The sequence below is a fragment of the Paraburkholderia sp. CI3 genome, from assembly GCF_050436505.1.
GTDB classification, from domain to species: Bacteria; Pseudomonadota; Gammaproteobacteria; order Burkholderiales; family Burkholderiaceae; genus Paraburkholderia; species Paraburkholderia tuberum.
In genome coordinates, this window is record NZ_JBNDMI010000004.1 from 3,450,019 (window position 1) to 3,564,005 (window position 113,987).

At 64.2% G+C, this 113,987-nt stretch carries 101 protein-coding genes, 1 tRNA gene and 2 pseudogenes (2 of these 104 only partly in view); 60 read left to right on the top strand and 44 right to left on the bottom strand.

Features of this window, described 5'->3' with window-relative positions:
• A protein-coding gene (gene maiA, locus OKW29_RS37335; RefSeq protein WP_429294450.1) for a maleylacetoacetate isomerase crosses the window boundary here: on the top strand, positions 1-107 show its end. 538 nt of this gene lie to the left of the window's left edge; only the last 107 of its 645 coding nucleotides appear in the window; the start codon falls outside the window, past its left edge; it ends in the stop codon at positions 105-107.
• Positions 108-219: 112 nt separating this feature from the next.
• Here the strand turns inward: maiA and ftsY are convergent, their stop codons facing one another.
• Entirely contained in the window at positions 220-1,362 is a 1,143-nt protein-coding gene (ftsY, locus tag OKW29_RS37340; RefSeq protein ID WP_429294451.1) for a signal recognition particle-docking protein FtsY, read from the bottom strand.
• 250 nt (positions 1,363-1,612) lie between these two features.
• Here ftsY and rsmD point away from each other — a divergent pair, with 250 nt between their 5' ends.
• Complete coding sequence (gene rsmD, locus OKW29_RS37345) at positions 1,613-2,227, top strand: 16S rRNA (guanine(966)-N(2))-methyltransferase RsmD (protein ID WP_429294452.1); 615 nt, start codon at positions 1,613-1,615, stop codon at positions 2,225-2,227.
• A gap of 100 nt (positions 2,228-2,327) precedes the next feature.
• Positions 2,328-2,837: a pantetheine-phosphate adenylyltransferase gene (gene coaD, locus OKW29_RS37350; protein WP_062125937.1), complete on the top strand. Its 510-nt coding sequence runs from the start codon at positions 2,328-2,330 to the stop codon at positions 2,835-2,837.
• Between the two features lie 492 nt (positions 2,838-3,329).
• Here coaD and OKW29_RS37355 read toward each other — a convergent pair whose 3' ends face one another.
• Positions 3,330-3,677, bottom strand: coding sequence for a winged helix-turn-helix domain-containing protein (locus OKW29_RS37355; RefSeq protein WP_184053954.1), 348 nt, complete (start codon positions 3,675-3,677; stop codon positions 3,330-3,332).
• Positions 3,678-3,914: 237 nt separating this feature from the next.
• On the opposite strand from OKW29_RS37355, the gene OKW29_RS37360 reads away from it, so the two are divergent.
• From OKW29_RS37360 to OKW29_RS37370, 3 genes are all read left to right on the top strand, one after another.
• Complete coding sequence (locus tag OKW29_RS37360; protein WP_429294453.1) at positions 3,915-4,295, top strand: hypothetical protein; 381 nt, start codon at positions 3,915-3,917, stop codon at positions 4,293-4,295.
• A gap of 925 nt (positions 4,296-5,220) precedes the next feature.
• Complete coding sequence (locus OKW29_RS37365) at positions 5,221-5,904, top strand: hypothetical protein (protein WP_429294454.1); 684 nt, start codon at positions 5,221-5,223, stop codon at positions 5,902-5,904.
• Positions 5,905-5,937: 33 nt separating this feature from the next.
• A complete protein-coding gene (locus OKW29_RS37370) occupies positions 5,938-6,195 on the top strand; it encodes a YfhL family 4Fe-4S dicluster ferredoxin (protein WP_090802933.1) in 258 nt (85 codons plus the stop codon).
• Between the two features lie 78 nt (positions 6,196-6,273).
• On the opposite strand, the gene hisC is transcribed toward OKW29_RS37370, so the two are convergent.
• The 8 genes from hisC to OKW29_RS37410 all read right to left on the bottom strand — a co-directional run bounded on the left by hisC (position 6,274) and on the right by OKW29_RS37410 (position 13,532).
• Positions 6,274-7,353 (bottom strand): histidinol-phosphate transaminase, encoded by a 1,080-nt coding sequence (gene hisC / locus OKW29_RS37375; protein ID WP_184067031.1) that lies wholly within the window; start codon positions 7,351-7,353, stop codon positions 6,274-6,276.
• Positions 7,354-7,403: 50 nt separating this feature from the next.
• Positions 7,404-8,009, bottom strand: a complete 606-nt coding sequence (gene pth / locus OKW29_RS37380; RefSeq protein ID WP_090802935.1) for an aminoacyl-tRNA hydrolase — start codon at positions 8,007-8,009, stop codon at positions 7,404-7,406.
• Between the two features lie 148 nt (positions 8,010-8,157).
• Positions 8,158-8,775 carry a 50S ribosomal protein L25/general stress protein Ctc gene (locus OKW29_RS37385; protein ID WP_184067033.1) on the bottom strand — a complete coding sequence of 206 codons (618 nt, stop codon included), beginning with the start codon at positions 8,773-8,775 and terminating at the stop codon, positions 8,158-8,160.
• 163 nt (positions 8,776-8,938) lie between these two features.
• On the bottom strand, positions 8,939-9,895 hold the full coding sequence (locus tag OKW29_RS37390) for a ribose-phosphate pyrophosphokinase (RefSeq protein WP_062125957.1): 957 nt from the start codon (positions 9,893-9,895) through the stop codon (positions 8,939-8,941).
• A gap of 62 nt (positions 9,896-9,957) precedes the next feature.
• Positions 9,958-10,034, bottom strand: a tRNA-Gln gene (locus tag OKW29_RS37395).
• Between the two features lie 52 nt (positions 10,035-10,086).
• Positions 10,087-10,968 carry a 4-(cytidine 5'-diphospho)-2-C-methyl-D-erythritol kinase gene (ispE, locus tag OKW29_RS37400; protein WP_184026918.1) on the bottom strand — a complete coding sequence of 294 codons (882 nt, stop codon included), beginning with the start codon at positions 10,966-10,968 and terminating at the stop codon, positions 10,087-10,089.
• A 90-nt stretch (positions 10,969-11,058) separates the two neighbouring features.
• The gene (gene lolB / locus OKW29_RS37405) at positions 11,059-11,691 is read right to left on the bottom strand and encodes a lipoprotein insertase outer membrane protein LolB (protein ID WP_090802938.1); all 633 of its coding nucleotides are present in this window, start codon (positions 11,689-11,691) and stop codon (positions 11,059-11,061) included.
• On the bottom strand, positions 11,691-13,532 hold the full coding sequence (locus OKW29_RS37410) for a tetratricopeptide repeat protein (protein WP_429294455.1): 1,842 nt from the start codon (positions 13,530-13,532) through the stop codon (positions 11,691-11,693). Before OKW29_RS37410 ends, lolB begins: the two co-directional genes overlap by 1 nt.
• Positions 13,533-13,619: 87 nt before the next feature.
• Here OKW29_RS37410 and mutM point away from each other — a divergent pair, with 87 nt between their 5' ends.
• A complete protein-coding gene (gene mutM / locus OKW29_RS37415; RefSeq protein WP_184053933.1) occupies positions 13,620-14,450 on the top strand; it encodes a bifunctional DNA-formamidopyrimidine glycosylase/DNA-(apurinic or apyrimidinic site) lyase in 831 nt (276 codons plus the stop codon).
• A gap of 7 nt (positions 14,451-14,457) precedes the next feature.
• Entirely contained in the window at positions 14,458-15,591 is a 1,134-nt protein-coding gene (gene mutY / locus OKW29_RS37420; RefSeq protein WP_429294456.1) for an A/G-specific adenine glycosylase, read from the top strand.
• A 68-nt stretch (positions 15,592-15,659) separates the two neighbouring features.
• On the opposite strand, the gene OKW29_RS37425 is transcribed toward mutY, so the two are convergent.
• From OKW29_RS37425 to kdsD, 11 genes are all read right to left on the bottom strand, one after another.
• Positions 15,660-16,295, bottom strand: coding sequence for an LON peptidase substrate-binding domain-containing protein (locus OKW29_RS37425; protein WP_184067043.1), 636 nt, complete (start codon positions 16,293-16,295; stop codon positions 15,660-15,662).
• A 39-nt stretch (positions 16,296-16,334) separates the two neighbouring features.
• Positions 16,335-17,228, bottom strand: a complete 894-nt coding sequence (rapZ, locus tag OKW29_RS37430; protein ID WP_041734268.1) for an RNase adapter RapZ — start codon at positions 17,226-17,228, stop codon at positions 16,335-16,337.
• Positions 17,229-17,326: 98 nt separating this feature from the next.
• On the bottom strand, positions 17,327-18,295 hold the full coding sequence (hprK, locus tag OKW29_RS37435) for an HPr(Ser) kinase/phosphatase (protein WP_008921706.1): 969 nt from the start codon (positions 18,293-18,295) through the stop codon (positions 17,327-17,329).
• 80 nt (positions 18,296-18,375) lie between these two features.
• Positions 18,376-18,891, bottom strand: coding sequence for a PTS sugar transporter subunit IIA (locus OKW29_RS37440; RefSeq protein ID WP_184026940.1), 516 nt, complete (start codon positions 18,889-18,891; stop codon positions 18,376-18,378).
• A gap of 343 nt (positions 18,892-19,234) precedes the next feature.
• Positions 19,235-19,591, bottom strand: coding sequence for a ribosome hibernation-promoting factor, HPF/YfiA family (gene hpf / locus OKW29_RS37445; protein ID WP_027199628.1), 357 nt, complete (start codon positions 19,589-19,591; stop codon positions 19,235-19,237).
• Positions 19,592-19,761: 170 nt separating this feature from the next.
• Positions 19,762-21,279, bottom strand: coding sequence for an RNA polymerase factor sigma-54 (locus tag OKW29_RS37450; protein WP_184027267.1), 1,518 nt, complete (start codon positions 21,277-21,279; stop codon positions 19,762-19,764).
• 193 nt (positions 21,280-21,472) lie between these two features.
• Positions 21,473-22,249, bottom strand: a complete 777-nt coding sequence (gene lptB / locus OKW29_RS37455; RefSeq protein ID WP_090805577.1) for an LPS export ABC transporter ATP-binding protein — start codon at positions 22,247-22,249, stop codon at positions 21,473-21,475.
• 17 nt (positions 22,250-22,266) lie between these two features.
• Positions 22,267-22,938, bottom strand: coding sequence for a lipopolysaccharide transport periplasmic protein LptA (gene lptA / locus OKW29_RS37460; protein ID WP_187619151.1), 672 nt, complete (start codon positions 22,936-22,938; stop codon positions 22,267-22,269).
• 39 nt (positions 22,939-22,977) lie between these two features.
• The gene (gene lptC, locus OKW29_RS37465) at positions 22,978-23,565 is read right to left on the bottom strand and encodes an LPS export ABC transporter periplasmic protein LptC (RefSeq protein ID WP_018419357.1); all 588 of its coding nucleotides are present in this window, start codon (positions 23,563-23,565) and stop codon (positions 22,978-22,980) included.
• Positions 23,562-24,122 (bottom strand): KdsC family phosphatase, encoded by a 561-nt coding sequence (locus OKW29_RS37470; protein WP_429294457.1) that lies wholly within the window; start codon positions 24,120-24,122, stop codon positions 23,562-23,564. Before OKW29_RS37470 ends, lptC begins: the two co-directional genes overlap by 4 nt.
• Positions 24,122-25,105, bottom strand: coding sequence for an arabinose 5-phosphate isomerase KdsD (gene kdsD / locus OKW29_RS37475; protein ID WP_090802947.1), 984 nt, complete (start codon positions 25,103-25,105; stop codon positions 24,122-24,124). The genes OKW29_RS37470 and kdsD overlap by 1 nt, the downstream gene beginning before the upstream one ends.
• A 206-nt stretch (positions 25,106-25,311) precedes the next feature.
• Between kdsD and OKW29_RS37480 the strand changes: the two genes are divergently transcribed.
• The 5 genes from OKW29_RS37480 to purU all read left to right on the top strand — a co-directional run bounded on the left by OKW29_RS37480 (position 25,312) and on the right by purU (position 30,661).
• Positions 25,312-27,309, top strand: a complete 1,998-nt coding sequence (locus tag OKW29_RS37480) for a cation:proton antiporter (RefSeq protein ID WP_090802948.1) — start codon at positions 25,312-25,314, stop codon at positions 27,307-27,309.
• Positions 27,310-27,390: 81 nt separating this feature from the next.
• Positions 27,391-27,957 carry an adenine phosphoribosyltransferase gene (locus OKW29_RS37485; protein ID WP_184062472.1) on the top strand — a complete coding sequence of 189 codons (567 nt, stop codon included), beginning with the start codon at positions 27,391-27,393 and terminating at the stop codon, positions 27,955-27,957.
• A gap of 171 nt (positions 27,958-28,128) precedes the next feature.
• Positions 28,129-28,743: a LysE family translocator gene (locus OKW29_RS37490; protein WP_429294458.1), complete on the top strand. Its 615-nt coding sequence runs from the start codon at positions 28,129-28,131 to the stop codon at positions 28,741-28,743.
• 73 nt (positions 28,744-28,816) lie between these two features.
• Complete coding sequence (locus OKW29_RS37495) at positions 28,817-29,725, top strand: NUDIX hydrolase (protein ID WP_429294459.1); 909 nt, start codon at positions 28,817-28,819, stop codon at positions 29,723-29,725.
• Positions 29,726-29,791: 66 nt separating this feature from the next.
• The gene (purU, locus tag OKW29_RS37500) at positions 29,792-30,661 is read left to right on the top strand and encodes a formyltetrahydrofolate deformylase (RefSeq protein ID WP_184067058.1); all 870 of its coding nucleotides are present in this window, start codon (positions 29,792-29,794) and stop codon (positions 30,659-30,661) included.
• Positions 30,662-30,719: 58 nt separating this feature from the next.
• On the opposite strand, the gene OKW29_RS37505 is transcribed toward purU, so the two are convergent.
• From OKW29_RS37505 to uvrA, 3 genes are all read right to left on the bottom strand, one after another.
• The gene (locus OKW29_RS37505; RefSeq protein ID WP_429294460.1) at positions 30,720-31,946 is read right to left on the bottom strand and encodes a PepSY-associated TM helix domain-containing protein; all 1,227 of its coding nucleotides are present in this window, start codon (positions 31,944-31,946) and stop codon (positions 30,720-30,722) included.
• Between the two features lie 283 nt (positions 31,947-32,229).
• The gene (locus OKW29_RS37510; RefSeq protein ID WP_429294461.1) at positions 32,230-33,315 is read right to left on the bottom strand and encodes an AI-2E family transporter; all 1,086 of its coding nucleotides are present in this window, start codon (positions 33,313-33,315) and stop codon (positions 32,230-32,232) included.
• A 34-nt stretch (positions 33,316-33,349) separates the two neighbouring features.
• Positions 33,350-36,223 carry an excinuclease ABC subunit UvrA gene (gene uvrA / locus OKW29_RS37515; protein ID WP_429294462.1) on the bottom strand — a complete coding sequence of 958 codons (2,874 nt, stop codon included), beginning with the start codon at positions 36,221-36,223 and terminating at the stop codon, positions 33,350-33,352.
• A 302-nt stretch (positions 36,224-36,525) separates the two neighbouring features.
• Between uvrA and OKW29_RS37520 the strand changes: the two genes are divergently transcribed.
• Both OKW29_RS37520 and OKW29_RS37525 read left to right on the top strand, forming a co-directional pair.
• Positions 36,526-37,713: an MFS transporter gene (locus OKW29_RS37520; protein ID WP_184027022.1), complete on the top strand. Its 1,188-nt coding sequence runs from the start codon at positions 36,526-36,528 to the stop codon at positions 37,711-37,713.
• A gap of 146 nt (positions 37,714-37,859) precedes the next feature.
• On the top strand, positions 37,860-38,390 hold the full coding sequence (locus OKW29_RS37525; RefSeq protein ID WP_090802962.1) for a single-stranded DNA-binding protein: 531 nt from the start codon (positions 37,860-37,862) through the stop codon (positions 38,388-38,390).
• A gap of 148 nt (positions 38,391-38,538) precedes the next feature.
• Here the strand turns inward: OKW29_RS37525 and OKW29_RS37530 are convergent.
• Positions 38,539-39,192: pseudogene (locus OKW29_RS37530) on the bottom strand (hypothetical protein); the annotation flags it as partial.
• A 255-nt stretch (positions 39,193-39,447) separates the two neighbouring features.
• On the opposite strand from OKW29_RS37530, the gene OKW29_RS37535 reads away from it, so the two are divergent.
• Complete coding sequence (locus tag OKW29_RS37535; RefSeq protein WP_429294463.1) at positions 39,448-41,094, top strand: methyl-accepting chemotaxis protein; 1,647 nt, start codon at positions 39,448-39,450, stop codon at positions 41,092-41,094.
• Between the two features lie 45 nt (positions 41,095-41,139).
• Here the strand turns inward: OKW29_RS37535 and OKW29_RS37540 are convergent.
• A pseudogene (locus OKW29_RS37540) lies at positions 41,140-41,498 on the bottom strand (c-type cytochrome); the annotation flags it as partial.
• A gap of 71 nt (positions 41,499-41,569) precedes the next feature.
• The gene (locus tag OKW29_RS37545; RefSeq protein ID WP_187619162.1) at positions 41,570-42,457 is read right to left on the bottom strand and encodes a LysR family transcriptional regulator; all 888 of its coding nucleotides are present in this window, start codon (positions 42,455-42,457) and stop codon (positions 41,570-41,572) included.
• 95 nt (positions 42,458-42,552) lie between these two features.
• Here OKW29_RS37545 and OKW29_RS37550 point away from each other — a divergent pair, with 95 nt between their 5' ends.
• From OKW29_RS37550 to OKW29_RS37585, 8 genes are all read left to right on the top strand, one after another.
• The gene (locus OKW29_RS37550) at positions 42,553-43,917 is read left to right on the top strand and encodes an MFS transporter (RefSeq protein WP_429294464.1); all 1,365 of its coding nucleotides are present in this window, start codon (positions 42,553-42,555) and stop codon (positions 43,915-43,917) included.
• A 266-nt stretch (positions 43,918-44,183) separates the two neighbouring features.
• Complete coding sequence (locus OKW29_RS37555) at positions 44,184-44,852, top strand: response regulator (RefSeq protein ID WP_429294465.1); 669 nt, start codon at positions 44,184-44,186, stop codon at positions 44,850-44,852.
• Between the two features lie 446 nt (positions 44,853-45,298).
• Positions 45,299-45,988 carry a response regulator gene (locus OKW29_RS37560; RefSeq protein WP_429294466.1) on the top strand — a complete coding sequence of 230 codons (690 nt, stop codon included), beginning with the start codon at positions 45,299-45,301 and terminating at the stop codon, positions 45,986-45,988.
• A gap of 108 nt (positions 45,989-46,096) precedes the next feature.
• Complete coding sequence (locus tag OKW29_RS37565) at positions 46,097-46,741, top strand: response regulator (RefSeq protein WP_429294467.1); 645 nt, start codon at positions 46,097-46,099, stop codon at positions 46,739-46,741.
• 245 nt (positions 46,742-46,986) lie between these two features.
• The gene (gene aqpZ / locus OKW29_RS37570) at positions 46,987-47,733 is read left to right on the top strand and encodes an aquaporin Z (protein ID WP_429294468.1); all 747 of its coding nucleotides are present in this window, start codon (positions 46,987-46,989) and stop codon (positions 47,731-47,733) included.
• Positions 47,734-47,882: 149 nt separating this feature from the next.
• On the top strand, positions 47,883-52,295 hold the full coding sequence (locus OKW29_RS37575; protein ID WP_429294469.1) for an ATP-binding protein: 4,413 nt from the start codon (positions 47,883-47,885) through the stop codon (positions 52,293-52,295).
• 449 nt (positions 52,296-52,744) lie between these two features.
• Positions 52,745-53,179 (top strand): CHRD domain-containing protein, encoded by a 435-nt coding sequence (locus OKW29_RS37580; RefSeq protein WP_429294470.1) that lies wholly within the window; start codon positions 52,745-52,747, stop codon positions 53,177-53,179.
• Between the two features lie 132 nt (positions 53,180-53,311).
• Complete coding sequence (locus OKW29_RS37585; RefSeq protein WP_184027049.1) at positions 53,312-54,280, top strand: alpha/beta hydrolase; 969 nt, start codon at positions 53,312-53,314, stop codon at positions 54,278-54,280.
• Here the strand turns inward: OKW29_RS37585 and OKW29_RS37590 are convergent.
• Positions 54,247-55,086 (bottom strand): EcsC family protein, encoded by an 840-nt coding sequence (locus OKW29_RS37590; protein WP_429294471.1) that lies wholly within the window; start codon positions 55,084-55,086, stop codon positions 54,247-54,249. The two genes, OKW29_RS37585 and OKW29_RS37590, sit on opposite strands and share 34 nt — an antisense overlap.
• A gap of 137 nt (positions 55,087-55,223) precedes the next feature.
• On the opposite strand from OKW29_RS37590, the gene OKW29_RS37595 reads away from it, so the two are divergent.
• Positions 55,224-56,819: an MDR family MFS transporter gene (locus OKW29_RS37595; RefSeq protein WP_429294472.1), complete on the top strand. Its 1,596-nt coding sequence runs from the start codon at positions 55,224-55,226 to the stop codon at positions 56,817-56,819.
• A gap of 30 nt (positions 56,820-56,849) precedes the next feature.
• Positions 56,850-57,350 carry a MarR family winged helix-turn-helix transcriptional regulator gene (locus tag OKW29_RS37600; protein WP_429294473.1) on the top strand — a complete coding sequence of 167 codons (501 nt, stop codon included), beginning with the start codon at positions 56,850-56,852 and terminating at the stop codon, positions 57,348-57,350.
• A gap of 104 nt (positions 57,351-57,454) precedes the next feature.
• On the opposite strand, the gene OKW29_RS37605 is transcribed toward OKW29_RS37600, so the two are convergent.
• A complete protein-coding gene (locus OKW29_RS37605) occupies positions 57,455-58,732 on the bottom strand; it encodes an amino acid deaminase (RefSeq protein WP_429294474.1) in 1,278 nt (425 codons plus the stop codon).
• 155 nt (positions 58,733-58,887) lie between these two features.
• On the opposite strand from OKW29_RS37605, the gene OKW29_RS37610 reads away from it, so the two are divergent.
• The 3 genes from OKW29_RS37610 (at position 58,888) to OKW29_RS37620 (ending at position 61,721) form a co-directional block, all read left to right on the top strand.
• Entirely contained in the window at positions 58,888-59,778 is an 891-nt protein-coding gene (locus tag OKW29_RS37610; protein ID WP_090802984.1) for a MurR/RpiR family transcriptional regulator, read from the top strand.
• Positions 59,779-59,781: 3 nt separating this feature from the next.
• A complete protein-coding gene (locus OKW29_RS37615) occupies positions 59,782-61,263 on the top strand; it encodes an N-acyl-D-amino-acid deacylase family protein (protein ID WP_187628711.1) in 1,482 nt (493 codons plus the stop codon).
• 71 nt (positions 61,264-61,334) lie between these two features.
• Positions 61,335-61,721, top strand: coding sequence for a RidA family protein (locus OKW29_RS37620; protein WP_008923846.1), 387 nt, complete (start codon positions 61,335-61,337; stop codon positions 61,719-61,721).
• A gap of 93 nt (positions 61,722-61,814) precedes the next feature.
• On the opposite strand, the gene queF is transcribed toward OKW29_RS37620, so the two are convergent.
• The 3 genes from queF to ilvA are packed head-to-tail and all read right to left on the bottom strand — an operon-like array spanning position 61,815 to position 65,127.
• A complete protein-coding gene (gene queF / locus OKW29_RS37625; protein ID WP_429294475.1) occupies positions 61,815-62,639 on the bottom strand; it encodes an NADPH-dependent 7-cyano-7-deazaguanine reductase QueF in 825 nt (274 codons plus the stop codon).
• The gene (locus OKW29_RS37630) at positions 62,636-63,538 is read right to left on the bottom strand and encodes a 5'-nucleotidase (RefSeq protein ID WP_184067104.1); all 903 of its coding nucleotides are present in this window, start codon (positions 63,536-63,538) and stop codon (positions 62,636-62,638) included. The genes queF and OKW29_RS37630 overlap by 4 nt, the downstream gene beginning before the upstream one ends.
• Before the next feature lie 23 nt (positions 63,539-63,561).
• The gene (gene ilvA, locus OKW29_RS37635; RefSeq protein ID WP_429295002.1) at positions 63,562-65,127 is read right to left on the bottom strand and encodes a threonine ammonia-lyase, biosynthetic; all 1,566 of its coding nucleotides are present in this window, start codon (positions 65,125-65,127) and stop codon (positions 63,562-63,564) included.
• A gap of 502 nt (positions 65,128-65,629) precedes the next feature.
• On the opposite strand from ilvA, the gene OKW29_RS37640 reads away from it, so the two are divergent.
• The 18 genes from OKW29_RS37640 (at position 65,630) to OKW29_RS37725 (ending at position 88,100) form a co-directional block, all read left to right on the top strand.
• Positions 65,630-69,736: a DUF3683 domain-containing protein gene (locus tag OKW29_RS37640; protein WP_429294476.1), complete on the top strand. Its 4,107-nt coding sequence runs from the start codon at positions 65,630-65,632 to the stop codon at positions 69,734-69,736.
• A 33-nt stretch (positions 69,737-69,769) separates the two neighbouring features.
• Complete coding sequence (locus OKW29_RS37645) at positions 69,770-70,198, top strand: HIT family protein (protein ID WP_013088371.1); 429 nt, start codon at positions 69,770-69,772, stop codon at positions 70,196-70,198.
• A gap of 97 nt (positions 70,199-70,295) precedes the next feature.
• Complete coding sequence (locus OKW29_RS37650) at positions 70,296-70,709, top strand: gamma-butyrobetaine hydroxylase-like domain-containing protein (RefSeq protein ID WP_018419393.1); 414 nt, start codon at positions 70,296-70,298, stop codon at positions 70,707-70,709.
• A 66-nt stretch (positions 70,710-70,775) separates the two neighbouring features.
• On the top strand, positions 70,776-71,507 hold the full coding sequence (gene ubiE, locus OKW29_RS37655) for a bifunctional demethylmenaquinone methyltransferase/2-methoxy-6-polyprenyl-1,4-benzoquinol methylase UbiE (RefSeq protein WP_090802995.1): 732 nt from the start codon (positions 70,776-70,778) through the stop codon (positions 71,505-71,507).
• A 37-nt stretch (positions 71,508-71,544) separates the two neighbouring features.
• Complete coding sequence (locus OKW29_RS37660) at positions 71,545-72,543, top strand: Tim44 domain-containing protein (protein ID WP_184067109.1); 999 nt, start codon at positions 71,545-71,547, stop codon at positions 72,541-72,543.
• 174 nt (positions 72,544-72,717) lie between these two features.
• Positions 72,718-73,362, top strand: a complete 645-nt coding sequence (locus OKW29_RS37665) for a ubiquinone biosynthesis accessory factor UbiJ (RefSeq protein ID WP_429294477.1) — start codon at positions 72,718-72,720, stop codon at positions 73,360-73,362.
• Positions 73,363-73,377: 15 nt separating this feature from the next.
• Entirely contained in the window at positions 73,378-74,955 is a 1,578-nt protein-coding gene (gene ubiB / locus OKW29_RS37670) for a ubiquinone biosynthesis regulatory protein kinase UbiB (RefSeq protein ID WP_187627271.1), read from the top strand.
• A 6-nt stretch (positions 74,956-74,961) separates the two neighbouring features.
• Positions 74,962-75,582, top strand: a complete 621-nt coding sequence (locus tag OKW29_RS37675; RefSeq protein ID WP_429294478.1) for a thiopurine S-methyltransferase — start codon at positions 74,962-74,964, stop codon at positions 75,580-75,582.
• Positions 75,583-75,755: 173 nt separating this feature from the next.
• Positions 75,756-76,073 (top strand): FmdB family zinc ribbon protein, encoded by a 318-nt coding sequence (locus tag OKW29_RS37680; RefSeq protein ID WP_018419399.1) that lies wholly within the window; start codon positions 75,756-75,758, stop codon positions 76,071-76,073.
• 75 nt (positions 76,074-76,148) lie between these two features.
• The gene (locus tag OKW29_RS37685; protein WP_184027136.1) at positions 76,149-76,805 is read left to right on the top strand and encodes a DUF502 domain-containing protein; all 657 of its coding nucleotides are present in this window, start codon (positions 76,149-76,151) and stop codon (positions 76,803-76,805) included.
• A gap of 75 nt (positions 76,806-76,880) precedes the next feature.
• Positions 76,881-78,680: an aspartate--tRNA ligase gene (gene aspS, locus OKW29_RS37690; protein ID WP_429294479.1), complete on the top strand. Its 1,800-nt coding sequence runs from the start codon at positions 76,881-76,883 to the stop codon at positions 78,678-78,680.
• 186 nt (positions 78,681-78,866) lie between these two features.
• On the top strand, positions 78,867-79,382 hold the full coding sequence (nudB, locus tag OKW29_RS37695) for a dihydroneopterin triphosphate diphosphatase (RefSeq protein WP_090803007.1): 516 nt from the start codon (positions 78,867-78,869) through the stop codon (positions 79,380-79,382).
• Complete coding sequence (gene clsB / locus OKW29_RS37700; RefSeq protein ID WP_429294480.1) at positions 79,379-80,638, top strand: cardiolipin synthase ClsB; 1,260 nt, start codon at positions 79,379-79,381, stop codon at positions 80,636-80,638. The genes nudB and clsB overlap by 4 nt, the downstream gene beginning before the upstream one ends.
• 293 nt (positions 80,639-80,931) lie before the next feature.
• Entirely contained in the window at positions 80,932-81,531 is a 600-nt protein-coding gene (locus tag OKW29_RS37705) for a TetR/AcrR family transcriptional regulator (RefSeq protein WP_184027146.1), read from the top strand.
• A 98-nt stretch (positions 81,532-81,629) separates the two neighbouring features.
• Positions 81,630-83,417, top strand: coding sequence for an acyl-CoA dehydrogenase C-terminal domain-containing protein (locus tag OKW29_RS37710; protein ID WP_429294481.1), 1,788 nt, complete (start codon positions 81,630-81,632; stop codon positions 83,415-83,417).
• An 85-nt stretch (positions 83,418-83,502) separates the two neighbouring features.
• Positions 83,503-85,938 carry a 3-hydroxyacyl-CoA dehydrogenase/enoyl-CoA hydratase family protein gene (locus OKW29_RS37715; RefSeq protein WP_429294482.1) on the top strand — a complete coding sequence of 812 codons (2,436 nt, stop codon included), beginning with the start codon at positions 83,503-83,505 and terminating at the stop codon, positions 85,936-85,938.
• A 74-nt stretch (positions 85,939-86,012) separates the two neighbouring features.
• Entirely contained in the window at positions 86,013-87,212 is a 1,200-nt protein-coding gene (locus OKW29_RS37720; RefSeq protein WP_184055181.1) for an acetyl-CoA C-acyltransferase, read from the top strand.
• Between the two features lie 117 nt (positions 87,213-87,329).
• Entirely contained in the window at positions 87,330-88,100 is a 771-nt protein-coding gene (locus OKW29_RS37725; RefSeq protein ID WP_429295003.1) for an enoyl-CoA hydratase, read from the top strand.
• Between the two features lie 65 nt (positions 88,101-88,165).
• On the opposite strand, the gene fdhD is transcribed toward OKW29_RS37725, so the two are convergent.
• The gene (gene fdhD, locus OKW29_RS37730) at positions 88,166-89,050 is read right to left on the bottom strand and encodes a formate dehydrogenase accessory sulfurtransferase FdhD (protein ID WP_429294483.1); all 885 of its coding nucleotides are present in this window, start codon (positions 89,048-89,050) and stop codon (positions 88,166-88,168) included.
• A 158-nt stretch (positions 89,051-89,208) separates the two neighbouring features.
• On the opposite strand from fdhD, the gene OKW29_RS37735 reads away from it, so the two are divergent.
• Complete coding sequence (locus OKW29_RS37735) at positions 89,209-89,685, top strand: nitrate reductase associated protein (protein ID WP_184062390.1); 477 nt, start codon at positions 89,209-89,211, stop codon at positions 89,683-89,685.
• A 105-nt stretch (positions 89,686-89,790) separates the two neighbouring features.
• Here the strand turns inward: OKW29_RS37735 and OKW29_RS37740 are convergent, their stop codons facing one another.
• Positions 89,791-89,940 (bottom strand): hypothetical protein, encoded by a 150-nt coding sequence (locus OKW29_RS37740; protein ID WP_429294484.1) that lies wholly within the window; start codon positions 89,938-89,940, stop codon positions 89,791-89,793.
• On the opposite strand from OKW29_RS37740, the gene OKW29_RS37745 reads away from it, so the two are divergent.
• Positions 89,939-93,139: a sensor domain-containing protein gene (locus OKW29_RS37745; protein WP_429294485.1), complete on the top strand. Its 3,201-nt coding sequence runs from the start codon at positions 89,939-89,941 to the stop codon at positions 93,137-93,139. The genes OKW29_RS37740 and OKW29_RS37745 overlap by 2 nt on opposite strands.
• A 61-nt stretch (positions 93,140-93,200) precedes the next feature.
• Here the strand turns inward: OKW29_RS37745 and OKW29_RS37750 are convergent, their stop codons facing one another.
• The gene (locus OKW29_RS37750) at positions 93,201-93,812 is read right to left on the bottom strand and encodes a glutathione S-transferase family protein (protein WP_090803022.1); all 612 of its coding nucleotides are present in this window, start codon (positions 93,810-93,812) and stop codon (positions 93,201-93,203) included.
• Positions 93,813-93,936: 124 nt separating this feature from the next.
• Entirely contained in the window at positions 93,937-94,332 is a 396-nt protein-coding gene (locus OKW29_RS37755; RefSeq protein ID WP_090803024.1) for an acyl-CoA thioesterase, read from the bottom strand.
• A 204-nt stretch (positions 94,333-94,536) separates the two neighbouring features.
• Between OKW29_RS37755 and OKW29_RS37760 the strand changes: the two genes are divergently transcribed.
• A complete protein-coding gene (locus OKW29_RS37760; protein ID WP_429294486.1) occupies positions 94,537-96,435 on the top strand; it encodes an ABCB family ABC transporter ATP-binding protein/permease in 1,899 nt (632 codons plus the stop codon).
• Between the two features lie 3 nt (positions 96,436-96,438).
• Here OKW29_RS37760 and murU read toward each other — a convergent pair whose 3' ends face one another.
• Together murU and OKW29_RS37770 are read right to left on the bottom strand one after the other, a co-directional pair.
• On the bottom strand, positions 96,439-97,152 hold the full coding sequence (gene murU, locus OKW29_RS37765; protein WP_429294487.1) for an N-acetylmuramate alpha-1-phosphate uridylyltransferase MurU: 714 nt from the start codon (positions 97,150-97,152) through the stop codon (positions 96,439-96,441).
• A gap of 3 nt (positions 97,153-97,155) precedes the next feature.
• Positions 97,156-98,223 carry an aminoglycoside phosphotransferase family protein gene (locus OKW29_RS37770; protein WP_429294488.1) on the bottom strand — a complete coding sequence of 356 codons (1,068 nt, stop codon included), beginning with the start codon at positions 98,221-98,223 and terminating at the stop codon, positions 97,156-97,158.
• 224 nt (positions 98,224-98,447) lie between these two features.
• On the opposite strand from OKW29_RS37770, the gene OKW29_RS37775 reads away from it, so the two are divergent.
• The 4 genes from OKW29_RS37775 (at position 98,448) to rsmA (ending at position 104,225) form a co-directional block, all read left to right on the top strand.
• On the top strand, positions 98,448-100,820 hold the full coding sequence (locus OKW29_RS37775) for an LPS-assembly protein LptD (RefSeq protein WP_184067163.1): 2,373 nt from the start codon (positions 98,448-98,450) through the stop codon (positions 100,818-100,820).
• A gap of 65 nt (positions 100,821-100,885) precedes the next feature.
• Entirely contained in the window at positions 100,886-102,250 is a 1,365-nt protein-coding gene (locus tag OKW29_RS37780; protein WP_184067166.1) for a peptidylprolyl isomerase, read from the top strand.
• A 13-nt stretch (positions 102,251-102,263) separates the two neighbouring features.
• Positions 102,264-103,274, top strand: a complete 1,011-nt coding sequence (gene pdxA / locus OKW29_RS37785; RefSeq protein WP_429294489.1) for a 4-hydroxythreonine-4-phosphate dehydrogenase PdxA — start codon at positions 102,264-102,266, stop codon at positions 103,272-103,274.
• Positions 103,275-103,382: 108 nt separating this feature from the next.
• Positions 103,383-104,225 carry a 16S rRNA (adenine(1518)-N(6)/adenine(1519)-N(6))-dimethyltransferase RsmA gene (rsmA, locus tag OKW29_RS37790; RefSeq protein ID WP_429294490.1) on the top strand — a complete coding sequence of 281 codons (843 nt, stop codon included), beginning with the start codon at positions 103,383-103,385 and terminating at the stop codon, positions 104,223-104,225.
• A gap of 42 nt (positions 104,226-104,267) precedes the next feature.
• Here the strand turns inward: rsmA and OKW29_RS37795 are convergent, their stop codons facing one another.
• Positions 104,268-105,215, bottom strand: coding sequence for a DMT family transporter (locus OKW29_RS37795; protein WP_429294491.1), 948 nt, complete (start codon positions 105,213-105,215; stop codon positions 104,268-104,270).
• 152 nt (positions 105,216-105,367) lie between these two features.
• On the opposite strand from OKW29_RS37795, the gene OKW29_RS37800 reads away from it, so the two are divergent.
• Positions 105,368-105,511 carry a hypothetical protein gene (locus tag OKW29_RS37800; RefSeq protein ID WP_429294492.1) on the top strand — a complete coding sequence of 48 codons (144 nt, stop codon included), beginning with the start codon at positions 105,368-105,370 and terminating at the stop codon, positions 105,509-105,511.
• Positions 105,512-105,571: 60 nt separating this feature from the next.
• Here the strand turns inward: OKW29_RS37800 and gloA are convergent, their stop codons facing one another.
• A complete protein-coding gene (gene gloA / locus OKW29_RS37805; RefSeq protein WP_018419422.1) occupies positions 105,572-105,967 on the bottom strand; it encodes a lactoylglutathione lyase in 396 nt (131 codons plus the stop codon).
• A 351-nt stretch (positions 105,968-106,318) separates the two neighbouring features.
• Between gloA and OKW29_RS37810 the strand changes: the two genes are divergently transcribed.
• The 5 genes from OKW29_RS37810 (at position 106,319) to OKW29_RS37830 (ending at position 110,188) form a co-directional block, all read left to right on the top strand.
• A complete protein-coding gene (locus tag OKW29_RS37810; RefSeq protein WP_184034601.1) occupies positions 106,319-107,155 on the top strand; it encodes a transporter substrate-binding domain-containing protein in 837 nt (278 codons plus the stop codon).
• Positions 107,156-107,206: 51 nt separating this feature from the next.
• Positions 107,207-107,923, top strand: coding sequence for an amino acid ABC transporter permease (locus OKW29_RS37815; protein WP_429294493.1), 717 nt, complete (start codon positions 107,207-107,209; stop codon positions 107,921-107,923).
• A gap of 21 nt (positions 107,924-107,944) precedes the next feature.
• Positions 107,945-108,589: an amino acid ABC transporter permease gene (locus OKW29_RS37820; RefSeq protein WP_187618948.1), complete on the top strand. Its 645-nt coding sequence runs from the start codon at positions 107,945-107,947 to the stop codon at positions 108,587-108,589.
• Positions 108,586-109,338 (top strand): amino acid ABC transporter ATP-binding protein, encoded by a 753-nt coding sequence (locus OKW29_RS37825; protein WP_311541738.1) that lies wholly within the window; start codon positions 108,586-108,588, stop codon positions 109,336-109,338. The genes OKW29_RS37820 and OKW29_RS37825 overlap by 4 nt, the downstream gene beginning before the upstream one ends.
• Positions 109,339-109,438: 100 nt before the next feature.
• Positions 109,439-110,188: an IclR family transcriptional regulator gene (locus OKW29_RS37830; protein WP_184067183.1), complete on the top strand. Its 750-nt coding sequence runs from the start codon at positions 109,439-109,441 to the stop codon at positions 110,186-110,188.
• A gap of 9 nt (positions 110,189-110,197) precedes the next feature.
• On the opposite strand, the gene OKW29_RS37835 is transcribed toward OKW29_RS37830, so the two are convergent.
• The 4 genes in view from OKW29_RS37835 to glyS are tightly spaced (at most 48 nt apart) and all read right to left on the bottom strand, a layout consistent with a single transcriptional unit that may run on beyond the window.
• Positions 110,198-111,091: a M48 family metallopeptidase gene (locus OKW29_RS37835; protein WP_184034589.1), complete on the bottom strand. Its 894-nt coding sequence runs from the start codon at positions 111,089-111,091 to the stop codon at positions 110,198-110,200.
• A 48-nt stretch (positions 111,092-111,139) separates the two neighbouring features.
• The gene (locus tag OKW29_RS37840; protein ID WP_429294494.1) at positions 111,140-111,898 is read right to left on the bottom strand and encodes a lysophospholipid acyltransferase family protein; all 759 of its coding nucleotides are present in this window, start codon (positions 111,896-111,898) and stop codon (positions 111,140-111,142) included.
• Between the two features lie 39 nt (positions 111,899-111,937).
• Positions 111,938-112,492: a D-glycero-beta-D-manno-heptose 1,7-bisphosphate 7-phosphatase gene (gene gmhB, locus OKW29_RS37845; protein WP_429294495.1), complete on the bottom strand. Its 555-nt coding sequence runs from the start codon at positions 112,490-112,492 to the stop codon at positions 111,938-111,940.
• Between the two features lie 10 nt (positions 112,493-112,502).
• On the bottom strand, positions 112,503-113,987 hold the 3' portion of the coding sequence (gene glyS / locus OKW29_RS37850) for a glycine--tRNA ligase subunit beta (protein WP_429294496.1). It continues 615 nt past the right edge of the window; the window shows 1,485 of its 2,100 coding nt (coding positions 616-2,100); the start codon falls outside the window, past its right edge; its stop codon occupies positions 112,503-112,505.

The following is a 113,987-nucleotide window of genomic DNA, read 5'->3' on the forward strand; positions in this document are numbered from 1 at the left end:
AGGTCGACACCGCAAAGTTTCCGACGATCCAGCGCATCTACGATCACGCGATGCAACTCGACGCGTTCGCGCGCGCTGCGCCGGGCGTGCAGCCGGACGCGGAGTGAGCCCGGGATCGCTGACACGTCGAGGGCAGCTTGAAACGAAAAAAGGGCGCTCCGCTGAGTGCCCTTTTCCTTTGGTTCGCCGCGAGCGCCGAGCGCCGCAACGATCACGCGATCAGCCGCCCAGTAGCGCGTCCGAGAACTCCTCCGCGCTGAACGGCTGCAGGTCCTCGACCTTTTCGCCGACGCCGATGAAATACACGGGAATCGGCCGCTGCCGCGCGATCGCCGCGAGGATGCCGCCCTTCGCGGTGCCGTCGAGCTTGGTGACGATCAGGCCGGTGAGCCCGAGCGCGTCGTCGAACGCCTTGACCTGTGTGAGCGCGTTCTGGCCGGTGTTCGCGTCGATCACGAGCAGCACTTCGTGCGGCGCGCCGTCCTGCGCCTTGCCAATCACGCGCTTCACCTTCCGCAGTTCTTCCATCAGATGCAGTTGCGTGGGCAGGCGGCCGGCCGTGTCGGCCATCATCACGTCGATCTTGCGCGCGCGCGCGGCGCCGACCGCGTCGAAGATCACCGCGGCCGGGTCGCCGCTTTCCTGCGCGACCACGGTCACGTTGTTGCGCTGGCCCCAGACGGCGAGTTGCTCGCGCGCGGCGGCGCGGAACGTGTCGCCGGCGGCGAGCAGCACCGATTGGTCAAAGCTCTGCAGATGCTTCGCGAGTTTGCCGATGCTCGTGGTTTTGCCCGCGCCGTTGACGCCGGCGATCATCATCACGAGCGGCTGCGCGCGGCCGAGCATCAGCGATTTTTCGAGCGGCTTGAGCAGCTCGACGAGCAGCGTGCGCAAGGCGGTTTTGACCTGCAGGGGGGCCGTCAGGCGTTCGCCGCGCACTTTTTCGCGCAGCGCTTCGAGCAGGAATTCGGTCGCCTCGACGCCGGCGTCAGACATCAGCAGCGCGGTTTCGAGTTCCTCGTACAGGTCCTCGTCGATCTTCGTGCCGACGAAAATGCCGGTCAGGTTCGAACTGGTTTTCGCGAGGCCGCTCTTCAGACGCGTAAGCCACGAGCGCTTCGCGCCGGCATCCTGCACGGGCGGCGGGACGATTTCGACGGTGTCGAGCATGGCGTCTGGCGGCTCGGGCTGCGGCTCGATGATCGCCGTGGCCACAGGAACGGGGGGCGCGGTAGGCTCGATCGGTTCGGCGGGCGCAACGGCCTCGGCCTCGGGTGCCGCGCCGTCTTGCGCCGCCAGCGATTCGTCTGCGGCGGTATCGGACTCTTTCGAACCCTTGAATCGTTTGAAAAAGCTGAACATGATCTGACGTATGGGAGAGCGCGCCGATGCGCGCAGCCGGCACGGGACCGGCGAAGCGGTGGGCAGCGCCGGGATGCGAAAAGGCGGGGCGCTGGCAGCCGCACATTTTATCAGGCGTGCCGCGGCGCGTCGTATCGGCCGCTCGGCCAGGCTGGACGCGCGCCAACCCTGTGGTAACGTGAGCGCTCCGGCCCGCGCGCATCGACGCTGCGGGCGTGTTCATCACCTAGCTGAAACTGCACGATACTGGATGCCTCGTTTAGCACCTTCACGCGCCGCTGGCGCTTCGTCCAAAAGTGGCAAACCGCATGCCATTCGCATCATCGGCGGCGACTGGAAACGCACGCCGCTGCCCGTGCTCGATCTGGACGGCTTGCGCCCGACGCCCGACCGCGTCCGCGAAACGCTGTTCAACTGGCTCGGCCAGCGTCTGGACGGCCAGCACTGCCTCGATCTGTTCGCTGGTAGTGGGGCGCTCGGCTTCGAGGCCGCGTCGCGCGGCGCCGCTCGCGTGCTGATGGTAGAGCGCCATGCGCGCGCTGCCGGCCAGTTGCGCGCAAACCAGCAGCGGCTCGATGCACGCATGATCGAAATCGCCGAGGCGGACAGCCTGCGTCTTGCGGCGAGTCTCGCGCCAGGCTCGTTCGACGTCGTGTTCCTCGACCCGCCGTTCGATGCCGACCTGCTCGGCAAGGCGCTCGCGGTGGCCGTGCCGCTCGTGCGCGCCGACGGCTATCTTTATGTCGAGGTCGGCGAAGCGCTCGAACCGGCCGCTCACGAGCCGCTGTCAGGCTGGGAACTCGTGCGGCAGGGCAAAGCGGGCGCTGTGCACTTTCATTTGCTGCAGCGCGAAAATAAGGAATAATGCGCGTTCCAAAAAAGGGCCGGGCGGTTTATCGTCATCCGCGCCGGTGCGAAATGCGTCGCCCGGACGTGCCCTTTTGTCTGAAGAGAGGAGAAGTCTCATGGTAGTCGCCGTGTACCCGGGCACGTTCGACCCGCTGACGCGCGGTCACGAAGACCTCGTTCGGCGCGCGTCGAGCATTTTCGACACGCTGGTGGTGGGTGTGGCCGACAGCCGTGCCAAGAAGCCGTTTTTCACTCTCCAGGAGCGCCTCGCGATTGCGCATGAGGTGCTCGGCCACTATCCGAACGTCCAGGTGATGAGCTTCAAGGGACTGCTGAAGGACTTCGTGCGGACCAACAACGCGCGGGTGATCGTCAGGGGGCTGCGCGCGGTGTCGGACTTCGAGTACGAGTTCCAGATGGCGGGCATGAACCGTTATCTGCTGCCCGACGTCGAGACGATGTTCATGACGCCGTCCGATCAGTATCAGTTCATCTCGGGCACGATCGTGCGCGAGATCGCGCAATTGGGCGGCGACGTCAGCAAGTTCGTGTTCCCGTCCGTCGAAAAATGGCTGAAGGAGAAGGTCGCTTCGCTGGATCCGCAGGACGGCGCTCAGGGGACCTGAGCCTGAGTCGCGCGAATGCCGGTTTTGACGGATCAAGACCGGCCAGGCCTCGGTGATCGGCGCCAGGTGCATCGGTCGGCTGTTCCAAGTAATGTTGGCGAGCCGTATTGGCGGCGAACGTCAATCCTGTCGTTATGCACGGGCATCGGTGTATTCGATGGTTCGCGCAAGCTGCGATGTCAATGATGATGCGAAGAACAAGAATTGTCTCTTCATCGCAAACGGGGCGATCATCAATAGTCACGCCGGCTTGTCAGGTTTCTACGGGACCCTATCCGGAAAACGTCACGGGCGTGGGCAATCGATATACCTTTGTCCAATTCGCCGAGTATGAACTGACGAAGCGTACCAGTACGGTACGATGGACTTCAACAGGGTGACAGGTGCCGCGTACGTGGAATTGCCGGAGCGGAGCAACCAGACGGGCATTGCAAGAGGAATGAGGAGTTTTTCCTAACCGGATAGTGCCGGCTTAACCGAAGCAGAACAATGTCAGCTTCCCTTCGCAGCTTTCGTGAACGCCTCGGCAAGTTTGTCGAAGTGCCGGAGGGCCGCGGGCGTCAGCTCGACCTGTTTGCGGCGAGCGTCTTCGGTGTCGTTGAGCAGGAGCCAGCCCTTTTCGCGCATTGACGTGATACGGGCATGCAAGGTAGCCGGCGACCCCAGCGCACTTTGGGCCATCATGTCTCGAACCGACAAGCGTTCGTTTTTTTGCCTCATGCGAGCAACGAACTCCAGGATCTTTTCTTCGAGCGGATCGAGCGCGGGAAGTGAGGGAAGACCTCGCAGTGCTTCGGTCAATTGAAGAAATCGAAGATAGATATCAGCAGGGCGGCTCATGACCATCGCTCCAACGAAAACGCCGCTCACCCGAGCGCGGAAAGCGAACCTTGATGCCCTGCGACAACCGGGCTTCTCTATTTTATCTCCATGTCCAGCTTACGTTTGGGTTTGCTCCCGGTCGCGGGCACGGCCATCGCGTTCGCGCTGTCGCTCTGGATCAACCAGGAAGTCTTCACGCACATCGAGTTCGTCCGGGGCGTGAACTGAATCTACCTGCCGTCAGGAGTCAGACTATTGAGCACCTTGCTTGTGGGGGGCGATGGCGCAATCGGCTTGCTATTAGCGAGCTGGCTCGTCGCCCTCTTCTATTTCTTCCCGCACGACCCTGTGCGGTCAATCGCCGGCGGAATCATCGCTACGGTGGCGCCGTATGCGGTGTATCGCCAAAGCTTCTTCTTGATGTGTGGCGGCGATTCGTCCGGCGCGCTCAGCGTACGGCCTCGTACTCTTTTGCACGGGTATAAAAGGAAAAAGCAGGTTGAGCATGGGCTTTTGCCGTTATGCAACCGATCAAACGTAACCGACCGGTCGGCGCGAGCCAGAAAACCGGTCGGTCCGGACAGCGCGTTCCACGCGAACCATTTCTCTCAGGTTTGGCCATTACAAAAACTATAACGATAAAGTCGCGCGTTGCCAAGGTTCGTGGGGGTGATCAACTCGAGCCGTCGCTGGAGGACGATTGGCTGCTTTCCGAAGGCGGATTCAACCGGTCGATGCAAAACTAGGATCGTCGATCAAGTGGCGAAGGCTGTAGGGCGCTACGTGCTCGTAGAGGATCGGCCAATCTACCGCGAGTAGCGGAATCGTTGGGTCTTTCCGACACCAGTACGCAACAAACCGCGCCCAGCCCCCGAGAAACATTCCGTTGCCAGAACTCAGCAGACACGGAGGGCGAGCGACAGGCGGAACCAGCATCCGCGGCATTCCCGCCGCCAGGGTTTCAAGGGCGTCCGACGATTCGTGTGACGCCAGCAGACTGTCCTCGGTATCAGACAGGTATCGACGTACTTCTTCTGCGACGCATGTGCTGCGAAGTTCCAGGTAAGAGGCGCGGACTTCATCAAGTACTGAAGTGGGCACACACGAATAATTGGAGCCACCCAGCCTTTCCAAAGCAGCGCGCCTGACGAAGTCAGGAAGCGCCCCCAACCTTGTTTCGCAGCCGAGCAACGCATCTTGAAAGACGGGATAGCACGCGAGCCATGCAGCAGGCGGGCGGCCTACTGGTCGGCGTGCCGATAGCCACCGGTTCGTCCGGATAGCGCGTTCCGTTCCAGCCTGTTCTCTCAGGTTCATCGCTATAAAAAGCATATCAATATGGACGCGGCTCTGCATGCTTGTCGAGCCGGGCATAAAGCTATACATGGGTTATCGGTCGCGTCGCGCAGAACTTGAGGGCCTCGCGAAATTTTTTCCGTGAGCGTCACGATATCTGTGACCGAAAGCCTGCTGCTTGTGCTCGCGGAACGCCATACGGGCACGCTATGATGCATTCGGCAAAAGCAACCGAGGATGGCTCACCGCAATGTCTAGCTTACGTTTGCATTTTTGGTCGATCGCTGGGACCCTGATCGCGTTCCTGGCGTCGCTGTGGATCAATCAGGAGGTGTTTACGCACACGTCTTTCGTGCGAGGCGTCAACTGGATTTTCCTGCCGTCTGGTGTTCGGCTTCTCAGCACGTTGCTGGTTGGGTTCGATGGTGCACTCGGCCTGCTGCTTGCCGGACTGATTACAGACTTTCTGTACTGGTTTCCGCATGACCCGGTGCGTGCAATAGCAGGCGCTTTGCTTGGGTCACTGGCACCGTATCTGGTCTACAGGTTTGCGCTCGAGTATTTCGATCTGCGCGCATCGCTGACGAACCTGACGCCGAAGCGGCTGCTTGTTCTGGCTGTCGCCTATTCGGGAGCAAATACGCTGTTTCACCACCTATGGTTCGCGCTGGCCGGTACGACGAAGAACTGGTTCGAAAGCTTCTTCACGATGTTTGTGGGTGATCTGGCCGGCGCGCTAATCATTCTGTATGGGATGAAGGCACTGCTGGCCCTGTTGCCGAAACAGCCCGGCAATTCCCGCGTGTCGAATGGCATGTTCAGCATCCAGTTGGCGTTGAACAGCGCATACGCCAACCAGTTTGCGACGAAGGCTACCTGGCCGAGAAGCGCAGCCGTCCATGATCCTGGCGTGGGATTGCACGGCCGTGCGGGGGCGAAAAAGCTATAATGTATTGTTTTCTCTAGCAAAGTTGGTGGCGGCATGGCCCTGATGATTACCGACGAGTGCATCAATTGCGACGTCTGCGAGCCCGAGTGCCCGAACGACGCGATTTCGATGGGCCCGGAAATCTATGTGATCGACCCGAAGAAGTGCACCGAGTGCGTCGGTCATTTCGACGAGCCGCAATGCATTCAGGTGTGTCCGGTGGAGTGCATTCCGCGTGACCCGAACCACTTGGAAACGCCCGAAGGTTTGATGGCGAAATATCACGCGTTGCAGGCCGCCAAGGGCACCTGACGTTCGCGGGAGACGCGCAAAAGAAAACGGCGAAGGCCTGCGGACCTTCGCCGTTTTCTTTTGGGGGCGGCGTTTCCGTTATCCGACGTAAGCGCTGAAAATGCCGCGCAAAGCGTCGAGCAGTATGTCGCATTCGGCGTCGGTGCCGACCGAGATCCGCAAATGCTGGTCGATGCGCGGCGCGTTGAAATGCCGCACGAAAATTTCCTGTTGCCGCAGCCGCGACGCGAGCGTCGCCGCGTCGTATCCCTCATGCCGCGCGAACAGCAGATTCGCCGCCGATGGCACCACCTCGAAGCCGAACGCGGTCAATTCCGCCGCAAGCCGTTCGCGGCTCGCGATCACCTTCGCGCAGCATTCGCGAAACCACGCGTCGTCTTCGTAGGCGGCGGTGGCCGCGACTTGCGCGAGGCGGTCGAGCGGGTACGAATTGAAGCTGTCCTTCACGCGATTGAGCGCATCGATCAACGCAGGATCGCCGAACGCAAAGCCGACGCGCATGCCGGCGAGCGAACGCGACTTCGACACGGTCTGCACGACGAGCAGATTCGGATAGCGCGCGATCAGCGCAATCGCCGACTCGGCGCCGAAGTCGACATACGCTTCGTCAATCACCACGACCGAATCAGGATGGCTCGCGACGAGGCGTTCGATTACCGCGAGCGGCAGCGGCCGGCCGGTCGGCGCGTTCGGATTCGGAAACAGGATGCCGCTGTTGGGCACCGTGTAGTCGTCGACGTTGATCGCAAAGCTGTCGTCGAGGGGGATGGTCCGGTAGTCGACCTCGAACAGCTTCGCGTAGGTCGGATAGAAGCTGTAAGTGATGTCGGGAAACAGCAGCGGCTTGTCGTGCTTGAGCAAGGCCTGGAACGTTAGCGCGAGTACCTCGTCCGAGCCGTTGCCCGCGAACACCTGCTCGGCGCGGATGCCGTGATAGGCGGCGACCGTTTCGCGCAGCTTGCGTGCGCTCGGATCGGGATAGCGGCGCAGTGCGTCGGCCGCGTCGCCGAGCTCGCGGCGGATCGCGTCTAGCACGCGCGGCGACGGCGGATACGGATTCTCGTTGGTATTCAGCTTCACCGGATGCGCGAGCGCGGGCTGCTCGCCCGGCACGTACGGCGTCAGACGGTGAACGATGTCGCTCCAGTAGCGGCTCAAGCGATTCTCCTTGCGGGGCCGATTGCGGGTGTCGATGAGTGTGGCGCGCGTCAGCTGTTGTTGCGATGCAGTTGCATCATTGCGCGTTCGAGCTCGCCCTTGATGATCTGCGGCATCACCGCGAGCGCGCGTTCGATCGACGCGTCGATGACCTCCTGCTCTTCTCGCCGCGGCGGCTTCAGCACATAGTTCGCGACATCCGGCTTCGCGCCGGCGCGCGCGCTTTCGGGAATCAGATCGCGCGGATGGCCGATGCCGATCCGCAGCCGCCAGTATTGCTGCGACGACAGATGCGCGCTGATGTCCTTCAGCCCATTATGCCCGCCGCTGCCGCCGCCGAGCTTCAGCTTGACGCTGCCGGGTGGCATGTCGAGCTCGTCGTGCGCGACGAGGATCTCGTCGGGAAGAATCTTGAAGAATTGCGCGAGCGCGACGACCGATTGACCAGAGCGGTTCATGTAGGTTTGCGGCTCGAGCAGATGCACTTCCTCGCCATGCAACCGCGCTTTCGCGTAAAAGCCGTGAAAGCGCCGCTCGTCGCGCAGCGCGGTGCCGGCCTCGCGCGCGAGTTGATCGACCAGCCAGCAGCCGGCGTTGTGACGCGTCGCGGTGTATTCGGCGCCCGGATTGCCGAGCCCGACGATCAGCTTGATCATGATTGCGTGAGTCCACCAAGTCCGGAAGTGAAACGTACCGGACTAGAAAAGCCGAAAAAAAACCCGCCAGGGCGAACCTCGGCGGGTCACATCGACCGTTTCATAGGAAACGGATCGAGAGGATTGCTTGCTTCGAACCGGAAGGCTCTTAAGCAGCCGGCGCTTCGCCACCTTCAGCAGCAGCAGCGTCTTCAGCGATTGCGCCAGCCGGGATCGTTGCAGCAGCGACCACCGGGTTTTCCGCGTCGACGTGGGCCACGAGCGCCACACCTGCCGGCAACGGGATGTCCTTCGCGTGAACCGATTGACCTGCTTCGATCTTCGCAAGGTCGACTTCGATGAACTCCGGCAGTGCCGACGGCAAGCACTCGATTTCGATTTCGTTGAGGATGTGCGAAATCACCGCGCTCGACAGCTTCACTGCCGGGTTGGTTTCCTGGTTCAAGAAGTGCAGCGGCACCTTGGTGTGCAGCTTCTTCGTCGCGTCGACGCGCTGGAAGTCCACGTGCAGCACGAGCTGACGGAACGGGTGGTATTGCACGTCGCGCAGCAGAACCTGTTGCGACTTGCCTGCCACTTCCAGATCGAGGATCGACGAGTGGAAAACTTCTTTCTTCAGCGCGTGCCACAGGGCGTTGTGATCGAGTTCGATCAGTTGCGTGTCAGCGCCGGCGCCATAAACGATACCCGGGGTCTTGCCCGAGTTACGCAGGCGGCGGCTCGCACCCGTACCTTGCAGGGAACGCTCGAAAGCGACTACTTTCATGTTGAATCTCCAATGCACTGCCCGCGACCAGGCAGTAAAAACAGGGCCTCGAAGCCGTAATGGCTGAGGCCCAGGATAGCGGCAAGAACCTTCGTTCGTTCATGCCGATTGTGCAAAAACGCCGCGTGTCGCATGAAGCGGTACGCGGTGTCTTCGCAAATACTTAACTCTCAGCGAACAGCGACATCACCGAATCGCCGCGGCGGATGCGCGAGAACGTTTCGGCGAGCAAACCGGCGCTCGTCAGCGAACGGATCTTCGCGCACGAACGGGCTTCTTCGCCGAGCGGAATCGTGTCAGTGACAACGAGTTCGTCGAGTGCGGAAGCGGCAATACGCTCACCCGCGCCGCCTGACAGAACCGGGTGGGTGGCGTACGCGAATACCTGCTTCGCGCCGCGTTCCTTCAGAACCTGCGCGGCCTTGCACAGCGTGCCTGCCGTGTCGACCATGTCGTCCATGATCACGCAGGTGCGGCCTTCGACTTCACCGATGATGTTCATCACTTCGGCGACGTTCGCCTTCGGGCGCCGCTTGTCGATGATCGCGAGATCGCAATTGAGCTGCTTCGCCAATGCACGGGCACGCACCACACCGCCGACGTCCGGCGAAACGACCAGCAGGTTCTCGTAGTTCTGCTTGCGCAGATCGCCGAGCAGCACGGGCGTTGCGTAGATGTTGTCGACTGGGATGTCGAAGAAGCCTTGAATCTGGTCGGCGTGCAGATCCATCGTGATGATCCGCTCGACGCCGGCGATTTCCAGCATGTTCGCCACGACCTTAGCCGAGATGGCGACGCGCGCCGAACGTGGGCGACGATCCTGACGGGCATAACCGAAGTAGGGGATGGCTGCGGTGATCCGGCCTGCGGATGCGCGCTTGAGCGCATCGACCATGATCATCAGTTCCATCAGATTGTCGTTAGTCGGCGCGCACGTGGATTGCAGGACGAAGACATCCTTGCCGCGCACGTTTTCCTGAATCTCGACTTGGATTTCACCGTCCGAGAAACGGCTAACCATTGCTTTGCCGAGGGGAATACCGAGGTTTTTGACGACTTCCTGTGCAAGCGCGGGATTTGCGTTGCCAGTAAAAACCATCAGGCCGTCATGGCTGCTCATCGTGCACCTACTTCAGGCTGGGGGCGGGAGAAATGCGAACTACAGCGAACTACGAGAATTTTTGGCAGGGGAGAAAGGATTCGAACCTTTGCATGCCGGAATCAAAATCCGGTGCCTTAACCAGCTTGGCGACTCCCCTACACTAACTTTGAGCTCCGCCGAACGTGGAGTTTCGTTCGACGATGCAAAACTTATGACGCGAAAGCAAAGAGTGGATGCTGATCCAAGCCCGCTGCTACTGCACTGTTCCACTCGCCGGGCAGTTTGGCTTGCGCCGCTTCTGCTTCAGCTTTGCTACGGAACGCTGCAAAAACACTGGCACCCGATCCGGACATCCGCGCTGGCGCGATGCTTTCAAACCACCGCAACACTTGCGCTACTTCCGCGTGCTTTCCTACGACAACCTGCTGCATGTCATTCCGGCCGAAGCTTTCTGGCCACTCAGTGTTGCAGCTGAGTTCTGCGGGAAAGTCCGTAATTATGAGGGGCTTTGTATCTCTTGTCAACGCTTTTTCGGAAAAAATCGCTGCAGTCGGAACCTGCACCCTCGGCGTCACTACCAGGAAGTGACGCGGCGGCAATTGTACAACGTCCAATGATTCTCCGACACCCTCTGCAAACGCATTTTTTCCAAATACGAAGAAAGGCACGTCCGCGCCGAGTTTCAACGCAAGATCCTGCAACTCCTGACGTGGCAGATCGAGCTTCCACAGGCGATTGAGCGCGAGCAGCGTCGTCGCCGCATCGGAACTGCCGCCGCCGAGGCCCGCGCCCATCGGCAGGCGCTTGTCGATTTCGATATCGACGCCTTCGCGGGAGCCCGTATGTACCTTCAGCAACGTCGCGGCGCGTACGGTCAGGTCATGCTCGGGTGGCACGTCGGCGATTTCGGTGCGGCGCGTGATGAGACCGTCGTCGCGTCGCGTGAAGTGCAGCGTGTCGCCCCAGTCAAGCAACTGGAAGACCGTCTGCAGCGTGTGATAACCATCCGGCCGACGGCCGGTGATGTGCAGGAAGAGATTGAGTTTCGCTGGCGCGAGACAGTCGCGCAGCGAATTGGTTGTTTCGATCATGAGTGAAGGCTACATGCGCCACGGTGGCGCCAAACGGGTAGCAAGGTCACGTGAGCGGATGCTGGGACAAAAGGCCCAGCAAGAAACGACTCACTGATCCAGCACGAGCTTGATGTCGAGTGGCGGCTCCGAGCGGCTCAGATTGAGGCGCTTCACGCCGGTGGCTGGTGCATCGGCATAGGCCACATAGTCGATCGTCCAGCCGTCCTGGGTGATCTGCTTCAGGCGCGACGGTTGCTCCGGATCCTTCTCGGTCTTCGCGCGCGAAGTCGGCGCCGGCGACGGTTGCAGCCAGTAGCGCAACCCTTCGACCGGCAGCGTGAAGCCGAGCGCGTTCTGCATCAGCGTCGACACGTTATCTGCGGTGAGCGGCTGGCGGTTCGGCAATTCGAGCGTGGCCGAAGCCGGTGACGAAGTCACGATGGCCAGCGTCTGGCCGAGCGGATTGCGCAACTGCAGCGTGACGGTGTCGCCCGTTTCCTGCCACGAGAAATTGCCGTAAGCGTTGCGCTGCTGGCCGTTCTGATCGTTGTATTGGATCGCGAAGCGGCCCTGATACGAGCGGCTCGTCTGCGCGGTGACTTCGGTGGCGGCGTTCGACGTGGACGGCCCCTGCGGCTTCACCGACGCGCAGCCGGCCAGCGCGACAACCGCCGCCGCCGCGAAACCAACCGCGCTGCCGCGAGGCGCCCTGGAAAAAGAAATCAAACGGGAAAGACGCATCAAAGATTGTTTACCTGAAGACGTTGCAACGTTTTGACGAGAGTCTCGTTGTCGGGTTCGAGCTTGCGAGCCTCGCGAAACGCGGCGCGCGCCTGTTCCTGCTCGCCGGCCTTCCACAGCACTTCGCCGAGGTGCGCGCCGATTTCCGCGTTCGGCTGGAGGCTGTATGCCTTGCGCAGCAGCTTGATCGCATCGGCCGTGTTACCCATCCGGTACTTGACCCAGCCGACGCTGTCCATGATGAACGCATCGTCCGGTGCGAGCGCCGAGGCCTTCTCGACCAGCTTGTCCGCCTCTGGCAGGCGCTGGTTGCGATCTGCGAGCGAATAGCCGAGCGCGTTATACGCCTGCGGATTGTCCGGCTGCGTCTGGATCAGCTTGCGCAGCTGCGCTTCCATGATGTCGTAATGGCCGGTTTTCTCGGCGGCCATCGCGTAGTCGTAGGTGAGGTCGGGGTCGTCGGGAAAGTTCGCCGTGGCTTGCTGCAGACGCGCTTCGGCCTCCGCGTAGCGCTTCGCGTCGAACAGGATCGCCGCATCGGTGCGCGCGATCAGCGCCACATCACGCGGATCGGAGGTCTGCAAGTTGGAGAGCAACTGGCGCGCCTCCTCGGTCTTGCCCTGTTTCGCGAGCAGTTGCGCGCCGGTAATCTGCGCGGCCAGGTATTGTTGACTCGCTGGCGAGATCTTGTTGAGCCAGTCGCTCGCGGCCGCCTCATTCTTCTGTTCGAGCGCTAGCTGCGCGAGGTAGATGTAGGCCTGGCCCGCATCGACACCCGGCGTCTTCTCGGCCTGCTGCGCGTACTGCATCAGATACGTCTGCGCTTCGGGGAGATTCTTCTGCTGGATCTTGATCAGCGCGAGCGCCATTAACGGTGTCAAGTCGTTGGGGTTTGCCTTGCGCATGAGTTCGAACTGCTTCTGCGCGTCGTCGAGACGGTCGCTGGCAAGATACATCTGCGCCAGCGCGAGCCGTGCGTCATGCGATTTCGGATTCTGCTGCACGTACTTTTCGAGCGACGCGATGCCTTCCTTGCGCTCCTCCGGACCCATTTGCGACAGCATCAACGCCGCCGGCAGATAGTCGGGCTTGATCGTGAGCGCCTGCTCGAGCGACTTGTGCGCGCCCGGCGCGTCGTCGGCCAGCAGCTGCTGACGCGCGAGGGCCAGTTGCGCCTCCGGCCGGTTCATGTCGTTCTTCAGCAGGTCCTGCAACACGTGCAGGCCACCGACGCGGTTCGGGCCGCGCGACAACAGCAGTTGCAGCGCGAGGACCGCGCTGCCGCGATTTTCCTCGGGTACCTTCGCCAGTTCTTGCGACAGGATCGGCGACGCATCGTCGGGCTTGCCAGACAGCACGAGCAGCGACGCGTCGAGCTGGGCGGCGCGTTCCGAACTCGGCGCGTACTGTTGCCACAGTTGCGCGGCGGCGAGCGCGTCCGACGGGCTCTGCGCCGCCAGCGCTATTTCGGTGGCGCGTTGCGCCATGCGCGGGTCGTGAGTGTCGCGCGCGAGCGCGAGGTAGGTCTGATAGGCCGGTGCCGGCTGGTCGCGCTGCAGCGCGATCTCGGCGGCCAGCACCTGGAAGACGATCTGGCTCGACAGCGGCACGCCGGGCAGCGACTTTTCGTCTTCAGGTGTTGCCGGACCCAGCGGGTCCGGCATCGTGACCGACGTGTCGTCGGAATCCGGCGACGGGTCCTGCGCATGCGCGGGCACGGCGGCCAGCGCCCACAATCCGAGCGCGGCCGCACCGAGCATCCGGCGAGCGGACACGGCGAGCGGCACGTTGGACACGCGCGCGCGGCGCTTTGATAGCAGCTTCACGAAGGACACGTTCATGGAAATCCGTTCAATGTTTCAGTCGATTGTAACGCGCTCGCTACAATACGCGCACAACCACTCACGCAAGTAGCAGACCAATCAGCCATGCCAGAGTTGCCAGAAGTCGAGGTTACCCGACGGGGGATCGAACCGTATGTGTCCGGGCGCAAGGTTGAGCGCGTCGACGTGCGGACGGCCGCGCTGCGCTGGCCAATTCCGGCCGACCTTGCGAAAACCTTGCGCGGCCACGTGGTGCGCAAAGTCGAGCGACGCGGCAAGTATTTGCTGTTCGAAATCGACGCTGGGTGGTTCATCGTCCACCTCGGCATGACGGGCACGTTGCGCGTTCTGCGTCATGTGCCGCATCCGCCTGCCGCGGCGAAGCACGATCATGTCGACTGGATCTTCGACGACTTTATCCTGCGCTATCGTGATCCCCGCCGCTTCGGCGCGGTGCTATGGCATCCGCGCGAAGCAGGCGACATCCTCGAACATCCGCTGCTCGCGAGCCTTGGCGTCGAGCCTTTCTCGCCGGCTTTTTCGGGCGCGCTGATGCATCGGGTGACGCGCGGGCGCAAGGTGTCGGTGAAGCAGGCGCTGCTGGCGGGGGACATAGTGGTCGGCGTGGGCAATATCTACGCGTCGGAGAGTCTGTTTCGCGCGGGCATCCGGCCGACCACCGCGGCGGGCCGCGTGTCGCTCGTGCGTTATGAACTGCTGGCCGATGCCGTGCGCGTGACGCTCGCCGCCGCGATCGACAAGGGCGGCAGCACGCTGCGCGATTTCGTCGGCAGCGACGGCGAAAGCGGCTATTTTCAGCTCGACTACTTCGTCTATGATCGCGCGGGCCTGCCATGCCGCGTGTGTGGAACGCCAATCAAACAGATCGTGCAGGGGCAACGCTCCACGTACTTCTGTCCCACTTGCCAGCGCTAGATTCTCGATGCCTTCCCGCCTGACCCCAACGACCGGCGCGCGCTCCAGCGCGTCCGACACCACGCCCGCGTTTGCGCCGATGCCCGAGTTTTCCGCGCGGCTGATCGCGTGGCAGCGCCAGCACGGCCGCCACGATCTGCCGTGGCAGAACACGCGCGATCCGTATCGCATCTGGCTGTCCGAAATCATGCTGCAGCAGACCCAGGTGTCGACGGTGATTCCGTACTATGCGAAATTTCTCGCGCGTTTCCCGGATGTCGCCGCGCTCGCCGCCGCGCCGTCCGATGACGTGATGGCGCTGTGGGCCGGCCTCGGCTACTACACGCGCGCGCGCAATCTGCATCGCTGCGCGCAGGTCGTCGTCGAGCTGCATGGCGGCGCGTTTCCCGCGTCGGTCGATGAGCTCGCCGAGTTGCCCGGCATTGGCCGCTCGACGGCCGCGGCGATCGCGTCGTTCGCGTTCGGCGCGCGCGCGACGATTCTCGACGGCAACGTGAAGCGCGTGCTCGCGCGCGTATTCGGCGTTGAAGGCTTTCCGGGCGAGAAGAAAGTCGAGAACGCAATGTGGACGCTCGCGGAGTCACTGCTGCCGTCGAATGCGTCGAACGCGGAGGTCAGCGGGTACACGCAGGGCTTGATGGATCTCGGCGCGACATTGTGCGTGCGCGGCAAACCCGATTGCTCGCGCTGTCCGTTCGCGCCGGACTGCGTTGCCAACGTCACCGGACGTCAACGTGAATTGCCGACCGCGCGCCCGAAGAAAGCGGTGCCGACACGCCGTACGTGGATGCTGCTGCTGCGCGACGGCAATGCGGTAATGCTCGAACGGCGTCCGCCGTCGGGCATCTGGGGTGGTCTGTGGAGTCTGCCCGAAGCTGCCGACGAAGCATCGCTGGCCGAGCGGGCGCGCGCGTTCGGCGGCGACGGCGAAGTGTCCGCGCTCGCGTCGTTCTCACACGTATTCACGCATTTCAAGCTCGATATCGAACCGCGGCTTGCGGAGTTCGATCGCCGTGTCGGCGCCCTGGCCGCGCTCAACGATGCGGACACCGCATGGGTTGCGCTCAGCGATCTGGATTCGTTCGGCGTGCCGGCGCCGGTGCGCAAGCTGCTCGCCAGGCTGCATGGTTCGTTGCTCTAGCGGAATGGATCGGAGGTGCTGAGCGGGCGACTTGAGTCCGGCGCGGCAGCCTTCACGACTTCAGGATTTCACAGCAACTGATGCTGTTGCATGTAGTGATGCACGACGTCGATGCGCGCGCCGGCATCGGTTAATTCCATCAGCTTTTGCCGTGCGCGCAACGCGATTGGCAGCACCTCGGCGAGACGGTTCGACACCCACGACGGATCGTCGAGCCGGAACGGCTCGGCGAACGGTAGGCTGTCCGGATCGCGTTCGCGGATCGTTGCGATAATCCGCTCGAGCACTTCCGCGCACGCGCCGAATTTGGCCAATAGCTCATTGCCCTCGAGCGGGAGATCATCGGCGAGCGGCTCGGCCATGCCGACCAGCAGACCGCTCGCTTCGACGCGATGCGATAACAGACGAAAGCGCGTCGTGCCGCGCGCGCGAATCAGCAGCATGCCGAATGCTTCGACGTCGCACTCGTCGATTTCGGCGAGACAGCCGATCGTTTCGGGTACCGAAGGTTCTTCCTCGCGCGCGACTTCGGCGCCGCTTTTCAGCATGCAAACGCCGAACGGTGTTTTTTCGCGCAGACAGTCGCGCGCCATGTCGAGGTAGCGCGCTTCGAAGATTTTGAGCGGCAGCAAGCCATCGGGAAATAGCACCGTATGCAGCGGAAACAGCGGCAAATCGGCGTACACAGTAGGCGTAGAGGACATGGCGCAACGCTTCGGGTTAAGGCCGCGCGATGCGGCCGGTTAAGCCACCAGCTTCGATGATTCGCCGACGTCGACCGGCGCATCGCGGTGCCGCACAATCACATTCGCCGATGTTGCGAGACGCGCGGCAAGCGTCTCCGCGATAAATACCGAGCGGTGCTGGCCGCCCGTGCAACCGATTGCGACGGTCAGGTAGCTGCGATTGTCGTCGCGGAAATGCGGCAGCCACTTGGACAGATACTTCTCGATGTCGTCGATCATCTCGTGGACGACCGGCTGCGCATCGAGAAAATCCATGACCGGTTTGTCGAGGCCGGTGAGCGGCCTCAATTCATGATCGTAGTATGGGTTCGGCAGCGTGCGTACGTCGAATACGAAATCCGCGTCGAGCGGTACGCCGCGCTTGAAGCCGAACGACTCGAACATCAGCACGAGCCCCGCGTCCTCCTGTTCGATGAAGCGCTTGACCCATGCGCGCAGCACGTTCGCGCGCAGATTGCTCGTGTCGATCTGATGGCCGAATTCGGCAAGTCCCGCGACCAGTTCGCGCTCGCGTTCGATCGCTTCGGCGAGCGACGTGAGCAGGCCAACGTCCGCGTCGTGCGCGGGCGAGCCGGACAGCGGATGGCGGCGACGCGTTTCGGAAAAGCGTTGAATCAGCGACTGCGTGCTCGCGCTCAGGAACAGCACGCGCACGTCGTGCGAGCGCTTGAGGTCGCGGATCATTGCGGGCATTTCGTCGAGCGACGAACCGGAGCGCGCGTCGATCGCGACCGCGAGACGATCCTGGCCGTCCGCGGCGAGGTAGGTGGCGAGTTGCTGCAGGAAACGCGGCGGCAGATTATCGACGCAGTAATAACCCGCGTCTTCGAGCGCGTTCAGGGCAACCGATTTGCCGGAGCCGGAGATACCGGTGATCAGGATTATGCGCATGGAGTCGTCGAAAGCGTAGATTTCATCATAGCATCTGGCCTCCATGCGCGTGCCCGCGGCCTGCCTTCTGCGGGCGCTTCATGGCGCTGTGGCGGGCTTCAGATCAGCTTGCCGGGAAACTGGCTATCGGGATCCTGCATGGCGAGACGTTGCCGATCCATGAAATCGCGCAGCGTGTCGATACCGCGCAGCTGCAGAATCGTGTTGCGCACGGCGGCTTCGACCAGCACCGCGAGGTTGCGGCCGGCGGCCACCTGGATCGTCACCTTGCTGATCGGTAGGCCGAGCACGTCGACGGTCTGGCTTTCCAGCGGCAGCCGCTGGAATTCGCCGTCGGGGCGGCGCACCAGTTGCACGATCAGCTTCAGTTTCATTTTGCGGCGCACCGCCGTTTCACCGAAGATCGTCTTGATGTCGAGCAGACCGAGGCCGCGAACTTCGAGCAGGTTCTGCAGCAGCGGCGGACAGCGTCCTTCGACGAAGTCCGGGCCGAGGCGCACGAAGTCGACAGCGTCGTCGGCGACGAGACCGTGGCCTCGGCTAATCAGTTCGAGGCCGAGCTCGCTCTTGCCGAGGCCCGAGTCGCCGGTCAGCAACACGCCCATGCCGAGGATGTCGAGAAACACGCCGTGCAGCGTCGCGCGCGGCGCGAGAATGCGCGACATGTAAAGACGCAGACTATCGATCACCGCGGCCGCCGAGGTCGGCGTCGTGAACAGCGGCGTCGACGAGCGCGTGCAGCGCAGCACCAGCTCCGGCGGCGCCGCGACTCCGCCCGCGACGACGAGAAACGGCGGCTCCAGCGCGATCAACTCGGCCATGTGGCGCGAGCGGTCTTCGTCGGTCTGACGTTTGTAGTAGTCGATTTCAGCGTCGCCGAGCACCTGGATCCGGTTGGGGTGGATCAGGTTCAGGTGGCCGACGAGGTCGGCGCTCGACGTGGCATTGGCGACCGATTCCGAAGAAAAGCCGCGCTCCCAGCCTTCATGCCCCGTGAGCCAGCTGAGCTTCAGCATGGCGGCGTTGTCGTCGAAAATGCTTTGGGCGTTGATGCTGGACGTATCCATGAGTCAGTGACTCCAGTGTGAGCCGCTTGCCGGGTCTTTGCTGCGTGTGCGGGCGCGTATGAACTACCGCCGCCGTTGCATCAAGGTTGCCACTGAGTAAGCAGGCGATGCAACGATTCGCGTTCTTCTTCAGTGTGCAGCCGCTCGCGGGCGTCGCGATCGGACAGCAATTGCGCGATCTCGGAGAGAATTTCGAGGTGCTGTTGAGTGGCCTGTTCGGGGACGAGCAGGAAGATCAGCAGCGAGACCGGCTGGCCGTCCGGCGCTTCGAAGGGGATCGGTTCGGCGAGTCTGACGAATGCGGCGAGCGGCTGCTTGAGGCCCTTGATCCGCCCATGCGGGATCGCGACGCCTTCGCCGAGCCCGGTCGAGCCGAGTCGTTCTCGCGCAAAAAGATTGTCTGTGACGGTACTGCGGGCGATGCCGTTCTGGTTCTCGAAGATCAGGCCCGCTTGCTCGAACACGCGTTTCTTGCTGGTGACCGATAGTCCGATGACGACGTTCTCGAGGGGAAGAAATTTGGCTAAACGATTCATTTTGACAGGCGAAAACGTGGCCTGAGTTCTCCCCACCGGGGCGGTTGAGTGACGTTCCATTCGTTCGATGCTGGCGAAGACGGACGGTCAGAGTCGATCGCAAAAGCGTTAGATTTCGATCGGCCGTAGTTCATCAGAGCTGGCTTGACCCCGATGGTAACTGGAACATTATAGAACAGGGTGACGGCCGATGGTGCGGCGCGCCATCTATGCATATCAGGTTTTTCAGCGCTTGCGCCGCGGCGCGTGTCGCGCTGCGCAAACCTCTGCGGGAATGGTTGGGGTCGGCCTCGGCGAGACGCACCGCCGGTGAGCGGGAACCGGGGGCGCTGAAACGAAAAACCGCCCGGTCGCGGGCGGCTCGACGAGTTCAAGGGAATTGAGGAATTTCCTCTAATTTCTCCTATTGCGGCGGCACGTCCAGTTGCGGCGCCGGCTGATACTTGATCGCTTCGTGCTGATGGCCTTGCAGACGATCCTTGTGGCGTATCACCTGCCTGTCGAGCTTGTCGATCATCAGATCGATTGCAGCGTACAAATCGCTGTCACAACTCTCGACGAAGATATCCTTACCCTTCAGATGGAGGTTGATTTCCACCTTTTGACGCTTGTCCTTTTCCTTATGGTTGTCGACCGAGAGGACCACACTGCCGTCGATGACCTGATCGAAATGTCTTAGCACCCTGTCCAGTTTGGTGATCACGTATTCGCGCAACGCAGGCGTTACTTCGAGGTGGTGTCCACTGATCTTGAGATTCATAGTGCTTCTCCAAGCTAATGGCCGCTTGGTCCGCACAATGACAAAGGTCCGGTCGATCTGACGGCTTGCCTGTGTCGCCCCCCGGTGACGGACATCTGGCAGGTCGCAGCGGCCGGCCTGTCCGCCAGGTGCGGAGCGGCCGGTAAATGCCCGCTGCAAAACGCGGCGGGCTACAGAGACTTGCGCAGGTTGACTGCCGGGATTTTGAGCGCCTCACGGTATTTCGCAACGGTACGCCGTGCGACCACGAAGCCCTGTTCCGCCAGCAGTTCGGCTATGCGACTGTCTGAAAGTGGCGATTTCGGGTTTTCCGCTCCTATCAGTTGTTTGATCAGCGCGCGAATGGCCGTGGAGGAGGCCGCGCCGCCGGTGTCCGTCGAAACGTGTGAGCCGAAAAAGTACTTGAATTCCAGCGTCCCGAATGGGGTCAGCATGTATTTGCCGGTTGTCACACGCGAGACAGTCGACTCGTGTAGGCCCAGCGTATCAGCTATTTCCCGCAAAACCAAGGGGCGCATGGCAATTTCGCCGTGCACAAAAAAGCTCTTTTGACGCTCGACAATTGCCTGCGCAACCCGCAGGATCGTCTCGAAACGCTGCTGGATATTTTTGATCAGCCAGCGTGCTTCCTGCAGTTGCTGGCGCAACGAACCACTGCCCGGATCGCCGCGGTTATTGCGCAGAATATTCGCGTATAGATGGTTAATCCGCAGCTTCGGCACTACCTCGGGATTCAGCTCCGCCAGCCAGCCCTGTGCCGTTTTGCGCACCATGATGTCGGGCACCACGTAGTCCGCTTCGGCCTTGCCGTAGGCCGCGCCCGGAAATGGTTCGAGCGAGCGGATCAGCACATGCGCGTCGCGCAGATCGTCGTCGCTGGCCTTAAGGTGCTTGCGCAGCCGCGTGAAATCGCGCGCGGCGAGCAGTTCCAGGTAATGGCTGACAATGTCTAGCGCAAGCGTGCGCGTGGGCGATGGCTCGAGCCGCAGCAACTGCAGCTTCAGACATTCGGACGCGGAGCGCGCGCCGACACCCGATGGGTCGAAGCTATGCAGCAGCGCAAGCGCGGCGTTCAGTTCGTCGACGTCGACTTCGAGTTCTTCGGGCAGGTCGGCCAGCACTTCTTCGAGCGTGGCGGCGAGATAGCCGTCGTCGTCTAGCGATTCGATCAGGAACGTGATGAGCGCGCGGTCGCGCTGGCTCGCCTGGGTGACGCGCAGTTGCGCCATCAGGTGGTCGCGCAGCGACGTGCTCGATTCGTGGATTTGGAGCGGGGGCAGGTCGTCGTCGTCCGACGCGTTGCCGGAGCGGCCGTAGTCGTCCAGGTTCCACTGCGAGGTATCACCGCCGCCGTCGCCCGAAAGGCCATTGTATTCGTCGACACCCTGCGGCTCGCCGCTTTCGGCTCGCTCGCCGTTGCCCTCGGACGATGCCGAACCGTTGCCGGCCATCGGATCGGCCGGCGCCGAGGAGCCCGGTGTCTGGGCGATCACGGTACCGTCGGCTGCCACCCGCAACGGGCTCGCGATCCACTCGTCTTCGTTTTCAAGGAGAGGATTCTGCGAGATCGCCATGGCGACTTCTTGCTGCAGTTCGAGCGTCGACAACTGAAGCAGCCGGATGGACTGTTGCAGTTGCGGCGTGAGCGCAAGATGCTGCGATAGGCGGAGTTGGAGGCTGGCTTTCATGGCAAGTTGAGATTCATTGTAGAGAGTTTGCCACGACCGCGATACCTTGCGGCACTCGCAATTTTTGGGTACGCCCAATTTGGCGCGCCGCACGGCGCCACCCTGCGCCGCCTGACAACGAATGTGCGGTGCCGCAAAAAATGGCGCCGCGGCCGGCCGCGCGCGCTCGCGTGGCCGGGGACGCCGTGTGTGCTTACATGCGGAAGTGCTCGCCCAGATAGACGCGCCGCACGCTTTCGTTTTCGATGATGTCGCTAGGCGCGCCGGCGGCCAGCACGCTGCCGTCGCTGATGATGTACGCGTGATCGCAGATACCTAGCGTTTCGCGCACGTTGTGGTCGGTGATCAGGACGCCAATATTGCGCTGCTTCAAGAACTTGACGATTTTCTGGATTTCCAGCACCGCGATCGGGTCGACGCCGGCGAACGGTTCGTCGAGCAGAATGAAGCTCGGATTGGTTGCCAGCGCGCGCGCAATTTCAACCCGACGACGCTCGCCGCCCGACAGCGACAGCGCCGGATTTTCACGCAGATGCGCGATCTGAAGCTCGTCGAGCAGCGCTTCGGTGCGTGACGTGATCACGTCTTTGCCGAGGCGCTTGCCGTTTTCGTCGTGCTGCAATTCCAGCACCGCGCGAATATTCTGCTCGACGCTCAACTTACGGAACACCGACGCTTCCTGCGGCAGATATGACAGGCCGAGCGATGCGCGTTTGTGAATGGGCAGCAGGCTGATCGACTTACCGTCCAGATCGATTTCGCCGGCGTCGAGCGGCACGAGGCCGACGATCATGTAGAACGACGTGGTCTTGCCGGCGCCGTTCGGGCCGAGCAGGCCGACCACTTCGCCGCTCTTCACGTCGAGCGACACGTCCTTGACGACCGTGCGCGAGCCATAGCGCTTCTTCAGATTGCGCACGACCAGCGAACTGCTGGTGCCGGCCGGCTTCCGATGGGGGAGGGGCGCGATGGTGCTGCTCATGGTGCTCACTGGTTCGGCGCTCCCTGGATCGAGTTGGACGGCGTGAGCGTGGCCGACGCGCCGGTCAGCGGCGCGGCGCCGGCGTTGCGCGGCGACAGCATCGCGCGCACGCGGCCGGTCGGGTTGCCCGGACCTGCGACGTCCTTGCCTGCCTTCGCGGTGTAGAAGTCGTTCTGGCCGTCGTAGGTGATCACGCTGCCGTGCACCTGGTCGAGCAGCGTCGTCATGCCCTGCAGGCGGCGCACCGTCGCGTTGGTGGTCAGCGTGGTCAGATCCTGCTTGCCGTCGTAGTCGATACGGATGGCCGTACCCTCGATGTATTCGTCGAGCCCTTCGCGCTTCTGGCGGAAATACGACAGATTGCCGCCGCTCGAGGTGCCGGTCGCGAATTGGTAGCCCTGCGGGTCTTGCGACACTTCGACGCGATCGGCCTTGATCAGGATCGTCCCTTTGGTGGCCACCACGTGGCCGGTGAAGATGCTGACCTGCCGCAGGTCGTCGTAAGTCATGTTGTCCGCTTCGATGTTAAGCGGCTTGTCTTTGTCGGCGCGGTCCGCGTGCGCAAGCGGCGCGAAGCCGACGAGCGGCAGCGCGACGACGAGCGCAGCAAGTGCGGCGCGGCACGCGGACAGCGCGCGCGAACGGCCGGTATCAAAACGGGGGTGCGATTCGTTCATGCAGTCACGCCTGGAATGGATTACCCGGTATGCGTTGGCTTAGTGGCCGGAATCGGACGCGGCGATTGCGCCTCTTACATTGCCGAACAGTTGCATAAACCGGGTGACATTGTTGTATTTCATGCCGCTGGCAGTCATCACGGACATGCCGCGCTGAAGTTTAACTGGCTTTTCAGTCTCGATCACATCGTCGTTGACGAGGACCCTGAAATGCTCGGAATCGGCCTGCATCTGCGGATCGCCGCCGCCGGGCGCGCGCAGGATGCGCGCGTTCTGGTACAGATTGACGATCGACGCATCCGCGTTGACCGTGCCCGTGTCGCCGGTCGCGGTGACGATCGGCTTGCCGGGCTGGAACGCACGCATCGCCGGCTTGACGAGGTCGCTCATTTCGTCGTCCTCGTAATGGACCAGCGACTGCGCGGTCAGCCGGTACTGCGTCGCGCCTGACTGGTCGAGCTCGGACACCGAAAAGTTGTCGGCGAAGTAGTCCGGCGTGTGTTCCTTCGGGCGCACCTCGTCGTCGGTCTTGCGCGGCAACGTGGCTTGCAGCAGCCACCACGTGATGCCGGCGAGCGCCGCCATCGCGATGAGCGGGATCAGCGAAGTCAGGCGAAACTGGTTCATCCCACGAGGCCCCGTTGCTCGCCGCTGCACGCCGCCGCGAGCAGCGCTTCATATTTGTGCTGGGCACGCAGCAGCGTGTCGCACACTTCGCGCGCCGCGCCGTAACCGCCGCGCGCCTCGCTGACCCAGTGGGCGCGCGCGATCACTTCGGGATGCGAATTGGCCGGCGCGGCCGCGAAGCCGACGCGCAGCATCACCGCGAGATCGACCCAGTCGTCGCCCATGTAGCCGCAGTCCTCGGCGGTGAGGCCGGTTTGCCGCAGCAGGTCGGCGAACGCCTGTGGCTTGTCCTGCACGCCCTGGTAGACATGCGCGATGTTCATTTCTTTCGCCCGCGCGGCCACGATGCCGGACTTGCGCCCGGTGATGAGCGCCGTTTCGATGCCGGCCTGGCGCAGCAGCTTCATGCCGTGGCCGTCCATCGAGTTGAAGCCTTTCATCGTGTCGCCTTCCGCCGTGAACAGCAGGCCGCCGTCGGTCAGTACGCCGTCGACGTCGAAAATCATCAGCTTCACGCGGCTTGCGCGTTCGGTAGCGGTAGGGGGAGCAGCGGCCATCAGATCACCTTCTTCGAAAACAGGTCGTGCATGTTGAGCGCGCCGATCAGCTTGCCCGTTTCGTCGACGACCAGCATCTGATTGATACGATAACGCTCCATCAGTTCCACGGCTTCGACCGCGAGATGATCCGGCCCGATCGTGCGCGGGCCCGCGGTCATCACCGAGGCGATCGGCAGCTGGCGGAAATCGCCGTCGCGTTCGAGCACGCGGCGCAGGTCGCCATCGGTGAAGATGCCCGTCACACGGCCCTCGCGGTCGACGACCGAGGTCATGCCCATGCGCTTCGCGGTCAGTTGGAAGAGGGCATCGCTAACGGTTGCCTCGGGGGTGACCTGCGGCAACTGGTCGCCGGTGCGCATGACGTCGCGCACGTAGGTGAGCAGGCGTCGGCCGAGCGCGCCGCCCGGATGCGAGCGCGCGAAGTCGTCGCGGCCGAAGCCGCGCGCGTCGAGCACCGCGACCGCGAGCGCATCGCCGAGGGCGAGCGCGGCGGTGGTGCTGGCGGTGGGCGCGAGATTCATCGGACAGGCTTCCTTCGCGACGCCGGAATTCAGATGCACATCCGCGAGTTGCGCGAGGCTTGAGCCAGGACGGCCCGTCATCGCGATCAGCTTCGCGCCGATCCGCTTGATGAGCGGCAGGATCGCCATCAGCTCCTCGGTTTCGCCCGAATTGGACAGCGCGAGAAATACGTCGTCGGCGGTGACCATGCCGAGGTCGCCGTGGCTTGCTTCCGCCGGATGCACGAAGAACGCGGGTGTGCCGGTGCTTGCCAGCGTGGCCGCAAGCTTGCGGGCCACGTGGCCGGATTTACCGATGCCGGAGACGACCACGCGTCCACGGCAACCCAGGATGAAATCGACCGCGCCGACGAAACTGCCGTCGAGCTGGTCGCGAAGCGCGCGCACGGCGTCCGCTTCGATGTCGAGTACGTCGCGAGCAAGCGTGAGTGCCCTGTCGCCATTGATTTTCGCTATCATTCGCGGAGTATAGCAAAGGCGCCTGTTCGCCGCGCCGGGCCTGCTGTGCCGAGCCGCTGTCTGCATCGGCCTGTCGACAATCCCTTTTTCAGCTGCTTTGCCGCCTGTTTGCAGCTTTTTTGCCGGCCCAATCAATCATCTCGCACGGCGTTCTCGTGCGCGGTTCCGCTGACGAACGAGGACGCTTCACCCATGCGTTTTTGCCGATGATTTCCCCGCTCGAAATGACGCTGTTTCTGCTGCTGGCATCGGTGGCGGGCGTGGTGATCTTTCGCTTCCTGAATCTGCCGCCGATGCTCGGCTACCTGACGGTCGGCATCGTCGTCGGGCCGCATGCGTTCGGGCTGATTCCCGATTCGGCGGGAGCGCAGAATCTCGCGGAATTCGGCGTCGTGTTCCTGATGTTCTCGATCGGGCTCGAGTTTTCGCTCGCCAAGCTGCGCACGATGCGCCGGCTCGTGTTCGGACTCGGCTTGCTGCAGGTGATCGGCACGGTCGCGGTGGCCGTGTCGCTCGGCTTCGTGCTCGAGCGTTGGGTGCATATCACGTGGCAGGCGAGCGTCGCGCTGGGCGGCGCGCTGGCGATGTCGTCGACGGCAATCGTCAGCAAGATGCTCGCGGAGCGGCTCGAAATCGAAACCGAGCACGGCCGTAATATCTTCGGCGTGCTGCTGTTTCAGGATCTCGCGGTGGTGCCGCTGTTGATCATCATTTCGGCGCTCGGCGGCCGCTCGGAGAATCTGGTCAGCGCGCTCGGCGTCGCGGCGATCAAGATCGTCGTGGCCCTCGCGCTGCTGCTGATCGTCGGGCAGCGCTTCATGACGCGCTGGTTCAACGTGGTCGCGCGGCGCCGCTCGCAGGAGCTGTTCGTCCTCAATCTGCTGCTGGTGACGCTCGGCGCCGCGTTCATCACCGACAAATTCGGGCTGTCGCTCGCGCTCGGCGCGTTCATCGCCGGCATGCTGATCGCCGAGACGCCGTATCGGCATCAGGTCGAAGAGGACATCAAGCCGTTTCGCGACGTGCTGCTCGGGCTCTTCTTCGTGACCACCGGCATGTTGCTCAATCCGCGCGTGATCTGGGAGCATCCGCTCGTCGTGCTGGCCTTTTTCCTCGGCCCGGTGCTGCTGAAATTGGTCATGATCACCGGCCTTGCGCGGCTCTTCGGCGCGACGCCGGGCGTCGCGATGCGTACCGGTATCGGTCTCGCACAGGCGGGCGAGTTCGGCTTCGTGCTGCTGAACCTGATTCTCGACCGACATCTCGTCGACGCGACGCTGTTGCAGGCGATTCTCGCCGCGATGCTGCTGTCGATGCTCGCCGCGCCGTTCATGATCCAGAACGCGGACCGTGTCGTGCTGCGGCTGTCGTCGACCGAATGGATGATGCAGTCGTTGCAGATGACGCGCATCGCCACGCAAAGCCTGAAGCAGAGCGGCCACGTAATCATCTGCGGCTACGGCCGCGCCGGGCAGAACCTCGCACGCATGCTCGAGCATGAAGGGCTCTCGTATGTCGCGCTCGATCTCGATCCCGACCGTGTCGCGGCGGCCGCGGCAGCCGGCGAATCGGTCGTGTTCGGCGACGCGGGGCGGCGCGAGTCGCTGCTGGCCGCCGGCCTGCATCGCGCGGCCGCGATCGCGATCACCTACGCGAACACGCCGTCGGCACTGCGCGTGCTGCACAACATTCACGAGATGGAGCCGACCCTGCCGGTCATCGTGCGCACCGTCGACGATGCCGATCTGGAGAAACTGCTCGCCGCCGGCGCGACGGAGGTGATTCCGGAGATCGTCGAGGGCAGCCTGATGCTCGCGTCGCATACGCTCGTCGTGATGGGTGTGCCGATGCGGCGCGTGGTGCGGCGCGTCGAGGAGATGCGCGACGAACGCTATTCGCTGTTGCGCGGCTATTTCCACGGCGCCGACGACATCGACGACGACGACGGCCACGAGCAGGTGCGGCTACAATCGGTGCCGGTCGACGAGAGTGCCGACGCGGTGGGCCGTACGCTCGCCGAGGTGGGCCTGTACGAACTCGGTGTCGAAGTGACCGCGATCCGCCGGCACGGCATCCGCGGCGTCGAACCGGACCCGTCGACGAAACTGCGCGCGAGCGACATCGTGGTGCTGCGCGGTCTGCCCGAACAACTGGCGCAAGCCGAGGAGCGGCTGTCGAAGCATCGCCGCGCCGCTGCGGCCTGAACCCGTGAGCCCGGCCCGTTCTGGCGGGCGACCCTGATTCAAGCCTTTCACCGGACCTGTCGAGGTCCATCCGGAGACATCATGTCCAAGGCGCTCGCGAGCGCGCCGCTCGATGCGGCCGACTACATCAGAAGTCACATTCGCACGGTGCCCGACTGGCCGCAGCCGGGCGTGCAGTTCCGCGACATCACGCCGCTGCTGCGCGAGCCGAAGTCGCTGCGTGTGCTGATCGACCTGTTCGTGCAGCGCTATATCGACGCGAAGCTCGACTACATTGCCGGGCTCGATGCGCGCGGCTTCATCATCGGGCCGATCGTCGCCCATGAGTTGAGCGTTGGCTTCATCCCGATTCGCAAGGCGGGCAAGCTGCCGTACAAGCGGATCTCGCAATCGTATGAACTGGAGTACGGTACCGCGACCGTCGAGATTCACGAGGATGCGTGCGAGCCGGGCGACCGCGTCGTGATCATCGACGATCTGATCGCGACCGGCGGCACGATGATGGCCGGCAAACTGCTGCTCGAGCGGCTCGGCGCGGTCGTCGTGGAAGGCGCGGCGATCGTCGATCTGCCGGAGCTGGGCGGCTCGAAGCTGCTGGGCGAGGGCGGTCTTGCGCTCTATACCGTGACGAGTTTCGACGGTCATTGAACCGGGAGGTAGTCACGGCGCGTGCCGTGACGCGCGGTAGCGTTTCCCGCCGTACCAGCGGCTAAAGTCGCATGAGCCGCACAAGCCCCGTTGGCCGGGCAAAACCAACCGGGCTCAACGATATGGCTCACCCATCAGGGTTCACCAGTCGCCCAACCAGAAGGCACCACGATGCCCAACTTCCTGCTGTTTCTTGCCACCTCGATTGCGATCACCGTGGCGCCCGGCCCGGACAATCTGCAGGTGCTCGCGCGCGGCATCTCGCAGGGCCGCGCGGCCGGCCTGGTCGCCGCGCTCGGCTTTGCCGCCGGCATCGCGTTTCATACGACACTCGCGGCGCTCGGCGTCGCCGCGCTGCTGCGCTCGTCGCCGCTCGCGTTCGAGGCGATCAAGCTCGCCGGCGCCGCGTATCTGGTGTGGATCGGCATCAAGGCGCTGCGCAGCCAGGGCCTCGCGACCGCGCACGAGCGTGCGCCGCAGCCGCTTTCGACGGTGTTTCGCCAGAGCGTGCTCGGCAATCTGATGAATCCGAAGGTCACGCTGTTCTTCGTCGTGTTTCTGCCGCAGTTCGTGCAGCCGGACGGCGCGCAGAGCGTCACCGTGCAGATGCTGGAGCTCGGCGCGCTGTTCATGCTGCAGACCGTCGTGGTGTTTTCGCTATTCGGCGTGTGCGCGGGGATCATCGGCGGCTGGCTCAGACGGCGGCCGCGCGTGGGCCTGTGGCTCGATCGCGTGGCCGGCGCGACGTTCATCGCGATCGGGATTCGCGTCGCCTTGCGCGACTGACAGTCGTCACGCAATCCGCCCGCTTCTGCTTTGCCCCGGTTCGCCACCACGGCGGACAGTTTGGAGTTTTCCGATGACTTTGCCTTGCATCACCGCCGCGCGCCGCTTCGACGCGAACGCGCATCGGCCGTTTCTGATCGGCGCCGAACAGGTCGGGTGGATTCGCGAGCGCGACCTGCCGCTGCTCGCGCGCTGGCCCGACGTGTTCGAGATGGCGAACGACGGCGTGACGCTCTCCGCCACGTTCGATACCGTCGATCTCCGCAGCGCGGCGCTCGCTTCCGTGATCGGCGCGCTCGCCGCCGATGGTCGCATCCCCGGCTGGCGCAACGAAACCTACGCGATCCGCAATGCGTTCGACGCGCCGCCGCTCGCGTATATCGAGCGCGCGGCGTCGCGCTTCTTCGGCACGATGACCTACGCGGTGCATCTGAACGGCGTCGTAGAATATGCGGATGGCGGGGCGCCCTTTGGCGGAGCGCCCTTTGGCGGGGCGCCCTTTGGCGGAGCGCCGCGTGGCGCACCGCAATTGTGGATCGCGCGCCGCAGCGATACCAAGGCGACCGACCCCGGCATGCTCGACAACGTCGTCGCAGGCGGGATCGGCTGGGGCTTCGGCATCGCCGAGACGATCGTCAAGGAATGCTGGGAAGAAGCGGGCATTCCGGCGCAGATCGCGGCGAGCGCGGTCGCGGGCCGCACCGCGCACGTGCTGCAATCGCTGCCGGAAGGCACGCAGGCCGAGCAGATTTTCATCTACGATCTCGCGCTGCCCGCCGACTTCGCGCCGCGCAACCAGGACGGCGAAGTGGGCGAACACCGGCTCGCGCGCATCGACGAAGTCGCGCGCTGGATCGAGGAAGGCGCGCTGACCGTCGATGCCAGCCTCGCGACGCTCGATTGCCTGCTGCGCCGCCGCTGGATCGACGAGGACGCGTGCGAGGGCATCGACGCGCTGTTCGCGCCGCCGGCGCTGGGCTAGCTTGGGCCCTTGCAGCCAGTACCCACTGAAACAAACCACGCATTGAAGAAGGGAGTCACCGAGGTCATGTCGACCGATCACAGCTTTATCCTCAAACTGTCGTGCGCCGACCGGCCCGGCATCGTTCACGCCGTGTCGGGCTTTCTGTTCGAGCGGGGCAGCAATATTCTCGACTCCGCGCAGTTCGGCGACAGCCGCACCGGCGAGTTCTTCATGCGCGTGCATTTTCAGCAGGTGGGCGGCGATCCGGGGCTTGACGCGCTGCGCGCGTCGTTCGTGACACTCGCCGAGCAGTTCGGCATGAGCTGGGAATTGCACGACGCGAACGTGAAGCCGCGCGTCGTGATCATGGTGTCGAAGATCGGCCACTGCCTGAACGATCTACTGTTCCGCTACCGCACCGGTCAGTTGAACATCGACATCCCGGCGATCATCTCGAACCACAAGGAGTTCTACCAGCTCGCCGCGAGCTACGACATCCCGTTCCACCATTTCCCGCTGCTCGGCGGCACGCCCGAAGCGAAAACCGCGCAGGAAGCGCGCGTGCTCGAAGTGATCAACGAGCATCAGGCCGACCTCGTGGTGCTCGCGCGCTACATGCAGATCCTGTCGCCGAACCTGTGCGAGGCGCTCGCCGGCCGCGCGATCAACATCCACCACTCGTTCCTGCCGAGCTTCAAGGGCGCGAAGCCGTATTACCAGGCGTTCGACCGCGGCGTGAAGCTGATCGGCGCAACCGCCCACTATGTGACGACCGATCTCGACGAAGGTCCGATCATCGAGCAGGAAGTCGAGCGCGTGGACCACAGCATGACGCCGGAACAACTGACGGCGATCGGCCGCGACGTCGAGTGCGTCACGCTCGCGCGCGCGGTGAAGTGGCACGTGGAGCATCGCGTCGTGCTGAACGGCAGCAAGACGGTGGTGTTCCGCTAGGAGTCGCGCCAGTAACACTGCGCCGGTCGAGGTCGGCGCGGTCCTTTACCTGCTCGTGTTACGAACGCGCTGCCGCGCCGCCCGTGCTTCTCGCGAGATTCGCGTTTTGCGCGGAACGACGGCGCGCGTTCAGCTTCTTCAGCCAGATCAGCAGGCCCGTGACGCTCAGCACGGCCACCGCCACCCCCACCGCGCTGATCAGAATCCGCCCCCCGAGACCGAGGATGCGCCCCGAGTGCAGCGGAAACTGCACCTGCAGGAAGATGTCGCCGGCCGTGCCTTGGCCGGGAATCCGCGCGGCGAGCCGCTTGCCGGTGGCGGCGTCCCAATACATCCACGGGTTGCCGAGGCCGGCGTCGCCGTGGTCGTTGCCGGGCGTGTAGAAGCCGACGCCATACGCAAGCATGAATTCGGCGTAGTAGAGGCCGCCCGGCGGCGCGGCGACATGCATTTCCTTGCCGGCCTGCCCGGCGAGTTCGACGATGCGCTCGCGGCTCAGCACCTGATCGCCGGGTTGCGGCGCGCGCAGGATTTCTGGGTCGCTGAACGGATCGAGTGTCAGCGTCGACAGTCGTGACACGATCGGCCGCACCACCTGGGACGACAGATTCATCGAAATCGACGTCAGCGCGACGATCGCCAGCAGGCCCCACATCCATACGCCGCCGGAGCGGTGCAGATCGAACGTCAACGCATAGCCGCCGCGTTTCAGGCGGAGCGTGAACGACTTGCGCCAGGCCTTCAGGCTCGGAAACGACAGGCACAGCGCAATCACGCAGTCAAAGAGCCATACGATGCCGACGATCCCCATCAGCCAAGTGCCAAAGTCGACACCGCCAGTAAACGGCAACTGCAGCGTGTAGTGCAGCTTGTAGATGAACGGAATCAGGTTGTGTGGCGCGAGCGACACGGCGCCCCACTCGCGGCGTCCCTGGATCTCGCCGGTGACGGGATCGACGGCGATCTGATTGAAAACGAGCGGATAGGGCTGCTTCGTCGCCGGATCGGTGCGCGGCAGCACCATCATCTGCAGCGTGTGGCCCGCTTCGACCGCGAGCGGCAGATAGGTCACCCGAAGACGCGGATCGGCGGCTTCGACGCGATTCGCCAGTTCGAGGCCGGACAGCGTCGGCCCGGCCGTGCGAGCCTGGTAAAACGACGGGTTCAGCGCGGCATCGAGCTCGTGGTCCCACGCGATGATTGCGCCCGTCAGGCCCGCGACGAACAGAAACAGTGCGGTCGCGACGCCGAACCAGCGGTGCAGGCGGACAAGCTGGCGTCTCATGCGCGAGCCGGCAACGCGCAACAGGGACCCAGGCGGAGACGTGGGTGGGAGATCAGGTGAAACGTCACGATGCGGACTGGGTGTAAATAGGAATTGTTCGCATCTTAGGGGTTGGCGCGGTCGGCTGCAAGTTTTCTGTCAGCAAGAGGCGACGGTGCAGGGTCGCGGGAAGCAAAAAAAGCGGCACCGAAGTGCCGCTTGCGCTTTCGTCGCCTGCGTGGACTGCCGCGTGTGCTGCAGAGCGCCAGTGAGTGCTGACTTTTGCTACTCGACCCAGCCCAACTCACACCAACCGCAAATAAATGAGCTCCCGCTTGATGTACGCATAAAAAATCGGCGCCGCGATGACCCCGGCGAGACCGAACGCCGCTTCCATCACCAGCATCGCGATTAGCAGCTCCCACGCGCGCGCCTCGATCTGCCCGCCGACGATCCGCGCGTTCAGGAAGTACTCGAGCTTGTGAATCAGGATCAGGAACACAAGTGACATGATCGCCGCCGGAAAACTCACCGACAGCGCGACTGCGACGATGATCGTGTTCGAGATCAGATTGCCGATCACCGGCAGCAGACCCACGATGAAGGTGACGAGCACGAGCGTCTTCGACAGCGGCAGCCGGTCATGGAAAACCGGCAGGATCACGAGCAGGAAGATCGCCGTGAATACCGCGTTGAGCGCGGAGATTTTCACCTGCGCGAACACGATGCGGCGAAACGCGTCGGCAAACCGCGTGACGCGCGTGACGAACGCGGTGGACAGCGGCAGTCGCTGGATATGCTTCTGCGCGCCGACCGCGATGATCGCGCCGATGATCATGCCGATCAGCACGTGCGTGAACGCGCGCGCCACGGTCGTGCCGCTTTGCTGCAGCATGTTCGCGTGCGTGTGCATCAGTTCGGCGGCCTTCGTTTTCATCTGCTCGGTGTCGACCGGCAGAGAGTTCGCGACGAATTGCGGAATTCTGCCGCGCGCCTGGTCGATCAGTTGCATGGCCTGATCGAGCAGAGCCTGCACGCTCGGCACGTCGTTCTCGAAATGCGAGATGATGCCGAGCGTGAGTCCCGTCAGCCCGCCGACGATCAGCGTCGACAGAATCACCACCGCGAGCCAGCGCGCCCGCTTGCTCGACATGTGACGCTCGATGCGCGGCGCGATCGTATGCACGAGCTGAAACACCAGCAGCCCGGCGAGCAGCGCGCCGAGCAGCTTCAGTTCGATCACCGCCCACATGCCGAACAGCATCACCACGTAGCTGCCGATCTCGACCGCCGACAGCTTCGGCAGACTCATGTCGCTGGTCAGCCTGACCGGGCGCGGGTGCAGGTCCTGCACCCGATCTTCTTCGCGCGCCTGAATACGCTTGGTCATGGCTTATCCCGTCTCCAACCTCGGTAGTGCAGCGTTACTTTGTGGTGGCGGCGCGCTTGAGCAGCGGCGCCAGATATTTGCCGGTAAAACTGGCCTTCGACTTCGCGACCTGCTCGGGCGTGCCCTGGGCGATGATCTGCCCGCCGCCGGCGCCGCCTTCGGGGCCGAGATCGATGACCCAGTCCGCAGTTTTGATTACATCGAGATTATGTTCGATGATCACGACGGTATTACCCTGGTCACGCAACCGGTGTATGACTTCCAGCAACTGCGCGATATCGTGAAAGTGCAGGCCGGTAGTCGGTTCGTCAAGGATGTATAGCGTGCGACCGGTATCACGCTTGCTCAGTTCCAGCGACAGTTTCACACGCTGCGCCTCGCCGCCCGACAGCGTGGTGGCCGACTGACCCAGGCGAATATAGCCGAGACCCACGTCCAGCAGGGTTTTCAGCTTGCGCGCGACGACCGGCACGGCCTTGAAGAACTCGTACGCGTGTTCGACCGTCATGTCGAGCACTTCACTGATGTTGCTGCCTTTGTACTGGATATCGAGCGTTTCGCGGTTGTAGCGCTTGCCGTGGCACACGTCGCACGGCACGTACACGTCGGGCAGGAAGTGCATTTCGACCTTCAGCACGCCGTCGCCCTGGCACGATTCGCAGCGCCCGCCCTTCACGTTGAACGAGAAGCGCCCCGGATCGTAGCCGCGCTCCTTGGCGGCCGGCACGCCCGCGAACAGCTCGCGGATCGGCGTGAAAAGGCCCGTGTAGGTGGCCGGATTCGAGCGCGGCGTGCGGCCGATCGGCGACTGGTCGACGTTGATCACCTTGTCGAAGTGCTCGAGGCCCTCGATCGACTCGTACGGCGCAGGCTCCGTGGCCGAGCCGTACAGATGATGCGCGACCGCGTGATACAGCGTGTCGTTGATCAGCGTCGACTTGCCCGAGCCGGACACGCCGGTCACGCAGGTCAAAAGACCCACCGGCAGATCGAGCGTCACGTTGTGCAGATTGTTGCCGTACGCTTCGACGATGCGCAGGCGCCGCTCGTCGGGATCCTTGCGCTCGTCGGGGTATTCGATCGTGCGCGCGCCGCACATGTATTGGCCCGTCAGCGACGCCGCGTTCTTCTGCACCTCTTTCGGCGTGCCCTCGGCGATCACCATGCCGCCGTGTTCGCCGGCGCCCGGGCCCATGTCGACCACGTAGTCGGCCATGCGGATCATGTCCTCGTCGTGCTCGACGACGATCACCGAGTTGCCGAGATCGCGCAGATGCTTGAGCGTCGAGATCAGCCGGTCGTTGTCGCGCTGATGCAGGCCGATCGACGGTTCGTCGAGCACGTACATCACGCCGGTCAGCCCCGAGCCGATCTGGGAAGCGAGGCGAATGCGCTGCGCTTCGCCGCCCGACAGCGTTTCGGCGCTGCGTTCGAGCGACAGGTAATCGAGCCCGACGTTGTTCAGGAACATCAGACGCGCGACGATTTCCTTGACGACCTTGTCGGCGATCTCGCGCTTCGAGCCTTCGAGACGCAGGGTCTGGAAGTAGCCGAGCGCATCGCGCAACGGCCAGCCGCTGATCTCGAAGATGCCGCGCGCGTCGCTGTCCGCGCCGATGCGCACGAAGCGCGCCTCGCGACGCAGCCGCGTGCCCGCGCACGCCGGGCATGGCTGGTTGTTCTGGTATTTGGCGAGTTCTTCGCGCACCGCGGACGAATCGGTTTCGCGGTAGCGCCGCTCCAGATTCGGGATGATCCCTTCGAACACGTGCTCGCGCACCGACGTGCGGCCGCGCTCGTTGATGTACGAGAACGGAATTTCCTGCTTGCCCGAACCGTACAGCAGGATCTTGCGGACTTTTTCCGGCAGGTCCTCGAGCGCGGTGTCGATGTCGAAGTCGTAGAACGCCGCGAGGCTCTGCAGCATCTGGAAGTAGAACTGGTTGCGCCGGTCCCAGCCCTTCACCGCGCCCGCCGCGAGCGACAGCGACGGATGCGCGACCACCCGCTTCGGATCGAAGAACGTAATCTGGCCGAGGCCGTCGCATTCGGGGCACGCGCCCATCGGGTTGTTGAACGAGAACAGGCGCGGCTCGAGTTCCTGCAGCGAATAGGAGCAGATCGGGCAGGCGAACTTCGAGCTGAACAGGTGCTCCTTGTCCGTATCCATTTCGAGCGCGATCGCGCGGCCGTCGGCGAGACGCAGCGCCGTTTCGAACGATTCGGCAAGGCGCTGCTTCATGTCGGGGCGCACGCGCAGACGATCGATCACGACGTCGATCGTGTGCTTGTCGTTTTTCTTCAGCTTCGGCAGAGAGTCGACTTCATAGATTTTCGCGGTGCCTTCGTTGGCGGTGCCGCCGCCCGAGCGCACGCGAAAGCGCACGAAGCCTTGCGCCTGCATGTCCTCGAACAGATCCGTGTGCTCGCCCTTGCGATCGCTGACGACGGGCGCGAGGATCATCACGCGCGTTTCCTCGGGCAGCGCGAGCGCCGCGTCGACCATCTGCGACACGCTTTGCGCTTCGAGCGGAATCTCGTGATCGGGGCAGTAGGGCGTGCCGACGCGCGCGAACAGCAGACGCAGATAGTCGTGGATTTCGGTGACGGTGCCGACCGTCGAGCGCGGATTGTGCGAGGTCGCCTTCTGTTCGATCGAAATGGCCGGCGACAACCCTTCGATCAGGTCGACGTCCGGTTTTTCCATCAGTTGCAGGAACTGCCGCGCATAGGCGGACAGACTTTCGACGTAGCGCCGCTGTCCTTCCGCATACAGCGTATCGAACGCCAGCGACGATTTGCCGGAGCCCGAAAGCCCCGTGATAACGACGAGCTTGTGACGCGGTAGGTCGAGATTGACGTTCTTCAGGTTGTGGGTGCGAGCCCCACGAATACGGATTTGTTCCACGGATTTATTCCATGAACTGCGGAAAGGGAAAGAGGCCAAACCTGCTACTATAACGACTTTTCCAGACCGCCGTTACGGTGTGCTGACAGCGGGAAAAAGGCGTAACTGGGGCCGTTTTCCGTGAGTACAAGATGCCGCGAGGGGCGAGCGGGGGCGATGGGGCACGGGCTTTGCGCGTCTCGTCGGCGCGGACCCGCCGATATGCCGGGGCTAGCCGCCTGCCTGTTCGTTCTGCTCCACTGTGCCGGCGGCCAAGGCTGTCCCCACGGGCTCGCCGCCCGGTTCATTCAAACAACGCTTCGATGTCCAATCCGTCCGCCATCTCCACACGCATGAGCGCGCCCGAATTGCGCGCGACCGTGTCGCTTGCCGCCATCTTCGCGCTGCGCATGCTGGGTCTCTTCATGATCATGCCGGTGTTCTCGATCTACGCGAAGACCATTCCCGGCGGCGAAAACGTGCTGCTCGTCGGCATCGCGCTCGGCGCGTACGGTGTCACGCAGTCGATGCTCTACATCTTCTATGGCTGGATCTCCGACAAGGTCGGCCGCAAGCCGGTGATCGCGACGGGCCTGCTGATCTTCGCGATCGGCAGCTTCGTCGCGGCGGCCGCGCACGACATGACGTGGATCATCGTCGGCCGGGTGATTCAGGGGATGGGCGCGGTGTCGTCGGCGGTGATCGCGTTCATCGCCGATCTGACCTCGGAGGAACATCGCACGAAGGCGATGGCGATGGTCGGCGGCAGCATCGGCGTGTCGTTCGCGGTCGCGATCGTCGGCGCGCCGATCGTGTTCCACTGGCTCGGCATGAGCGGGCTCTTCACGCTGGTCGGCGTGTTCTCGATTCTCGCGATCGGCGTCGTGATATGGGTCGTGCCCGATGCGCCGAAGCCGGTGCATGTGCGCGCGCCGTTCGCCGAAGTGCTGCACAACGTCGAGTTGCTGCGTTTGAATTTCGGCGTGCTCGTGCTGCACGCCACGCAAACCGCGCTGTTCCTCGTCGTGCCGCGCATTCTCGAAGCCGGCGGGCTGCCGGTCGCTTCACACTGGAAGGTGTATCTGCCGGTGATGGGGCTGTCGTTCGTGATGATGGTGCCGGCGATCATCGCCGCCGAGAAGCGCGGCAAGATGAAGATCGTGCTGTTGTCGGCGATCGCTCTTATCCTGATCGGCCAGTTGTTATTGGGCGTTGCTCCGCATACGATTCTGAGTGTGGCGGCGATCCTGTTCGTGTACTTTCTCGGCTTCAATATTCTCGAGGCCTCGCAGCCTTCGCTGGTGTCGAAGCTCGCGCCCGGTACCCGCAAGGGAGCCGCGGCCGGCGTGTACAACACCACGCAGTCGATCGGTCTTGCGCTGGGCGGAATGGTCGGCGGCTGGCTGCTGAAGGTGAACGGCCAGAGCGCGGTTTTCTTCGCCTGCTCCGGGCTGGTATTTTGCTGGCTTATAATCGCCGCAAAGATGAAACAGCCGCCGCGCAAGGCATAACACAGCGTACTCGGGGCACCTCCCGAATCATCCAGAACTCACCCGGCGGCGGGCAGAGGCGCTCTTCTGGTCTCGGGCCTGCCGGCCGTGAGACGCGAACCGCGTAGTGCCGCGCCGCCTGCAACAGGAATCAACAGGAGAAATTCATGGCATCCGTGAACAAGGTCATTCTGGTCGGCAACCTCGGCGCCGATCCGGAAGTCCGCTATCTTCCGAGCGGCGACGCAGTGGCGAACATCCGCCTTGCGACGACGGACCGCTACAAGGACAAGGCGTCGGGCGAGATGAAGGAAGCCACCGAGTGGCACCGCGTCGCGTTCTTCGGCCGCCTCGCGGAAATCGTGGCGGAATATCTGAAGAAGGGCTCGTCGGTGTACCTCGAAGGGCGCATCCGCACGCGCAAGTGGCAGGCGCAGGACGGCACCGATCGCTATTCGACCGAGATCGTCGCGGAGCAGATGCAGATGCTCGGCGGCCGCGGCGGCGCGTCGATGGGTGGCGGCGATGAAGGCGGTTATAGCCGTGGCGAGCCGTCGGAGCGTAGCGGCGGCGGTGGTGGTCGCGCGATGTCGTCCGGCGGTGGTTCGCGTGGCGGTAGCGGCGGTGGCGGTGCGAGCCGTCCGAGCGCGCCGGCTGGGGGCGGCTTCGACGAGATGGACGACGATATTCCGTTCTAACCGTTGCGGCTCGATGCCGAGCCGACCAGCGTCCCGCTGATCGACACAAAAACAGAGGCCCGCTTTCTGCCAGGAAAGCGGGCCTTTCCGCCTTCTGTTTGCCGGCTTTTTTACGTCATACGCGCGGACGGGGCATTCCGTCAGAAACTCACCGACTCAAATGCTCCAACGTATCCCGCAACGGCAGACTCGAAATCACGATCGGCCCGGTGAACGGCGTGTCGAGATCGACGATCACATAAACCGCCGAAGCAATCGACACCGCTCCCAGCGATATCGTCACCAGCGCCAACGCATTACGCGGCGCGATCAACCCGAAGCTCAGAAAGATCACGGCTAGCCAGAACGTCAGCGTCTTGAAGAACGGCTGCGAAATCGAGCTGTGCGCTTCCTCGATGATTTTCCAGCGCGCATCGATGACGCGCCGGTACTGCGTCAACGCGTCATCGAGTGCACGTTGCTGCAACGCATCCTGCGTGCGCAGCTGTCGCAATTGCCGCCCCACCGTGGTCAGCATGTCGCCCAGATGCACGTTTTCTAGTTGCTGCGGATTGCCCGGCGGCCCGAGATCGCGCGGATAGTCGCCGCTGGGCGCGGGCTCGCGCGGCCATGTCGAAGCGATCGCCGCCGCCGTGTACTGGCGCAACAGGCGCCGCGATTCGTCGGCCGCGCTGCCGAGCTCGCGCAGCGTCGAGTCGAATTCGATCAGTTCGGCCGCATAGCTGCGCATATCGTTCGACGCGGTGTCGAAGCTCGCTTTCGCCGATGCCGTCATCAAACCCAGCACCAGCGCGGCGAACGTGCTCCGGGCTGGAAGGGGCTTCGACAGAAGGGCTTCAGCAAACGGGCTTCGAGACTCTATTGATGTAACGCAAGCCGGGCGAGCGATCAACCATAAAGTTTTCGGCCGATACGCCGTTGTCCCGAATGTGCTGTTTGCTTAATTTTCAGATAAGTTGCGGACCGGGCCGAACGGCGTGGGCGCAGCCTGCGTGGCCATGCAGCTATCGTCAACGATACGGAATCATCGGCCGGGCAGCCCAAGGAGACCAGTCCGATGTTGAAAAAGCTGTCGATTCGCACCAGCCTTACCCTGATGATCGTGTTCTTCGGCATCGTGCTGCTGCTCGGCGCGGCCGCGGGATTGTTGTCGCTGCGCTCGTCGAACGCGTCGCTGCAACAGATGTACACGGTCGACACGCCCGCCGTCGCCGACCTCGAAGGCAGCGCCGGCCAACTGCTGCGCCTGCGGCTCGCGCTCGCGACCTACGCGTCGCTCGTCGCGCTGAACGATCAGGACGGCGCGAGCGCCGTGCTCAAGCGCTTCGATCAGTACCGCAAAGCCTCTGACGAGCGGCTTGCCCACTATTTGAGCCATGCGGGCACGGATGCCGATGAGCAGCGTCTGATCGCCGACATGCAGCAGAAGCGCGACGCGTTCCTGCACGACGGCGTCGACCCGACGCTCGCCGCGCTGAAGTCGAGCGACACCAACGCCTTCCAGCAATTGCAGGCGCATAAACTGCCGTCGCTGTACAGCGCGTACGAGAAGGCCATGCTCGCGCTCGAGCAGTTGCAGCTCGATCACGGCGCACAGCGCTACAAGGATGCGCAGGACCTGTTCTACGCGATCAGCACGGCGGTGGCGATCGGCATTGCGCTGTCGCTGGTCGGCGGCTTGCTCGCCCGCTTCGTGCTCGTGCGCGCGATCGTCACGCCGGTCGATGCGACGATCGCGCAGTTCCAGCGCATCGCCGACGGCGATCTGAGCGGCCGCATCGAGGTGCTCAGCGACAACGAGATGGGCCGTCTCGCGGCCGCGCTGCGCAAGATGCAGGAGTCGCTGATCGCGACCGTCAACGCGGTTCGTCAAGGTACCGATTCGATCGATACCGGCGTCAGCGAGATCGCGGCCGGCAACGCCGATCTGTCGCAACGCACCGAGGAGCAGGCCGCGGCGCTCGAGGAAACGGCCGCGAGCATCGAAGAGCTGACCACGACGGTCAAGCAGACGGCCGACAACGCGAAAGAGGCGAGCTCGCTCGCGCAGGGCGCCTCGACGCTGGCCGCGCGGGGCGGCGAGCTGACCGAGCAGGTGGTCGGCACGATGCACGGGATCGTCGACGATTCGCGGCGGATTGCCGATATCGTTGGTGTGATCGAGGGCATCGCGTTCCAGACCAACATCCTCGCGCTGAACGCCGCGGTCGAGGCGGCGCGAGCGGGCGAGCAGGGACGCGGCTTCGCGGTCGTCGCGAGCGAAGTGCGCTCGCTCGCGCAGCGCAGCGCGGCGGCGGCCAAGGAGATCAAGGGCTTGATCGACGCGTCGACCACCCGCGTGGAGCAGGGCTCGCAGCTCGTCGAGCGCTCGGGCACGACGATGAACGACATCGTCGGCGCGATCGCGCGCGTCAGTTCCATCATGAACGAGATCGCGGCGGCGGCGCTCGAACAGAGCACCGGCATCGATCAGGTCAATCGCGCGGTCGGTCAGATGGACGAGGTCACGCAGCAGAACGCGGCGCTCGTCGAGCAGGCGGCCGCGGCGGCGAGTTCGCTGGAAGATCAGGCGCGGCGCCTGTCGACGGCGGTGGCGGTGTTCCGGACCGGCAGCGAATCGCCCAGCCGTGCTCCAGCGCCCGGCGCGAAGCTGGCCGGTGTTGCCGGCGAGCGGAGACTGGACAGCGAGTTTGTCGCGGCGTAACGCGAGCCGTTGCGCTGCGTCAACCCGCGACCTCTCACCGTCCCACTATTGCATGGCCGCGTAATACCTCGCCACGGCATCGATTTCCTCGGGCGTCATCTGCCGCGCGACATTGCGCATCTGCTCGTTGATGTCGTTGCGCCGCGCGCCCGAAGCGAACGCCTGCAACTGCGCGGCCAGATAGGCCGCCGACTGTCCGCCGAGCCACGGCGCCGCGCCCTTGCGATCGAGTTGGCCATGACACGCCGCGCGCGGTGCGATATTGCGTTGCGGGTCGCCCTGCATCACGAGCCTGGTTGCGGTCGCATCGGGTCCTTCGCCGGCGCGGTGACCTGCACGGTGCCGAGTACGCCGTGGCACATCGAGCAGTGCTGCGTCGCGATCGTCGCGCCGCGGCTGATCGATCGCAATGCATCATGTAAATGTGATTAGCTGATGTCGATCGATAAATTTTGCTGTGAATTTCATTTGTGCGTCATGCGAAGAGCCGCACGAGCGCATCACGTGCATTGCTGACCAACTCGCTTTCGCCCGGACGCCGCGGCAGCAGATGAAACTCGATGGCGGGCAGCGGTGGCAAGCCGAAGTTCGCGGCACACGCCACCACGCCGCCGCCGAGCGACGACTCGTTCAGACAGGAAATCCCGAGCCCCGCCTTCAATGCGAGCTGCAGGCCCGCGACGCCCGACGCCGAATGCGACACCACGTACGGTACCTTGTGTTGGTCGAGCAGCTTGACGACGAAGCGCTGCAACTGACACGTCGACGGCAGCAGCACCAGTTGATACGGCGCGATGGGGCGGGTGGCGGCATCGGCGCAACTGGCCCATAGCAACCTTTCGCGCCGCACGACGATGCTCGCGGCACCGGCACCCGCGCCGCGCGCACGCAGCTGGCCTGTGACGAGCCGCGCCGACAAACCGATGTCGAACGACGCGTGATCGTCCGCGCCGCTGTCGATCACCGCGCTCGGCAACACCGTCACGTGCAGCTTCAGCCGCGGATGCTGTTCCGAAAACGTCTTGAGGATGCGCGCGATGTCGTGCGGCCGGTAGTAATCGGTGATCGCGATGCGCAGCTCGCCGTCGAGCGAGCGGCCTTGCAGGTCGTCGAAGGCCGCTTCGCTCATCGCGATGATGCGGCGCGCATGCTCGAGCAGGCGCTCGCCCGCGGACGTCGGACTCACACCCTGCCGGCTGCGCACGAGGAGCGGCTGGCCGGCGCGCTCCTCGAGCTTCTTCAACTGCTCGCTTACCGACGACTGCGACAGGAACACGCGCTGCGCGCCTGCCGACACCCCGCCCGATTCGGCGACGGCGACGAAGGTCCGCAACTGCGCAAGGTCGAAACCACGCTGGCTCATGATTCGGTTTTTCCGATGGTGGCGATCTAAATTTCCGGCTTTGCCGATGGAATGCCCAGCCGTAGCATACCCTCGAATGACACACGGAGGGTGTGATGGAAAACGGATCGATGACAGCGTCGGGCGGCACCGGCGAGCGCGGCGCGCGGCATCGCTGGAAGGTGCTGGGCGTTGGTTTTGCCGCGAATGCGAGCTTTTCGGCGGCATTTTCGGGGATTCCGACGACAGCGGTGTTCCTGCGCTCGGACTACCACCTGGGCAACCACGGGCTCGGCCTCGTGCTCGGCATGCTCGGCCTGGGTATTGCGGTCAGCGAGTTGCCGTGGGGTCTGCTAACCGACCGCTGGGGCGATCGCCGGGTGCTGCTGCTCGGCTTGCTGTCGACCGCGGTCGCGCTCGCCGGTCTCGCGCTGTTCGTGTCGCCGGGCGGCGCGCATGTGCCCGGCATCGTCCCGCTCGCGCTCGGGCTGCTGTTGGTCGGACTGCTGGGCGGCAGCGTCAACGGATCGAGCGGCCGGGCGGTGATGGCGTGGTTTCGCGAAGGCGAGCGCGGCCTCGCGATGAGCATCCGCCAAACCGCCGTGCCGGCGGGCGGTGGACTCGGCGCAGTGGTCCTGCCGGTGCTCGCCTCGCACTTTGGTTTTGCGAGCGCCTATGCGGTGCTGGCGTTGGCGTGCGCGATCACCGCATGGTTCGCGTGGCGCTGGCTGCACGAGCCCGCACACGCGGACGATACGCCGGCGCCCAAAGGGGCGCGCGCGGCTGCGACGGCCCGTGCTGCGGCGGCCAACGGTCGGAGGTTGGACTCCTCGAACGTCAGCGCACCGCCGCCGATGATCTCCCCATTGCGCGACATCGCGATCTGGCGCGTCGCGCTCGGCGCGGGCGCGCTGTGCATGCCGCAGATTGCCGTGATCACATTCGGCACGGTGTTCCTGCACGACTTCGGGCGTGCCGGCGTGTTCGCGATCAGCGCGACGATGGCCGCGGTGCAGACTGGCGCCGCGATCGCGCGGGTCTGGAGCGGCGCGTGGACCGACCGGCGCGGCAACCGCCGCGCGTATATGCGGGCATGCAGTCTGGTGACCGCCGTGCTGTTCGTGCTGCTCGCGCTCGCGACCGGGTTCATCGGCCTGCGTCGCGCCGGGGCGGTCGCGCCGTTCGCGCTGATGATCGTACTCGGCGGAGTTAGCGCGTCGGCGTGGCACGGCGTCGCGTTCACCGAACTCGCGACGCTCGCCGGTACTCGCCGCGCGGGCACCGCGCTCGCGATGGGCAACACCTGCGTGTTCCTCACGCTGTTCGTGACGCCGCTCGCGATTCCGGCGCTGCTGTCTATCGGAGCATGGCCGCTGGTGTGGACGGTGGCGAGCGCTTGCGCGTTGCTCGCATTGCCGGTGTTTCCGCGCGCCGCGTCGACGCGTGCGATGCGCGCGACGCGTGCTTGCGATGCGGCGTGAGACATGGGGCGAACAGCGCGCGCTTTGCGTTGCCGAATTGATCTTGATTCGATTCGAATCACGGTGCGCATATTGCTTGGTCGAACTATAAATTATCCCGATTATTGATCTGGATTAGGAACGCTCCGATTGTCGTGAATTTGCGAGGGTGATCAGATGGCTTTTCCGGCACGTCGCTTGAGTGCCGCGACGCAGGTCGACGCCTGCCGCCTGCACAGCCACTGCCGCGCGCATTTCGACCATTCTTATAACGAGCGAGACTAATCGTGACAAATCTTCGAATCATTCTGGCGGACGATCACCCGTTCGTCCTGCTTGGCCTGAAATCGACACTGGAGGCGCACGAAGGTCTGTCCGTCGTCGGTCAGGCGCAGATGCCCACTGCGTTGATCGCATTGCTGCAACACACACCGTGCGACGTGCTCGTCGTCGATCTTTCCATGCCGGAGCCCGCCGGCGAGATTGGCGACGGACTCGGCCTGATCCGGCGCGTTCGTGGCGAGTGGCCGTCATTGCGCGTCGTCGTCGTGACCGGGCAGACGAATGCCGCGATGTTGCGTGTCGTCGTCGCCGATGCCGCGGTGAGTGTGATCGGCAAAGCCGATTCGCTCGAGGAACTGCCGCAAGCGGTCTGCGACAGTGCGCGCGGCGCGCGCTACCTGGGCCGCTCGGTAGTCGAAACGCTCGCGCGTTTGCAGCCGGACAACGGTCGGTTCGTGTCGGCCCTGCTGCTGTCGAAGCGGCAGACCGACATCCTGCGCAGGCTCGTGAGCGGCGAGTCCATCGTGCAGATCGCGGCGGCGCTCGGCTGCCATCGCCGCACGGTGAGCCGGCACAAGCGCGAAGCGATGGCGCGGCTTGGCGTCAACGACGACCCCGCGCTTTTTTCCTGTGTGCGCGCCTGCGGCACGGTCCTCCTCGAATCGGAAGACTAGGGTCTGTTTACATATGGAACGCACGTGCGTTGCCGCGAGAAGGGCCGCTCGCAAGGATTGCGACGCCGCGAATACTCGACGTATTCGCAAGGAGCATGACGCAGCGAGCGGCCCTTCTCGCGGCAACCCCAGTTCTGAATTTCATTCCAGGGGAATGCCCGCTATCGGCCGCAGGGCGGCGTCGCGCGTCGCTCACGTGGCGCGGCCACGCAGCGCTCCTTACTCCTTGCCCTGCGCCCCGAAGGAAGTCCCCTTGGGGGACGGCCGATAGCGGGCATTCGCACGTGCGTTCCATATGTAAACAGACCCTAAGCATCAGGCATACGGTTGTTCGTACCATTTCAGAGCGCTCTGATGTTTGTCGAAATAGAAATGCTCGACCATTGCGTGAGCGCCGGTCACACATAACAAGGTCGAGAAATGAAAGTATCGAGGAGCGCCAGACGATGAACCTCATGGCTGCATCAGGCTCGCCTGTTCGAACGATCATTGCGGATGATCATCCGCTGGTTCTGCTGGCTATAGAAAATCTGATTGGCAACTATCCGGACCTGAAGGTGGTTGGCCGTGCGGCGGATGTCGCCGAACTGTTCATCGAAGTCGATCGCAGTCCTTGCGATATCGTGCTGATGGACCTTTACATGCCAGGAGGGCACAACGACAACCGGTTCGACGTCGTCAGGCAGTTGAAGGCGCGCTATCCCAACGTGGCGCTCGTCATTCTGACAATGGAAACGGAGGCGGCGACGCTGCGCAAAGTGATGTCGCTCGGCGTGGATGGGCTGCTGAGCAAACGTGATCGTATCGATCTGATCCATGTGGCGGTGGTCATGGCGCTGGCGCGCGAATGTTTTGTCGGTCCGGCGGTGCGCGCCATGCTGGCCGATGTCACGCTGACGAAACGTCTGGACTTCGTGCGCGCCACCCTGTCTCGCCGAGAGTTCGAGGTTTTTACGCGATACGCGTCAGGACTCGGCGTCACGGAAATCGCCACGAGGCTGGGACGTAGTGTGAAGACGATCAGCGCGCAGAAGTGCATGGCCATGCGCAAGCTGTCGCTGAATAGCGACGCCGAACTGTTTCGCTTCGCAGTCGAGTATGGCGTAGTGCCAGAAGGGCTTGGTCAAAGCCGTTAAGCGGGCGGCAACATTCTGCGCAGGCGCGCGGCGAATATATCGGCATAACCGGGGGACACATTTCGTGCGGTATGCCCGATCGACACCATAAAAAAGTCACGGAAAAGAATGCCAAACAAGATTCACGTGGTCGTGGCGGACGATCACGACTCCATTCGCGCGGGCGTCCGATCTCTGCTGCGCGACAAGCCGAATATCGAAATTGTCGGCGAAGCTGCCGACACCCGTGGTCTCGCGAAGTTGCTCGATGCCTGCGCATGCGACGTCGTCGTGTCGGACATCGGCATGCCGGGACTCGACGGAGACGCCAGCGCGGTGCCGCTATTGCGCCGGCTGCTACGGCGCACGCCGCATCCCCACGTGGTCGTGCTGACCATGATTGGGCGCGCGCATGTGTTGGCCGGCTTGCGCAATATCGGCGTGACTGGAATCGTCGACAAGCGCGACGCCGTGGACGCATTGATCGACGCAATCGAAGCCGTTGCCGCCGGGGGCACCCATCTATCGGAACAGGTTCGGGCCGCACTTGCGACCGCGGAGCCTGCGCCGCCCCGGCGCGGCGGTGTGATGAGCGCACGCGAGTGGGAGGTGTTTCAACTCTATGTGCGAGGCCTCGCGGTGCACGAGATCGCCACACGTCTGCGACGCAGCGACAAAACCATCAGCACGCAAAAACGCAGCGCGATGCGCAAGCTCGGACTGGAAACAGAAGCCGACCTGATCAACTACGCCACTCAGATTGGGCTGATATGAGGCGCAGCAACGGTCACAAATTCTTGTTCTCGATGGATTTGAGGTAGCCCTTATCAGACTTATCTGATTGCCGTGGCGTGGGGGGCACCCAATAATCCTGGCGCGCCTGTCATTGCGCGCCGTGCGCCGCAACTGCCAAGCGGCTGGTTCATGATCCGATTACCAATGGATCAGGGGAATCCGGTGCAGACCTCTTCGCGCGATCGTTTGGCGTCTGTGCCTCATATTTGATGGACGGGATAGAGATGGTTGCGCTAGGCAAGCGATTGTGCAGCGAGGGTTTGGGTACGGCTTGGCTCGTGTTCGTCGGCTGCGGCAGTACGGTGCTGGACACCACACGCGTGCTGCAGGGCACTGGCGCGTTGCAAATGTCGTTGGCGTTCGGTCTTGCGCTTGCTACCGGCAGCTATGCCTTCGGCAAGATTTCCGGCGCGCATTTCAATCCTGCCGTCACCATCGGCCTGACGATCGCGCAGCGCTTTCCCGTGCGTGATGTCTTGCCCTATATCGCTGCGCAAATCTGGGGCGCAATAGTCGCCGCGGCGCTTCTCGCCTACCTCGCCAGCGGCCGGCCAGGTTTCGAACTCTCCGCGAGTGAATTCGCGGCGAACGGCTTCGGCGCTCATTCGCCCGCCGACTATCCATTGCATGCGGCGCTCGTCGTGGAATGCGTGCTGTCGTTCGTGTTTGTCGGAGCATGCCTGCTGGTCGTCGTTCGAAAAGAGGTGGCAACGATTGCGCCGTTCATCACCGGCGCATGTCTGATGCTCGTCTACCTGGTGTCCATTCCGATCACCAATGGAGCGGTCAATCCCGCACGCTCGACCGCGCAGGCGCTGTTCGTCGGCAACTGGGCGTTGGATCAGTTGTGGCTGTTCTGGGCCGCGCCGTTGGCCGGAGCAATCGCGGCTGGCGTGCTGTTTTCGTTTCTGGACGGCGGAGCCGATTCGTCTTCGGTGTCGTTGGTGGACGGGCAGGGTGACGTTTCGTGAGCGAGGGACGGTACTCACCACTTCCGGTCGATGCGGTGCTGACATTGGGGCTGCGGCGTTTGTTGCGGTGTCTTTGGCCGCGCTCGCCGCGCCACTCGATGACGCATTGGCTCGCGTTTTTTCTGCTGGCGGTTACGGATGCGGTCTGCATGGCCGGACCTGCCGGCGCCGCGTCACAGCCACCCGTAATTTCCGCAGTGGGAGCGGGTTCTTCCGCGTCGTCATCCATTGCATTTCCTGCCAGATTGACGGTCGGCATTCTCGAAGGAGGCTGGGCGCCGTTCGACATTCCGCTGGGCGGCCGGCTCGCCGGCGTCAGCGGCGACCTGTTGCGCGCGCTCGTGGGGCCGAACGTCGTCATCGAGACGAAGAGCTTTCCCGACATGGCCAAGCTGGTCGCCGCGGCTTGCGCCGGCGAGGTCGACCTGCTGACGAGCATAGCGCGCACGCCGGAGCGCGAGCGCTGCCTCAGCTTTACGGCTCCTTACTTCCACTCGTTCGCCTCGGCCGTCGTGCGTCGCGACGACGCCCGGCATGTGAACCCCACCGACCTCGCTGGCGCGCGTATCGCGATCGAGCGCGGTTTTGCGCGTGAGCGTTTGTTGCGCGCAGGTTTTCCTCGCGCGAGTATCGTCTCGTTCGCGAGCACGCACGAAGCGCTGAACGCGCTACTGCATGGCGATGCAGACGTCTACTTCGGCTTCACGCCGGTCGTGCAATACGAACTGGCGACCGACGCGTATCGCAATCTGCGCGTAGCGTTCGAGCAAGGCGGCAAAGCGCTCGACCTGCGCTTTGCCGTATCGCCTCGCCAGCCTGCTTTGCGCGATCAGCTAAACCGCGCGCTCGTGTCGATGAATCCCGCCGAGGCCGCCGCGATACGCGCGCGCTGGCTGTCCGGCAACTTCAACGCGGCGCCCGCGCCGCATGCACCACGCTTCACGTTGACGCCGGAAGAGAAGAACTGGCTGCGTTCGCTGCCGCCGTTGCAGGTCGGCTTCGACAACGACTGGGCGCCGTTCAGCTATGTTGATTCCGCAGGCCGCCCCGTCGGTCTGACCGCCGATTACCTCACGTACCTGAGCAGCACGCTCGGTGTCGTGTTCAACCGCGCGCGCATGGCCGACTGGGCCGCCGCCGTCGAGGCGTTCCAGCGTGGCGACCTCGCGATGCTGTCCTCCACATCGAGTCGCGCCGCGCTTCTGGTAGGCGCCGACCATAGCCGTGTGTACGAGAGCGATCCGCTGGTGATCGTCGGGCGGAGCGGCGCGCCGCCCCCATGCTCGTTCGACGACATCACGTCGTGCCGCGTCGTGATGTCGCCGCATGTGGCCGGCTCGGTGCCGCTCGCGTTGGAAACGGTGCCGATCGATCACATCGTCGTCGCGGCGAGCCTGGGCGAGGCGATGCGCATGGTCGCGAGCGGCGAGGCCGACGTGCTGGTCGGCAACGCTGCCGCGATCAACGTGCAACTGCGGCAGCACTACGTCGGCGCGCTCAGGGTGCTCGACTCGCTCGGCGAATCCGACTCGTTGTATTTTGTTGTGCGCGAGGATCTGAGCCCGCTCGTCAAGCTGATCGATCGCGCGTTGCAGGCGATGCCGGCAGCCGAAAAGCAGCGCATCCGGCGCAAGTGGGTGAGCCCCGCCGCGCCGGACAACGCCGTATGGAGCGTGACTGCGGTGCGGCTGCTGCCGGTGCTGATCGGCATCGGCGTCGTGCTGCTGGTCACGTTGCGCGCGTACGTGCTGCTGCAACGCGAAGTCCGGCTACGCAAGCAGACCGAGCGCGAACTCGCACTGCAATTGAACTTCCAGGAAACGATGATGAAGACGGTGCCGTATCCGCTCATCGCGAAAGGCCTGGACGGACGGTACATCGCGATCAACGAGGCCTATGAGAAAGCGTGCGGGCTGGAGCGCAAGGACGTGCTCGGGCGCACGACGACCGAGGTCGGCACATGGGGCGACGCAAACAGCCGCGTGCTCGACGACATCACGGGCGAGATCCTGCGCGGCGGCGGCATCGCGAAAGTCGAACTCGAGTTTGAGGACGGCGCTGGCGAGGCGCGGCATGGGATTTTCTGGACGAGCGTCTGCGAGGCCAGCGATGGGCAGCCGGCGTACGTGCTTGGCACGATGGTCGACATCACCGACATCCGGCGCGCTGAAATGCGCGCGAGCGAAACCGAACGGCGCCTGTTCGACGTCACGCGCTCGTTGCCCGCCGTCGTGTTCCAGTTGCGGCGCTCGCCGTCCGGCGCGTATTCCTTCCCGTACATCGGCGGCGACACGCGGCATCTGCTCGGCGAGGGTGATTGGCATGGGCGGGCACGGGTCGATTTCCAACGAGTGTCGGAGCTGGATCGGCCGCGCGTTCTCGCCGAGCTCGAGCGTTCCGCGAGCTGCGCCTCCCCCGTGCATATGGAGTTCCGCCTGGAAAACGCCGGTCAACTAAAGTGGGTGCGGGCCGAGCTGGTGCCGCGGCGAGAAGCCGATGGCAGCGTCGTTTGGAGCGGCTATTGGGTCGATGCGAGCGTCGAGCGCGCGCGTTCGGAGGAACTCGCGCGGGCACGCGATGTGGCCGAGGCGGCCTCGCGCGCGAAGGACGACTTCTTCGCGATGATGAGCCACGAAATCCGCACCCCGATGAACGGTGTGCTCGGTCTCGTCGAAGTGCTCGAGCGCACGCCGCTCAGTTCCGATCAGAGCGAAATGCTCGGCATGATCCATGAGTCGGCGGGGGCGCTGCTGCAGATTCTCGATGATCTGCTCGATTATTCGAAGATCGAGGCGGGGCGGCTCACGCTCGAAGCCGAGCCGATCGATCTGCGCGAACTCGTCGATAACGCGGTCGGCCTGCTCGCGGGGCGCGCCCACGAAAAAGGGCTGAAAGTGCGCGTCGACATCGCGACCGACGCCGCCGCGACGCTCCGCGGCGACAGCGTGCGTCTGCGCCAGATTCTGTTCAATCTGCTCGGCAATGCGATCAAGTTCACGCCGAAGGGCGAGGTGGGTGTTAGCGTGGCGGTCGTCCAAGATCGCGCGGACTCGCAGACGTTGGAGCTGACCGTTGAGGACACCGGAATCGGCATCGCGCCGGATGTGCAGGCGGGCCTGTTCGAGCCGTTCGTGCAGGCTGAGTCGTCCACCACGCGGCGCTTCGGCGGCACGGGCCTTGGGCTGACGATCTGCCGCAAGCTGATCGACCTGATGAACGGCACGCTCGCGCTGCGCAGCGAACCGGGCCACGGCACGAGGATGATCGTGCGGCTGACGATGCCGATCGTCGAACGGCGTTATTCGATCAACGGTCTGCGCGGCAAACGCGCCGTCGTGATCACGCGAGATCCGCGCATCGGCCGCGCTCTCGCACACTTCGGCGAGGCGCTCGGGCTCGAACTGCGCAGCCTCTCGGCCGCTGCGGCGACGCCGGGCAAAAGCAACGTGCTGAGCCGCGCGGATCTGCTGTTCGTCGGCGAGGACGTCACGTTGCCCGTACAGATCGGCGCAAATGCGCGTGTCGCCACGCTGACCGAAAAGCCGATGCCGACGGGTTACCGCATCCTCGACGACAAGGTGCGCGTGAGCATCAATCCGATTTCGTGGCGCGGCCTCGGCGCCGCATGCGCGGCCGCGATGACGGGCCCGTCGTCGATGTCCCCGATGGTACCGCGAGCGCCAGGCGTGCCGTTCTCGACCGATGGCGTCGCGCCGCCGCCTGATCGTGAACGCGCGATCGCGAGCGGGCGACTGATTCTTGTCGCGGAAGATCACCCAGTCAATCAGGAGTTGATCCGCCATCAACTCGCCCTGCTGGGGTTCGCGTGCGACGTCGCGAACGACGGCGCCGAAGCGCTTCTCGCGCTCGAGCGCACGAGCTATGGCTGCCTGATCACGGACTGTCACATGCCGAACCTGTCCGGTTACGAACTGACTCGCCGTATCCGCGAAGCGGAGGCACTGCGCGGCGGCGCGCAGCGTCTGCCGATACTCGGCATCACGGCCAACACCGCGCCCGACGACCTGAGGCTGTGCCGCGAAGCCGGCATGGACGACAGTCTGATCAAGCCGACTCGGCTCGCCACGTTGCGCGACTACCTGAGCCGCTGGTTTGGCACCGACACCGTTCGGCACCCCGCGCCGGCAGAAACATGCGGTCGCGAATCGTCTGCGCCGGCCGGCGAGCGGCAGATCACGCAGCGCGTCGGTGTCGAACCGTACGTGCCCGTCGAACTAGCACACATGACGCAGTTATGGGGAAGCGAGTCGACGGTCAAGGCGTTGCTCGGTTCATTCATCTCGTCGATGCGCGAAGACTTCAACGCGCTTGCGACGTTACTCGAACGCGCGGACACGGGGCGGGTGCCCGAGTGGCTGCATCGGGTGATGGGGGCGGCCAGCGTGCTGCAGTATCAGCCACTCGTACACGCGCTCGAAGCCTATCGTCGCGACATTATCGCGAAGTCGCCCGAGCAGTTGCGTAACGAGGGGCATGCGCTAATCCGCCAATGCGAGGCGATGCTCGATGGCATCGAACAGCAGGCCGCATTGCTCGCCTAACGGGCGGCGGGCGGTGACCTCGCGCGAATACGCGGCCGATTCAAACGGCCGCGACCAAAATCGGGACGAAAAAAAACGCGGCCGAAGCCGCGTTAAAGATTTGGAGACATCCTTCGATGAAGGAGTCACTTCTCGCAAATCGAAGCATACCAGGAACGGCGTCATTTATTCATTGCAAATCGCGCAATTAACTTTTCGATTAAATCGATTAAAACGATTTCGCACTACGTTTTTGCCGGTATTTTAGGCATATCGTGACGAACGCCTGTGCGCATTGCGCACCTTGCCCATCAGGCCTTCCGTTTTAATCACAGTCCGGTTCGAATTAAAGCGGCCCGCGCAAGCCACCATCCCAACCTCACCGGCTCCAAATGATTTGCACTAGTATGTGGAAGCTCCGCACGGCCGACACGGGTGCCGCGGCGGCGCGTCAATGTCCGGAGAAGACCATGGTTTCGCTGCGAAAATTGAATCTGGCCGTGGTGGTGTGGGCGCTTGCGTCGGGCGCTGCGTTCGCGGATACGGTTGCGCTGAAGGCGAATCTCCAGCCGTCGAGCGAAGTGCCGCCGCGCGTGAGTCACGGGCACGGCATGCTGAATGCGACCTTCGACACGTCCACCCAATCGCTGCAGTGGACTGTTACTTACGAAGGCTTGAGCAGTCCGGTCACCGCCGCGCATTTCCACGGTCCCGCGCCGGTTGGCCAGAACGCGAAGGTCCAGGTGCCTATCGAGAAGAATGGCCTCGCGAGTCCGATCAAAGGCACGGCGAAGCTGACCGAGCAGCAGGTCACGGATCTGATGGCGGGGCAGTGGTACTTCAATGTTCATACCGCGCAGAATCCGACGGGCGAAATTCGCGGGCAGGTGTTGCCGGCGAACTAGGCGTGGGCCTCGCGTGGGCCGAGCGCGCGTGCCGCGGCCAAAAGCAGCTTCACACCGTTAGAACCCGCCAACCAACGGCGCCCCCGCCACCGCCCGTACCATGACGGGACTTCAACGAAGGAGCATGTCCCGATGAGCTGGCAAAGCGCGCTCGCTTGCTGGTATTTGCGCAGGCAGTTCCGGCCCGAAACCCTCAAACCGTCTATCAACGTCGAGCGGGCGCGCGCGCTGACCTCGAAGCGGGTGTGGTCGCCACGCGTGCCGCGCGGCTGGCATCTTCGCGAAACGTATGGCGCGGGCGAGGCGCCGCTCGTCGGCGAATGGCTGGAACGTGTGGACGGCGGCACGGCCGGCGGCGCGGAGCCGACGGTGCTGTATTGCCACGGCGGAGGCTACTACTTCTGCTCGCCGCGCACGCATCGGTCGCTAACGTTCGCTCTCGCTACCCGCGCAGACGCGCGGCTCTTCTCCCTCGACTACCGCCTCGCGCCTGAGCATCGCTTTCCGGCCGCGCTTGAGGACGCCACCGCCGCCTATCGACAGCTGCTCGCGATGGGCATCGCACCGAGCTCGATTGTGGTCGCCGGCGACTCGGCCGGCGGTGGCCTCGCGCTCGCCACGCTGGTCGCGCTGCGCGACGCCGGCGCACCGATGCCCGCTGGCGGCCTGCTGTTCTCGCCGTGGACCGATCTGGCGACGACCGGCGCGAGCCTGCGCACCAACGACAGCGTCGATCCGATGTTCTGTGGCGCCTCGATCGAGCGCGCGGCCAAGGTCTATCTCGGCGACGCGCCGGCCACGCATCCGTACGCGTCGCCGGTCTACGCGGACCTGCGCGGTCTGCCACCGCTGTTCTTGCAGGCGGGCAGCACCGAGGTGCTGCTCGACGACGCGCGCCGCGTCGCCGACCATGCGCACGCGGCAGGAGTCGATTGCGAATGCGAGGTGTGGAAAAACCTGCCGCACGTGTGGCCGATGTTCGCGCCGTTCATGCCGGAGGCGAACCGCGCGCTCGATCGCGCGGCCGCGTTCGTGCGACGCGCGACGAGCCGCGCCGCGAACAGGGCTCAGGCGTCGAGCGTGACGTCGAGCGTCCGATAGACGGCTTCGATCGTTTGCTGGCCGTATTGCCGCTCGAGCCGCCGCACGGTGAAGTGCCCGTGCGCGACCTGCTGGAAGTGATCGATAAACACGGTGTTGACCATCGCGCCGAGCACCGCGCCGATCGCGGGAATCGATTTGGCAGCGATCTGTTCGCTGACCTGCACCGAAAAGCGCGCGGCGATCGCGTTGAGCAGTCGCAGCAGCGCCGCCGAGCCGTGGGTCGTGAAGCCCTTGCTGGCCACCTCGGACGACGCCTTCGACACCGCCTGCGCTAGCGCGCCGCGCATGAAGAAGTAGCCGAGGTCGGCGTCGTCGTCCTCGCTCGATGTACCGCCCATGCCGAGCACGGTCAGGCATTGCAGCTGCGTGTCGACCGAGGTCAGGTCCTCGCCCTCGCTGCGCGCGATGTCGCAGATCGAGCGGAACATTAGCGTAGTCGTGACCGGCAGCTCGACTGGCAGCGCGATCAATCCAAACGCCCCGCCGGCCGCGCCGGTGGTCGCGACCGCGAACTTGTGCAGCAGGTTGTTCGGCTTGTCGGGCGCGAGAAGCCTGGCGTCGTCGCGCCGGCCGAGCGTGCGTAGCGCGATCGACAGACACTTGCGCAACGCGGCCTGCGTCGCATCGGACACTTTTTGGTTGGCGAACGCCGGGATGCGCGATAGCAGCTTCTCGATCGGCGCGCCGACGACGCTCGCGAGCTTCATCGTGAGCGCGGGGCTTTCGAGCTGGTGTTTCGCGCGCCGCAGCGCGGCGAGGTCCTGCTCCGATAAGTATGGAGTTGCGAGCGAACTCGGCTGCATGGGCCTCCCTGGCATGTCGTGTGTTGCGTACCTGGAGTCAGTCTACCGCGTTGCAAGACGCGTTCCGTCCCGCTTGGAGCGTCGCACCATGGTATGATCTCCAATCTTTTGACACGTCAACTTTTGCTCCATCAAAAATGGCTGTCCATACCGCCGCTCACCATTCGAGTGGGCAAGTCTTACCGTTTCGCGAATCCCTGCTGGCCATGCTCGGCATCTCGTTCGTCACGATGCTGGTCGCGCTCGACCAGACCGTGGTCGGCACCGCGCTACCCACCATCGTGTCCGAACTCCGAGGCTTCGAGTTGTACGCATGGGTCGCAACCTCGTATCTGCTGACCTCGGTGATCACCGTGCCGGTTTTCGGGCGGCTTGGCGATTACTACGGGCGCAAGCCGTTCGTGATTGCGTCGATCGTCGTGTTTACCGGCGCCTCGGTGCTGTGCGGCGCGGCCAACAGCATGCTGTTTCTCGTGCTCGCGCGCGGGTTGCAGGGCATTGGCGGCGGCATGCTCGTCGGCACCGCGTTCGCATGCATTCCCGATCTGTTCCCCGATTCCGTCGTGCGGCTGCGCTGGCAGGTGCTGATGAGCTCGGCGTTCGGCATCGCCAATGCGGTCGGCCCGTCCCTCGGCGGTTTTCTCACGCAGTACTACGGCTGGCGCTCGGTGTTCTATGTGAATTTGCCGGTCGGGCTGCTATCGCTGTTTTTCGTCTGGCGTTTCCTGCCGCATCTGCGGCACGTCGAACATACCGGCAAAATGCGGCTCGACTGGCCCGGCGCGCTGCTGATCGCGATCGCGCTCGGCTCACTGCAGCTGTTCGTCGAATTGCTGCCGAAGCACGGCATCACGCTGAGCGCGTTCGCGCTGCTCGGGCTCGCCGTCGCGTCGGCCGTCACGCTGTGGAAATGGGAAAAGCGCTGCCCGACCGCGATCCTGCCCGTCGACATGTTCCGCAACCGCAGTCTGGCCGCGCTGTTCACGCTGGCCGTGCTCGGTGGCTTCACGATGTTCTCGCTGCTGTTCTACGCGCCGCTGCTGTTCCAGGGCGGCTTCGGCATGTCGCCGAAAGAGGCGGGCCTCGTGATCACGCCGCTCGTCGTGTTCATCACGATCGGCAGTATCGCGAACGGGCGCGTCGTGTCGCGGGTGAAGAATCCGAACCTGATGCTGTACATCGGCTTTGCGATGGTCGCGCTGTCATGCCTTGGCATCGTCGTCGCGACCCGTTCGATGCAGCAATGGGTGCTGATGTCGTTCATGGTCGTCGGCGGCCTCGGGCTCGGCTTCGTGATGCCGAACCTGACGATCTTCGCGCAGCAGACCGCGGGCCGCGAACACCTCGGCATCGCGACCGCGCTGCTGCAGTCGCTGCGGATGATCGGTGGCATGATCGGCACGGCGCTGACCGGCACGCTCGTGACTCACATGTACAAGAGCGGTGTGCGCAATGCGCTCGAAGGCGCGGGCGCGTCGCACTGGTTCGCCGATCTCGGCGATCCGCAGATCCTGATCAACCGCGATGCGCAGACCACGCTCGTCGACCAGTTGACCCACGCTGGCCACAACGGCGCGATGTTGCTCGAAAGTGCGCGCGAGGCGCTGGTCGGGGCGATTCATCTGGGTCTCGCGATGGCCGCGGTGATCGCCGTCGTGTCGGTGTGGCAAACCCGCCGCGTGCCGCCGATCAAGCTGCAGCGCAAGCTCGAGCCGGTGATTCACGCAGACTGATTTTTGAACTTGGTGTTGGACAGGCAGATTATGGAAGAACAGGACCGCGTCGCCGTCATGCAGCAATTTGGTCGCACGTATCGGGCGTTCATGTCGGCATTCGAGGCCCAGGTGGGGCATCCGTTGCCACGCTGGCGCATTCTGCTCGCGCTGCGCGAGCAGGCCGGCGAGTCGTCGCAGAAGCGGCTCGTCGAGCGGTTGCGCGTCGATCCTGGCGCGCTCACGCGACAGCTGAAGGCGCTCGAAGGGTTGGGCTGGATCGCGCGCAGCATGGATACGCGCGATAACCGCGTGACCAACGTGCGCCTGACCGAAGCGGGCCACGCCGCGACCGAAGCGAGCCTGCCGCGTCGCAACGCGTTCTTGCACGACACGATGGCCGGGTTGCCGGATGAGGCGCTCGCGGCGTTGTCGAGCGCGCTGAAAATGTTGGAGACGCGCATCGGCGAGGTGACGGCCAACGCCAGCGCCGCGACCGTGGCCGCCGCGCCGCAGGAGACCGCTGGCGACGAGGCGGCGCAGCGCATGTGATCTTTAGTCCGCGCGTGGCGATAAAAAAGGCTGTGAGCCCAGCGGCGCACAGCCTTTTTCTTTAGCGGAACAGATCGCGCTTGAGTCAGCGCGGCGTGGTCCGATCAGAAGAACGTCTCGATCACTTCCTTCACGCGATACTGCGGATCGACGACCAGCACCTGCTTCCACTTGTCGAACGTCAGGCACGGATGCGAGATGTCGAACGCGATCATGTCGCCCACTTTCAGATCGGCGCCCGCGGGAATCCGCAGATACGCGTGCTGATCCATCAGACCGAAGATTTCCCAGCCCTCGCTCGCGGCGATGTCGCGCGGCGCTTGCTGGCCCGGGCGATAGTGGCGCGCCGGCTCCGGCATGCCTGCGTCGAACGCGGAGTCGCGTTTGCCGAGGCCGATGATCGCGCGATCCGGCTCGGGAATGGACTGCACGTACGCCCACAATTGCAGCGCCGGCAGCAACCCTTCGCCCATTTTCTTCGCGACAGGATTGCGCTTGAAAATGTCGGTCTGCGCCTTGCGATAGATGCCGACGTCATGCGTCAGATAGCAGCCGGGACGCAGCACGACCTCGACCTTGCCGGATTGCGTCGCCTGCGCGAACTCTTCGGCGACCACGTCGTACCACGCCGATCCCGCGCCCGATAGCACCGCCGGCGAGCGCGCGAAACGCCCCTGCTCGACAAGTTCGCGAGTGACCGCAACCGCGCCTTGCAGGAACGCGCGCACTTCGGGTTCTTCCTTCAGCACGCCTTCGTACAGTTCGACCCCCGCGAGCTTCAGCACGTCCGGATAGCGCGCGATCGCGTCCAGCACCGCGTTGCGCTGCGTTTCGTCGCGCACGCCGGTGCGTCCACCCGGCACGCCGAGTTCGAGCAGCACCTGCAGCGGCTTCTTCACCGAGGTGAAGAATTCGCCGAGTTGCTCGACGCCTTCAGCCGAATCGACGAGGCAGAAGAATTCGAAATCCGGATCGCTGAGCAATTCGGCGATCATCATCATGTTGTGACGGCCGACCAGCTGATTCGCCATCAGGATGCGCGAGACGCCGCCGTGGTACGCCGCGCGCACCTGATGAGCGGTGGCGAGCGTGATGCCCCACGCACCGGTTTCGAGCTGACGGCGAAACAGTTGTGGCGCCATCGTGGTCTTGCCGTGAGGCGCGAGCTTGACGCCGTATTCGGCAACGAACGCCTGCATCCACTTCAGATTGTGCTCGACGCGATCGGCGTACAGCACGGCGGCCGGCAGGCTGACGTCCTCGGCGAGCAGGTTCCACTCGAGGCGCGCGGCGTCCGTCAGCTGGATGCTCGTGCCCGGAACCATGCCCAAGCCCTTGCTATAAGGATCAATCGTCGCGCCCTGATAGTTTGTAACTTTCATGTCTCCGTGCTCCATCGTCCGGGTAAATTGAGTCAGATTTGACTTTACCATGTTATCGAAAGTACGATGTCTGAACGAATGTTATTTAGTACCATGGGTTTCGAAGGCCGCCGCAAAGGGCCGCGAAAGCCGTGCCGCGAACCCCACCGCCTGCCATGAACCGTAGCGCCGAACCGCTCGCTTTCGACATCGTCGCGCGCATTGCCGAGTGCGCGCCGGAGTTGCGCTCGGCCGAACGCAAGGTCGCCGCGCTGATCCTCGACGATCTGACCGGCGCGTCGCGCGCGAGCATCGGCGCGCTGGCACAGCAGGCCGAGGTCAGCATCGCGACCGTCACGCGCTTCGCGAAGGCGGTCGGCTGCCGCGACGTGCGCGAACTCAAGCTGCGGCTCGCGCAGGCGGCCGCGGTCGGTCAGCGGTTTCTCGAGCGCGACACCGCAAGCGACGCACCCGAGCCGATCGCCACGCGCGTCTTCGACGAGTTGCAAACGGCGCTCGCGCACAATCATCAACTGCTGCGCCAGGCGCCGCTCGCCGAAGCGGCGGCCGCGCTGCGCGATGCGCGCATGATCTACGTGTTCGGCATGGGCGGCGGCTCGACCGCGCTCGCTGACGAAATGCGTTTCAGGCTCGTGCGCCTCGGCCGCCCGGTCGCGACCTATCAGGACGGGCTGTTGCAGCGCATGGTGGCGAGCACGGTGTCGCGCGAGTGCGTCGTGATCGCGCTGTCCACCACGGGGCGCGTGCCCGAGATGGTCGAGAACTGCAAGATCGCGCGCAGCTACGGTGCGACGGTGGTCGCGCTGACGGCGCCCGCGTCGCCGCTGGCGAAGCTCGCCAACTGGCTGATCCCGATCGTCGCGTTCGAAACCGATTTCATTTACAAGCCGTCGTCGTCCCGTTACGCGATGATGATGGCGCTCGATGTGCTCGTCACCGAACTTGCCGTCAGTCAGGGCGACGAAAGCCGCGAATTGCTGCGCCGCATGAAGCACGCGCTCGACGCGCACCGCGGCGGCGGCGATCGACAACCGTTAGGAGATTGATCCATGCATTCGCATCCCGAAGCGGCCGACACGCTGATCGTCGGCGCGCAACTGTACGACGGCACGGGCGCGCCGCCCGTCGAGCGCGACGTGGCGATCCGCGACGGGCGCATCGCCGCGATCGGCAATCTGTCGAACTGGCTCGCCGAAGAGGTGATCGAGGCCGAGGGGCGCGCGCTCGCGCCGGGCTTTATCGACGTACACACGCACGACGACACGCATGTGATCCGCTCGCCGCAGATGCTGCCCAAGATCACCCAGGGCGTGACGACGGTGATCGTCGGCAATTGCGGAATCAGCGCGTCGCCGGTATCGCTGAAGGGCGATCCGCCCGATCCGATGAACCTGCTCGGCGAGCGCGACGCGTTCCAGTACCCGACCTTCGCCGACTATGTGAACGCGGTGAATGCGGCGCGGCCGGCGGTGAACGTCGGCGCGCTGATCGGCCACACGGCGTTGCGCAATAACCAGATGGACCGGCTCGATCGCGCGGCGACTGCCGAGGAAATCGAGCGCATGTGCGCGCAGCTCGAAGAAGCGCTCGCGCACGGCGCGCTCGGTCTCAGCTCGGGGCTCGCATACGGTTCGGCGTTCGCCGCGCCGACCGAGGAAGTGATGGCGCTCGCCGAGCCGCTCGCGGCCGCGGGCGCGCTGTACACGACCCATATGCGCACCGAGTTCGACGCGATTCTCGACGCGATGGACGAGGCCTACCGCGTCGGTCGTCATGCGCGTGTGCCGGTCGTGATCTCGCATCTGAAGTGCGCGGGGCCGTCGAACTGGGGGCGCAGCGTCGAGGTGCTGAAGTCGCTCGAAGGCGCGCGCGGCGGGCAGCCGGTCGGTTGCGACTGCTATCCGTACAACCGCAGCTCGTCGACGCTCGATCTGAAGCAGGTGACAGGCGACATCGACATCACGATCACGTGGTCCGAGCCGCATCCGGAAATGGCGGGCAAGCTGATCAAGGAAGTCGCGGCCGAATGGGGCGTCTCGCAGCAGGAGGCGGGCAAGCGCCTGCAGCCGGCCGGCGCGGTCTATCACAACATGTCCGAAGACGACGTGCGGCGCATCCTGTCGCATCCGGCGACGATGGTCGGTTCCGACGGCCTGCCGAACGATCCGCTGCCGCATCCGCGGCTGTGGGGCGCGTTTCCGCGCGTGCTCGGTCACTATGCGCGCGATACCGCTTTGCTGCCGCTCGAGGAAGCGGTGCGCAAGATGACGAGCCTGTCCGCGCGCCGCTTCGGACTCGCGCAACGCGGCGAAGTGCATATCGGCTATCACGCCGACCTCGTGCTGTTCGATCCGGCGAAAGTGCATGACGTGGCGACGTTCGACAAGCCCCAGCAGCCCGCTGCCGGCATCGACGCGGTGTGGGTCAACGGCGTGCTGTCGTATCGCGACGGCGCGGTGACGGGCGAGCGGGCTGGCCGGTTCGTCACGCGCGGCGCGCCGTCGAAGGGCGATGCGCAGGGCGCGTTCTGATTTTTTATCGATTGATGGCGGCACGCGCGGCGAAGGCGCCGCGCGTGCCCGACTTTTTAAGGAGTGTGACGATGAAGCGATATGGCGTGGAAGGCGGAAAGGGAACGGGCGGTCAGGTGATGCCGTTCGCGCGCGCGGTCGAGGCGGACGGCTGGCTGTTCGTGTCGGGCCAGACGCCGATGGAAAACGGCGAAGTGATCAACGGCGGCATCGTCGAGCAATCGCACAAGGCGATCCAGAACGTGTTCGCGATCCTGAAGGAAGCGGGCTATGGCGCCGAGCACGTCGTGCGTTGCGGCGTGTGGCTCGACGATCCGCGCGACTTCGCGTCGTTCAACAAGGTGTTTCGCGAGTATTTTGGCGAGAATCCGCCGGCGCGCGCGTGCGTGGTGTCGTCGATGGTGATCGACTGCAAGGTCGAGGTGGATTGCGTCGCTTATAAGAAGCCGGCGGCCTGATCGCTTTGATGGCTTTCATGTGACGAGGGCGCCGCAGGTCGTGATGGCCTGCGGCGCCCTCGTCGCGTTTACCGCTGTTTTTTTGTGTTGGAGTTACTGCCGCGCGAGCCGCATGTTGTCCGGCATCGGCAGGTTGTAGTTGGTGCGGAACGGGTTGATGTCGAGCCCGCCGCGACGCGTGTAGCGCGCATACACGGCGAGCTTCAGCGGTTTGCACATCTTCATGATGTCGACGAAGATTCGCTCGACGCATTGCTCATGAAACCCGGTGTGATTGCGGTACGAGATGACGTATCGCAAGAGGCCCGCGTGATCGATCTGCGGGCCGGCGTAGTGGATCTGCACGCTGCCCCAGTCCGGCTGACCGGTCACCGGGCAGTTCGACTTCAGCAGGTTCGAGAACAGCGTTTCCTCGACCGGCGCTTCGTCGCGCGCCGCGCTCAAAAGTGACGCGTCCGGCTGATAGACGCTCGCCTCGAGTTCGAGCCGGTCGAGCGACAGGCCGTCGAATTCTTCCATTTTCAGCTTGCCGAATTCGTGCGGTGTGCTCAGATGTACCGACACGGTCGCGCCGCACGACGCGGACACGTCGCGCCTGATCGTGTCGCGCACGCTCTCGGCCGAGTCGAACGCAGTCTGCGCGAACGAGCCCAGATACAGCTTGAACGATTTCGACTCGACGATGTTCGGCGAGTCGGCCGGCACGAAGAACGTCGCGACGGCGATCTGCGGCTTGCCGCGCGCGTTCAGCCACGACAGCTCGTAGGCGTTCCAGATGTCGGTGCCGAAAAACGGCAGTCGCGCGGTAATGCCGATCGCCTCGCGCGCATGGCTGCGCGCAATCGGAAACAGCAGCGTCGGATCGTATTGTTCGGTGTAAGTCGAGGACTTGCCGAGCGGGGATTGTTCGGGTGTCATGATGCGTTCACGATGCCACTCAGCACGTGCCCGGTCGCGGTTACGACGCGGGCCGATTCGCAGTGGCCGATCTGGTCGTCGAAGAAAAAGTCGGGCTCGAACTCGCGCAGAAATGCGCTTTTGTCGAGGCCGCCGAGGAACATCGCTTCGTCGATTTCGATGTTCCATGCCATCAGGGTGCGGATCGCGCGCTCATGCGCGGGCGCCGAGCGCGCCGTCACTAGCGCCGTGCGAATGCGCATCGGCGCGGCCGCGTCCGCGAGTTTTTGCAGCCGGTGGAGTGCTTCGAGCAGCGGCTTGAGCGGACCGTCCGCGAGCGGCAGATGCTTGTTGTCGATCTCGTGACCGACGAACGCGCGCAGGCCGTCTTGCTGGAAGATGCGTTCCGCTTCGTCGGAAAACAAGACCGCGTCGCCGTCGAACGCAATGCGGATTTCGTCCGGGTATTTGCTCGCCATTTTCGCCGATTCCGGCAACACACGTGCGGCTGGGAAGCCAGCGGCGAGCGCATCGCGCACGTCGTGCTGATTCGCCGACAAAAACAGCGAAGCGTTCAGCGGCTTCAGATAACCGAACGGCGCGCGGCCGCGCGTGAACACGCCGCGCTCGATCGCGAGCCCGTGTTCGCGGCAGGAATGAAACGCGCGCAGACCGCTGATCGGATCGCTGCGCGACAGGATCACCACTTCGACGCGATGATCGCCGGCGTTCAGCGCAAGCAGCTTGCGGATCAGCGGAAACGCCACGCCCGGTTTCGCGGGCACGTTCAGACGCTCGCGCTGCAACGCTTCGTAAGCCTTCAGGTCGCCGGCCTCGTAGACACGGTTCTCTTCCTCGAAGTCGAACAGTGCGCGCGACGAGATTGCGACCACCAGTTTGTCGACGAGCGAAAGCGCCATCGTTGCGTTCCGGTTCGAAGAGATCAGGCGAGGAAGAGACGATAGACCGGATTTTTCGTCTCTTCCCAGCACGGATAGCCGAGCGTTTCGATGAAGCGCTCGAACGCCGCGTGGTCGCTTCCGGGCACCTGAATGCCGACCAGAATCGAGCTGTAGTCCGCGCCCTGGTTGCGGTAGTGGAACAGGCTGATGTTCCAGTTCGGCGCCATCGACGACAGGAATTTCATCAGCGCGCCCGGACGTTCCGGAAACTCGAAGCGAAACAGTCGTTCGTCGCGCGCGAGCGGCGAGCGGCCGCCGACCATGTAGCGGATGTGCTGCTTCGACAGTTCGTCGAAGGTCAGGTCGACGGTGGCAAAACCGTGCGCTTCGAAGGCGCCGGCGATCTGCGCCGATTCGCTGCGATTGCGGATCTGCACGCCGACGAAAATATGCGCCGAGTTCGCGTCGGCGATCCGGTAGTTGAACTCGGTGACGCTGCGCGTGCCGAGCAGCTCGCAGAAGCGCCTGAAGCTGCCGCGCTCTTCGGGGATCGTCACCGCGAAGACCGCTTCGCGCGCTTCGCCTACTTCCGCGCGTTCGGCGACGAAGCGCATGCGGTCGAAGTTCATGTTCGCGCCCGACGTGATCGCGATCAGCGTCTGGTTCTCGATGCCTTCCCGTTCGGCATACTGCTTGGCGCCGGCCACCGCGAGCGAGCCCGCCGGTTCGAGCACGCTGCGCGTGTCCTGGAACACGTCCTTGATCGCGGCGCACAGCGCATCGGTGTTCACGAGCAGCACTTCGTCGAGATATTCGCGGCACAGACGGAAGGTCTCTTCGCCGACGAGCTTCACCGCGGTGCCGTCGGAGAACAGGCCCACTTCGTTCAGCGTCACACGCTCGCCCGCCTGCAACGACGCGGCCATCGCGCATGAATCATCGGTCTGCACGCCGATCACCTTGATCTCGGGGCGCACCGATTTCACGTATGCGGCGACACCGGCCGCGAGACCGCCGCCGCCGATCGGCACGAAGATCGCGTGAATCGGCCCCTGGTGCTGGCTGAGGATTTCCATCGCGACGGTGCCCTGGCCCGCGATCACGTACGGATCGTCGAACGGATGCACGAAAGTCAGGCCGCGCTCTTCCTGCAGCTTGACCGCGTGACCATAGGCGTCGCTATACGACTCACCGAACTGCACGATCTCGACGGTCGGCCCGCCATGCGTGCGGATCGCGTCGACCTTGAGCTGCGGCGTCGTCACCGGCACGACGATGATCGCCTTCACGCCCATGCGTGCCGCCGATAACGCCACGCCCTGCGCATGATTGCCCGCCGACGCGGTGATCACGCCGCGACTGAGCGCCTCGGCCGGAATATGCGCCATCTTGTTGTATGCGCCGCGCAGCTTGAACGAGAACACCGGCTGGTTGTCCTCGCGCTTCAGATAGACCGGGTTGCGCAGCCGCGCCGACAGGTTCGGCGCGCGTTCGAGTTCGGTCTCGCGCGCCACGTCGTAGACGCGCGCGGTCAGGGTCTTTTTCAGGTAGTCGTGGGAGGCCATGCGGGTGGCGCGGTGCGCTGTGTAAAACGGGAAGACGTCAATAATAGCGCCAACGGTGCCCGCTCTGGCCGTTCGGCGCGCTCCGCGGACGGGTGCCGTGCACTTAACCGGGCCGTATCGGAATCGCGCGATCGAAGCTCGCCCAACCGTCCGGCCGGTCAATGGGCGGTATGCGAAAACGCCGCCGGATCCATCGCCAAAACCTCCGAACCCCCGCCGCCGCCCGATTCCCACCGTCAACGCGTGGCGGAATGATGCGGTAGAATTTCGTTTTGGAATAAGGATCGGAAGATGCACTGGCAGCCTCGGATCGCCCATTTAATGCCCGTCCCGCGCGAATCCTTCCCCGCGGCGGAACGGCATGTCCGCCACGCGCGATCGTGTAGCTGTCTCTGAGTGCCGCGAAGCGACTGCCGTGAGTTGGCCGCCGGTCGTGCTCGCTCCCCTTGAAGCCCTAGAAGATTTCAAGCATTGCGCCCCACGCGCATTGTCCGCCGACGCCTCGTGACGAGTGCGCCAGGCTGACCTACCGAGTCGTCCAACCATGAACGCACCTCAAGTTTTCGATCCGCACGGCGCCGCCGGCGCGGTGGCCGCCGATCCCGAAGCGCGTCTGCGCGAAATTCCCTACAACTACACGTCGTTCTCCGACCGCGAAATCGTCATCCGCCTGCTCGGCAACGACGCCTGGGACGCGCTCGCCGAACTGCGCGCTGAACGCCGTACCGGCCGCTCGGCGCGCATGCTGTACGAAGTGCTCGGCGATATCTGGGTCGTGCGCCGCAATCCGTATCTGCAGGACGACCTGCTCGACAATCCGAAGCGCCGCGCGCTTCTGATCGAGGCGCTCAATCACCGTCTCGCCGAAATCGAGAAGCGCCGCCGCGCCGATCTGCGCGAACACGGCGACGAAGCCGGCATCGAGCGCGCCGCGCGCGTCGAAAAGCTGGTGCAGGCCGCGCGCCGCGCGATCGACCAGTTCGCCAGCGAATTCCAGCAGACCTACGACCTGCGCCGCCGTTCTACGCGCGTGCTCGGCAAGGTCACGCAGAAAGACAACATCAAGTTCGACGGCCTGTCGCGCGTCTCGCACGTGACCGACGCGACCGACTGGCGCGTCGAATACCCGTTCGTCGTGCTGACGCCGGACTCCGAGGCCGAAATCGCCGGCATGATCAAGGCCTGCTTCGAACTCGGCCTGACGGTGATTCCGCGCGGCGGCGGCACCGGCTACACGGGCGGCGCGGTGCCGCTCACGCCGTTCTCGGCCGTCATCAACACCGAAAAGCTCGAACAGCTCGGCCCGGTCGAAATGACCCAGCTGCCGGGTGTCGATCGCAAGGTCGCGACGATTTTCTCGGGCGCGGGCGTCGTCACGCGCCGCGTGACCGAAGCGGCCGAGCAGGCCGGCTTCGTGTTCGCGGTCGACCCGACCTCGCTCGACGCGTCCTGCGTCGGCGGCAACGTCGCGATGAACGCGGGTGGCAAGAAGGCGGTGCTGTGGGGCACGGCGCTCGACAACCTCGCGTGGTGGCGCATGGTCGACCCGGAAGGGAACTGGCTCGAAGTCACGCGTCTCGAGCACAACATGGGCAAGATCCACGACATCGAAGTCGCGCGTTTCGAGCTCAAATGGTTCGACGGCAACTACGCGCCGGGCGAGAAGCTGCTGCGCACCGAAGCGCTGGACATCAAGGGCCGCGTGTTCCGCAAGGAAGGCCTCGGCAAGGACGTCACCGACAAATTCCTCGCCGGTCTGCCGGGCGTGCAGAAGGAGGGCTGCGACGGCCTCATCACGTCCGCGCGCTGGGTGCTGCACAAGATGCCTGCGCATACGCGCACCGTCTGTCTCGAGTTCTTCGGCCAGGCGCGCGAGGCGATTCCGAGCATCGTCGAAATCAAGGACTACCTGTTCGAGACCTCGCGCCAGGGCGGCGCGATTCTCGCGGGTCTCGAGCATCTTGACGAGCGCTATCTGCGCGCGGTCGGCTATGCGACCAAGAGCAAACGCAACGCGTTTCCGAAGATGGTGCTGATCGGCGATATCGTCGGTAACGACGCGGACGCGGTCGCGCAGGCCACCTCGGAAGTCGTGCGCATGGCCAACGGCAAGAGCGGCGAAGGTTTCGTCGCCGTCAGCGCCGAGGCCCGCAAGCGCTTCTGGCTCGACCGCAGCCGTACGGCCGCGATCGCAAAGCACACCAACGCGTTCAAGATCAACGAAGACGTCGTGATTCCGCTCGACCGCATGGGCGAATACACGGACGGCATCGAACGCATCAACATCGAGCTGTCGCTGAAGAACAAGCTGCAACTGGTCGACGCGCTCGAAGCGTTCTTCCAGGGCGGCAAGCTGCCGCTCGGCAAGAGCGACGACGCGAACGAAATCCCGAGCGCCGAGCTGCTCGAAGACCGCGTGCAGCAGGCGCTCGATCTACTCGCGCGTGTGCGCACGCGCTGGGAATTCGTGCGCGGCAAGCTCGACCTGTCGCTGCGCGAGGCGCAGCACTACCTGGTCGGCCTCGGCTACGAGTCGCTCGCCGAAAAGTTCGCCGACCGCGTCGACGCGCAACCCGACGCAAACGTATTCCATCTCGCGCAGGACCGCACGATTCGTGTGTCGTGGAAGCAGGAAATCCGCGCCGAATTGCGGCAGATTTTCAACGGCGGCGAGTTCAAGCCGATCCTCGACGAAGCCCAGGCGATCCACAAGCAGGTGCTGCGCGGGCGCGTGTTCGTCGCGCTGCACATGCACGCGGGCGACGGCAACGTCCACACGAACCTGCCGGTCAACTCCGATAACTACGAGATGCTGCAGGACGCGCACACGGCGGTCGCGCGCATCATGAAGCTCGCGCGTTCGCTCGACGGTGTGATCTCCGGCGAGCACGGCATCGGCATCACGAAGCTCGAATTCCTGACCGACGACGAGATCGGCGAATTCCGCAAGTACAAGCAGCGCGTCGATCCGCATGGCCGCTTCAACGCGGGCAAGCTGCTCGAAGGCGCGGACCTGCGCAACGCGTACACGCCGAGCTTCGGCCTGATGGGCTACGAATCGCTGATCATGCAGCAGTCCGATATCGGCGCGATTTCCGAGTCGATCAAGGACTGCCTGCGCTGCGGCAAGTGCAAGCCCGTCTGCGCGACGCACGTGCCGCGCGCGAACCTGCTGTACAGCCCGCGCAACAAGATTCTTGCTACCTCCTTGCTGGTCGAGGCGTTCCTGTACGAAGAGCAGACGCGCCGCGGTGTGTCGATCAAGCACTGGGACGAATTCAACGACGTCGCCGATCACTGCACCGTCTGCCACAAGTGCGTGACACCGTGCCCGGTGAAGATCGATTTCGGCGACGTGACGATGAACATGCGCAACCTGTTGCGCAAGATGGGCAAGAAGAAGTTCAACGCAGGCAACGCGGCGGGCATGTTCTTCCTGAACGCGACGAATCCGCAGACCATCAACCTCGCGCGCACCGCGATGATGGGCGTCGGCTACAAGGCGCAGCGTCTCGGCAACGAACTGCTGAAGAAGTTCGCGAAGAAGCAGACCGCGCATCCGCCCGCCACGGTGGGCAAGCCGGTGATCACGCAGCAGGTGATCCACTTCATGAACAAGAAGATGCCGGGCAACCTGCCGAAGAAGACCGCGCGCGCCTTGCTCGATATCGAGGACAACAAGATCGTCCCGATCATCCGCAATCCGAAGACGACCACCGCCGACACCGAAGCGGTGTTCTACTTCCCGGGCTGCGGCTCCGAGCGGCTGTTCTCGCAGGTTGGTCTCGCGACCCAGGCAATGCTGTGGGAGGCGGGCGTGCAGACCGTGCTGCCGCCGGGTTATCTGTGCTGTGGCTATCCGCAGCGCGGCTCGGGCCAGTACGACAAAGCCGAGCAGATCGTCACCGACAACCGCGTGCTGTTCCACCGCGTCGCCAATACGCTGAACTACCTCGACATCAAGACGGTGGTGGTGTCGTGCGGCACGTGCTACGACCAGCTCGCCGGTTACGAATTCGAAAAGATCTTCCCGGGCTGCCGGATCATCGACATCCACGAGTATCTGCTGGAAAAAGGCATCAAGCTCGATGGCGTGAACGGCGTGCGCTACATGTACCACGACCCGTGCCATTCGCCGATCAAGACGATGGACCCGGTCAAGCTCGTCAATCAGCTGATGGGTTCGGAGCAGGACGGCTACAAGATCGAGAAGAACGACCGCTGCTGCGGCGAATCGGGCACGCTCGCGGTCACGCGTCCCGACATCTCGACCCAGGTGCGCTTCCGCAAGGAAGAAGAGATCCGCAAGGGCGCGGCGAAGCTGCGCGGCATCCCTCTCGTCGCCGAAGCGGGCGCGAATGCGATCAATCCGGCCAATGCATCGGCCGGCGCCGCGGGCGCGCCGAACGGTTCGGTGCTGAAGGCCGGCGACGGTCCGCAGCCCAAGCACGGAAACGCGGGTTCGACCGACGTCAAGATCCTCACGAGTTGCCCGTCGTGCCTGCAAGGGCTGTCGCGCTACAACGAAGACGCGGGTACCGAGGCGGACTACATCGTGGTCGAGATGGCACGTCACGTGCTCGGCGAAAACTGGATGGCGGACTACGTTCAACGGGCGAACAATGGCGGAATCGAGCGCGTGCTGGTTTAATGGCACGATCAACGATTTTTGCCGAGGACGACGATGGACTGCGTTTTTTGCCGTGAAGACGGCGGCGATGTGCTGTGGCAGGACGACGCGCTGCGAGTCGTCCTCGCCGACGAACACGACTACCCAGGCTTTTGCCGGGTCATCTGGAACGCTCACGTCGCCGAGTTTTCGGATCTTTCTGCCGACGAGCGCGATCACGTGATGAAGGCCGTGTACGCGGTCGAGCGTGCGCAGCGGCGCGTGATGCAGCCCGCGAAGGTCAATCTCGCGAGCCTCGGCAACCAGGTGCCGCACGTGCACTGGCACGTGATTCCGCGTTTCTCGAACGACGCGCATTTCCCCCTGCCGATCTGGGCGCCGCGCCAGCGCACGGTGTCCGAAGCGATGTTGTCGTCGCGCCGCGCGCACGCCACGCTGCTGCGCGAAGCCGTGCGGCAGGAAATTGAACAGGCGCTGGGCTGAGCGTCGCTGAACCCGTCGCCGCGCATCGCCGGACTGCCGTCGGCGTGCGAGGCGGCCGATCCGACGTTATCACCCGCCGTTATCTGATGAGGCCAACATGAGCGGATTGACTCCCGAGACGCCGGTGCCGACAGGCGTGATCTTGCATTCGAAGTCGCGCGTGCTCGAACTGCAGTACGCGAACGGCGAAGCGTATCGGCTACCGTTCGAACTGCTGCGCGTGTATTCGCCGTCGGCGGAAGTGATGGGCCACGGGCCCGGTCAGGAAACCCTGCAGACCGGCAAGCGCGACGTGACGATCACGATGATCGAAGGCGTCGGCAATTACGCGCTGCAGCCGACCTTCTCCGATGGACACGCCACCGGTATCTACTCGTGGGACCTGCTGTATGACATGGCCGTGCGTCAGGATGAACTCTGGCGCGCGTATCTCGCCAAACTGGCAGCGGCCGGCATCGACCGCGACACGCCGATGGTGCCCGCCGCGGCTGCGCACGGGCACTGTCACTGATACGATTCGCCCCCGAACGCCGCTCGAGCGGCGCAACATTCAAGAACACGCGAAAGGACGAGCGCGATGAGCAAAACCCACTTCGGCTTTCAATCGGTCGACGAACAGGACAAGGCGCAGAAGGTGGCGGGGGTGTTCCACTCGGTGGCCGCCAACTACGACCTGATGAACGACCTGATGTCGGGCGGATTGCACCGGGCGTGGAAGGTGTTCACGATCGCCCAGGCGAACGTGCGGCCGGGCTACAAGGTGCTCGACATCGCGGGCGGCACGGGCGACCTGTCGAAAGCATTTGCGAAACAGGCGGGCGAAACGGGCGAGGTCTGGCATACCGACATCAACGAATCGATGCTACGCGTGGGCCGCGACCGGCTGCTCGACAAGGGCATCATCACGCCGGCGCTGCTGTGCGATGCCGAGAAAATCCCGTTTCCGGACAACTACTTCGACGTCGTGACGGTCGCGTTCGGCTTGCGCAACATGACACATAAGGACATCGCGCTTGCCGAGATGCGTCGTGTGCTGAAACCGGCCGGGCGGCTGCTCGTGCTCGAGTTCTCGAAGGTATGGGATCCGCTGAAGAAGGTCTACGATCTGTATTCGTTCAAGGTGTTACCGTGGCTCGGCGAGCGCTTCGCCAAGGACGCGGAAAGCTACCAGTACCTGGCGGAATCGATCCGCATGCATCCGGACCAGGAAACTTTGAAAACTATGATGGAACAAGCTGGTCTCGACGGCGTCAAATATTACAATTTGTCAGCTGGCGTGGTAGCTTTGCATGTGGGGACCAAATACTAGAGTCCCTAACCCATCGATTTTTAAAGGAAAGTGCGAAATGTCCGATTCGAATTTGTTATCTACTCGTAAGGTTAAGGGGGCGCTGGCGAGAAGAATCGGACTGATCGCGATGGTCGGTCTGCTGATGGCCGGCACGCTTGCCTCTCTCGACGCCGAAGCACGCCGCCTGGGCGGAGGCCGCAGCTTCGGCCGTCAATCGAACAGTCTGCAGCAGCGCCAGACGCCGCCGCCGTCCCAGCCGGCGCAGAACAATCAGGCCACGCAGCAGAGCGCGCAGGCGGCGCCTGCGACTAAGCCCACGCCGCCCGCCGCGCCGAACCGCAATCGCTGGCTCGGGCCGATCGCCGGTCTCGCGGCCGGTCTCGGCATCGCCGCATTGCTGTCGCATTTCGGGCTCGGCGAGGCGTTCGCCGGCATGCTCGCGAACGTGATCGTGATCGCGTTGATCGCGATTGTGGTGATCTGGCTCATCCGCCGCTTCACCGGCCGTAAGCGCAATGCGGCGCAGCCTGCCTACGCGGGCACGGCGCCGTCGCTGAACACGAAAGGCACCGACTATATTCAGGAGCCGCGTTACACGGCGCCGCCCACCGGCTCGTATCTCGAACCGCAGGGCAACCCGTTGACCACGCCATCGCTCGGCGCGACGCCGTCGGTGCCGCCCGGCTTCGATTCGGAAGCGTTTCTGCGTAACGCAAAGGTGTACTTCGTGCGCCTGCAGGCCGCGTGGGACGTCGGCAACGTCGAGGACATCCGCGAATTCACGACGCCGGAAATGTTCGCCGAAGTGCGCGTCGATCTCGCGTCGCGCGGCACGCAGCCGAGCCAGACCGACGTCGTGCAGTTGAACGCCGAGCTGCTCGGCGTCGAGGAGCGCGCGAACGAATCCTTCGCGAGCGTGCGCTTCTCCGGTTTGATCCGCGAGGAGCCGGGCGCGGCGGCCGAGCCGTTCGTCGAAGTCTGGAATCTGACGAAGGCGAACCGCACTGGCGAAGGCTGGCTGCTTGCCGGCATCCAGCAGGTCGAGCAACACTGACATGCCGAAGCATCGAGTCGCGTTTGCCTCGAAAAGAGCCGGCCACGGCATCGCGATTCCTGACCTCGCGCATGGCTTAGGCCGTTCGGCATAGCAGGCCGCGAAGCGAACGGACGTTACAATGGGAGCCCGCGCAAGCACCTCGCTCGCGCGGGTTTTTTCTTGCCACCTTCGATGACCCTCGCCGCCAAGCCCTTCGCTGCTGCTGTCAATCATCTGCTCGCCCGCGAATCGTGGGCCCGCGAGCGCCTCGCCCCGTACGCGGGCAAGACCGCTCGCCTGTCATGTCCGCCGGTTGTGCTCGCGCTGCTCGTGCAGCCCGACGGCTATCTCGGTACGCTCGACGAAGCCGATGCGCATCAGTTCGACGTGACGATCTCGGTGCCGTCCGACGCACTGCCGGCCTTCCTGCAAGGTGGCCAGGCCGCGGTGATGAAGCACGTGAAGATCGAGGGCGACGCCGAGTTCGCGACCGTGATTGCGAAGCTCGCCGAGCATCTGCGCTGGGAGCCGGAGGAAGATCTCGCGAAGCTGATCGGTGATGGACCCGCGTGGCGCATCACGTCGTTAGTCCGCTCAGTCGGCGAGCATGTGCAGCGCACCGGTCGCAATCTGCTCGACACCGCCGCCGAGTACCTGCTCGACGAAAATCCGCAACTGGTGCGGCGCACCGCGCTCGCTGACTTCAACCTCGAGCTGGCGCGCGCGCGCGATTCGCTCGCGCGCGTCGAAAAGCGCATCGAGCGCATCGAACAGAAGGTCGAAGTCCGCGGCGCGCAAACGCCGGGCGGCGCCGCCACGTCGCGCAGCACGCGCTAGTCACCGGGCCCAGCCATGCGTTTTCTGCGTTTTCTCAAGATATTTTTCACGGTCATCCGCTTCGGCCTCGACGAAATGATGTTGAGCCGCATCAACGACCGGCGCGTGCGTCTGCTGCTGCGCATCACGACGCTTGGTCGCAAGTTCGATGCGCCGCCGGGCGTGCGTCTGCGGCTCGCGCTCGAAAGCCTCGGGCCGATCTTCGTCAAGTTCGGCCAGGTGCTGTCGACCCGTCGCGATCTGCTGCCGGTCGATATCGCCAACGAACTTGCCAAGCTGCAAGACCAGGTGCCGCCGTTCGATTCGGCGGTCGCGATCGCGCTCGTCGAGAAGTCGCTCGGCGCGCCGGTCGACGTGCTGTTCGACGATTTCGAGCGGGTGCCGGTCGCGAGCGCGTCGATCGCACAGGTCCACTTCGCGAAGGTGAAGGCCGGCCAGCATGCGGGCAAGGCGGTCGCGGTGAAGGTGCTGCGCCCCAAGATGCTGCCGGTGATCGATTCCGACCTCGCGCTGTTGCGCGACATCGCCGTGTGGGCCGAGCGTCTGTGGGCCGACGGCAAGCGCCTGAAGCCGCGCGAGGTGGTCGCCGAATTCGACAAATACCTGCACGACGAACTCGACCTGATGCGCGAGGCCGCCAACGGCAGCCAGTTGCGGCGCAACTTCCTGGGGCTCGACCTGCTGCTCGTGCCCGAGATGTACTGGGAGTTCTGCACGCCCACGGTGCTCGTGATGGAGCGCATGGTCGGCGTGCCGATCAGCCAGGTCGATACGTTGCGCGCGGCGGGTGTCGACATCCCGAAGCTCGCGCGCGAGGGCGTCGAAATTTTCTTCACGCAGGTGTTCCGCGACGGCTTTTTCCACGCCGACATGCACCCCGGCAACATCCAGGTGAGCCTCGATCCCGCGCACTTCGGCCGCTATATCGCGCTCGACTTCGGCATCATCGGCGCGTTGTCGGACTTCGACAAAAACTACCTCGCGCAGAACTTCCTCGCGTTCTTCAAGCGCGACTACCATCGCGTCGCGACGCTGCATCTGGAGTCGGGCTGGGTGCCGCCGACCACCCGTGTCGAGGAGCTCGAAAGCGCGATCCGCGCGGTCTGCGAACCGTATTTCGATCGCGCGCTGAAGGACATTTCTCTCGGCCAGGTGCTGATGCGTCTGTTCTCGACGTCGCGGCGCTTCAACGTCGAGATCCAGCCGCAGCTCGTGTTGCTGCAAAAGACGATGCTGAACGTGGAAGGCCTAGGCCGTTCGCTCGATCCCGAACTGGATCTGTGGAAGACCGCGAAGCCCTATCTCGAGCGCTGGATGAACGAGCAGATCGGCTTGCGCGGCTGGTACGAGCGTCTGAAGATCGAGGCGCCGCAGTGGAGCAAGACGCTGCCGCAGTTGCCGCGCCTCGTCCATAACATGCTGGCCGAGCGCCATCACCCGGTGGGCGGCGCGAACGACGACGTGATCCGCCAGATCCTGCTCGAGCAAAAGCGCACCAACCGTCTGCTGCAAGGCCTGCTGCTGTTCGGCGTGGCGGTCGGCGTCGGCGCGATGCTGGCGCGTGCGTTCCTGGTACTGGCTTATGGAGGTTAGATTCCGATGAGCGATCCGACCCAACCCGCCGCGCCCGATTTCGCAACCCGCGATCCCGACTCGCCCGAGTTCTGGGACGAACGCTTCGAGCGCCATTTCACGCCGTGGGATCAGGCGGGCGTGCCGTCCGCGTTTCGCGCGTTCGCCGAACGGCGCCGCGACGTGGCCGTGCTGATTCCAGGCTGCGGCAGCGCGCACGAAGCGGTATGGCTCGTGCGCCAGGGCAACCCGGTACGCGCGATCGACTTCTCGCGTGCCGCCGTGGCGGCGGCACGCGAGCAGCTCGGCGCGCATGCATCGCTGGTCGAACAGGCGGATTTCTTCACCTATGCGCCACCGTTCGCACCGGCATGGATCTATGAGCGCGCATTCTTCTGCGCGCTGCCGCCGGCGCGCCGCGCCGACTACGCGCAGCGCATGGGCGAACTGCTGCCGGCCGGCGGGTTGCTGGCGGGCATCTTTTTCATCGGCGCGACACCGAAAGGACCGCCGTTCGGCATCGAACGCGGCGAGCTCGATGCGCTGCTCACGCCACACTTCGAGCTGGTCGAAGACGAAGCGGTCGACGACTCGATCGCCGTATTTGCCGGACGCGAGCGCTGGCTCACCTGGCGGCGTCGCGGCTAACGCCACGCGCGCCGCTCTTGAGAGGTCCGGGGGTCGTCCCCATTTGGCGCGGTGGCGGGCGCGTCGTGCGTCCGCTTCCCGAAATCCGGGGAACGGACATCGTTTGCGGCTATAATTCAAGGCTTTGCAAGCGTTTACAAGATTTCAGTAGGGATTTGGAGTAAGAAAGGATCATGCCGATCTACGCTTATCGTTGCGGGTCATGCGGTTTCGGGAAGGACGTGCTCCAGAAGATGAGCGACCCCCAGTTGACGCAGTGTCCCGAGTGCGGAAAAGACACCTTTAGCAAACAACTCACGGCCGCCGGCTTCCAGTTGAAAGGCTCCGGCTGGTACGTGACCGATTTCCGCGGCAGCACGAGCGCGCCAGCTGCGTCGGAAGCGAAGTCCGAGCCGGCCGCAGCCGCTGCCCCGGCTGCATCGGCTGCCGCGCCCGCGGCGCCCGCCGCAGCGCCCGCCGCCACGAGCCCGAGCGGTTCCGGCAGCGCCTAGTGGGACTGCCGCCCCGCGCGGGCGGCGTATCTACCGCGCATGGGCTTCGGCCCGCGCAGCTTTCTGGCGGTACACATGACGACGAAGAAATTCACGCTCAAATCGGTGTTTCTGACCGGCCTGCTGGTGCTGGTGCCTCTGGCCATCACACTGTGGGTGCTCGGCCTGGTCATCGGCACGATGGACCAGACGCTGTTGCTGCTGCCTACCTCGTGGCAGCCGGAACGCACGATCGGCTATCGCTTGCCGGGCCTCGGCGCGGTGCTCACGCTCGCGTTCATCTTCGTCGTCGGGCTGTTGACGCAGAACTTCATTGGGCAGAAGCTCGTGAAGTGGTGGGAACTGCTGGTCGCGCACATTCCGGTGGTCGGCCCGCTCTACACCAGCGTGAAGCAGGTGTCCGACACGCTGCTGTCGAGCAGTGGCAATGCATTCCGCAAGGCGCTGCTGATCGAGTACCCGCGCCGCGGGTCCTATACGATCGCGTTTCTGACCGGCATCCCGGGCGGCGACGTGGCCAACCATCTGAAGGAAGATTACGTCAGCGTATACGTGCCGACCACGCCGAACCCGACGTCCGGCTTCTTCCTGATGGTGCCGAAAAGCGAAGTGATCGAGCTCGACATGACGGTCGACGCTGCGCTCAAGTACATTGTCTCGATGGGCGTCGTGGCGCCGTCCGCGCCGCAGCCGGCGCCGGTGCGCCGCGCCACCGTCGAGCCCCCGCTCTAATGCCGGCGCGCAACGCTTCTTGCAGGATCGTCTGCGGCGCGCCGTTCAACCAATGCAAAACGAAAGACAAACATCATGTCGATGAGATCTGAATACTGCGGTCTGGTGACCGAAGAACTGCTGGGCCAATCTGTCTCGCTGTGCGGCTGGGTAAGCCGCCGCCGCGACCATGGCGGCGTCATCTTCATCGACCTGCGCGATCGCGAAGGGCTCGTTCAGGTCGTCTGCGATCCGGATCGTGCTGACATGTTCAAGGTCGCCGAAGGCGTGCGCAACGAGTTCTGCGTGCAGGTCATGGGCATCGTGCGCGGCCGTCCGGAAGGCACGACCAATGCATCGCTGAAGAGCGGCAAGATCGAAGTGCTGTGCCACGAGCTGATCGTGCTGAACGCGTCGGTCACGCCGCCGTTCCAGCTCGACGATGACAACCTGTCGGAAACCACGCGCCTCACGCATCGCGTGCTCGACCTGCGCCGTCCGCAGATGCAGCACAACCTGCGTCTGCGCTACCGCGTCGCGATCGAAGTGCGCAAGTACCTCGACGAGCAGGGCTTCATCGACATCGAAACGCCGATGCTCACGAAGAGCACGCCGGAAGGCGCGCGCGACTACCTCGTGCCGTCGCGTACGAACCCGGGCCAGTTCTTCGCGCTGCCGCAGTCGCCGCAACTGTTCAAGCAGCTGCTGATGGTCGCGAACTTCGACCGTTACTACCAGATCACCAAGTGCTTCCGCGACGAAGACCTGCGCGCCGACCGTCAGCCGGAATTCACGCAGATCGACTGCGAAACCTCGTTCCTGTCGGAACAGGAAATCCGCGATCTGTTCGAGGCGATGATCCGTCACGTGTTCAGGACGACGATCGGCGTCGAGCTCGACCAGAAATTCCCGGTCATGGAATACGCGGAAGCGATGCGCCGCTTCGGTTCGGACAAGCCGGACCTGCGCGTGAAGCTCGAGTTCACCGAGTTGACCGATGCGATGCGGGACGTCGACTTCAAGGTGTTCAGCACCCCGGCCAACACGAAGGACGGCCGTGTCGCGGCGCTGCGCGTGCCGAAGGGCGGCGAGCTGTCGCGCGGCGACATCGACAGCTACACGGAATTCGTGCGCATCTACGGGGCGAAGGGTCTCGCGTGGATCAAGGTCAATGAAGCGGCGAAGGGCCGTGACGGTCTGCAAAGCCCGATCGTGAAGAACCTGCACGACGAAGCGCTGAAGGCGATCATCGAGCGCACCGGCGCACAAGACGGCGACATCATCTTCTTCGCGGCGGATCGCGCGAAGGTCGTCAACGACAGCCTCGGCGCGCTGCGTCTGAAGATCGGTCATTCGGAATTCGGCAAGGCCAACGGCCTCGTCGAGTCCGGCTGGAAGCCGCTGTGGGTCGTCGACTTTCCGATGTTCGAATACGACGAGGAAGACAACCGCTACGTCGCCGCGCATCACCCGTTCACGAGCCCGAAGGACGAGCACCTCGAGTACCTCGAAACGGACCCCGCGCGCTGCCTCGCGAAGGCCTACGACATGGTGCTGAACGGCTGGGAAATCGGCGGCGGCTCGGTGCGTATCTACCGTGAGGAAGTGCAGAGCAAGGTGTTCCGCGCGCTGAAGATCAACGCGGAAGAAGCGCAGGCGAAGTTCGGCTTCCTGCTCGACGCGCTGCAATACGGCGCGCCCCCGCACGGCGGTATCGCGTTCGGTCTGGACCGCATCGTCACGATGATGGCCGGCGCCGACTCGATCCGCGACGTGATCGCGTTCCCGAAGACGCAACGCGCGCAGGATCTGCTCACGCAGGCGCCGAGCGAAGTCGACGAGCGTCAGCTGCGCGAGCTGCACATCCGTCTGCGTACGCCGGAACCGAAGGCATAAAACCGCGGCCGCTGCGCGCGGCCGGCGGCCGCAAAAAAACCACACGAGCGAAACGAAAAGGCGCTGAGGTGATCTCCACCTCAGCGCCTTTTTCATTTTTTGCGTTACAGTGAAGCCACCGCTTTCCAGACCCTTTCGACCGTCATCCGACATGTACCGCGCGTATCGTCGCGCCCAGTTTGAGCCATGCCGAAACCGCCGAAAATTCCGCAGTCCGTCCTCGTCATCATTCATACGCCTGCGCTCGACGTGCTGCTGCTCGAGCGCGCCGATCATGCGGCGTTCTGGCAGTCGGTGACGGGTTCGAAAGACCGGCTCGACGAACCGCTCGCCGACACGGCGGTGCGCGAAGTCGGCGAGGAAACCGGCATCATGATCGGCGGCGCACTGGTGCCGCGCAGCGGGTTGTTCGACTGGCACTACTCGATCGACTACGAGATCTACCCGGAATTTCGTTACCGCTACGAAGCGGGCGTGCTCTACAACACCGAGCACTGGTTCAGCCTGCAGGTCCCCGAGTGCATCGACGTGACGCTCGCGCCGCGCGAACACACCGCGTATATGTGGCTGCCATATGAAGAGGCCGCATCGCGCTGCTTTTCGTCGTCGAATGCCGATGCGATCCTGCAGTTGCCGCGGCGGCTCGCCGCACGCCCGGTCGACCCGCAATCCGGCCCGCTGGCCGGGGAGCGTGGCCAGTGAGCGCAGGCGGCTCGGGCCGTTTGGCGCGTCTGCGGCACACGTTGCTCGGCCGTCGTTACTGGCAGCGCTACCGCTTCACCAGTAACAACGAGGTCGAGCTGCTGCGCTCTGGCGACGATTTCTTCGACGCGCTGATCGAGCGCATCGACGCGGCCGAGCACAACGTCGCGCTCGAAACCTATATCTTCTGCGACGACGAAGCCGGCCACGCGGTCAGCGAGGCGCTGCTTCGCGCCGCCGCGCGCGGCGTCAGAGTGCGCGTGATCACCGATGGCGTCGGCACCGCGCGCCTGAAGATGTTCGAGCAATGGCCGGCCGGCGGCATCGAGCATCGCATCTACAACCCGCATCTGTTCGGCCGCTTCGGCTTTTCGCGCACGCACCGCAAGCTCGCGGTGATCGACGATCAGATCGCGTATTGTGGCGGCATCAATATCGTCGACGATTACGAGAACAACGGCGAGAAGCTGCCGTACCGGCGCTGGGACTTCGCGGTCGAGCTGCGCGGGCCGGTGGTCGCCGACGTGCGCGATGCAATCGAGGTGCAGTGGCGGCGGATTCGCGTCGGCCATCGGCCGCTCGATTCGATGAAGCCCGACCTGTCGTCGCAGGACGCCAACTCGCTTGGCAGTCTGCGCAGACGCCGGCGACGCCGCAACGAGGCACTGTGGGCCGGCGGCGAGCCGTGCGTCGCATTCGTCGCGCGCGATAACCTGATCAACCGCCGCGCGATCGAAAAAGCTTATCTGGCCGCGATCGGCCAGGCGCGCCATGAAATCCTGCTCGCGAATCCGTACTTCATGCCGGGACGCAAGCTGCGTCGCGCGCTGGTGTTCGCGGCGCGGCGCGGCGTGGTCGTGAAGCTGATCATCGGGCGCAAGGAGTTCAAGGCGCTCGATTACGCCGTGCCGTTCCTGTACCACGCGCTGTTGCGCGCAGGCGTGCAGATCGCCGAATACGAGAAGACGCTGCTACACGGCAAGGTCGCGGTGGTCGATTCGAACTGGGGCACGGTCGGTTCGTCGAATCTCGATGCGCTCAGCCTGATGCTGAACAACGAAGCGAACGTCGTGCTCGTGAACGATCCGTCGATCCCCAAACTGCGCGACGCGATTCTCGACGCGTTCACGGACGCGCGCCCAATCGATGAAGCGCACTACGAATCGCGACCGGCGCGCGTGCGCGCGCTGAGCTGGATCGCGTACACGAGCTACCGCGTCGCGATGAAGCTGCTGACGGTGGGCGGCTACGACTAATACCGCTCGCACGAGAGCCCGCGCTTGCCGCATCATGTCGGCCATCAAGCGGCGCCAGCGAAGCGGGGCAAAGAAATAGAACACGCGCGAGAACAGCGCGCGCCGATCGGCAACCATCGATTCAAGGCAAACGCCTCTAAAAATCTGATTGATCGGATGATCGAAAGCCGCAAAATTAGAAGCCGGTTAGAAACCGGTTTCTAATAAAGTCCTTGTTTCGCGGACGGCAAGCACTCAATAATAGTACGGCCGTTCGATTTTCAATTCGGTCACATTAGAACGGTAAAACAGCTATGCGAAAAGGCGAACAAACCCGAGCCGCGATTCTCGATGCAGCACTCGATCTGGCAGGCCGAGACGGACTGGAAGGTCTGACGATTGGTCTGCTGGCCGAGCGCATGCAGATGAGCAAGAGCGGTGTGTTCGCGCATTTCGGCTCGCGCGAGGATCTGCAGATCGAGGTCGTGCGCGAATACCACCGCCGTTTCGAAGACGAGGTGTTTTTCCCGAGCCTGCGCGAGCCGCGTGGTCTGCCGCGCTTGCGCGCGATGATTTCCCGCTGGATCGAGAAACGCATTCAGGAAGTCACGACCGGCTGCATCTACATCAGCGGCGCCGTCGAATACGACGACCGCGCGGACAGCCAGGTGCGCGAGCAGTTGGTGTCGAGCGTGACGACGTGGCGTGCGGCGCTCACGCGCGCGATCTCGCAAGCGATGGAAGAAGGGCATCTGCGCGCCGATACCGACCCGCAGCTGATGCTGTTCGAACTGTATAGCGTCACGCTCGGCCTGCATCACGACGCGCGCTTTCTGCATCTGCCGGATGCGGTGCGTCTCACGTGGGCCGCGCTGGAAAAACTGATTAATTCGTATCAAAGCGAAAGCCGTTAGCGGCGTCGCCGGAATCTACCGGAAACGCGCGGCGCAGAAGGTCCGACCACGGACCCGGCCAACGGCCTGGCTTTTTGTCAAACCAGGGAGAGAGAGTCATGGGACAGTACGCCGCGCCGCTGCGCGACATGCAATTCGTGTTGCACGAACTGCTCAACGTCGAGGCCGAACTTCGGCAAATGCCGAAGCACGTCGAACTCGACGCCGACACGATCAACGCGGTGCTCGAGGAAGCCGGCAAGTTCTGCTCCGAAGTGCTGTTCCCGCTCAACCACAGCGGCGACCAGGAAGGCTGCACGTATGCCGGCGACGGCGTCGTGACCACGCCGAAGGGCTTCAAGGAAGCCTATCGGCAATACGTCGAAGCCGGCTGGCCGGCGCTCGGTTGCGACCCGGAATTCGGCGGCCAGGGACTGCCCGCGTTCGTCAACAACGCGGTCTATGAAATGCTGAACTCGGCGAATCAGGCGTGGACGATGTATCCGGGCCTGTCGCACGGCGCGTACGAATGCCTGCACGCGCACGGCACGCCGGAACTGCAGCAGCGCTATCTGCCGAAGCTCGTCGCAGGCGTCTGGACCGGCACGATGTGTCTGACCGAGCCGCATTGCGGCACCGACCTCGGCATTCTGCGCACGAAGGCCGAACCGAACGGCGACGGCTCGTACTCGATCAGCGGCACGAAGATTTTCATTTCGAGCGGCGAGCATGACATGGCGGAGAACATCGTTCACCTCGTGCTCGCGCGTCTGCCGGATGCGCCGAAGGGCACCAAGGGCATTTCGCTGTTCATCGTGCCGAAGTTCGTGCCGAACGAAGCGGGCGAGCCCGGTGAGCGCAACGGCGTCAAGTGCGGTTCGATCGAGCACAAGATGGGCATCCACGGCAACGCGACCTGCGTGATCAATCTCGACAACGCGAAGGGCTGGATGGTCGGCGAGCCGAACAAGGGCCTGAACGCGATGTTCGTCATGATGAACGCCGCGCGTCTCGGCGTCGGCATGCAGAGCCTCGGTCTCACCGAAGTCGCATATCAGAACTCGCTCACGTACGCGAAAGAGCGGCTGCAGATGCGTTCGCTGACCGGCCCGAAGGCGCCGGAAAAGGCCGCCGATCCGATCATCGTGCATCCGGACGTGCGCCGCATGCTGCTCACGCAGAAGGCCTACGCCGAAGCCGGCCGCGCGTTCTCGTACTGGTCGGCGCTGCAGATCGACAAGGAGCTGTCGCACGCCGACGAAGCCGAGCGCAAGGAAGCCGCCGACCTCGTCGCGCTGCTCACGCCGATCCTGAAGGCGTTCCTGTCGGACAACGCGTTCGAAGGCACCAATCACGCGATGCAGATCTACGGCGGCCACGGCTTCATCGCCGAATGGGGCATGGAGCAGTACGTGCGTGACGCGCGCATCAACATGATCTACGAAGGCACCAACGGCATCCAGTCGCTCGACCTGCTCGGCCGCAAGGTGCTCGGCGACATGGGCGCGAAGATGAAGAAGTTCGGCAAGCTCGTCGCCGAATTCGTCGAAGCCGAAGGCATCAAGCCGGAGATGCAGGAGTTCGTGAACCCGCTCGCCGAGATCGGCGAAAAGGTGCAGAAACTGACGATGGAAATCGGCATGAAGGCGATGCAGAACCCGGACGAAGTCGGCGCCGCGGCCGTGCCGTATCTGCGCACGGTCGGCCATCTGGTGTTCTCGTACTTCTGGGCGCGCATGGCTCGTATCGCGCTCGACAAACAGGCGTCGGGCGATCCGTTCTATAGGGCGAAGCTCGCGACCGCGCGCTTCTACTTCGCGAAGCTGCTGCCCGAAACGGCGATGACGATCCGCCAGGCGCGCGCCGGTTCGAAGCCGATGATGGACGTCGAAGAAGCGTTGTTCTGACGCTCGCACATCGAGCGAGGCCACACACATCGCGCGAAGCATGGCTGACGCTTCGCGCCATCGCACAACTCTCCGGAGAAACGACGTGAGCAATCTGATCATTCGCAAGGTAGCCGTGCTCGGCGCCGGCGTGATGGGCGCGCAGATCGCCGCGCACCTGATCAACGCCAAGGTGCCCGTGCTGCTGTTCGACCTGCCCGCCAGGGAAGGCCCGAAGAACGGGATCGCGCTGAAGGCGATCGAAAATCTGAAGAAGCTGTCGCCGGCGCCGTTCGGCGTGAAGGACGACGCGCAATACATCCAGCCCGCGAACTACGACGACGACATCGACAAGCTCGCCGAGTGCGACGTCGTGATCGAAGCGATCGCCGAACGCATGGACTGGAAGCACGACCTGTACAAGAAGGTCGCGCCGCACATCGGCCCGAACGCGATTTTCGCGACCAACACGTCGGGGCTGTCGATCACCGCACTGTCCGAAGGTTTCGCGGACGAACTGAAGGCGCGCTTCTGCGGCGTGCACTTCTTCAATCCGCCGCGCTACATGCATCTGGTCGAACTGATCCCGACCGCGACGACGCGTCCGGAAATTCTCGATCAGCTCGAAACCTTCCTGACCAGCGTGGTCGGCAAGGGCGTCGTGCGCGCGAAAGATACGCCGAACTTCATCGCGAACCGCGTCGGCGTGTTCTCGATCCTTGCGGTTATTGCCGAAGCCGCGAAGTTCGGCCTGCGTTTCGACGAAGTGGACGACCTGACCGGCGCGCGCCTCGGCCGCGCGAAGTCGGCGACGTTCCGCACCGCCGACGTGGTCGGTCTCGACACGATGGCGCACGTGATCAAGACGATGCAGGACACGCTGCCGGACGATCCGTTTCTGCCGGTCTACGAAACGCCGGCCGTGCTCGCCGAACTGGTGCAGAAGGGCGCGCTCGGCCAGAAGACCGGCGCCGGCTTCTACAGGAAGGAAGGCAAGGCGATCAAGGTGCTCGATCCGAACACGGGTGCATATATCGACGGCGGCGGGAAGGCAGACGAACTCGTCGGCCGCATTCTGAAGCGTCCGGCTGCCGAGCGTCTGAAGCTGCTGCGCGAAACGCAGCACCCGCAGGCGCAGTTCCTGTGGTCGATCTTCCGCGACGTCTATCACTACATCGCCGTGCATCTGGAATCGATCGCCGACAATGCGCGCGACGTCGATCTCGCGATCCGCTGGGGCTTCGGCTGGAACGAAGGTCCGTTCGAAGGCTGGCAGACGGCCGGCTGGAAGCAGGTCGCCGAATGGGTGCAGGAAGACATCGCGGCGGGCAAGGCGCTCGCCAACGTGCCGCTGCCGTCGTGGGTGCTCGAAGGCGCGGTTGACGAGAAGGGCGGCGTGCACACGGCCGAAGGCTCGTGGTCACCGGCCACGCAGACCTTCGTGCCGCGCTCGTCGCTCGACGTGTACCGCAAGCAGGTGTTCCGCGCGCCGCTCGTCGGCGAAACCGGCGCCGATCCGAAGACCTACGGCAAGACGCTGTTCGAGACCGATGCGGTGCGCGCATGGGTCGACGATCGCGCGGGCGAGGACGACGTGCTGATCGTGTCGTTCAAGAGCAAGATGAACACGATCGGACCGGCGGTGATCGAAGGGCTCACGCAGGCGATCGAACTGGCCGAGAAGGACTACAAGGGCCTCGTCGTGTGGCAGCCCGCATCGCTGAAACTCGGCACGCCGGGCGGTCCGTTCTCGGCGGGCGCGAACCTCGAAGAAGCGATGCCCGCGTTCATGATGGGCGGCGCGAAGGGCATCGAGCCGTTCGTGAAGAATTTCCAGCAGGGCATGCTGCGCGTCAAGTACGCGAACGTGCCGGTGATTTCGGCGATCTCTGGCATCGCGCTCGGCGGCGGCTGCGAGCTCGCACTGCACAGCGCGAAGCGCGTCGCGCACATCGAGAGCTATCTGGGTCTCGTCGAAGTCGGCGTGGGTCTCGTGCCGGCGGGCGGCGGCCTGAAGGAAGCGGCGCTGCGCGCGGCCGAAGCGGCAAGCCAGGTCGGCGCGACGAACGATCTGCTGAAGTTCCTGCAGAAGTCGTTCGAGAACGCGGCGATGGCGAAGGTGTCGGCCTCCGCGCTCGACGCCCGCGCGATGGGCTACCTGAAGCCTTCCGACACGATCGTCTTCAATGTGTTCGAACTGCTCGACGTCGCGAAGAAGGAAGCGCGCGCGCTCGCCGCGGCGGGCTACCGTGCGCCGCTGCGCGCGACCCAGGTGCCGGTCGCGGGCCGCTCGGCGATCTCGACGATCAAGGCGTCGCTCGTCAATATGCGCGACGGCCGCTTCATCAGCGAGCACGATTTCCTGATCGCGAGCCGCATCGCGGAAGCGGTGTGCGGCGGCGACGTCGAAGCCGGCAGCCTCGTCGACGAAGAATGGCTGCTGCAACTCGAGCGTCGCGCGTTCGTCGAGCTGCTCGGCACGCAGAAGACGCAGGAACGGATCATGGGCATGCTGCAGACCGGCAAGCCGGTGCGCAATTAAGCGGCGACCGCACAATGTGCATGGGACCAGAGTAAGAGCTTTGGCCAACTCTGGTCGACAAAGGAGATTCCCAAATGGCAAAGCAATTGCAAGACGCATACATCGTCGCCGCGAGCCGTACGCCGATCGGCAAGGCGCCGCGCGGCATGTTCAGGAACACACGTCCGGATGAGCTGCTGGTTCACGCGATCAGGTCGGCCGTCGCTCAGGTGCCCGGCCTCGACACCGGCGTGATCGAAGACGCGATCGTCGGCTGCGCGATTCCGGAAGCGGAGCAGGGCCTGAACGTCGCGCGAATCGGCGCGCTGCTCGCCGGTCTGCCGAACACGGTCGGCGGTGTCACGGTGAACCGCTTCTGCGCGTCGGGTCTGACCGCGCTCGCGATGGCCGCGGACCGCATCCGCGTCGGCGAGGCGGATGCGATGATCGCGGGCGGCTGCGAATCGATGAGCATGGTGCCGATGATGGGCAATAAGCCGTCGCTGTCGCCGCATATCTTCGATCGCAACGAAGACGTCGGCATCGCGTACGGCATGGGCCTGACCGCGGAGAAAGTCGCCGAGCGCTGGAAGATCAGCCGCGAAGCGCAGGACGCGTTCTCGGTCGAATCGCACCGCCGCGCGATGGCCGCGCAGCAAGCCGGCGAATTCAACGACGAAATCGCCGCGTACACGATCGTCGATCGCGTGCCCGATCTCGCGACCGGCGAGATCAACGTGAAAACGCGCGACGTGTCGCTCGACGAAGGTCCGCGCGCGGACACGTCGATGGAAGGCCTCGCGAAGCTGCGCGCGGTGTTCGCGAACAAAGGCTCGGTCACGGCCGGCAACAGCTCGCAGACGTCGGACGGCGCGGGTGCGTTGATCGTCGTGTCGGAAAAAATCCTCAAGCAGTTCAACCTGACGCCGCTCGCGCGCTTCGTCAGCTTCGCGGTGCGCGGCGTGCCGCCGGAAATCATGGGCATCGGCCCGAAGGAAGCGATTCCGGCCGCGCTGAAAGCCGCGGGCCTGAAGCAGGACGACCTCGACTGGATCGAGCTGAACGAGGCGTTCGCCGCGCAGTCGCTCGCGGTGATCCAGGACCTCGGCCTCGATACGTCGAAGATCAACCCGCTCGGCGGCGCGATCGCACTGGGCCATCCGCTCGGCGCGACCGGCGCGATTCGTGCGGCGACCGTGGTGCACGGCCTGCGCCGCCGCAACTACAAGTACGGCATGGTGACGATGTGCGTCGGTACCGGCATGGGCGCGGCGGGCATCATCGAGCGTCTGTGAACCGCTGATCGAACGGGGGATCCTTCTGTGATCCACCAAGGACCGCGCAACGGTTCGCAGGCCGCCCGGCTTGCGAACCGTTTCTACATTCAGCAGGAGCACAAGGAGATGAACGGGATGACGACGGATATTCTGGTCGAGCGCGCCGACGCGGTGCTGACCATCAGCTTCAACCGGCCCGGCAGGAAAAATGCGTTCACGGCCGCGATGTATCAGACGATGGCCGACGCGCTCGTAGAAGCGCAGGGCGACGCGTCGGTGCGCGCGATCCTGATTCGCGGCAGCGCGGGCATATTCAGCGCGGGCAACGATCTCGAGGACTTCATGAAGTCGCCGCCGGTTGGCGAAACCCCGCCGGTGTTCCAGTTCCTGCGCGCGCTATGTTCCGCGGAAAAACCGGTGGTGGCGGCGGTCGCGGGGCCGGCGGTCGGCGTCGGCACGACGCTGCTGCTGCATTGCGATCTGGTCTACGCGGCCGACACCGCGAGCTTTTCGCTGCCGTTCACGCAGCTCGGGCTGTGCCCGGAAGCAGCGTCGAGCCTGTTGCTGCAGCGCGTGGCCGGCTACCAGGCGGCGGCGGAAAAACTGCTGCTCGGCGAGGCGTTCGACGCGGCCGAAGCGCACCGCATGGGCTTCGTGAATCGCGTGCTGCCGGCGGGCGAAGTCGACGCGTTCGCGGCGTCGCAGGCCGCGAAGCTGGCGGCGCTGCCGGCGTCGTCGTTGCGCGTGACGAAGAGCCTGATGAAGCGCGCGAGCCAGCAGGAACTGCAGACGCAGATGACCGAGGAAGCCGTGCATTTCGGCAAGATGCTGCTTGCGCCCGAAGCGCGCGAGGCGTTCAAGGCGTTCTTCGAGAAGCGCAAGCCGGATTTCCGGCGGTTCGACTGAGGGGGGCGACGCAGGCGGGCTTCGGGTGGGTTAGCCGTGAATCGTCGCTGCGCCGCTTCAATCGCTCAAGCCTGCTGCTGCCACGTGTCGTAATCGACGTAGCTGCCTTCGCGGCAGAAGCTCACGAGCCGCACGCCCGCCTCACGCGCGATCGCAATCGCGAGCGACGACGGCGCCGAGATCGTCGCGACCATCGGCACGTCGACGCGCGCTGCCTTGCGCACCAGCTCGTAGCTCGCGCGGCTCGACAGAAACACGAAACCGTCGCGCGTATCGGCGCGGTCGAGCACGAGCTGGCCGATCAGCTTGTCGAGCGCGTTGTGGCGGCCGACGTCCTCGAACGCATAGTGGATCGCGCCTTGCGCATCACACCACGCGGCCGCGTGGAGGCCGCCCGTCAAACGAGTGAGCGCCTGGTGCTCGGGCAGCGCGCGCGCGGCGCGTGCGATCGCATCGGGCGCGAGCCGCTGCAAGAAGCCAGTGTCGGGTACACGCTGCGGTTTCAGATCCAGCAGATCGATGCTTTCGATGCCGCACACGCCGCAGCCGGTGCGCCCGGCGAGCGCGCGGCGCTTTTCCTTCAAACCGGCGAACGCCTGCTGCACGACCTGCAATTGCACCTCGGCATGCGGCAACTCGCCGTGCCCGTGCAATTCGACCTCGATGTCCTGAATGTCGCTGCCGCGCTCGACAATCCCCTCCGAAATCGCGAAGCCGACCGCGAACGCTTCGAGATCGCGCGGCGTGCACATCATCACCGCGTGCGAGATGCCGTTGAACACGAGCGCGACCGGCCACTCCTGGCCGACGTGATCGGTGGCGGTTTCAACCGCCGCGCCGCGATGGCGGCGCACTTCGAGTTGCACCGCGCCGGGTTGTTCGTCGCTGTCGAGGGCGTGGGGCTGGCCGTTCGCCCGCCCGGTTTGGCGCCCGTTTTCCTGTCCGTTCAAGCTGCTTCACTCCTGTATCATGCCGCGCGTCAAAGGGTGCGCCGGCCTCGCCGTATGCTTCGCGGCGGCCGCCGCGCGGGGCGCCGTCGCGCGAATAAGGTTCTAAAATACCTCAAGCGACGCCCGCACGCTGTCCGCCACCGACAAGGAGCACTGACATGGGACTCAACGAAGCACCGCTTCTGTTCGACTTCGAAGTCGCGTCTTCGGAGAATTTCACTTATATCCCGATGTCGGTGCGCTTCAATCTCGACCGTTTCGGGCTGCGCATCACGCTCGCGCAGTGGCAGCAACTGCCGCTCGAAGATCGCAAGCTGCTCGCGCGTTTCCCGGTCGAAGACGACACGCAGATCGAACCGAATTTCGATCACGCGCTGTTCGAGATGCTGCGCACGCACGCGAACGTCGAACCGGAGTGGTTTACGCCGGAGGAGTCGCCGGCCTGGCGTCAAACCGACAGCGTGCCCGACGGTGTCGCGCATCAGGCGGGGCTGGCCGGTCTCGCCGCGCCGAGCGTCGCGCGCTGGGCCGAGCTCGATCCTTTCAAGCGCTATGTGCTCGCGAAGCTGTCGCGCAAGCCCGAGGCGAGCCACGATTTCGTCCCGGCGATGAAGGAATTTGGAGCTGCCGGCTAGGCGCGGCCGGCTAGGCGCGGCCGGCTAGGTGCGGCCGGCTAGGCGCGGCCGGCCAGCCGCTCCCAGCCAGGCGCCCCCACCAACTCGCAGCCTTCCCCCCAATCATCAGATTTTTTTCACGCCGACCCTCAACCCGCTTCCGATCGCTGCCGATATCCAAAGGATGGCGCGTAAAAGACTTGCATCGATGCGGCCCGACGCACCGGCAGCGAGCGCGCTCTCCCGCTCTCGGAACGATTGACGTTCGGAATCCATGAATCCTTTTCTATCGAAGCGACTGCTGATCAATATCGTGGTCGTGGTCGTCGCGGTCGGTGCAAACGCGTTCGTCGCGTACACGCAGATTCGCGGGCAGCGCGACGCCGATGCGCGCCTCGCGCGCTCGACCAGCGTGCGCCAGAACCTCGATGCGTATCACGCCGCGCTCGATAACGCGCTCGCCGCTCTGCACCGCCTGAAAGAATCGGGCAAGCCGGTGCCGCCCGACGCGGCCGCTTCGATGACGAACACACTCGCGAGCCGCGAGCAATCACTGCGCGACGAGCTCGCGAGCGAGCCGTACATGGCGGGGGCGCTCGCCAGCCTGAGCGCGGCGCGGCACGCGTTGCAGCACGATCTCGAGGACACGCTGCGCAACCAGGCGAGTGACCTGCCCGGAGCGGCAAGCGCGGCGTCGGGGGCGGCGTCGGGCGTGGCGCACGCGGCATCGACCGAAGCACCAGGGGCGGCCCCCCTCGACGCGCCACCCGAGGCATCCCTCGACCCTGCGCCGTCGAACTCGCATCTTGCCCCCGCGCTAGAGCGTGTCGAAGCCGCGCTCGCCACGTTGCGCAGCGAGGAAAACCGCTCGTTGCAGATCTCGCTCGCGGCATCGGCGAGCGACAGCGAGCGCGCGATGTTCGTGCTGCTCGTGACGATGCTCACCGGCAGCGTGCTGCTGTTCCTCACGTTCGGCGTGCGCGAGAACAGCGCGCGCGAAAAACTGCGCAGCGCCCGCGCGCTGGTGCGCAACGACGAGCGTTTTCGCAGCCTGTTCGACGATCACACCGTGCCGATGTACATCTTCGATCGCGACACGCTGTGCTTTCTCGCCGTCAACAAGGCCGCGATCCAGCAATACGGCTACACGGAAGACGAGTTTCTCGGCATGACGATCCGCGCGATCCGCCCGAACTCGGAAATCGGCCGACTGGAGACGCACCTGCAGCGTAGCGCCGACCTCCGCCAGAGCCACACGATGGCGGGCATCTGGCGGCATCGGCGCAAGGACGGCTCGATCCTCAGCGTCAACGTGTCCTATCACGCACTGAACTTCATGGGCCGCGACGCCTCGTTCGTGCTGGCGGACGACGTGACCGACCAGATCAACGCCGAAGCCGAAGCGCAGCGCTCGAATCAGATGCTCGAAGCGGTGATCGACAACATTCCGCAGCGCATCTTCTGGAAGGACCTGAACTCGCGCTATCTCGGCTGCAACATGGCATTCGCGCGCGATGCGGGGCTCGCGTATCCCGAACAGGTGGTCGGCAAGAGCGACGCTGACCTGGCGTGGCGCGCGTTCGCCGACCTGTTGACCGAGCACGATCGCGAAGTCGTGAGCACCGGCGTGCCCAAGATGAACTTCGAGGTCGACTTCGTGATCGACGGCGTGCACCGCACGACGGTCACGAGCAAGCTGCCCTTCACCGACGGCGGCGGTCAGGTGATCGGCGTGCTCGGCTCGTACACCGACATCACCGAGCGCAAGCGCGCCGATCTCGCGCTGCGTCTGCAAAGCCGGGCGCTCGACGCGAGCGTCAACGCGATCCTGATTACCGCGCCGTCGCCGTCGGGCAATCTGATCGAATACGTGAATCCGGCGTTCATGCGCATCACCGGCTACGATCCCGCCGAGGTGATCGGCCACGACTGCCGCGTGCTGCAACGCGACGACCGTGACCAGGAAGGCGTCGCGTTGATCCGCGAGGCGCTCGCGGCGAATCGCGAGGTCAGCGCGGTGGTGCGCAACTATCGCAAGGACGGCGCGCTGTTCTGGAATCAGCTGTTCATCGCGCCGGTGCCGAACGCGGAAGGCGTGATCACCCATCATATCGGCGTCATCAACGACGTGACCGAGCTGATCCGCTATCAGGAGCAGCTCGAATACCAGGCCAACTACGACGGCCTTACGCGGCTGCCGAACCGCAACCTGCTGCGCGACCGGCTCGAACATGCGCTCGTCGTCGCGCAGCGGCATCATTCGGGCGTCGCGGTCGTGTTCCTCGATCTCGACGGCTTCAAGAACGTCAACGACAGCCTCGGCCATAGCGTCGGCGACCGGCTGCTCGGCGTGGTCGCCGAACGGCTCGCGCGCTGCTCGCGCACCAGCGACACGGTTGCGCGTCACGGCGGCGACGAGTTCGTGATCGTGATGACCGACACCGTCGACGAGCAATCGCTGATCACGTGGATGGAGCGCGTGCGCGCGTCGATCGCCGAGCCGGTGTGGCTCGACGGCACCGAGCTGTACGTCGGCTGCAGCATGGGCGCGAGCCTGTTCCCGCAGGACGGCGAGGATGCCGAAACGCTGATGAAGAAGGCCGACGTCGCGATGTATCGCGCGAAGGACATGGGGCGCAACACGTTCCAGTTCTATCAGCCGGAGATGAACGCGAGCGCGGGCGCGCGCCTGAATCTCGAACGACGCCTGCGCCGCGCGCTGCGCGACAACGAGTTCCTGCTGCACTATCAGCCGCAGGTCGATATCGGCAGCGGACAGATCGTCGGCATCGAGGCGCTGGTGCGCTGGCACGATCCCGAGGTCGGGCTCGTGCTGCCGTCGTCGTTCATTCCGCTCGCCGAGGAAAGCGGGCTGATCGGGCCGCTGTCGGAGTGGGTGCTGCGCGAGGCGTGCCGGCAGAACAAGGCGTGGCAGGATCAGGGCTTGCCGCCGGCGCGCGTGTCGGTGAATCTGTCGGCGCGGGTGTTCCAGCAGCGTGACATCGCGAAGCTCGTGATGCAGGTGCTCGACGAGACCGGACTCGAACCGAAGTACCTCGAACTCGAGCTGACCGAAAGCACGATCATGCGCAACGCGGAAGAAGCGGTGTCGATGCTCAACGAACTGCACGCGCTCGGCATCGGTCTCGCGATCGACGACTTCGGCACCGGCTATTCGAGCCTCAGCTATCTGAAGCGCTTCCCGGTGGACCGCTTGAAGATCGACCGCTCGTTCGTGTCGGATATCGGCGTATCGGGCGACGATGAGACGATCACGTCGGCGATCATCGCGCTCGCCCATTCGCTGAAGTTGCAGGTGATCGCCGAGGGCGTGGAAACGTCGGCGCAACTCGACTTCCTGAAGGAACGCGCGTGCGACGAAATGCAGGGCTTCTATTTCGCGAAGCCGCTATCGACGGAAGCGATTTCCGAACTGCTGCACGGCGGGTTGGTGCCGGAGCTGGAGCCGGCGTGAGGGGAGCGTGACGCGGCGACGGGTGTCGCCGCGTGTCGCCGCGTGCCGCGTCCAACGCCGGTCACTGAGCCGGCGTGTCCTTGAACACCGGCAGGCTTTCCGCGAACGCGGAAAACTTCTCGAGCCGCGGATGATCGGCCTTGCTGACCGCCTCCGGCAGCATCATGTGCGTGAACTGCCAGGCTACGGCGACGGCCACGTCCGCCGCACTGAACTGCTGTTGCGTGTCGGGCAGCGGCCCTTCGCCCAACTCGCGTTCGAGTTCGGCATAGGCGGCGAGCAGTTGCGCGCGCACGCGCTCGACCCACGGTTCATGCTGCTTCTCCTGAGGCCGCAGATTGCGCTCGTAGACGATCTGCACGCTCTTTTCGCACGCGGCGAGCGCGAGACCCGTCAGACGCGCGGCGCGCAACGCCGCGTCGGCCTGCGTCGGGAACAGCGGGGTGGGGCCGGCGAGCGTTGCCAGATACTGCAGGATCACCGTCGAGTCCATCAGGATCGCGCCGTTGTCGGCGACGAGCGTCGGCGCCTTGACGACCGGGTTGATCTTCGCGAACTGGTCGTAGGTGCGGAAAACCGAAATCGACTCGTGTTCGAAATCGAGCGCGAGCAGCTTCATGCAGATGGCGACGCGCCGCACGTAGGGCGAGTCGAGCATTCCGATCAGTTTCATCTCGTTTCCATGAGAAGAGCGACTATGGGGGCGCCCCGGGCCTCGTGCGCTGATCGGCTGGAACGGCTAGCGGGTGGCGCGGCGCGTGACGCGTGGAATCGCTAGCTTAAGCATCCTCGCCGGCTCAGTCCAGCGCGGGCAGCGCGCGCGGACGGCGGTCGCTGTCGGTGGCGACGTAGGTGAGGATCGCTTCCGTGACCTTGACGACTTCCTGCGAGAGCCTCAACCGCTGCGCGTAGACCTCGACCGACACTGTCACCGACGTATTGCCGGTCTTCACGATATCCGCGTAAAAGCTCAGCAGATCGCCGACGAACACCGGTTGCTTGAACAGGAAAGAATTAACCGCGATCGTCGCGACCCGCCCGTTCGCGCGACGGCTTGCCGGAATCGAGCCGGCGATGTCGACCTGCGCCATGATCCAGCCGCCGAACACGTCGCCATGAATGTTCGCGTCCGATGGCTGCGGCATGACGCGCAGCGCGCACGGCTTGGACGGAAGCTGAAGAAGATCGGTCATCGGGACATCCTTGGGAAACGTGTTCGAGTGTATTGACGCGCATTGACGCAATGGCTGGGCCAGTTCGACAGTAGGCCATGCAAAGCGCCGCCAGTCGGCTTCTGCGACAATGGAAAGATCAGGAATTGTACGGGAAAGCACCCAGCGAAGCGCGCGCCGCGCGCCGCTGCGAACTCCGGCAGCTCCACACTCTCCCCACGATTTATGCGCCGCGCTCCTTCGTCCGAACCCTCGCCGATTTCCACCGCACCCCGCAACGACTGGCAAACGATCCTGTCGCTGCTGCCATACCTTGCCACCTACAAATGGCGAGTCGGCTTCGCGCTCAGCTGCCTGATCGGCGCGAAGGTCGCGAACCTCGGCGTGCCGATCGTGATGAAGCGCATCGTCGACAGTCTCGCGTCGGTCCGGCATCTGACCGCGCTCGGCCGCGCGCAGGACGCGCCCGGCATCGTGCTGCTCGGCGGCGTCGGCTTGCTGGTGGTCGCGTATGCGGTGGTGCGGCTGTCCACGTCGTTTTTCACCGAGCTGCGCGAAATCCTGTTTTCGAAAGTCACGGAAAGCGCGGTGCGCCAACTCGCGCTGAAAGTATTCCGCCATCTGCACGGACTGTCGCTGCGCTTTCATCTGGAGCGGCAGACGGGCGGCATGTCGCGTGATATCGAACGCGGCACGCGCGGCATCACGCAGCTGATTTCCTATTCGCTGTACAGCATCCTGCCGACGCTCGTCGAAGTCGGTCTCGTGCTCGGCTTTTTCGTCGTCAAATACGAGGCCTATTACGCGATCGTCACGTTCGTCGCGCTCGCGGTGTACATCGCGTTCACGGTGAAGGTCACCGAGTGGCGCACGCACTATCGCCGCACGATGAACGAGCTCGATTCGAAGGCGAATTCGCGCGCGATCGACTCGCTGCTCAACTACGAGACCGTCAAGTACTTCGGCAACGAGGAGTGGGAAGCGAGCCGCTACGACGAGAACCTGAAGCGCTATCGCGCGGCGGCGATCAAGTCGCAGCGGTCGCTGTCGGCGCTGAACTTCGGGCAGCAGGCGATCATCGGCACGGGGCTCGTGTTCATCCTGTGGCGCGCGACCCAGGGCGTGATGGCCGGGCGTCTGACGCTCGGCGACCTGGTGCTGATCAACACGTTCATGCTGCAGCTGTATATTCCGTTGAATTTTCTCGGCGTGGTCTATCGCGAGCTGAAGCAGAGCCTGACCGACATGGACCGCATGTTCTCGCTGCTCGGCGCACCGCGGGAAGTGCCCGACGCGCCCAATGCGGTGGCTTTGCAAGTGAGCGGCGCGCAGGTGCGCTTCGACGACGTGAGCTTCGCGTACGAGCCTTCGCGGCAGATTCTGCACGGCGTGAGCTTCACGATCGCGGCCGGCACGACGACGGCGGTGGTCGGCCACAGCGGCTCGGGCAAGTCGACGCTCGCGCGGCTGCTGTTCCGCTTCTACGATCTCGACCGCGCGACGGGCGGCGCGATTCGCATCGACGGGCAGGATATTCGCGACGTCACGCAGGATTCGCTGCGCGCGTCGATCGGCATCGTGCCGCAGGACACGGTGCTGTTCAACGACTCGATCTACTACAACATCGCGTACGGTCGACCGTCGGCGACGCGCGACGAAGTGATCGCGGCGGCGCGCGCCGCGCATATCCACGAGTTCATCGAGAGTCTGCCGAAGGGCTACGGCACGCCGGTCGGCGAGCGCGGGCTCAAGCTGTCCGGCGGCGAAAAGCAGCGCGTCGCGATCGCGCGGACCATACTCAAGAATCCGCCGATCCTGTTGTTCGACGAAGCGACGTCCGCGCTCGATTCACGCTCCGAGCGCGCGATCCAGCATGAGCTCGACCTGATCGCGCGCGAACGCACGACGCTGATCATCGCGCACCGGCTGTCGACGGTCGTGCACGCGCAGCAGATCATCGTGATGGACAAAGGGCGCATCGTCGAGCGCGGCACGCACGCGGAGCTGTTGCGCGCGAACGGTTTGTTCGCGCAGATGTGGGCGCTGCAGCAGCGCGCCGCGCACACCACGGATGCGGTGGAAAGAGCGGAAGCAGTCGGGGCAGGTGAGAGCCCGGCGAAGTAAAGCTCAGCGCGCGCGCAGCAGCCGATCGAGCGCTTCCAGCTGCGCCTGGGTGCCGATGTTCCCCCACAAGCCTTCGTACAGCTCGCCGCTCGCGAGCCCACGCGCGATGGTCGCGCGGTAATACGGGCTCAGCGCGCGCCGCGTGCCGCGCGGCAGATCGCGGAACATGCGCGTGTCGTACAGACCGAAACTGCCGAACGTGAGGCGCGGCTGCGCGTCGAGCGACAGCACGCCATCGACGAGACCAAAGTCGCCGTTTGGGTGAAATCCCGGATTCGGCACCATCACCAGATGCATGCCGGGCTCGGGCAGCGCCTTCAGCGCGCCGGCGTGCGCATGCAGCACGGTGTAGTCGTACTCGGTGTACACGTCGCCGGCCACCGCGACGAACAACTGATCCGCGCCCTCGTCGGTCAGTAGCGGCAGCGCCTGCGCGATGCCGCCGGCGGTCTCCAGCGCCTCGTGCTCGGGCGAATAGCGCAACTCGACCTGCCAGCGCGAACCGTCGCCGAGCGCGGCTTCGAGCTGCGCGCCGAGCCACGCATGATTGATCACGATGCTACGGATGCCGGCCCGCGCGAGCCGTTCGATCTGCCATACGATCAGCGGCTTGCCGCCCACTTCGAGCAAGGGCTTCGGGCACGCGTCAGTCAACGGACGCATGCGCTCGCCGCGGCCCGCGGCGAAAATCATCGCTTTCTTTACGGACATCGTCATCGGTCAGAAGGTGTAGCCGATTTCCTGCGCGCGGCCGTCGAGGTCGTCGAGCAGTTTCGCGAACCCGCGCAGCGGCGCGTAACGCTCCGCCACCTTGCGTGCATAGCCGATAAAGCGCGGCAGGTCGTTCATGTAATGCGCCTTGCCGTCGCGGTAGTTGATGCGGCAGAACAGGCCGAGCACCTTGATGTGCCGCTGCAGCCCCATCCATTCGAGCTGGCGGTAGAACTCGCCGAAATCGGCATCGACCGGCAGGCCGGCTTTTTTGGCGCGCTCCCAGTAGTACGCGAAGCAGTCGAGCTCGAACTCCTCGTCCCAGCTGAGGAACGCGTCGCGCAGCAGCGACACGACGTCGTAAGTGATCGGCCCGTACACCGCGTCCTGGAAGTCGAGCACGCCTGGGTTCGGCTCGGCGATCATCAGATTGCGCGGCATGAAATCGCGCAGCATGAAGCTTTGCGGCTGCGCGCGCGCGCTTGCGATCAGCAGCGCGAACGTGCGATCGAGCAGCGCGCGCGTGGCGGCATCGACCTCGCGGCCAAGGTGCCGGCCGATGAACCACTCGGGCATCAGCTCCATCTCGCGGTGCAGGAACGCTTCGTCGAACGGCGGCAGCACGTCTTCGCGCGAGCTGAGCTGCCAGCGAATCAGCGCGTCGAGCGCGTCGCGCATCAGCGCGCGAGCCGCGCGCGTGTCGCCCGCGGCCTGCGCGTCGGTCAGCGCGCCCAGATACGACGCGGTGCCGAGATCGGTGACGAGTATGAAGCCCGCGTCGAAGTCGACCTCGAGCACGCGCGGCACGTGCACGCCGGCGGCGGCGAGCAATTGCGCGATCTGTGCGAATTCGCGGCATTTTTCGGGCGGCGGCGCGTCGACGGCGATCAGCGTGGCCGCGCCGTTGCCTTGCGCCGCCTTACCGGCGAGCCGGAAATAACGACGGAAACTGGCGTCGGACGAGGCCGGAACGAGGGTGTCGGGCTCGAGCGCATGGCGCGCCGCGTGGCCTTGCAGCCAGGCCTTGAGCAGGGAGAGACGGGTGTCGGTGAAATCTTGGGTGGAAGGCGGCGTCATGAAAAGCGGCGGCAAATTCTTGGGGACAACGTCTTGCCATATAATACCCCACGACTTTTTTGACGCGACTCACACGCCAGCTTTCGCGTGCTCCGTTTCACCGCCCGCCTTATCACTCGGCAAATTGGGAATCCAGACGTGCAGCCGACTTTAACGGTCGCGGTGTGCAGGCGGTGGATCGTGACGACGGAAGCTTGCGCACGGGTCGACTCGCCAAACGATACATGCCGCCCAGACAGCTTTCCGATACCACTCCTTCCTGTGCAGCAGTGCCGCGCAAAAGGCGGCTCGTCGCGGCGCTGATCGCCGTTCCGGGCCTGATGCCCGCGCTTGCGCACGCCCAGCTGGTGGGGGAAGCTGCGCAACCGCAGGCGGTCTACCCGCCGTGGGGCATGCAGCTTGCGCCGCAGCTCGAGGATCATCCGTTGCAAACGGGCCAGCGGCCGGCCACCTTCGTGCTCGGCGACCACGCGAGCGGCACGATCGACCAGGATCTGGCCGCCAAGGGCTCGGCGGAAGTGCGGCACAACACGTCCGTGATCAAGGCCGACGCCCTGCACTACGATCAGGACACGGACATGGCCGATGCGTACGGCAATGTCCACGTGATCAATACCGGCAATACCTTCATCGGACCCGAAGCGCATCTGCGCGTCGATTCGACCGAAGGCTTCATGACCGCGCCGAAGTACCACTTCACGCTGACGGGCGGCTCGGGCAGCGCGCAGCGCGTCGACCTGCTCGACGCGGAGCGCTCCGTGTTCACGAAGGGCACCTACACGGCCTGCGCGTGCACGGACAATCCGGCCTGGTACATCAAGGGCAGCGAGTTCGATTTCGACACCGGCGCGGACGAAGGCGTCGCCTACAACAGCGTGCTGTTCTTCCAGGGCGTGCCGGTGTTCGCGTCGCCGTGGCTGTCGTTCCCGCTGTCGGGCGATCGGCGCAGCGGCCTGTTGCCGCCCACGTTCTCGCTGAGCTCGACGAACGGTTTCGAGCTGTCGGTGCCGTATTACTTCAACATCGCGCCGAATCGCGATCTGACGGTCACGCCGCGTCTGATCTCGAAGCGCGGTGTGCAGTTGCAGAGCACGTTCCGCTATCTGTCGCCGACGTATTCCGGGTCGATCACCGGTGAATTTCTGCCCGACGATCGCCTGACGAAGACCAACCGCTACGCGCTGTACATCCAGCACAACCAGAATTTCGGTAACGGCTTCGGCGGCTACATCTATTACAACAAGGTTTCGGACAACACGTATCCGGAAGACCTGTCGTCGTCGGTCAACCAGTTCATGAACGGCACCCAGCTCCTGTATCAGCAGGAAGCCGGGTTGACCTACAACAACGGACCGTGGTCCGTGCTCGCGCGCGAGCAGCACTGGCAGACGCTGGAGCCGTCGGTCGCGCCGTACGGCCGCCAGCCGCAGTTGAACGTCAAGTACGCGAAGTACAACATCGGCGGCTTCGACTTCGGCGCCGAAGCCGACTACACGAACTTCCGCATCACCACCGCGGATCTGAGCGAAGGCCAGCGGGTAGTGTTCAACCCGTACCTGTCGTATTCGGTGGTGGGGCCGGGCTACTTCGTCACGCCGAAGGTGCAGTGGCACTTTGCGTCGTACAACCTGAACAACATCGGCACCGATCTGGCGAACGTGCCGGGGGCGCAGAAGAATTTCACCGAGTCGATTCCGACCTTCACGTTCGACACGGGACTGACGTTCGAGCGCTCGGTGCGCATTTTCGGCGCGGACTATATCCAGACGCTGGAGCCGCGCCTGTACTACGTGTACACGCCGTACCGCAACCAGAACAACGCGCCGCTGTTCGATACCGCCGAATCCGACTTCGGTCTAGCGGAAATCTTCACGCCGAATACGTTCGTCGGTAACGACCGGATCGCCGACGCGAACCGCCTGACCGCCGGTCTCACCACGCGCTTCATCAACCCGTCCACCGGCGACGAGCGCGCGCGCTTCGTGATCGCGCAGCAGTATTACTTCCGGGATCAGCGCGTCACGCTGACGCCGACCCAGACCAGTACCCAGGCCACGCACTCGGACCTGATCGCGGGCGCGTCGATCAAGCTGGGCGCCGGTTTCGCTTCGGAAACGGCGTTCCAATATAATGCGGACAATAACCAGCTCACGAAGACGAGTGTCGGCTTCGGGTTCAGTCCGGCGAGCGGCAAGGTCATCAACGTCGCGTACCGCTACACGCGCGCCAACACCACGCTCGACAACCAGCCGATCAATCAGGTGCTGATTTCGGGCCAATGGCCGCTGACGCACCGGATGTACGGTGTCGGCCGGTTCAACTACGACCTGGGTGGCCACCGTATCGTCGACGGCCTGGTCGGCCTGCAATACGACGCGGACTGCTGGACGCTCGGCGCCGGCATCCAGCGCTACGCGAACGGCCTGAACTCGTCGGGACAGAATCAGTCGAGCACACGGTTTCTGGCGCAGTTGACGTTCAAGGGCTTGTCGAGCGTCGACAACGGGCTGATGACCGCGTTCCGCAGCAGTGTGGCCGGCTACATGCCGTTGCCGCCACCGCCACCGCCGGAGTCGCGGTTCACCAACTACGAATGACGCTCGCCCGGTCATTCACGGCTTGCGAAAAGACGGGCGAAGCGCCCGACATCATTGGAGTATCTGTGGCAATCATGAAACAGCTTCGCTTGGCAATACTCGCGGCGGGTCTTGTCGCCGCGGCGTCCTTCGTTCCAGTCGCGTCGGTACAGGCGCAGGCATTGGGCGGCAATAGCGGCCAGACGGTGGACACCATCGCCGCAGTGGTCAACAACGGTGTCATCACGCAGCGCGAGCTCGACGAGCGGGTCGGTCTGATCGCGCACCGGCTGAACCAGCAGAACGCTCCGGTGCCGCCGACGGACCAGTTGCGCCAGCAGGTGCTCACGCAGATGGTGCTCGAGCGCATCCAGCTGCAGAAGGCCAAGGAAGACGGCATCACCATCGACGACGCGGCCGTGCAGCGCACGCTCGAGCGTCTCGCGCAGGCGAACAACATGTCGCTCGCCATGTACCGCGCGCGCATCGAGGCGCAAGGCGTGCCCTGGACCACCTTCTCGAGCGACGCGCGCACGGAGCTGACGCTGTCGCGTCTGCGCGAGAAGGAAGTGGACAGCAAGATCACGGTGACGGACGCCGAGGTCGCGAACTATATCGCCAGCCAGCGCGGCCCGGGCGCCGGCCAGACGAACGACCTGCACGTCCAGCACATTTTCGTGAAGGCGCCGCTGAACGCGTCCGAAACCGACATCGAGGCGGCGCAGAAGAAGGCCGAGGGTTTGCTCGCCGAAGCGAAGGGCGGCGCGGATTTCGAAAAGCTCGCGAAAGCCAATTCGCAGGCGCCGGACGCGTCGAAGAACGGCGGCGATCTCGGCTTCCTCGCGCCGTCGAAGCTGCCGCCCGAGTTCGTGAAGGCCGCGTCGGCACTGCGTCCGGGTGAGATCAATCCGGATCTGATCCGCACCAACGACGGCTTCGAGATCGTGCGTCTGGTCGAGCGCCGTGCCGGCCAGGGCACCAGCGCGGACGCGCCGAAGCTCGTGCAGACGCACGTGCGCCATATTCTGCTGCGCGTCGGCGACGGTCTGTCCGAACCGCAGGCACGCCAGAAGCTGCTCGACATCCGCAACCAGATCGCCGCCGGCGGCGACTTCGCGAAGTTCGCGCGCACCTACTCGCAGGACGGCTCGTCGTCGCAAGGCGGTGACCTCGGCTGGGTCAGCCCGGGCGAGACGGTGCCCGAGTTCGAGCGCGCAATGAACTCGCTGCAGGACGGTCAGATCAGCGAGCCGGTGCGCAGCGAATACGGCTACCACCTGATTCAGGTGCTCGGCCGCCGCGATGCGCAAGGCTCGATTGCGCAGCAGATGGATCTCGCGCGTCAGGCCATCGGCCAGCGCAAGGCGGAACAGGCGTATGCCGACTGGCTGCGCGAGCTGCGCGATACCGCGTACGTCGAAGTGAAACCGGCCACGGCGAACGTGCAATAACAGAGCCAATGCGATGACGAGCGCTACCCAGCCCACCCACCGCCCGCTGCAGATCGCGATCACGACCGGCGAGCCCGCCGGCGTCGGTCCCGAGCTGACCGCGCAGGCGCTGGCCGGCGCGGCGGCGCACTGGCCTCACGCGCAGTTCACCGTGCTCGGTGATGCGCAACTGCTCGCTGAGCGCGCGCGCGCGGTCGGCGTCGATTGGGCCGCGCTGCTCGCGCCAGGCCCGCGCGTGCGGCTCGAACATCACTCGCTTGGCGCACCAGCGCAGGCAGGCAAGCTCGACGCCGCGAACGGCCGCTACGTGCTCGATCTGCTCGATGCGGCGATCGACGGCGCGGTGGCCGGCAGGTTCGACGCGATCGTCACCGCGCCGCTGCAAAAAAGCACGATCAACGACGCCGGTGTGCCGTTTACCGGCCACACCGAATATCTGGCCGAGCGCACCCATACGCCGCGCGTCGTGATGATGCTCGCGGGCACCGGCAAGCGGCCGCTGCGCGTCGCGCTTGCGACCACGCATCTGCCGTTGAAGGACGTGTCGGCGGCTTTGACGATCGAAAGCCTCGTTGCAACGCTGCGCATCATCGATCACGACCTGCGTCACCACTTCGGCTTGCCCGCGCCGCGCATCCTCGTGACGGGGCTCAATCCGCACGCTGGCGAAAACGGCTATCTGGGCCGCGAGGAAATCGACGTGATCACGCCGGCGTTGCAGCAGGTGAACGGCGAGGGCGTCGACGCGCGCGGTCCGTATCCGGCCGACACGCTGTTCCAGCCGCGTTATCTCGACGAAGCCGACTGCGTGCTCGCGATGTTCCACGACCAGGGCCTGCCGGTGCTGAAATTCGCGACGTTCGGCGAAGGGATCAACGTGACGCTCGGCCTGCCGATCATCCGCACGTCGGTCGATCACGGCACCGCGCTCGATCTGGCCGGCACCGGCCGCGCCGACGCGGGTAGCCTGATGGCCGCGATCGACACGGCGGTGTCGATGGCGCAGCATCGTCGCGCGGGCTGAGGCGCGGATAGCGTGGGCGGTCGCGGTGCTCGTGACGCGCCGCGTGGCGTCGTGTTTCCAGCGTGACGTCTTTCATTCTCAAGCAGTTTTCTTTCTAGCGTTTCTCCGATGTCCACCAGCAGACAGCAAGGCCGGCACCAGGGCCATCTCGCACGCAAGCGTTTCGGTCAGAACTTCCTGGTCGACATGGGCGTGATCGATTCGATCGTCGACGTGATCCGGCCGCAGCGCGGCGAGCGCATGGTCGAGATCGGGCCGGGCCTCGGCGCGCTGACCGAGCCGCTGATCGAGCGGCTCGCGACGCCCGAGACGCCGCTGCACGCGGTCGAACTCGACCGCGATCTGATCGGCCGTCTGAAGACGAAGTTCGGCAACCTGCTCGAACTGCACGCGGGCGACGCGCTCGAATTCGACTTCGGCTCGCTCGCGGCACCGGGCGACAAGGCGTCGCTGCGCATCGTCGGCAATCTGCCGTACAACATTTCGAGCCCGCTGCTGTTTCATCTGGCGACGTTCGCGGAGCGCGTGATCGATCAGCACTTCATGCTGCAGAACGAGGTGGTCGAGCGGATGGTGGCGGAGCCGGGCACGAAGGCGTTCAGTCGCCTGTCGGTGATGCTGCAGTACCGCTACGTGATCGACAAGCAGCTCGATGTGCCGCCCGAGTCGTTCCAGCCGCCGCCGAAGGTCGATTCGGCGATCGTGCGGATGATTCCGTACGAGCGGCACGAACTGCCGGTGGTCGACGAAAGCGTGCTCGGCGGGGTGGTGACGGCGGCGTTCTCGCAGCGTCGCAAGATGTTGCGCAACACGCTTGCCGCGCTGCGCGACACCGTCGATTTCGACGCGCTCGGCTTCGATCTGCAACGCCGCGCGGAGGACGTGCCGGTCGCCGAATACGTGAGTGTGGCGCAGGCGATGGCGGCGCGCTCGGCCGCTGCGCCGGAATAGACTCGACGCTCGACGGCGGCAGGGCGCCGCCATGGAGCCCGCTTACCGTTTCGCCGGCGCGTTGACGAGCGCGATGCCGGTCAGCACCAGCAGCGCGGCGATCAGAAAGCGCGCGCTGAACGACTCGCCGAGCAGCAGCACGCCGAAGGTGACGCCGAACAGCGGCGTCAGAAACGAAAACACCGACAGCCTCGACGCGATGTAACGCGTCAACAGCCAGAACCACAACAGATAGCTGACGAACGCGACGATCACGGCTTGATACGCGAGGCTCGCGAGCGCGAGCGGCGTCACGCTTTCAACGCGCACCTCGCCGAGCCCCAGCGCCAGCGCGAGCAGCACCACCGCCGACACAGTCAGCTGATAGAACAGCGTCTTGCTCGCGCTCGTCCGCGCGAGCCTCGAGCCGCGCACGATCACCGTGGTCGCGGCCCACGCGACGCCGCCGAGCACGCCGAGCGCATCGCCGGCCGCGCCCGCGAGCGTCGAGCCGTGCGCCGCGCTTGCAGCCGTGCCCGCGTCCGTGTGCAGGAAGCCGTCCGCGAACGCGAGCGCCATCCCCGCGAACGCGACGACAATGCCGAGCCACTGGATGCGCCGCATGCGTTCGCCATCGACGAACCAGTGCAGGCCGAGTGCCGTGAAACACGGCGCCGTGTACAGAAAGACCGCCATGCGCGACGCGCTCGTCAGCGTCAGGCCGAGAAAGATGCAGACGAACTCGGCCGCGAACAGCACGCCCGCGAGCAGGCCCGCGCCGAGCGTGCCGTCATCGCGAAAGAGCGGCGTGCCGCGCGAGCGTGCCCATGCCCACACGAGCAGCGCCGCGATCGTCGAGCGCAGCCCCGCCTGAAAGACCGGCGGCACCGCCGCATTGGTGGTCTTGATCGCGACTTGCTGCAGCCCCCAGATTGCGCACAGGCCGATCATCAACAGGATCGCGAAGCTATCCGGGGCGCGGCGCGCGGGCGAGGCGGTGGTCGTGCTCATGGCGGTGTGGTGAAGAGGTGGAGAGTGCACGGCGAGCCGGTCGGTCCGGTGCGCGGCGAAGGCCATACGATAGCAAACCTGCCTGCGCGAGCCGACGCCCTGTCTTCTGCGAGCGTGCGCCGAGCCGTAGGGATTTCGGCGGGCGCGCTCGGATGCCGGTCGTTGATGCGTCTGAGTTGCCTGATTTTCTTGCGGGCAACGCCGAGCGTCAGTCGTCGGCGTTTTTTGATGGCGTCGGCACGAGGCAAGATTTCCGGGCGAATTCGCCCGGCGTCAATTCGCCCGGTGCAACGTGAAGCCGGGCTGTGTTTTCATCGTTCTGGCTGACAGCGCGACTCGTGCCCGCCACCGGACGTTCAGTCGACTCGCCCCTTCTTCTGTATCAGCTCGATCTTGTACCCGTCCGGATCGGCGACGAAGGCGATGACAGTCGTGCCGTGTTTCATGGGCCCAGCTTCGCGTGTAACGACACCGCCGCGTTTCTTCACTTCTTCGCATGCCGCATAGGCGTCGTCGACTTCGAGGGCGATGTGACCGTAGCCGGTTCCGAGGTCGTACTTGCTCGTGTCCCAGTTGTACGTCAGTTCGATCGCCGCGCCTTCGGATTCGTCCTCGTAACCGACGAATGCGAGGGTGAACTTCCCGTCCGGGTAGTCGTTCTTTCGAAGCAGGCGCATTCCTAGAACTTCGGTGTAGAACCGGATCGATGCGTCCAGATCACCGACTCGAAGCATGGTATGCAAGATTCGCATGAGGACTCCTTTGATAGTTTGTCGATAAATGCGTCGACCTGCGGCAATTGTAAATGATTGCCGTATAGCTTGAGCTTGAAGCCGCGCCGCCCGCCCGGCGCACTGCGGACTCGATGCGCATCGTGGAATTCGATCGGATCTATTTGAACAAAAAAGTATGGGCAATAAGGGTTTGTGTGCGGTTGCCGGTTTGATATTAGTGTCCAACACTCAGCATCAATCCGGTTCGTCAGATAGCAGTCTGATATATCGGACAATCGATGCGTGACCCGGCAATTCGTTGAGCGTGCAGACAGGCGCTGAAGCCGATTCGTCCGCTCCGGACCACCCTTCTCCGCTTAGGACCCTGCCATGAAGCTTGCCAAACGAGGCGCCCAAGCCGCCTTTCTGTTCGCTGTTGCTGGATTGCTCGCCATCACCGGCTGCACCAAGGTTGCCACGCCAGGGCAGAGCGCAGCGGCATCCCCCTCGACGCTTCAGGCCGTGCTGCAGCGAGGCACGCTGCGCGTCGGCGACTGCCTGACGTTCGCGCCGTTCGGGTTCTATAACAAGGACGGCCAACCAGACGGCTATGACGTGGACCTCGCGAAGGAACTCGCGAAGCAGATGGGCGTGAAGCTCGAGGTCGTGAATACGACGAGCGCGAACCGGATTCCGAATCTGCAGACCAGCAAAGTGGATGTCGTGTTCTGCAACTTCACGCGTAATCTGGAGCGCGCGAAGGTAATCGAATTCACGACCCCCTACGTGGTTGCCAGCGAAGCACTGCTGGTCAGAAAAAATAGCGGCGTTCAGTCGATCAAGGACATGGGCGGTCGCACGATTGCGACGGTCAAGGGCTCGACCAATGGCGACGAAGTGCGCTCGCTGAATATCCCGATCAAGATCCAGGAATACGACAGCTCGCAGGCCGCGATTCTTGCCGTCAAGCAGGGGCAGGCCGACGCGATGATCGAGGACAACAACTTTCTCGCGTATCAGGCCAAGCTCGATCCTGAACTTGCCGTCACGAACGAAGCGCTGGTCCCGCTCGAATACAACGCGTTCGGTGTCAAGGCCGGCGATCAGGAATGGCTCAACTACCTGAATCTGTTCCTCTTCAACGTCAATGCGTCGAAGCTCAACGCGCAGCTCTACAACAAGTGGTTCGGCACCGATCCGCGCTACCCGCTCAATCCGCAGTTTTGAGGAGCGGGAGATGCCGATATCTATTGAAACCCGAACGATGCGGAGGGTGAGATGAGTTACGAGTGGCTCACTCTGTGGGGCTACGTGCCCGAGTTTTTGAGCGCGAGCTGGCTGACGTTGCAAGTGACCGTGCTGGCATTCGTACTGGCGCTAGTCCTCGGCTTGGTGACCGCGCTTGCCAGCGTTTCTCCGCTCGCGCCATTTCGGTTGATTGCTCGCGGCTACGTTGAAATCATCCGCAACACGCCCGTTCTCCTGCAGATTTTCATCGTTTTCTTCGGTCTGCCGTCGGCGGGTATTTCGCTCGACGCATACTGGGCGGGCGTCATTGCGCTCGGCGTCAACGTCGGTGCTTATCTATCGGAAGTGTTCCGCGCCGGCATACAGTCGGTGCCGCGCGGCCAACTCGAGGCCGCCGGCATTCTCGGTCTCGAACGCGCGCAGATCTTCGTCGAGGTCGTGCTACCGCAGGCGACGCGCGCGGTCTATCCGGCCATCGTCAACTACCTGATCCAGTTGCTGCTCGGTACGTCGCTGCTGTCCGCCATTGCGTTGCCGGAGTTGACCGGCACTGCGACCGTGATCAACTCGCGGACGCTTCTCTACCTTCAGACGTTCAGCGTGACGCTCGTCGCGTATCTCGTGCTCAGTAACGTACTGTCCTGGCTTGCGGGCCAGCTCGGAGCGCGGATCTTTCATCCTCCCCTCGTCATGCCGGCGCGCACCGGTTTCGGGACCGGCTTTATGCGCCGGACGAAACGGGCCTGATTCCCGGATTGGAGTTGGATCATGTCAGTCGAATTGCTGAAAACCAGTTTCTCCATCCTGCTGCAGGGTCTGGTGACGACGCTGTTGCTTTCCATTGCGTCCATCGTGGGCAGCACGCTGATCGGCCTGTTCGCCGCGGTCTTGCGGTCGTTCGGACCGTGGGGCACAGCCCGCATTGCCAGACTCTATACGGAGCTGTTTCGCGGCACGCCGGTACTCATCACGCTGATGTTCATCTATTTCGGCGTGTCGTACTTCGGTTACGCGATCGACGTCTTCGCAGCCGGCGTCATCGGCTTGAGCGTCTATCAGGGCGCTTACATCGCCGAAATCTTCCGCTCAGGGATCGAGGCGGTACCCAAAGGTCAATGGGAGGTATCTCAGATCCTCGGCCTCACGCGGGCTCAGTCGTTCTCGTTCGTCGTGCTGCCTCAGACGGGAAAGATCGTGTTGCCGCCTCTCGTCGGTCAGTATCTGTCGCTCATCAAGGACACGTCGATCGTCAGCATGATCGGAATGTCCGAGTTGATGCATGGTGGCCAGGCCATCGTCGACCGGGTCGGAAAGCCCGTGGAAATCTACGGACTCGTCGCCCTCATTTACTTCGCCGTGTGCTTCCCGCTCTCGCAATGGGTGCGCCACCATGACCGCAGGAGATTGTCGTGAGTAACCAAAGCCAAATCAGACCCATCATTTCACTGACGGGTGTCAGCAAAGCATTCGGTTCGACTCGGGTGTTGAACGAAATCAATCTCGAGGTTCGCTCTGGCGAGGTGCTGGTGCTCATTGGCGCGTCCGGCTCGGGTAAGAGCACGGTCTTGCGAATCATGGCGGGATTGGAGACCACCGATTCCGGCGAGGTCTGGGTCAACGATGTGCCCATGCATGATCCGCGCCGAGCGCGAGAGATTCGTGGCCATGTCGGCATGGTCTTCCAGCAGTTCAATCTGTTTCCTCACAAGACCGCGCTCGGCAATGTCACGCTCGCGCTTATCAAGGCACGCCGCATGAGTCCGGACGACGCGCGCAAGCGCGCCATGGACACACTCGACCGTGTCGGGCTCGCGGACCGCGCGGCACACTATCCAAGCCAGTTGTCGGGCGGTCAGCAGCAACGCGTGGCAATTGCGCGAGCGCTCGCGGTCGAGCCCGGCATCATGTTCTTCGACGAGGCGACGTCCGCGCTGGATCCGGAGCTGGTCGGCGAGGTCACCGAGGTGATGCGTGGGCTCGCGCGCGACGGCATGACGATGGTCGTCGTCACGCATGAAATGGGCTTTGCCCGCAAGACCGCCGACCGCGTCGTCTTCATGGACAAGGGCGTCATCGCCGAGCAGGGCGATCCGGAACAGATCTTCGTCAATCCCGCGAACGAACGCACGCGGCAATTTCTGCACAGAGTCCTCGACCATTGATCTGTCGTGGCCTCAAAGTCGCTTTCGCGGGTCTGCCGCGCGATAAACTCGCGTCGCTTGAAAGACAACCGGTCGGATGAACGCTTTACGGAGTGAACGCATGGCTGTAACCGAATCGTCTCGGGCGAGAGGCGTGGATCGCGTCATCGCGATGTTCCGGCAATTGCACGTCGCCCAACGCCCGCTGACCATGCGCGAATTAATCGAGGCGACCGGCGCGCCGCGTTCGAGCATTTACGAGCTGGTCGCGATTCTCGCGGAAGTGGGCTGGCTCGAGACGGCCGCGGATGGGAGCGTGTTCTTCGGGCGCGAGATGCACTACTACGGGTCCGACTATGCAACGCACAACGATCTGATTAGCCGCGCGCATCAATCCATTCTGGCATTGGTACGGAAGTACGACGAGACCACGCAGCTGTGCATGCTGGAAGGCAACAAGTACACGGTCGTGTTATCCGAGAACAGTGCCCGGCCATTCAACATCAGTTCGGACATCGGCGTGAGAGTGCCGATTCCGTGGACCGCCACGGGACGTCTGCTGCTAGGTCACCTGAATGCCGACGAGATTCGCGCGCTCATTCCGGCCGAAGATTTCATCCTCGACAACGGGGTGAATATCGAATTCGACGAATTCCTGAACGACGTGCAGGCCGCAAAAGAACGAGGCTACTGCTGCACCGAAGGACTCTCGAATGCGTTCAGGCTTTGTATGGCAGCGCCGATTCGCGACCGTGCGGGACTGCCGATTGCGGCGCTGTGTTTCATGACCGGCCGCGACACGAGCCCGGACAGGCGCGGCGTGATGCTCGACGATCTGTTGCAGTCCGCGAAAGCGCTCTCGCATAGATAGCGCCCGGCCTCAAAGCGTCGGCAACAGCTCCGGCGGATGCGACTTCAGTGTCTGTCGCGCCTCGCGAAATTCCGGAAAAATCGATTCGACCGTCTGCCAGAAGCGCGGACTGTGATTCATCTCGCGCAGATGCGACAGCTCGTGCGCGACGACGTAGTCGATGATCGACAGCGGAAAGTGGATGAGCCGCCAGTTCAGGCGGATTTTGCCGTCGCTCGAACAACTGCCCCAGCGCGTCGCCGCCGAAGACAACGCATACGCGCGATAGTTGACGCCCAGCTTCTGCGCGTAGATCGCCAGACGCTCGCCGAACAGCCGCTTCGCTTCTCCTTGCAGCCAGCCCTGCACGCGATCCTTGATCTGCTGCGGGTCGGCTTGCAACGGCAGCGGCAATTGCAGCGCGCCGTGCTCGGCGCTGAACGCGAGCATGCCTTGCGGCGCGCCGAGCGTCACGCGCACCGGCTGACCGAGGTAGGGCACTTCGGCGCCGTCTTGCCAGTCGATCTTCGGCAATGCACGCTGCTCGACGCGCGTTTGCCATTCGATCAGTTTCGTAAAAATCCAACGCTGTTTTTCGGTGATCGCGGTTTCGATATCGGCGAGCGTGACCCAGCGCGGCGCGGTGATCGTGAGGCCGGTGCTGTCGATCGCAAAGCCGATCGAGCGGCGCGCGGAACGCTTGAGCGCGTAATGCAGCGTGCGTGAACCGATGGCGAGACTGCGCAGCTTGCTGCCGTCCGGCGCGAGCGGCGCGACGGGCGGCCGGGCCGGCGCTGAGCCAGATGAACCCGGCGCGGAAGGTGAAGGAGACGACGACGTCGACCCCGGCTCGGCGAAGAGCGGGAGATCGAGCTGCCGGTTTTCGAGCGCCGCGGCGGGCTGCGGCGTAGGAGACTTCTGCATCGGCTTCGCTTCGCGCAATACGCCTTCGGAGTTCGAGGGCGTGGCGCGTCAGATGGGCGCGGCGGCGGAATCGTTAGCCGCCGCGCTGTAGGCAGTCGGATCGATGCGGCGCATCTCGGCTTCGATCCACTGCTCGACGCGCGTGTTCACTTCGTCGGGCGTGAGCCCCGTCGTGTCGATCGGCTTGCCAATCGACACCGTGACTATACCCGGATATTTAAGAAACGAGTTGCGCGGCCACACGCGGCCCGCGTTGTGCGCGATCGGCACGACGGGCGCACCGGTCGCGATCGCGAAGCGCGCGCCGCCGGTCTTGTACTTGCCCTGCTTGCCGGTCGGCGTGCGCGTGCCTTCCGGAAACATGATGACCCATGCGCCTTCGGCCATGCGGGCCTTGCCCTGGTTCGTGACCGATTTGAACGCGTATTTGCCTTCCTTGCGGTTGATGTGAACCATCTTCAGCATGCCGAGCGCCCAGCCGAAGAACGGCACATACAAGAGCTCGCGCTTGAACACGTAGCACAGCGGGCGCGGCATGAGCGCCGGAAACGCGAGCGTTTCCCACGCCGACTGATGCTTCGACAGCAGCACGGCCGGGCCCTTGGGCAGATTCTCGAAACCTTCGATGCGGTAGCGGATGCCGTTCAGGTAGCGCACCGCCCACAGCGTCAGACGACACCAGCCGGCCGCCATCCAGTAGCGGTTTTCCGCGCGCAGGAACGGAAACGCGATGAAGCACGCGGTCGCGTACGGCACCGTGACCACAACGAAATAAATCAGCAGCAGCAGGGAACGGATAAAGCGCATCGGCGTGGTCGGTGGGGGGTGGGAGCGCGGTGCGCGCGTTTATTCCTGAGCGTCGGCGAGAAAGTCGAGCGCGAACGCACGCAGGTCGTCGTGCACGATCGTGCCTTCGGGCAAGCCGCCCGCGGCGAGGGTCTTGCGGCCCTTGCCGGTCAGCACCAGATGCACCGGGTGACCGAGCGCAGCGCCCGCCTGCAGATCGCGCAGAGAATCGCCGACCGTCGGCGTATGCGCCGGATCGACCTCGAATCGCTCGGTGATCATCTTCAGCATGCCGGGCTTCGGCTTGCGGCATTCGCATTGATCTTCCGCCGTGTGCGGGCAGAAAAACACGGCTTCGATGCGCGCGCCGACCGCTGCCGCCATCCGGTGCATCTTCAGATGCATCGCGTTCAACGCATCCATGTCGAACAGACCGCGGCCGATGCCCGACTGGTTCGTCGCGATTGCGACGCGATAGCCGGCCTGGTTCAGGCGTGCGATCGCTTCCAGCGAGCCGGGCAGCGCGACCCATTCGTCCGGCGACTTGATGAACGCGTCGGAGTCGACGTTGATCACACCGTCGCGGTCGAGGATCACCACTTTCTTGATCGGCATGGCGCGGTGCTCAGGCGGCGAGTCGGGAAATATCGGCGACGCAGTTCATCTGCTGATGCAGCGCGCCGAGCAGAGCCAGACGGTTCGCGCGCAACGCAGGGTCTTCGGCGTTGACCATCACGTCGTTGAAGAACGTGTCCACCGGCTCGCGCAGCGCGGCCAGCGCCGTCAGCGCGCCGGTGTAGTCGCGCACGGCCAGTTGCGATTGCACGCGCGGCGTGACCTGTTCGAGCTGCGCGTTGAGCGCCTTCTCCGCTGCCTCGGTGAGCAAGCTGGGCTGCACGCCGCCATTCGTCACGCCTTCCGACTTCTTCAGGATGTTCGAGATACGCTTGTTGGCCGCCGCGAGCGACGCCGCTTCGGCGAGTGACGCGAACTCGCGCACCGCGTCGAGGCGCGCGACGAGGTCGTCGAGCCGCGTCGGGTTCAGCGCGAGCACCGCGTCGATTTCGCTGGCCGCGTAGCCGCGTTCGCGCAGCAGGCCGTGCAGGCGGTCCATGCTGAATTCGTAGATCGCGTCGGTCGAATCGGCGACGTTCGGCACGCCGGCGAATTGCGCATAAGCGATGCGCAGCAGCTCGACGAAGTCGACGTTCAACTGTTTCTCGACCAGAATGCGCAGCACGCCGAGCGCATGACGGCGCAGCGCGAACGGGTCTTTCTCGCCGGTGGGCTGCAGGCCGATGCCCCAGATGCCGACCAGCGTTTCGAGCTTGTCGGCGAGCGCGACGACGGTGCCGGTCGCGGTGGTGGGCAAGGCGTCGCCCGAGAAGCGCGGCTGGTAGTGTTCCGAGCATGCGAGCGCGACTTCTTCTGGCTCGCCGTCGTGGCGCGCGTAGTACGTGCCCATCGTGCCTTGCAGCTCGGGGAATTCGCCGACCATGTCGGTGATCAGGTCGGCTTTCGCGAGGCGCGCGGCGCGCGTCGCGAGCGCGACGTTGGCGCCGGTCAGTGCGGCGATCGCGCCGGCCAGCCCTTCGAGCCGCTCCACCCGTTGCAGCGCCGAGCCGAGCTTGTTGTGATAAACGACGTTTGCGAGCAGTGGCACGCGATCCGCGAGCGGCTTCTTCTTGTCTTGCGTGAAGAAGAACTTCGCATCGGCGAGACGCGGACGCACCACGCGCTCATTGCCTTCGACGATCTCGACCGGCGTCGCCGTCTCGATGTTCGACACGATCAGGAAGCGCGAGCGCAGCTTGCCGTTCGCATCGGTCAGCGCGAAGTACTTCTGGTTCGTCTGCATCGTCAGGATCAGGCATTCCTGCGGCACTTGCAGGAATTCGTCCTCGAAGCGGCACTCATAGACAACCGGCCATTCGACCAGCGACGTCACTTCGTCGAGCAGCGCTTCGGGCATCACGACCTTGTCGTCACCGGCTTGCGCGAGCAGTTGCGAGCGGATCGCTTCCTTGCGCTTCGCGAAGCTCGCGATCACGCGGCCTCTGTGTTCGAGCGTTTCGGCATACGATTGCGCGTGCTGGATCTGCACGAAGCC

What these genes read in the sequence shown, in the direction of transcription:
- OKW29_RS37820 (WP_187618948.1), top strand. Translation starts at nt 107,945, where the DNA reads ATGTCAGTCGAATTGCTGAAAACCAGTTTCTCCATCCTGCTGCAGGGT.
- OKW29_RS37470 (WP_429294457.1), bottom strand. Translation starts at nt 24,122, where the DNA reads ATGGCCGCTGCTCCCCCTACCGCTACCGAACGCGCAAGCCGCGTGAAG.
- coaD (WP_062125937.1), top strand. Translation starts at nt 2,328, where the DNA reads ATGGTAGTCGCCGTGTACCCGGGCACGTTCGACCCGCTGACGCGCGGT.
- OKW29_RS37535 (WP_429294463.1), top strand. Translation starts at nt 39,448, where the DNA reads ATGTTGAAAAAGCTGTCGATTCGCACCAGCCTTACCCTGATGATCGTG.
- OKW29_RS37675 (WP_429294478.1), top strand. Translation starts at nt 74,962, where the DNA reads ATGAGCGATCCGACCCAACCCGCCGCGCCCGATTTCGCAACCCGCGAT.
- gloA (WP_018419422.1), bottom strand. Translation starts at nt 105,967, where the DNA reads ATGCGAATCTTGCATACCATGCTTCGAGTCGGTGATCTGGACGCATCG.
- OKW29_RS37520 (WP_184027022.1), top strand. Translation starts at nt 36,526, where the DNA reads ATGTCCAATCCGTCCGCCATCTCCACACGCATGAGCGCGCCCGAATTG.
- OKW29_RS37630 (WP_184067104.1), bottom strand. Translation starts at nt 63,538, where the DNA reads ATGGCGCTTTCGCTCGTCGACAAACTGGTGGTCGCAATCTCGTCGCGC.
- pth (WP_090802935.1), bottom strand. Translation starts at nt 8,009, where the DNA reads ATGATCAAGCTGATCGTCGGGCTCGGCAATCCGGGCGCCGAATACACC.
- OKW29_RS37710 (WP_429294481.1), top strand. Translation starts at nt 81,630, where the DNA reads ATGGGACAGTACGCCGCGCCGCTGCGCGACATGCAATTCGTGTTGCAC.
- OKW29_RS37565 (WP_429294467.1), top strand. Translation starts at nt 46,097, where the DNA reads ATGCCAAACAAGATTCACGTGGTCGTGGCGGACGATCACGACTCCATT.
- OKW29_RS37505 (WP_429294460.1), bottom strand. Translation starts at nt 31,946, where the DNA reads ATGAGACGCCAGCTTGTCCGCCTGCACCGCTGGTTCGGCGTCGCGACC.
- ftsY (WP_429294451.1), bottom strand. Translation starts at nt 1,362, where the DNA reads ATGTTCAGCTTTTTCAAACGATTCAAGGGTTCGAAAGAGTCCGATACC.
- hpf (WP_027199628.1), bottom strand. Translation starts at nt 19,591, where the DNA reads ATGAATCTCAAGATCAGTGGACACCACCTCGAAGTAACGCCTGCGTTG.
- OKW29_RS37720 (WP_184055181.1), top strand. Translation starts at nt 86,013, where the DNA reads ATGGCAAAGCAATTGCAAGACGCATACATCGTCGCCGCGAGCCGTACG.
- OKW29_RS37510 (WP_429294461.1), bottom strand. Translation starts at nt 33,315, where the DNA reads ATGACCAAGCGTATTCAGGCGCGCGAAGAAGATCGGGTGCAGGACCTG.
- lptA (WP_187619151.1), bottom strand. Translation starts at nt 22,938, where the DNA reads ATGAACGAATCGCACCCCCGTTTTGATACCGGCCGTTCGCGCGCGCTG.
- rapZ (WP_041734268.1), bottom strand. Translation starts at nt 17,228, where the DNA reads ATGCGCATAATCCTGATCACCGGTATCTCCGGCTCCGGCAAATCGGTT.
- OKW29_RS37835 (WP_184034589.1), bottom strand. Translation starts at nt 111,091, where the DNA reads ATGCAGAAGTCTCCTACGCCGCAGCCCGCCGCGGCGCTCGAAAACCGG.
- murU (WP_429294487.1), bottom strand. Translation starts at nt 97,152, where the DNA reads ATGACGATGTCCGTAAAGAAAGCGATGATTTTCGCCGCGGGCCGCGGC.
- rsmA (WP_429294490.1), top strand. Translation starts at nt 103,383, where the DNA reads ATGTCCACCAGCAGACAGCAAGGCCGGCACCAGGGCCATCTCGCACGC.
- mutY (WP_429294456.1), top strand. Translation starts at nt 14,458, where the DNA reads ATGCCTTCCCGCCTGACCCCAACGACCGGCGCGCGCTCCAGCGCGTCC.
- OKW29_RS37745 (WP_429294485.1), top strand. Translation starts at nt 89,939, where the DNA reads ATGAATCCTTTTCTATCGAAGCGACTGCTGATCAATATCGTGGTCGTG.
- lptC (WP_018419357.1), bottom strand. Translation starts at nt 23,565, where the DNA reads ATGAACCAGTTTCGCCTGACTTCGCTGATCCCGCTCATCGCGATGGCG.
- OKW29_RS37525 (WP_090802962.1), top strand. Translation starts at nt 37,860, where the DNA reads ATGGCATCCGTGAACAAGGTCATTCTGGTCGGCAACCTCGGCGCCGAT.
- OKW29_RS37840 (WP_429294494.1), bottom strand. Translation starts at nt 111,898, where the DNA reads ATGCGCTTTATCCGTTCCCTGCTGCTGCTGATTTATTTCGTTGTGGTC.
- OKW29_RS37495 (WP_429294459.1), top strand. Translation starts at nt 28,817, where the DNA reads ATGACTTTGCCTTGCATCACCGCCGCGCGCCGCTTCGACGCGAACGCG.
- OKW29_RS37830 (WP_184067183.1), top strand. Translation starts at nt 109,439, where the DNA reads ATGGCTGTAACCGAATCGTCTCGGGCGAGAGGCGTGGATCGCGTCATC.
- OKW29_RS37760 (WP_429294486.1), top strand. Translation starts at nt 94,537, where the DNA reads ATGCGCCGCGCTCCTTCGTCCGAACCCTCGCCGATTTCCACCGCACCC.
- OKW29_RS37650 (WP_018419393.1), top strand. Translation starts at nt 70,296, where the DNA reads ATGAGCGGATTGACTCCCGAGACGCCGGTGCCGACAGGCGTGATCTTG.
- OKW29_RS37800 (WP_429294492.1), top strand. Translation starts at nt 105,368, where the DNA reads ATGCCGGTCGTTGATGCGTCTGAGTTGCCTGATTTTCTTGCGGGCAAC.
- lolB (WP_090802938.1), bottom strand. Translation starts at nt 11,691, where the DNA reads ATGCGTCTTTCCCGTTTGATTTCTTTTTCCAGGGCGCCTCGCGGCAGC.
- OKW29_RS37600 (WP_429294473.1), top strand. Translation starts at nt 56,850, where the DNA reads ATGGAAGAACAGGACCGCGTCGCCGTCATGCAGCAATTTGGTCGCACG.
- OKW29_RS37605 (WP_429294474.1), bottom strand. Translation starts at nt 58,732, where the DNA reads ATGAAAGTTACAAACTATCAGGGCGCGACGATTGATCCTTATAGCAAG.
- OKW29_RS37385 (WP_184067033.1), bottom strand. Translation starts at nt 8,775, where the DNA reads ATGAAAGTAGTCGCTTTCGAGCGTTCCCTGCAAGGTACGGGTGCGAGC.
- OKW29_RS37740 (WP_429294484.1), bottom strand. Translation starts at nt 89,940, where the DNA reads ATGGATTCCGAACGTCAATCGTTCCGAGAGCGGGAGAGCGCGCTCGCT.
- ubiB (WP_187627271.1), top strand. Translation starts at nt 73,378, where the DNA reads ATGCGTTTTCTGCGTTTTCTCAAGATATTTTTCACGGTCATCCGCTTC.
- ubiE (WP_090802995.1), top strand. Translation starts at nt 70,776, where the DNA reads ATGAGCAAAACCCACTTCGGCTTTCAATCGGTCGACGAACAGGACAAG.
- OKW29_RS37410 (WP_429294455.1), bottom strand. Translation starts at nt 13,532, where the DNA reads ATGAACGTGTCCTTCGTGAAGCTGCTATCAAAGCGCCGCGCGCGCGTG.
- OKW29_RS37725 (WP_429295003.1), top strand. Translation starts at nt 87,330, where the DNA reads ATGACGACGGATATTCTGGTCGAGCGCGCCGACGCGGTGCTGACCATC.
- OKW29_RS37390 (WP_062125957.1), bottom strand. Translation starts at nt 9,895, where the DNA reads ATGAGCAGCCATGACGGCCTGATGGTTTTTACTGGCAACGCAAATCCC.
- kdsD (WP_090802947.1), bottom strand. Translation starts at nt 25,105, where the DNA reads ATGATAGCGAAAATCAATGGCGACAGGGCACTCACGCTTGCTCGCGAC.
- OKW29_RS37750 (WP_090803022.1), bottom strand. Translation starts at nt 93,812, where the DNA reads ATGAAACTGATCGGAATGCTCGACTCGCCCTACGTGCGGCGCGTCGCC.
- OKW29_RS37815 (WP_429294493.1), top strand. Translation starts at nt 107,207, where the DNA reads ATGAGTTACGAGTGGCTCACTCTGTGGGGCTACGTGCCCGAGTTTTTG.
- OKW29_RS37770 (WP_429294488.1), bottom strand. Translation starts at nt 98,223, where the DNA reads ATGACGCCGCCTTCCACCCAAGATTTCACCGACACCCGTCTCTCCCTG.
- OKW29_RS37355 (WP_184053954.1), bottom strand. Translation starts at nt 3,677, where the DNA reads ATGAGCCGCCCTGCTGATATCTATCTTCGATTTCTTCAATTGACCGAA.
- purU (WP_184067058.1), top strand. Translation starts at nt 29,792, where the DNA reads ATGTCGACCGATCACAGCTTTATCCTCAAACTGTCGTGCGCCGACCGG.
- OKW29_RS37425 (WP_184067043.1), bottom strand. Translation starts at nt 16,295, where the DNA reads ATGTCCTCTACGCCTACTGTGTACGCCGATTTGCCGCTGTTTCCGCTG.
- OKW29_RS37665 (WP_429294477.1), top strand. Translation starts at nt 72,718, where the DNA reads ATGACCCTCGCCGCCAAGCCCTTCGCTGCTGCTGTCAATCATCTGCTC.
- hprK (WP_008921706.1), bottom strand. Translation starts at nt 18,295, where the DNA reads ATGGATACGTCCAGCATCAACGCCCAAAGCATTTTCGACGACAACGCC.
- OKW29_RS37575 (WP_429294469.1), top strand. Translation starts at nt 47,883, where the DNA reads ATGGCCGGACCTGCCGGCGCCGCGTCACAGCCACCCGTAATTTCCGCA.
- OKW29_RS37550 (WP_429294464.1), top strand. Translation starts at nt 42,553, where the DNA reads ATGGAAAACGGATCGATGACAGCGTCGGGCGGCACCGGCGAGCGCGGC.
- OKW29_RS37645 (WP_013088371.1), top strand. Translation starts at nt 69,770, where the DNA reads ATGGACTGCGTTTTTTGCCGTGAAGACGGCGGCGATGTGCTGTGGCAG.
- OKW29_RS37610 (WP_090802984.1), top strand. Translation starts at nt 58,888, where the DNA reads ATGAACCGTAGCGCCGAACCGCTCGCTTTCGACATCGTCGCGCGCATT.
- OKW29_RS37485 (WP_184062472.1), top strand. Translation starts at nt 27,391, where the DNA reads ATGTCCAAGGCGCTCGCGAGCGCGCCGCTCGATGCGGCCGACTACATC.
- aqpZ (WP_429294468.1), top strand. Translation starts at nt 46,987, where the DNA reads ATGGTTGCGCTAGGCAAGCGATTGTGCAGCGAGGGTTTGGGTACGGCT.
- OKW29_RS37615 (WP_187628711.1), top strand. Translation starts at nt 59,782, where the DNA reads ATGCATTCGCATCCCGAAGCGGCCGACACGCTGATCGTCGGCGCGCAA.
- OKW29_RS37755 (WP_090803024.1), bottom strand. Translation starts at nt 94,332, where the DNA reads ATGACCGATCTTCTTCAGCTTCCGTCCAAGCCGTGCGCGCTGCGCGTC.
- OKW29_RS37685 (WP_184027136.1), top strand. Translation starts at nt 76,149, where the DNA reads ATGACGACGAAGAAATTCACGCTCAAATCGGTGTTTCTGACCGGCCTG.
- queF (WP_429294475.1), bottom strand. Translation starts at nt 62,639, where the DNA reads ATGACACCCGAACAATCCCCGCTCGGCAAGTCCTCGACTTACACCGAA.
- OKW29_RS37490 (WP_429294458.1), top strand. Translation starts at nt 28,129, where the DNA reads ATGCCCAACTTCCTGCTGTTTCTTGCCACCTCGATTGCGATCACCGTG.
- OKW29_RS37620 (WP_008923846.1), top strand. Translation starts at nt 61,335, where the DNA reads ATGAAGCGATATGGCGTGGAAGGCGGAAAGGGAACGGGCGGTCAGGTG.
- OKW29_RS37795 (WP_429294491.1), bottom strand. Translation starts at nt 105,215, where the DNA reads ATGAGCACGACCACCGCCTCGCCCGCGCGCCGCGCCCCGGATAGCTTC.
- OKW29_RS37590 (WP_429294471.1), bottom strand. Translation starts at nt 55,086, where the DNA reads ATGCAGCCGAGTTCGCTCGCAACTCCATACTTATCGGAGCAGGACCTC.
- rsmD (WP_429294452.1), top strand. Translation starts at nt 1,613, where the DNA reads ATGCCTCGTTTAGCACCTTCACGCGCCGCTGGCGCTTCGTCCAAAAGT.
- OKW29_RS37450 (WP_184027267.1), bottom strand. Translation starts at nt 21,279, where the DNA reads ATGAAAGCCAGCCTCCAACTCCGCCTATCGCAGCATCTTGCGCTCACG.
- OKW29_RS37480 (WP_090802948.1), top strand. Translation starts at nt 25,312, where the DNA reads ATGATTTCCCCGCTCGAAATGACGCTGTTTCTGCTGCTGGCATCGGTG.
- OKW29_RS37735 (WP_184062390.1), top strand. Translation starts at nt 89,209, where the DNA reads ATGGGACTCAACGAAGCACCGCTTCTGTTCGACTTCGAAGTCGCGTCT.
- OKW29_RS37705 (WP_184027146.1), top strand. Translation starts at nt 80,932, where the DNA reads ATGCGAAAAGGCGAACAAACCCGAGCCGCGATTCTCGATGCAGCACTC.
- OKW29_RS37640 (WP_429294476.1), top strand. Translation starts at nt 65,630, where the DNA reads ATGAACGCACCTCAAGTTTTCGATCCGCACGGCGCCGCCGGCGCGGTG.
- OKW29_RS37545 (WP_187619162.1), bottom strand. Translation starts at nt 42,457, where the DNA reads ATGAGCCAGCGTGGTTTCGACCTTGCGCAGTTGCGGACCTTCGTCGCC.
- OKW29_RS37680 (WP_018419399.1), top strand. Translation starts at nt 75,756, where the DNA reads ATGCCGATCTACGCTTATCGTTGCGGGTCATGCGGTTTCGGGAAGGAC.
- OKW29_RS37440 (WP_184026940.1), bottom strand. Translation starts at nt 18,891, where the DNA reads ATGGAACGTCACTCAACCGCCCCGGTGGGGAGAACTCAGGCCACGTTT.
- OKW29_RS37595 (WP_429294472.1), top strand. Translation starts at nt 55,224, where the DNA reads ATGGCTGTCCATACCGCCGCTCACCATTCGAGTGGGCAAGTCTTACCG.
- mutM (WP_184053933.1), top strand. Translation starts at nt 13,620, where the DNA reads ATGCCAGAGTTGCCAGAAGTCGAGGTTACCCGACGGGGGATCGAACCG.
- OKW29_RS37585 (WP_184027049.1), top strand. Translation starts at nt 53,312, where the DNA reads ATGAGCTGGCAAAGCGCGCTCGCTTGCTGGTATTTGCGCAGGCAGTTC.
- aspS (WP_429294479.1), top strand. Translation starts at nt 76,881, where the DNA reads ATGTCGATGAGATCTGAATACTGCGGTCTGGTGACCGAAGAACTGCTG.
- gmhB (WP_429294495.1), bottom strand. Translation starts at nt 112,492, where the DNA reads ATGCCGATCAAGAAAGTGGTGATCCTCGACCGCGACGGTGTGATCAAC.
- nudB (WP_090803007.1), top strand. Translation starts at nt 78,867, where the DNA reads ATGCCGAAACCGCCGAAAATTCCGCAGTCCGTCCTCGTCATCATTCAT.
- OKW29_RS37775 (WP_184067163.1), top strand. Translation starts at nt 98,448, where the DNA reads ATGCCGCCCAGACAGCTTTCCGATACCACTCCTTCCTGTGCAGCAGTG.
- OKW29_RS37370 (WP_090802933.1), top strand. Translation starts at nt 5,938, where the DNA reads ATGGCCCTGATGATTACCGACGAGTGCATCAATTGCGACGTCTGCGAG.
- ispE (WP_184026918.1), bottom strand. Translation starts at nt 10,968, where the DNA reads ATGATCGAAACAACCAATTCGCTGCGCGACTGTCTCGCGCCAGCGAAA.
- pdxA (WP_429294489.1), top strand. Translation starts at nt 102,264, where the DNA reads ATGACGAGCGCTACCCAGCCCACCCACCGCCCGCTGCAGATCGCGATC.
- OKW29_RS37560 (WP_429294466.1), top strand. Translation starts at nt 45,299, where the DNA reads ATGAACCTCATGGCTGCATCAGGCTCGCCTGTTCGAACGATCATTGCG.
- OKW29_RS37580 (WP_429294470.1), top strand. Translation starts at nt 52,745, where the DNA reads ATGGTTTCGCTGCGAAAATTGAATCTGGCCGTGGTGGTGTGGGCGCTT.
- OKW29_RS37660 (WP_184067109.1), top strand. Translation starts at nt 71,545, where the DNA reads ATGTCCGATTCGAATTTGTTATCTACTCGTAAGGTTAAGGGGGCGCTG.
- OKW29_RS37810 (WP_184034601.1), top strand. Translation starts at nt 106,319, where the DNA reads ATGAAGCTTGCCAAACGAGGCGCCCAAGCCGCCTTTCTGTTCGCTGTT.